Origin of the sequence: Cellulomonas sp., from assembly GCF_017744555.1 — a bacterium.
Taxonomy (GTDB): domain Bacteria; phylum Actinomycetota; class Actinomycetes; order Actinomycetales; family Cellulomonadaceae; genus Cellulomonas.
In genome coordinates, this window is record NZ_JAGIBD010000013.1 from 1 (window position 1) to 112,799 (window position 112,799).

Consider the following 112,799-nt stretch of genomic DNA (forward strand, 5'->3'; position numbering starts at 1 on the left):
GCCTCGGCGGTGGAGGAGCAGACGGCGACCACGAACGAGATGTCGCGCGGTGTCACGGAGGTCGCCACGGGCTCGGGCGAGATCGCCATGAACATCACGGGCGTCGCCACCGCGGCCGCATCGAGCACCCAGGCCATCGCGTCCGTCTCGGACCAGGTGGCCGAGCTCGCGGGCCTCTCTCGTGACCTGCGCGAACAGGTGGCGACCTTCACCTTCTGACGGTCCATGCGCACGCGAGCACGAGCGTGCCTCGGCGAGGGCCGCACGGCGTGAAGAGGTCGTCCAGCGGCGTGGAGACCGGCTAGACGCCCGGTGCGGGATCGGCCACGGGCGCGCTCACCTCACGGAGCACGCGGCGTGCGGGGGACAGGAGGGCTGCGTCCCGCACGTCGGCCGCGGTCGCCTTCACGTAGATCCCGGTGGTCTTGAGGTCCCGGTGGCCCAGGAGGTTCTGCACGGCGGGCGCGGGGACACCCGAGCGGATCAGTCCCTTGGCGTAGCTGTGCCGCAGGGCGTGCACGGCCTCGCCGTCGAACCTGCTGATGCCGGCGCGGGTGATCCAGCCGTCCACGAGGTGCCGCAGGGAGCCGCGGGTCAGGGGAGTGCCCTGGGTCGTGAGCAGCAGGGGAGCGGAGGGCGGCTGCGTGCCGAGGCGGGCATCGCGCTCGGTGACGTAGTGCCGGACGACGGAGACGGCCTCCGGTGGGATCGGCACGGCGCGCTGCTGGTCACCCTTGCCGATGACGTCGAGCAGGGCCTCCTGCCCGGCGTCGCGCATCGACAGGTTCGTGAGCGCGCACAGCTCCGCCGCCCGCAGACCGGTCGTCGCGAGGATCGCGAAGCACGCGCGCTCGAGTGCGGGCCACCGTCGGGAGTTCGGGCGTCCCGGACGGTCCTGCCACACGGTGGCAGCGAGCCGGGCGAGCTCGTCGTCGTCCCACCCTGCCGGCAGACGGGTCGGACGCAGCGGCGCCTCGATCCGCAGCGTCGGGTCGCTCGTCAGGTGGCCTTCCACCAGCAGCCAGTGCATGAGCAGCCGCAGCGTGCCGACCCGGCGCTGCACGGTGGCGGGTGCCTCGGTCAACCGGATCACCCGGTACGCGGACTTGATCGTCGACTCGGTGAGGTCCGCGACGGAGACGATCGTGAACGGGTCCGGGTCGCCGGACGTCGGTCGCGGGGGAAGGCGTCCGTCGAGGCGGGCGATCTGCCTGGCCCACGTGGCGATGTCCGCGCGGTACGCCGCTCGAGACGTCTCGCTGAGGCCGCGGCGGGTCAGTGTCGCCCGGTCGAGCAGGAACGGGTCGACGACGTCGATGAGCAGCACGCGGGCACCGTAGCGGCGGGGTCCGACAGGATGGGGAGCGTCATGAGAAACCTTCGCATAGTGCTCCCTATGCGCGGATTTCGGGCACTCCGCGGTTCGGAAAGGCCTCGACGGTGCGTCGGGGCGCACGTGCTCGTGACGCGTGCATCGGACGGCGCACGACGGCCGGCTTGGGCTGACACCGGGACGACGACCTCGGGACGCCGGTGCCGACGCCGGACGACGACTCGACGCCCGGCCGTCCACGCGATGCTCGCCGCGACGCGCCGGCGCTGACCCCGAGGCGTTCTCGAGTCGCGCAGAGCGAGCCTGTCTCGACGGTCCGTGCAGCCGGAGCCTCGCCGGCGCCTGTGCATCTGGGCCTGCCGGGAGGGATCCGACCCCTTCTGCGCCGTCCCGCTCGCTCACCGTCAGAACGCCGATAATGGGCATTATGTCAATCCGGCGGTGAGGCCCATACCGTGCGGCGCCGCGCACCCCTCCCCGGAACGCCGCCGACGGCGCGGCTCGTCGGTCACGCGTCGAGCAGGATGACCGCCCGAACGAGCGGACCGACGACCACCAGGTACATGAGCCCGAAGAACGCGCCGCACACGAGCGTGAATCCCGCGGCGTCGCGGCTATTCCGCCCGGCCCGCAGGTGCCGCACGATCTTCGCCACCAGGCTCCACGGGTGCAGCACGTCCCAGCTGTTCACCCGCACGTTCCGGCCGATGTACACGCCGAACGACGCAAGCACGAGCACGAGCACGGTGAGCACCCGGATCTCGGCCCCCTCCAGCGCGTCCACCGCGTTGAACCGCACCCCCGCGTACGCGAGCTGCACCAGGAAGACGTTCGTCAGCATGTTGAGGACGCCTGACATCGCCAGCGAGAGCACGAGCAGGAGGTCGAACCACTCGGGCACCTCGTCCCCGGGTCGCCGGTGGCTCAGGTTGAGCTCCGTGACCAGGTACCCGGCGTTCGGCAGCAGGAGCAGCCACACCAGCACGACGACGACCTCGACGGCGATCGCGACGCCACGCGGCACGCCGGCCGCCAGAGTGATCGCGACGACCAGCACGCCTGCGCCCAGGACGAGCACGGGTGCCACCGACAGGCCGACGTTGAGCAGCATCGGCCGGTAGAGCCGCGTGTGGAACGCCGCCGCACGCAGCAGCACGAGGAGGACCGCCAGGGCGTTCATGCCGACGACGCCCACGAGGGTGGCCTCCAGCAGCACGCGGCCCCCTTCCCTCGTGGGCGCGAGCCCGCGCCTGCCTGTCGCGACGCTATCGATGTCGCCCGCCCCGTGCAGCCCTGCCGCGTCGTGCGCGGCTGGTCAGGGGCGGTGCGCCTGGACGTAGACGAGCGCGGATCCCGCGATGCGGTCGTGGTCGACCTCGGCTGCCCCGACGAGCCCGGCGCCCGTGAGCAGCTGCACCAGTCCCCCGTCCCCGTTGCCCTCGGCAAGCGCATGCCGGGAGTTGTGGCCGTACGTCCTGCGCCGCCCGTGTCGACTCGCTCCGTGGCCGCCCGACCCGTGCCCGCCCGAGCCGTGCTCGTCGCCCGGAGCGCTGAAGTCCGCGATCGTCACAGTCCCGCCCGGGCGCAGCACCCGCCGGATCTCCCCCGCGGTCGCCGCCCGCGCGTCGGGGTCGACGTGGTGCAGCGCGAGCGCCGAGACCACGTGGTCGACGCTCTCGTCAGGCATCGGGATCGCCTGGCCGTAGCCACGCACGAGCGTCATCGGGAGCCGGCGGCGGCGCGCCTTCCGGGCGGCCTGCTCGAGCGACGCCCGGTCGGGGTCGACCCCCGTGACGACGGTGCCGGGCACGGACCGCGCGACCAGCAGCGCGAGGTTCCCGGTCCCGCAGCCGAGGTCCAGCACCCGGTCGCCGGACGTGATCCCCGCCAGCTCGACGACCCGCGCATGCCGTCGGCGGACACCGCCGAGGCGGGTCAGCGGGTCGTACAGCGGGAGCAGCCACGTCTTGCCGGCCGCGGGCAGGTACGGTTCCGGCGAGGCACCGGGGGCGAGGCCGTCGATGAGGCGGACGTCGTGCTGCGAGCTCATGGGGATCACCTGTTCCGTCGTGCGAACCTGGGGCCGTGCCACCGGGACGAGAGCCGCGGCGGACGGGCTACGACGAGCGTGCTGCGGCCGCGGCCGTGGGACCAGGACGGAAGTACGGCATGGTGCGACGTTCTTCGGCGAGCGGGCCGCTGCTCCCCCGCACGCGGGTGCGGCGACGCCGGGCGGACGGGACGCCGGTGATCGCGTACCTGCCGGCGCCCGGCACGGTCCCGATCGGCGCCGAGCTGGTCGTCGGCGGCGACCTGCGGCCGGACCACGTGCCCGGGGACGGCCCGCACGCGCACGACTTCCACGTCCTCGTGCACGTCGAGCGTGGCGCCGGGACGCTGCGGGTGGATACGCGGGAGTGGGCCCTCGGCGAGGGCGACGTGTGCCTCGTCGCACCCGGCGAGGTCGTGCGCGGCGCGTCGGCGCTCCCTGCCGACGCCCGTGTGTGGCTCGCGTTCTTCACCGCCGAGGCGCTCGGTCCGCAGGCAGTGGCGCCGCTGGCCTGGCGCCAGCACCCGCTGCTCACCGCGTTCGGTCGCCTGGGCGAAGGTGCTCCGCGCGTGTGGCGGGTGCCGGAGCGTGAGCGGGGCTCGTGGGCGACGCTCCTCGGGCTGCTGGCCGCCGAGACCGGTGCACACTCCCCCGAACCCGTGCGACCGGGCGGGCCCGAGGCTGCCGCCGCAGCGCTGACCCTGCTCCTCGTGTCGCTCTCGCGCATGGCGTCCGACGTGGCCGCCCCTCCCCCGGCCGGCGTAGTCACCGACGCCGACGCGCCGGCGGGCGGATGGGCTCGCGACCCGATCGTCGCCGCCGTGCTCGACGTCGTCGAGTCGCGCTTCCGCGAGCCGGTCTCGACGCGCGACGTCGCCGGTGCCCTGGGCTACACGACAGGCCACCTGACGACGGTCGTGCGCGAGCGATCCGGCCGGACCGTGCTCGAGTGGCTCACCGAGCGTCGGATGATCGAGGCGCGCCGCCTGCTGGTCGAGACCGACCTGCCCGTCGCGGTCGTCGCCGAGCGCACGGGTTATCGCGACTCCACGTACCTGGTGCGCCGGTTCCGCGAGCAGCACGGCGTGACGCCGTTGCAGTGGCGCCGGCAGGCGCGCGCCTGATCAGCGCAGCGTCAGGACGTACCGCTCCTCGGTCTTCGACGGTTCCCGCTGCGTCTCATGACGCTCCCCGGTCCGGGTGAAGCCCGCCCGGACGTACAGGTCGACGGCCGGGTGGTTCTCGTCGACGACCCAGAGGGAAAGGGTCTTGGCGCCGTCGTCGAGTGCCGCCTGACGCACGGTGTCGAGCAGCGTCCAGCCGATACCGCGCCGACGGACCTCGGGCGCGACCCACAGCGACACGACGTGCCGGTCGTCCTCGGGTGATCCCGGTTCGAGGATCATGCCGACGATGCCCCGACCGGTCCCCGACTCGTCGAGCGCGATCCAGCTGGGGCTCGAGCGTGTGCGCATCCGCCAGTGCGACTCGCGGAACCGCTCCTCGCGCGCCAGCGACGACCCGAACACCTCGGGGTCCTCACGCAGCGCCCGAAGCCGCACCTCCTGCATCAGCGGCCAGTCGTCCTCGACCACACGGTGGATCAGCACAGGCACAGGATGCCTCACGGCGCGGGCTCGCGTGACTCAGGGCTCCTCGCGCGCCGAGGCCCCGTGCCCTTCCGGGTCCGGGACCGCGCGCGCGACGTCGGCGATCTCCTCCTCGGGTCGCGGCGGCACGGTCTCGTCGTACTCGAGCTCGGGCACCTCGTGCCCCGGGGGCTGCGTCACCTGGCTCTCCTCTCGGACGTCGTCCACGCTACGGGGAACCCGGCGGCCCCGTCAGCCTTCACAGGTCGATCCCGTCGCCGGGATCGAGCACGACCGGCTCACCCGCCCCGCCGAGCCGGCCGAGCAGCGAGACGGCGAGGAAGCGGCCGGCGTCGCTCAGCAGCGCGTCGTGCACCGCGACGACCCTCTGCGGGCCGATGAGGCGGGCGTAGTCGATGACGTCGCCCAGCTTGAGCCACGGCGCGCCGAGCGGCGTGAGCAGGACGTCGACCTGGGCCCCCTCCGGGTCGACGTACGCGTCGCCCGGATGCAGGACGCCCTCGACCAGGTAGCCCACGTTCGCCACCCGGGGGACGTCGGCGTGGATCAGCGCGTGCCACTCGCCCAGCGCCTGCACGTCGAACCCTCCCGCGCTGAACGCGTCGCCGCCGCGCACCACGTGCAGACGGTCGGCGGACGCGCCGCCGCCGGACAGGGCGTCGACCACGGCCTGCGGAGCCCAGACGTCGACGCCCTCCTTCGTCGCCGCGGACACGCGCTCCACGTCGACGTGGTCGACGTGCTCGTGCGTGACGAGGACGGCGGTGGTGCCGGCAAGCGCGTCGTCCAGCGCGGAGAACGACCCCGGGTCGATGACGAGGGTCGCGGAGTCACGGTCGAGGCGCACGCACGAGTGCCCCCATCGGGTCAGCCGGGTCATGAGGGCAGTCTTTCCCACATCTGACCGGTCCGCCGGGCGATCTGGGCGTCGATGCCCGGTTCGGCAGGTCCGTGGCGCCGCCCGTTTCGTGTCGGGAGGCCGCGGCCCGTTACGGTGGCGCCGTGCTGGTGCTCGGGGTGTGCAGTCTCAAGGGTGGCGTGGGCAAGACGTCCGTGACGCTGGGTCTCGCGTCGGCGGCGCTGGAGCGTGGGCTCCGGACGCTCGTCGTCGACCTCGACCCGCAGGGCGACGCCACCATGGCGCTCGGCGTGCGGCCCGCGCCCGGTGCCGACGTCGCGTCCGTGCTCGACGAGCCCGGCGAGGCCACCGTCCGCGGTGCGACCGCGCCGAGCACCTGGGCTGACGAGGGTCTCGACGTGCTCGCCGGCTCCGAGCGCTCCGCCACGCACGACCGGCTGGACGACGCCGACGTCGATCGGCTGCGCTACGCGCTGTCGTGGGTCCGTGGCTACGACCTCGTGATCATCGACTGCCCGCCGTCGCTGGGCGGGCTGACGCGCACGGGCCTGACGTCCGCCGACCGCGCGGTCGTCGTCACCGAGCCGGGGCTCTTCGCCGTCATGGCCGTGGGCCGGGCGATGCGGACCATCGACGAGCTCCGGCGCGGACCGGCGCCGCAGCTGCAGCCGCTCGGCATCGTGGTCAACCGCGTGCGCGCACGGTCCGTCGAGCAGGCGTTCCGTCAGGAGGAGCTCGCGACGCTGTACGGGCCCCTGGTGCTCTCCCCCGCCGTGCCCGAGCGCGCCGCGCTCCAGCAGGCCCAGGGCGCGGCCCAGCCCGTGCACGTCTGGCCCGGGGCTGCGGCGGCCGAGCTCTCGAAGGTGTTCGACGCGCTCCTCGACCGGGCCCTGCGCGCACCGCGCCACTGACGGCGCATCGCCGGGGCCGGGTCAGCGCCCGCCCACGGACGGATCAGGCGGTCAGCCTGCGTTGCGCGCCTGGCGGCGCAGCGCCAGCTCGTCGTTCGCGACCGGCAGCGGTGCGGACTCGTCGTCCTCGGCGCGCTCCGTCGGCAGCTCCGCGAGCGTGCCCTCGACCTCGCGCCACACGCGCCCGACGGCGATGCCGAAGACGCCCTGGCCGCCCTGGACGAGGTCGATGACCTCGTCGGCGGACGTGCACTCGTAGACGCTCGCGCCGTCCGACATGAGCGTGATCTGCGCGAGGTCCTCGACACCGCGCTCCCGCAGGTGACCGACGGCCGTGCGGATCTGCTGCAGCGACACGCCCGTGTCGAGCAGCCGCTTGACGACCTTGAGCACGAGGATGTCGCGGAAGCTGTACAGCCGCTGCGTGCCCGAGCCGGTGGCGGGGCGGACCGACGGCTCGACGAGCCCGGTGCGCGCCCAGTAGTCGAGCTGGCGGTACGTGATGCCGGCCGCGCGGCACGCGGTCGGGCCGCGGTAGCCCGTCGAGGTGTCCAGGTCGGGGAGGTCGTCGTCGAACAGCAGGCCCTGCACGCGCTGCGGCACCCCGACCACGGGTTCGGCGTTCTCGTTGCTGACCACGTGGTCCTCCACTCGACACGCATCTCGCGATGCGCACCCCGACTTGACTGCCTGCCACGCTAGGCCCGGGCAGGTGCCGATGCAACGAACCCCTGGTCCGGGCGTGTCGCCGTCGGCGAGTCTCACCTTCGACCAGAGGGTGAATGTTGCGCCGTCAGTCCGCGCGGGTGTCCTCCCCAGGCTCGTCGCCGCTCCCGAAGTCGTCGGGCGTGACGACGTCGAGGAACCGGCGGAACCGCTCGAGGTCCTGCTCCGACGTCGTGGTCCGCACCTCGATCCCCGCGACCGCCACGACCTCGGCCGAGCACAGCACCGGGCACCCGAACCGCAGCGCCAGGGCGATCGCGTCCGACGCGCGCGAGTCCACCCGCGGGCCGGTCTCGAGCACGAGCTCGGCGTGGAAGACGCCGTCCTCCAGACGGGTGATCTCGACGCGCGTGAGCCCCGACCCCGTCGCCAGGAGCACGTCGCGCAGCAAGTCGTGCGTCATCGGGCGCGGCGGCACGATCCCCGCCTGCGCCGACGCGATCGCGCTCGCCTCCGACGGGCCGATCAGGATCGGGACCAGCAGCTCGGAGTCGGGGTCGAGGAGCAGCACGACGATCTCGTCGTCGGCCAGGTGCTGGCGCACCCCGACGACCTCGACCGGAACGAGCTCGGCGTCCTCTCCCACGCGCCCCACGCTACGACGACTGGGACGATCCGGCTGGCCGGGCACGGACCGGACGCGGCGGTCCGCTCAGGGCGCGAGCTCGGCGACGGCCGCCCGCACGAGCGCGGTGTGCATCTGTGTGCACAGCTCGCCCACCTCGGCCGCCACGGTGCCGGCGCGGGCCCGCGACGACGCGCTGCGCCGACCGCGCCACGGCGCGACGACCTGCTCGACGATGTCGGCCTGGCGGTCCGCCGCTGTGCGGAACTGGCGCAGGTGGCGTGCGTCGATCCCGTGCTCGGCGAGCGCGGCCGCGGCGACGACGACGTCGCGGGCCCACGGGTCGAACGACGACCGCCCGTGCGTGCGCAGGACGCCGGCCGTCACGAGCTCCTCGACGAACGCCGGCTCGACGCCCGCCTCACGAGCGAGCGCCTCGACCGTCCACCGCACGCCGGGGGTCTCCCGGACGCCGTCGCGCGTCGCGAGCCGGGCCGGCGTGGTCGGCTCGTCCTCCTCGCCCGCGTCCAGGGCCGCCAGGCGCTCCTTGATGACCTTGAGCGGCATGTACTTGTCGCGCTGCTGCCGCAGGACGAACCGCAGCCGCTCGATGTCCGCGGGTGAGTACTGGCGGTACCCGGCGGGGGTCCGCACCGGCTCGACGAGGCCCTGCTCCTCGAGGAAGCGCAGCTTCGACGTCGTCACGGCGGGGAACTCGAGCCGGAGGGCGGCGAGCACGTCGGAGATGCGCATGGACGCGCGACGGGACAGCCCCCGCGGCCACGGCTCGCTCCGTTGCGCGACGCTGCTCTCGCTCACCGCCTCGACCACGACGGCGCGCTGCTGCGCCCCGGCACCGCTCATCCGCCGACCACCCCCGCCGTCCCGACCGACACTCGTGACATCCCGTTCACGAGCGCGGCGACTCACGCTGCGGGCTCGGGTGGAACGTCATGCGGTACTTGCCGATCTGCACCTCGTCGCCCGCACGCAGGACCACCTGGTCGATGCGGGAACGGTTGACGTAGGTGCCGTTCAGCGACCCGATGTCCCGCACGACGAACTGCTGCCCGTCCCGCACGAACTCGGCGTGCTTGCGCGACACCGTGACGTCGTCGAGGAAGATGTCCGCCTGCGTGGACCGCCCGGCGACGGTCCGCTCCGCGTCCAGCAGGAACCGCGCACCGGCGCTCGGGCCGCGCTGCATGACGAGGAGCGCGCTCGTGGGCGGCAGCGCGTGCACCGCGGCCACCTCGTCCGGCGTCAGCCCGACCGGCGCCGCCGCCTCGATCTCGACCGGCTCGAGGGAGCCGAACGCCATGGTCGTGTCCGGGCCGTACGCGGGCCGCGCGACCTGGGGGTCCTGTCCCCCCGGGGCCTGCTGATCGTCGCTCATCTACGCCTCCCGGAGCCCTGCTCGTGCCGTCGACCACCGCTGCCGTGAGGTGGTCAGGCACACCCTATGCGGCTGCGCCGTGTGCGCGCAGCACGATGTGCGCCCGTGGGCGGACCGCGCCGCGCACGATCCGGATCAATCGGTCTGCGGCGGGACGGGCGTCGCGTAGACCGGGTCCGGCACCGCGCGCACGGCCGTGACCTGGACGAGGTCCTGCGCGTCCACCGTCCCGTGACCCCCGTTGTTGCGGACCTGCGCGAGTGCGCCACCCGGGATCTTCAGGGCCGGGCCGATGATGTCGGGGTCGCCGATCGCGATCCACTGGTAGGGCGCGTGCAGCGTGACCCCGTCCACCTCGACGGCGCCGGCCGTGCCCGTGAACGCGCTGCTGGCCGTGATGCGCTGCCCGTTGAGCTCGATGGCCTCGGCCCCCGCGTTGCGCAGCTCCTCGAGCAGGTTGAGCATCGTGGCCGGCTTGATCGCGCCGTCGGGCTCGGTCAGCGTCACCGTGACGCCGGGCCCCTCGGCGGGCAGCCGGCCCGTGAGGATGCCCTGGGTGGCGGCGTTGCGCTCCGCGGCGTCGATCGCCGCCTGCCGCGTGTCCGAGCCCGACACGAGACCGTCGCGCTCGCGCTGCAGGTCCGCCGCCTCCCGGGCGAGCGCGTCGCCGCGGGTCGTCGTCTCGTCGAGGATCCGGACCAGGTCTGCCTGCCGCATGCCCTCGAGGCTCGCACCGCCCGTCTGGCGGACCTGCACCACGAGCGCGAAGCCCAGGACCGCGCACAGCACGGCCGCGAGCAGCTGGGCGCGCGTGAGCCGGGGGCGCAGGGCGCGGCCCAGGACCACCCAGCCGTTCGTCTCGCCCTCGGCGGGCGCGGTCGGCGCGGGCGCGGTCGGCGCGGGCACGGCTTCGGGCGCGCTGGTCGGGGCGCCGTCCGGCTCGGGCGTCACCTCGCCGGCAGGGCCCGGCGCGTCGAGTGCCTCCCGTGGCGTGCCGGTGGAAGGTTCCGGGTCGACGTCCGTGAAGAACACCGGTCCGGGTGCTGCCGCACCGTCGTCGTGCTGGTCGAGAGGCACGTCGTCCACGAGCGGGTCGGGCAGTGCATGCGACGTCAGGACGGCCTCGTCGTCGAGCGAGCCGCGGGCCGGCTCGGGACCGAGGTCGACCGGTGGGAGGACGTCGGTCGGCGCGTCACGGCCGAACGGCGGGGCGGCGGGAGCCGGCTCCGGCTCGTCGGCGTCGTGCAGCTCATCGGGCAGGTGCGGCCCATCGAGCACGTGCGGCTCGTCGGGCACGTGCGTCGCGTCGGGCGCGAGCGTCTCGTCGAGCACGTGCGCCTCGTCCGGGGCCAGGACCCCGTCGTCGGCCGGGTCGACCGAGCGTGGCGCAGGCACCACCGTGATCGCCCGGGTCTCGGCGGTGAGCTCGTGCTGCGCGGCGAGATCGGTCTCGGCGTCGTCCGAGTGCTGCTCGTGGTCGCCCGCCGGGGCCGACGCGGGCACCCCCGGGTCCTCGAGAAGGTCGTCGACGTCGTCTCTCGGCGCGACCTCGTCGGGCTCGTCGGGCGGACCCGGCGCGTGCCCGTCGCGCTGCGACCCGTCCACTGTCATGCCTTGAACAGGTGCCGGCGGATCGACGCGGCGTTGGAGAAGATCCGGATGCCGAGCACCACCACGACGGCGGTCGACAGCTGAGTGCCCACCCCGAGCTGGTCGCCGAGGAACACGATGAGCGCAGCGACGACCACGTTCGACAGGAACGACGTGAGGAAGACGCGGTCGTCGAAGATCCCGTCGAGCATCGCACGCAGGCCGCCGAACAGGGCGTCGAGCGCCGCGACAACCGCGATCGGGAGGTAGGGCTGCAGCTCGACGGGCACCGTGGGCTGCAGCAGCAGCCCGGCGACCACGCCGACGACCAACCCGATGACTGCGATCACGTGCCATCCCTCCCCGAGCGACCTGCCGACCCTGCCATACCGCCGCCCGTCGGCGCACTCCCCGTCGGCCGACCGTCCTCGCGCGTCGCGCCGGGCGTGGGCGAGACCTTCGGCGCCTGCTCGGGCGGGACCGTGGCGTAGTAGAACGTCGTCTGCCCGGTGCCCGCGAGCGAGAGCGAGTGCTCGGACGACATCTTGACCCCGATGTCGTAGGAGTTGCGCAGCGTCGCGAGGTACTGCCCCGCGCTCGCCTGCGCCAGCCGGGTCTGCATGGCCGGGGCGTCCCCGATGGCGTCGACCGTGTACGGGCTGGCCAGCGCGACGAGGTCGACGAGGACCGCGTCGCCGGCGCTGCGGATCGCCGTCATCGACGTGACGCGCTCGCCGTTCACGGACACGGCCTCGGCCCCGGCGGCCCACAGGCCGTTCACCAGCACCTGGAGGTCGCTGTCCCGGACCCGGGACGGGGAGTCGAGGACGTCGGGGTCGTCGGTGGGACCGTCGGTGAGGACGACGCGCAGGCCCGGACCCGTCACGGGCACGGCGCCGGACGCCACCGCGTCGCTCGCGAGCTGTGCCCCGAGACCGGGCTCCTCCTCGCGCAGGAGCTCGTCCTGCATCCGCGCGATCTCGGCGCTCAGCGTCTCGACCTGCTCCTGGAGCTCGGCAGCCTCGTCGCCCCGCTGCACGATCTGCTGCTCCAGCAGGTGCCGGGCGGCGACCACGGAGCCGGCGGGCCGTCGGAGCGACAGCGTGGCGGTCGTCACGAGCAGTCCGAGCACCACGGCGAGGACGAGCAGGCCGGCGCCCGACTGCACGGTGCGCCGCGACGGGTCCTGCGCCCGCCGGGCCGCCGCCTGCGCGTAGCCGGGGTCGAGCGGTCGGCGGTACACCTCGTTGAGGAGCGTCATCGACGCGTCGAGCGGGCGTGCCGACTCGGCGGAGTGCCGGGTGCTCATCGGTGCTCCGGCACCGGGCCGCGCAGCAGCCGGCGGGCCTGCATCAGGTACAGCACGCCGGCGAACCAGTAGAGGCCGACGCCCCACAGCGCGCACGCCCAGCCGACCACCCAGGCGACGGTGCCGACGGGCGCGGCCCACTGCGCGAGCAGCAGCAGCGGGAACGCGTACAGGAGCGCGAACGTCCCCGCCTTGCCGGCGAGGTGGACGGGCGGCGGAGCCCATCCGGCGCGGGCCAGCACCAGGAGCATGACCCCGAGGACCACGTCGCGGGCGACGATCGCCACGAGCAGCCACCAGGGCACGACGTCGCGCCACGCGAGCGCGAACAGGGTCACGAGGATGAACAGCCGGTCGGCCGCGGGGTCGAGCAGCTGGCCCAGCCGGGAGACCTGACCGAGCCGGCGCGCGAGCACCCCGTCGAGCCAGTCGCTCGCGCCCGACACGGCGAGCACGAGGACCGCGGTCGCGTCCCGGCCGGTCGCGATGAGCCACGCGAACACGGGGACGAGGAGCAGTCGCACGAGGCTGATCAGGTTCGGGACCGTCAGCACCCGCGAGGTGACGACGTCGTTCTGCGTCACTGCCTCCCCCGTCGGGTGTGCGGTCGCTGGCCGCGTCGATCCTATGCGGCCCGCGGCGTGGCCCCGACCGTGACGCCACGAGACACCGCCGGCGACCGAGCACGTCACCCGCTCGGGCGGCACCGCTGCGCGGTGGGCGCCCGCGTGCGACGCTGCCGGGATGGAGCTCAACGACCCCGAGGTCATCCGCCGTCTGCTCACCACGCCCGGACGGTGGGCCGTGGTGGGCCTGTCCACGAACACGGCTCGGCCGGCGTACGGCGTCGCGCGCTACGTGCAGCAGATCGGGCACGAGATCGTGCCCGTGCACCCGCACGCCGAGACCGTGCACGGCGCTCCGGGATACGCGTCGCTCGCCGAGGTGCCCGGTCGGGTCGACGTCGTCGACGTCTTCGTGAACAGCGCGCTGGCCGGGGCGGTCGTCGACGACGCGATCGCCGTCGGCGCGCGCGCCGTGTGGCTGCAGCTCGGGGTGGTTGACGAGGACGCCGCCCGGCGCGCCGCCGACGCCGGGCTCGACGTCGTGATGGACCGGTGCCCCGCGATCGAGGGGCGCGCCCTCGGGCTGTCCTGACCGGGGACGCCGTCGTGTGCCCGACGTCACCGCCGTCCGGCCACGTCAGGAGGCGTCCGGCACCGTAGGATGTCCCTCGAACCTGGAGTTCGTCGCGTCCCCCGGTCTGGGTGCCTCCGCCGATCAGCGGTCAGCATCCTCGCGAGAAATGTCGAGCCACCGTCCCCGACGGTCGGCCATGGGTGTTCGGGGCTGCGACCTGCCGGCTGCCACCACGGCGTCCGGGTCAGGGCTCCTCCCCCGCGACGACGATCGGTCTGCTGCTGCCATGAGCACCTCTGTGCCCTCCGACCTGCCCACCTCCGACTCCCCGACGCCGGCCGGTCCGACGTTCGCCGACCTCGGCCTTCCCCCCGCACTGGGCCGCGCGGTCGCCGACCTCGGCTTCGTCACGCCGTCCGGCATCCAGGCGCAGGCGATCCCCGCGCTGCTGCAGGGACGTGACATCGTCGGCGTCGCCCAGACGGGCACCGGCAAGACGGCCGCGTTCGGCCTGCCGCTGCTCGCATCGGTCGACCCCGAGCTCGCTGCCGTCCAGGCCGTCGTGCTGACGCCGACGCGCGAGCTCGCGATGCAGGTCGCCGACGCGATCCAGTCGTTCGCGACGCACCTGCCCGGGCTCGGCGTGCTCGCGGTCTACGGCGGTGCACCGTTCCTGCCGCAGCAGCGCGCACTCTCGCGCGGCGTGCAGGTCGTCGTCGGCACCCCCGGTCGCGTGCTGGACCACCTCGACCGTCGCACGCTGAAGATGGACGCGGTCCGCTACCTCGTGCTCGACGAGGCCGACGAGATGCTGCGGATGGGCTTCGCGGAGGACGTCGAGCGCGTGCTCGAGGCCACGCCGCGCCCGCGCCAGGTCGCGCTGTTCTCCGCGACCATGCCGCCCGCGATCCGTCGCGTCGCCGACCAGCACCTCGAGCGCCCGGTCGAGATCACGGTCGCCCGGCAGTCCTCGACGGTGACCACGGTCCGCCAGACCTACGCCGTCGTGCCGCACCGGCACAAGATCGGCGCCCTGTCGCGCGTGCTCGCGGTGAGCGACGCCGACGCCGCGATCGTCTTCGTCCGCACCCGCGGTGCCGCGGAGGAGGTCGGGTCCGCGCTCGTCGAGAAGGGCATCTCCGCCGCGTACATCTCGGGCGACGTCGCTCAGGCCGAGCGCGAGAAGATCGTCGAGCGCCTGCGCTCCGGCGCGCTGGACGTGCTCGTCGCGACCGACGTGGCCGCGCGCGGGCTCGACGTCGACCGCATCGGCCTCGTCGTGAACTACGACGTGCCGCGCGAGCCGGAGACGTACGTGCACCGCATCGGTCGCACGGGCCGCGCCGGCCGTCAGGGCGAGGCGCTCGCGTTCGTCACGCCGTCCGAGCAGTCCCGGCTGCGTCTCATCGAGCGCACCACCCGGTCGCCGCTCGAGCAGATCACGATCCCGTCGCCCGCCGACGTGTCGGCGCACCGGGTCGAGCGCCTGCTGGCCCGCACCGCCGAGCGGGCCCAGCTCGGCCGGCTGGACATGTACACGACCGCGATCGAGGCGCACCTGGCCGCCCACCCCGACGTCACGCCCGTCCAGCTGCTCGCGGTGCTCACCGCGCTCGCGGTCGGCGACGAGGGTCCCGTCGCGCGCACCGGCGACGACCTGGACGACGCCCTGCAGCGCGCGCACCTCGCGCCCGCCCGCGGTCACGACGACCACCGCGACGGCCCGCCGCGCGAGCGTCGTCGTGCCGAGACCCACATCGCCGGAGGCCCGCCGCGCTGGCGGGTCGCCGTCGGTCACCGTGACGGCCTGCAGCCGGGCGCCCTCGTGGGCGCGCTCACCGGCGAGGGCGGTCTGTCCGGCAAGGACCTTGGCAAGATCGACATCTTCGGCAGCTTCGCGCTGGTCGACATCCCGGGCGGACTGTCGCCCGAGGCGGTCGACCGCCTCGCCAGGACGCGGGTCGCCGGCCGTCCGCTGCGGATCCGCGTCGACACCGGCCCGCGCCCGGGTCACGGCGCGTCGCGCCCGTCGCACGGCCCGCACCGCGGCCGCGGCTGACGACCCACCGCTCGCACCACAGAGCCCCGGACCGCACGACGGTCCGGGGCTCTGCTGCGTCTGCCGTCAGCGCAGCACGGGTCCGCGCGCCTCCGCGCGGTGCGGAGCGGGTCCGCCGCGCAGGACGACGATGTCCGCCTCGCGCAGCACCTCGCCCACGTCCCGGAACCCGCGGATGCTGCCGAGCACACCGACCCGGACGCGTGTGCCCATCTCGTGCTGGAGCTGGTCGAGCAGCTGCGAGAGCCGGTCCGGCAGCCCGCCGGGGCCGACGTCGTCGAGCAGCACCGCGAACTCGTCCTCGCCGATGCGCGCCGGCGTGTCGCCCTCGCGCAGGGGCCGCCGCAGCCGGCGGACCAGCTCGCGGTGCAGGTCGACCCGGGCGTCGCCGTCGGGGCGGCCCTGCGTCGGCACGGCCTGGTCGTCGATCACACGGACGACGGCGAGCGCGCAGTCGTACGTCGGCGACCGGCGCGTGCGCAGGACCGCCGTGCCGAGCCGGTCGAGGAAGAGCAGGCGGTTGACGAGGCCCGTCTCGGGGTCGTGCAGCGCGTCCCGCTGCAGCGCGAGCTCGGCCTCCTTGCGCTCGGTCACGTCGACGAGGGCGCCCACCAGACGCGCGGGACAGCCGGCGTCGTCGAGGACGGTGACCGCGCGGCACAGCATCCAGCGGTAGTCGCCGGACGACGTGCGGACACGGTGCTCGAGCTCGAGCGGCGTCCCGGTGCCGGCGAGCTGCGACGCGATGGCGGCGGAGACCTCGTCGCGGTCCGCGGGGTGGACGCGCTCGAGCCACTCGCCGGGCGAGTCGCCGATCACGTCGTCGTCGTAGCCGAGCGTCTGCTTCCAGCGCGGCGAGTAGTAGACCGTGCCGGCGGAGACGTCCCAGTCCCACGTGCCGTCGTGCGCGGCCATCGACGCGAGGGCGTACCGCTCCTCGCTCGCCCGCACGGTGTCGGCGAGCGACCGCTCGCGGGCCGCGGCCTGCTCGAGCGCGCGCCGCTGCTCGCGCAGGGAGGCGAGCAGCCGTTCCTGGTCGAGCGCGACGGCGAGCAGGGCGGCCCAGTGGTTGAACCGGTCGCGCGCGCTCGTCGCTCGGGTCTCGACCGTGCCGTCGATGGCCAGCAGCCCCCAGTCGCTCCCGCCGAACGTCACCGGCACGACGAACGTGAGCTCGTTCGAGCCGACGGTGCCGGCGCGGGTCAGGGCGGCGGGCGGGAACTGGCTCGCGGTCGTTCGCATGCCCACCAGGCGAGACAGCGTGCCGGACGTGTCGTGGACGCCGACGATCTCCATCTCGCGGTCACCCGGGCCCCGGTCGGCGCCGAGCCAGAGCGCCAGGCACGCGTGCCCGCGGACGCCCCGGGGCAGCCAGCCGAGCGCGCGCGGGCTCGCGCCGTCACCGCGCAGCAGGTCCATGTCGACCTCGTACTGGTCGACGATGGTCCGCTCGAGCTGTCCGCTGCGGGCGAGCATCGCGCGCGTGCAGCCCTTGGTCAGTGCGAGGAGCACCTCGGTGACGGTGCGCCGCAGCGCTGTCTCGTGCTCCGGCTCGGAGAGCGCTTCCACCTGGTGCTGCTCGATCGCACGGACGCACGTGACGAGCTGCTCGAGGGCCTCGGGGTGCGGCTGCATGGCCGACGTGAGGTCGGCGAGGCGTGCGAGCGTGGGCGGGTTGGGCACCGCGCCCCGGTCCGCCGCGGCCTCGAGCGGCTCGACGACCGCGTGCCACCACGTGTCCCGGGGTGCGCTGCCCGACCGACGCCCGGCACCCGCACCGAGCGGCCCGACGAACGCGGACTCCGCGACCGCGCGCAGGGCCTGGTGGCAGGCGGCGAGCGTCGAACCGGGGGCGCCGACGCGGGTGGACGCGGCGACGTCGGTGCAGCCGCAGGACTCGCGCAGCACGAGCGACGACGGGGCGCGGTACTCGCCACCGGGCACGTCCTCGCCGCGCATCTTCGACAGCAGCAGCGAGACGGCCGTCTCTCCCACGCGGTCGAAGTGCGCGTCCACGGTCGAGAGCCGCGGTGTCACACGGGCGCCCGAGTCGGCGTGGTCGAACCCGATGACGGCCTGGTCGCGCGGCAGCACGAGACCCGCGGCGCGCAGGGCGCGCTGGAAGCCGATGGCGTTCCGGTCGGTCGCGGCGACGACGGCGGTGGTCGGCATGCCGGCGGCGAACATCCGGGCCGCCGCGTCGGCGCCGCCCTGCTCGTGGTTGTCGGACGCCTCGTACGACCAGTGCTCACCGACCTCGATGCCGTGCTCCGCGAGGACCGCCCGGTACGCCGCGAACCGCTCCCGCTGGTCGCGCTGGGTCAGGCAGCCGACGAAGCCGATCCGGGTGTGGCCGTGCCCGAGGAGGTGCTCGACGGCCGCGCGGATGCCCCCGTCGTTGTCGGGGACGACCACCGGGTCATCGGCCGAGGTGGGTTCTTCACTCACGAGCACGAGCGGGACGCCCCACTGCTGGACGGCCGCGAGACGGTCGGCGCGCAGCGCCCGGCCGACGACGACGAGCCCGTCGACCGCTCCGAGCGCCACCGGGGCGTCGAGGATCGACTCGTCGGGGTACCGCTCACGGTCGAGCCCGGCCGGGTACGTCTGGACCGCGACGACGCGGTGACCTGCGGCTCGAGCTGCCCGGGCGACGCCCGCGATGAGCGCACCGAAGTAGAAGCCGCCCACGACGGGCGACAGCACGCCGATCGTTCGTCGTGCCGTCGGTGACACCGGCCCACGCCGCACCGTTCCCATCACAGACACCCCTCGCCCACATCGTCGGAGTCGAGATGATGCATTTGACCCGCATCGGGCGACACACTAGGTGATCGTGGTCACACCTGCATATGACTCAGCGCGTCATGGTTCATCCGGACCGTCGGTCCCGACCCCCGCAGGGGGCGTCGGTGTGCCGGTCGCTCCCCCGACCAGACGCCCCACCATCACCGACGTCGCCCGCGCCGCCGGCGTCTCGATCGCCGTCGTCTCGTACGCCCTCAACGGCAGACCGGGCGTCTCGGCCGCGACACGGGAGCGCGTGCTGCGCGTCGCCGACGAGTTCGGCTGGCGTCCGAGCGCGGCGGCGCGCTCGATGCGGACCGGTCCACGGGCGGTCGGCCTCGTGGTGGACCGTGGCGCGGCCGGCCCGGCGGCGCCCGCGTCGGGCGTGCTGGAGTTCGTCACGTCGCTCCAGGAGGTGCTCGCGACGCGGAACCTCGCGCTCGTGCTCCAGATCGTCGACGGGCCGGACGCCGCGGTCGCGCTCTACGGCGAGTGGTGGGCCGAGCGTCGGTTCGACGTCATGGTCGTGACGGACGTGCTCCTCGAGGACCCGCGCATCGATGCGCTCCGGCGGCTGCGGGCACCTGCGGTCGTGGTCGGCGGCGACGGCGAGCACGACCTGGGGTCGGTGGCGCTCGACGAGGCGGAGGCGTTCACCCGGGTGGCGCGGTACCTGCTCGAGCTCGGTCACCGGCGGGTCGCGGCGGTGACCGGCCCCGCGGCTCTCGCCCGGACCCGGACGCGTGCGGCGGCGCTGGAGCAGGTGCTCGACCCCGCGGGCGGCACGCTCGTGCACGAGGCGACGGCGGGGACGGCGGAGGAGGCGGCGGTCGCGACGAGGCGGCTGCTGACGAGCGGGCGCGCGCCGACGGCGATCGTGTTCGACACCGACCAGATGGCCATCGCGGCGCTCGACGTGGCGCGGCGTACCGGCCTCGCGGTGCCGTGGGACCTGTCGCTGGTCGCGGGGTCGGACTCGGCCTTGTGCCGGCTCGCGACGCCGTCGATCACCACGCTCCCCTCGGGTCAGCGGGAGCTCGGCACCGCGACGGGTGAGACAGTCCTGGCCGTGCTCGACGGCGACGTGCGGGCGCGGCGCGAGCTGCAGCTCGGCGGCCTCGCGGTGCGGGGCAGCACGGGTCCGCGGTCGCGCTGACGGCCCGCGCGGCTCGCCCGGACGGCACCGTCGCGACACGGAATGTCACGATTCGGTAAAGCGGGGTGCTTAAACGATTTGCCCCGTGCCGTCCGGATGGGCCGCGTGATCAGGTGGCCGCCAGTCGCCGTGGACTCCCCCCGGGCGACTCGCGCCTGAGCAGGACGGTCTGCCGGGTGTGCCGAACGACATCCGGAGGACTACGTGTCCACACACGGCAAGAGAGCAGTCGGGCGGCGTCTGCGCGCCGCCGCGACGGCTGCGACGGCGACCGCCATGGTGGCGGTCCCGCTGACCTTCTCGGCGACCGGTGCCAGCGCCGCCGAGGCGCACGTCGACAACCCGTACGCCGGCGCCACGCAGTACGTGAACCCCACGTGGGCGGCGTCCGTTGAGAGCGCTGCCACGCGGCAGACCGACGCGTCGCTCGCGGCCAAGATGCACACGGTGGCGAAGCAGCCGACCGGCGTGTGGATGGACCGCATCAGCGCCATCACGGGCAACGCCGACGGCAAGGGCCTGAAGTTCCACCTCGACAACGCGCTGACGCAGAAGTCGGGCTCGACGCCGATCGTCGTCAACATCGTCATCTACGACCTGCCCGGTCGTGACTGCTACGCGCTGGCCTCGAACGGTGAGCTGCCCGCCACCGACGCCGGGCTCGCGCGCTACAAGACCGAGTACATCGACGCGATCGCGGCGCTGCTCTCGGACAGCAAGTACTCCGGTCTGCGCTTCGCGCTCACCATCGAGCCCGACTCGCTGCCCAACCTCGTCACGAACAGCTCCGAGGCGCTCTGCCAGCAGGCCGCGCCCTACTACCGGGCCGGCGTGAAGTACGCGCTCGACAAGTTCCACGCCATCCCGAACGCGTACAACTACATCGACATCGGTCACTCCGGCTGGCTCGGCTGGGACAGCAACGCCGGTCCGTCCGCGCAGCTGTTCGCGGAGGTCGCCAAGACCACCACCGCGGGTGTCGCGTCGGTCGACGGGTTCATCTCCGACACCGCCAACTCGACGCCGCTCAACGAGCCGTTCCTGCCCGACTCGAGCAAGCAGGTCGGCAGCGGGCAGATCCGGTCGGCCGACTTCTACGAGTGGAACCCCGACCTCGACGAGGCCGACTTCACGGCCGACATGTACTCGCGGCTCGTCGCGGCGGGCTTCCCGTCGTCGATCGGCATGCTCATCGACACGTCGCGCAACGGCTGGGGCGGCCCGAACCGTCCGACCGCCGCCTCGACGAGCACGGACCTCAACACGTACGTCAACGCGTCCAAGGTCGACAAGCGCGTGCACCGCGGCGCGTGGTGCAACCCGCTCGGTGCCGGCATCGGTGAGCTGCCGCAGGCCTCGCCGTCCGGCTACACGGCCTCGCACCTCGACGCGTTCGTCTGGATCAAGCCTCCGGGCGAGTCCGACGGTGCGTCCACCGAGATCGCGAACGACCAGGGCAAGAGCTTCGACCGCATGTGCGACCCGACCTACGTGTCGCCCAAGCTCAAGAACCAGCTCACCGGCGCCACGCCGAACGCCCCGCTCGCGGGTCAGTGGTTCGAGGAGCAGTTCGTCACCCTGGTGAAGAACGCCTACCCGGTCATCGGTGGCAGCAACAACCAGACCGACACCACCGCGCCGACGGCTCCCACGGGCCTCACGGCCGGCACGCCGACGTCGAGCTCCGTCTCGCTGTCGTGGACCGCGTCGACCGACAACGTCGGCGTCACCGGCTACGACATCTACCGCGGCACGACGCTCGTCGGCTCGTCCACCACGACGAGCTACTCGGTCACCGGCCTGTCGGCCGCCACGACCTACTCGTTCACGGTCAAGGCGAAGGACGCCGCCGGCAACGTGTCGTCCGCCTCGTCGGCCGTCTCGGTGACCACCGCGAACGGCGGCACCACGGACACCACCGCGCCGTCCGTCCCGACCGGTCTGACCGCCGGCACGACGACGCAGACCTCGGTCCCGCTGTCGTGGAACGCGTCGACGGACAACACGGGTGGCTCCGGCGTCGCCGGCTACGAGGTGCTCCAGGGCTCCACCGTCGTCGGCACCACCACGTCGACGAGCTACGCGGTGACCGGCCTGACCGCCGGCACGGCGTACTCGTTCTCCGTCCGGGCCAAGGACGTCGCCGGCAACGTGTCCGCCGCGTCGTCGGCCGTCTCGGCGACGACCCAGTCGGGCACGGTCACCGACACGACCGCGCCGTCGGTCCCGGCCGCGCTCGCCGCGGGCACCACGACGACGAACAGCATCGCGCTGTCGTGGGGCGCGTCGACGGACAACACGGGTGGCTCCGGCCTCGCCGGCTACCAGGTGTTCCAGGGCTCGACGCTCGTCGCCACGGTGACGACGACGAGCTACACCGTGACCGGCCTGTCCGCGAACACGGCGTACACGTTCACCGTCAAGGCCAAGGACAACGCGGGCAACGTCTCCGCCGCCTCCACCGCCGTCACGGCGACGACGCAGAACACCACGACCACCGGTGCCTGCAAGGTCACCTACACGGCCAACAGCTGGAACAACGGCTTCACGGCCTCGGTCAAGGTCACCAACACCGGCACGTCCGCGCTGTCGAGCTGGAGCCTCGGGTTCTCGTTCGCGAACGGCCAGAAGGTGACGCAGGGCTGGAGCGCCGACTGGTCGCAGTCCGGCACGACGGTCACGGCCAAGAACGCCGCGTGGAACGGCTCGCTGGCCGCCGGCCAGTCGGTCGACATCGGCTTCAACGGCTCGCACACGGGGACGAACAACAACCCCACCGCGTTCACGCTGAACGGTGCTCCCTGCACCATCGGCTGATCCGCACCGCATGACGCAGCGGGGGTCCTCCGGTTCGCCGGAGGGCCCCCGCTCGTCTCTGCTCGGGACCGGACGTCGGCCCGAGCCGAGCGGTCCGGAGCGTCCAGGCCGTGGTTCAGGCCGTCGGCACCGCGCCGAGAGCTGCCGCGACCGCGGCGACGAGCTCGTCGACGTCGGACTCCTGTGTGTCGAACGAGCACATGAGCCGCACCTCGCCGGTCTCGAGGCGCCAGTCGTAGAAGCGCCAGCGCTCCCGCAGCCGTGCGGCGACGTCGGCGGGCAGGGCGACGAACACGCCGTTCGCGTGCGTCGGCTGGGTGATGTCGGCACCGGGGATCTCGGCGAGACCGGCCGCGAGCCGTGCGGCCATCGCGTTCGCGTGCCGAGCCGACCGCAGCCACAGGTCGCCCTCGAACATCGCGACGAGCTGCGCCGAGACGAAGCGCATCTTCGACGCGAGCTGCATGTCCATCTTGCGCAGGTACGGCAGACCGGTGGCCGCGTCGGGGTCGAGGACGACGACGGCCTCGCCGAACAGCAGGCCGTTCTTGGTGCCGCCCAGCGACACGACGTCGACGCCCGCGTCCGTGGTGAACGCCCGCAGCGGCACGTCGAGCGCGGCGGCCGCGTTCGCGATGCGGGCGCCGTCGAGGTGCAGCCGCAGTCCGAGCCCGTGCGCGTGGTCGGCGAGCGCGCGGACCTCGTCGGGCGTGTAGAGGGTGCCGAGCTCGGTGGCCTGCGTGATCGAGACGACGCCGGGCTGCGCGCGGTGCTCGTCGCCGAAGCCCCACGCCTGCCGCTCGACGAGCTCGGGCGTGAGCTTGCCGTCAGGTGTGGGGACGGTGAGGAGCTTGAGGCCGGCGACCCGTTCCGGTGCGCCGTTCTCGTCGGTGTGGATGTGGGCGGTGTCCGCGCAGATGACGGCACCCCACCGGGGCAGCATTGCCTGCAGGGACAGCACGTTGGCCCCGGTGCCGTTGAACACGGGGTACGCGGTGGCCTGCGGGCCGAAGTGCGCGGCGACGACCTCCTGGAGGCGTGCGGTGTAGACGTCCTCGCCGTAGGCGATCTGGTGGCCGCCGTTGGCCTCGGCGATCGCGGCGAGGACCTCGGGGTGGGCGCCCGCGTAGTTGTCGGAGGCGAAGTCGCGGTGGTCGGCGTCGTGCAGTCGGGTCACGGGGACAGTCTCCCCCGCCTGCGGGCGTTCGCGCGCAGCGGCGGCGACACGGTTGATGCGCGATGATCCGACCGACGACGACGAGGAACGGTGACGGTGGAGCACGACGCGGACCCGACGGACGACAGGCACGAGACGTTCACGGAGCGGATGGACCGCAACTGGGACGAGCTCCTGCAGGAGCTGCGCGTGACGCAGACCGGCGCGCAGATCCTCACGGGCTTCCTGCTGACGCTGCCGTTCCAGCAGCGGTTCGCCGACCTCGACGACTACCAGGTCCGGCTGTACCTGGTGCTCGTGGTCCTCGCGGCGGTCGCGACCGCGCTCATCGTGGCGCCCGTGAGCCTGCACCGGGCGCTGTTCCGCCGCCGCATGAAGGCGCAGCTCGTGGGCGCGGCGAACTGGTTCGCGCGGGCCGGCCTGCTGATCCTCGCGCTCGTGCTCGCGGGCGGACCCATGCTGCTGTTCGACATCGTCGTCTCGCGGACCGCGGGGTGGGTCGTCGGTGGCGCGGTGCTCGTCATGCTCGTGGCGTGCTGGTGGGTTCTCCCCCGCGTCATCGCCGTCCGGGCGAAGGCCTGAGTCCGGCCGCGCGGCACGTCGCGCACGTGCCGATCAGCTCGATCGTGTGGTCGACGTCGTCGAAGCCGTGCGCGGCGGCGACCGAGGCAGCCCAGGCCTCCGCCTGACCGGCGTCGATCTCGACGGTCCGTCCGCACGAACGGCACACCAGGTGGTGGTGGTGGCTGCGCTGGGCGCACCGTCGGTACACGGACTCGCCGTCCGCGGTGCGCAGGGAGTCGACCTCGCCCGTCTCGGCCAGGCTCTGCACCGCCCGGTACACGGTCGCGAGGCCGACGCTCGACCCCCGGGCCCGGAGCATCTCGTGCAGCTGCTGCGCGCTGCGGAACTCGGAGACGTCGTCGAGGAGGTCGAGGATCTCGGCACGCTGCCGCGTCTGCCGCACCACCATCGCCGCGCCCACCTTCCTGAGAGTCGTTCGCATCATAGTCGACCTCAGGAACGACGACGGGCCGGGCGCGACCCCCGAGGAGGTCGTGCCCGGCCCGACGCAGCTGCGGCTGTGCTCAGCCCTGGACGGCGCGCTTGAGGGCGCTGCCGGCCGTCAGCTTGACGCGGTAGCCGGCCGGGATCTCGAGCTTCTCGCCGGTCTGCGGGTTGATGCCCGTGCGGGCCGAACGCTCGGCACGCGCGACGGCCAGGAAGCCGGGGATGGTCACGCTCTCGCCGGTGGACAGCTGCTCGACCAGCACCTCCTGGAAGGCCTTGAGGGCCTTGTCCGCCTCGGTGTTGGAGAGGCCGGCCTTGGCGGCGACGGCCTGGACGAGCTCGGTGCGGTTCACGCTCACGGAATCATGCTCCTTGTTGACTGTGGGACATGCGGCCCGGTCCCCGGGCGGGGCGCCCCGGGCCGCGCGGGCTGGCCGCGTGCACGGGGACGACGCGCAAGACACTAACCCGTCGGTGAGCGCTCGACGTGCACGACGACACGCGGGATCACGCGCGAGTGCGGGCCAGGAGCTCGTCGGCGGGCCACGCCGTGAGCACGCGCGACGCGTCGATCCCGTGCTGGACGGCCCGCGCGCACCCGGCGTCGAGCCAGTCGAGCTGACCGGGCGCGTGCGAGTCGGTGTCGATCGTGAAGTCGCAGCCGACGTCGACGGCGACCTGCAGGAGGTCGTGCGGCGGGTCGAGCCGGTCGGGGCGGCAGTTGATCTCGACGGCCGTCCTGTGCTCGGCGCACGCCTCGAACACGGCCCGTGCGTCGAACTCGCTCTGCGGCCGCTGGCGCCCGAGCAGCCGACGGCCGGTGCAGTGCCCGAGCACGTCGGTGCGCGGGTTGCTCACCGCTGCGATCATGCGGCGGGTCATGGCCGCACGGTCCATCCGCAGCTGGGAGTGGACGGACGCGACGACGACGTCGAGCTCGTCGAGCAGGTCGGGGTCCTGGTCCAGGTCGCCGTCGTCGAGGATGTCGACCTCGATGCCCGTCAGCACCCGGAACGGTGCGACGGCGCGGTTGAGGGCGCGCACCTGGTCCAGCTGGGCGCGGAGCCGGGCGGCCGAGAGGCCGTTCGCGACGGTCAGTCGCGGCGAGTGGTCCGTGACCGCGAGGTACTCGTGGCCGAGCTCGAGGGCCGCGAGCACCATCTCCTGCATCGGCGACGACCCGTCGGACGCCTCGGTGTGCGAGTGGAGGTCGCCGCGCAGGGCCCGGCGGAGCGCGGCGGCGGCCGGGTCGGCTTCGGTCGCCGCCGTCTGCGCGAGCTCGGACTCCAGCTGCTCCAGGTACGGCGACGTCCCGCCGCGCAGCGTGACCGCCACGACCTCGGCCGTCCGGGCTCCCACTCCGGGCAGGTCCGTCAGCGCGCCGGCCCTCTCGAGGACGTCGAGCCGCGCGGGATCCTGCTTCTCGATCGTGCGTGCCGCGTTCCGGAACGCAGCGCTGCGGTACGGGCTGGCCTGCGCGCGCTCGAGGAGGAACGCCACCCGGCGCAGCGCGGCGACCGCGTCGTCGCGCCGGTCGGACGCCGTCACGAGGCCTTGCGGCGGGTCTTGCGCGGCTTGGTCTCACCCGTGTCGTCGGCCGGCTTCTCGTCGGCGTCCTTCGCCGTCGACCGGCGCGCCTTCTTCTTCGGCGGTGCCTTCTCGTCGTCGTCGTCCTTCGCCGCCGCCTTCTCGGGTGCCTTCTCCTCCGCCGGCCGTGAGCCCCGGGCCTTCTCGACGCTGCGCTGCAGCGCGGCGAGCAGGTCGACGACCTCGCCGCCGCCTGTGCCCTCCGTCTCCTCGCCCGCCGGGACGGGCACGGGCCGGGTGCTGCCGGACGACACCTTGGCCTCGATCATCTGCTCGAGCGCCGCGGCGTAGCGGTCCTCGTACTGGCTCGGGTCGAAGTCCGCGGCGAGGGACTCGACGAGGGACGACGCCATCGCGAGCTCCTGGGGCCGCACGGTGACGTCGGCGTCGAGGATCGGGAAGTCGGCCTCGCGCACCTCGTCCGGCCACAGCAGCGTCTGCAGGCAGATGACGTTGTCGCGGACCCGCAGCACCGCCATGGTCTCGCGCTGCCGCAGCGCGACCTTCACCACCGCCATGCGGTCCGCCTGCTCCAGCGCACCCCGCAGCAGCGCGTACGGCTTGGCCGCGGTCTTGTCGGGCTCCAGGTAGTACGTCTTGGCGAGCAGGATCGGGTCGACCTGCTCGGCGGGCACGAACTCCAGGACCTCGATCTCCCGCTCCGTCGCGAGCGGCAGCTGCCGGAAGTCGTCGTCGGTCAGCACGACGAGCTCGCCGTCCTCTGTCTCGTAGCCCTTCGCGATCTCCGAGTACTCGACCGTCTCGCCGTCGATGCTGCACACCTTGCGGTAGCGGATGCGCCCGCCGTCCTCCTTGTGCACCTGGTGCAGCGTCACCTCGTGCTCACCGGTCGCCGCGTACAGCCGCACGGGCACGTTGACCAGGCCGAACGCGACCGCACCCTTCCAGATCGCTCGCATGGGTCGTCGCCTCCGGGGATGAGGGGCCGGCGCGGCCGGGGCAGGCCACCGGCCCGTGACGTGCACGGGTCCTGTCGGCAGGATGGACCCGTGGAGCCCATGCTCGCCACCCCTGCGCCGCAGGTCGGCGCCCTGCCGAGGGGCCCCGCGTGGGCGTTCGAGGTCAAGTGGGACGGCGTGCGGGCGCTCGCGGACACCACCGGCGAGCGCGTGCGGTTGTGGAGCCGGAACGCGCGCGAGGTCACGCCGGCCTACCCGGAGCTCGCCGCGCTCGCGGACGTCCCGCCTGCGGTCCTCGACGGCGAGATCGTGCTGCTCGCCGACGGCGTGCCCTCGTTCGCGGCGCTCGCCGAGCGGATGCACGTGCGCGACGCCCGCCGGGCCGCAGCGCTCGCGCGCCGTCAGCCGGTGACGTACCTCGTGTTCGACGTGCTGCGGCTCGGCGGCGTGGACCTCACGGTTCGCACGTACGACGAGCGTCGCGACGTGCTCGCCGGGCTCGCGCTGCCCGACCGTGTGCAGCTCTCCCCCGTCTACCCCGACGGCGACGACCTGTGGCAGGTGACCCGCGCGCACGGGCTCGAGGGGGTCGTCGCGAAGCGTCGCAGCTCGACATACCAACCCGGACGGCGGTCCGCCGACTGGGTGAAGTCCGCGCACGTGCGCACCCGGACGGCCGTGGTCGGCGGCTGGCGCGAGGAGAGCACAGGGACGGGCCGCATGGGTGCCCTCATGCTCGGCGCGTACGACGGTCGCGGTGCGCTGCGGTTCCTCGGCCGCGCGGGCAGCGGGCTGACCGGCCCGCTCGCGCAGGACCTCGGGCGCCGCGTGGCGGCCAGGGCCACCAGCCCGTTCGACGACGAGGTGCCCGCCCTCGACGCGCGCGGCGCCCGCTGGTGCGATCCCCTGGTCGTCGTGGACACCCGCTACCTCAACCGCACCCCCGACGGCCGTCTGCGACAGCCCGTGATCCGCGGCATCCGCACCGACGCCGTCGCGGACCCCTGGGAGCAGCCGTGAGCCCCGAGCGTCAGATGGTCGACGTCGAGGGCCGCCAGGTCCGGGTGAGCCACCTCGAGAAGGTCATGTACCCGTCGACCGGGACCACCAAGGCCGAGGTGATGAGCTATCTCCTGCGCGTCGCCCCGGCGCTGCTCGCGCAGCTCAAGGACCGGCCGGTCACCCGCATCCGCTGGCCCGACGGCGTGGCGGGCGAGAAGTTCTTCGAGAAGAACGTGCCACGCGGCGCACCGGACTGGGTGCGCCGGCAGACCGTGCGGGCGGCCCCAGGGGCCGATGACGAGGGCGCCGAGCTCGTGCTGCCGTTCGTCGACGACCTCGCGGGGCTCGTCTGGTGCGCGAACCAGGGATCGCTCGAGCTGCACACCCCGCAGTGGTCCGTCGGCCCGCGCGGGGGCGTGCGGCGCCCCGACCGGCTCGTCATCGACCTCGACCCCGGTGCGCCCGCCGGGCTCGACGAGTGCGCGGAGGTCGCCCACCTCGTGGCCGACCGGCTCAAGGACGACGGCCTGCCGGAGTCGGTGCCGGTCACGTCGGGCAGCAAGGGCATGCAGCTGTACGCGAAGCTCCCGGGCACACGCTCCGTGATGGAGGTGCGGCAGTACGCCCGCGACCTCGCGTACGCCGTCGCGGCCGCGCACCCGCGGCTCGTCGTCGCCGTCATGAAGAAGGACGTGCGCGGCGGGAAGGTGCTCATCGACTGGTCGCAGAACCACCCCGCGAAGACGACGATCACGCCGTACTCGCTGCGCGGCCGCGACCTGCCGCGGGTCGCAGCGCCCCGGTGGTGGGACGAGGTCGGCCCGGGGTTGCAGCAGCTCGGGCCCGACGAGGTCGCGGACCGGCTGGAGGCCGACGGCGATCCCTTCGCGTGAGCCTCCCGGTCCGCCGGCGCACATCCGGGTGGGTGGCCCGCGCGTGCGTCTGACGTCGGACGCTCGGATGGCGAGGGCTCGCGACCTGGGGCAGCGTTGACGCCGCCGGGGATCGGACCCCCGGGAGCCGAGGAGAAGGAGCGCCCTGATGGCACAGAAGCTGCCCAAGTACACCGTCCCGTCCCTGACGAAGCAGCAGGGGGCCGAGGTGGCCGCCATCCTCCAGCAGCGTCTCGACGCGCTCAACGACCTGGCCCTCACGCTCAAGCACATCCACTGGAACGTCGTCGGTCCGCACTTCATCGCGGTGCACGAGATGCTCGACCCTCAGGTGGACGCGGTGCGGCTCATGGTCGACGCGATCGCCGAGCGCATCGCGACGCTCGGCGTGGCCCCCGTCGGCACCCCGGGCGCGCTCGTGAAGAACCGCACGTGGGACGACTACGCGATCGGCCGCGACGGCGCCATCGCCCACCTCGGTGCTCTCGACGAGGTGTACGTGGGCGTGATCAGCGACCACCGGCAGGCGGCGAAGGACGTCGAGGAGACCGACGACGTCACCAACGACCTGCTGATCGGGCACCTGCACGAGCTCGAGCTGTTCCACTGGTTCGTGCGGGCGCACCTCGAGTCCTCCGGCGGCGCCCTGAGCACGGCGACCGCGGAGGGCGAGGTCGCCTCGGCCCGGAAGGCGGGCCAGAAGGAGAGCGCGTGACCGCTGCGCGACCGGTGAAGGCCGTCCGGGCCGGTGCGTCGACCGTGCTGCGCGCTGCGCGGGTCGGCGCCCGGCCCGCGGGCTCCGCGCGGCCGCCCGTGCACCGTGCGGCCCGTTTCGAGGACGCGTTCGACCGCCGGGTCGCGGCGGTGCTCCGGCGGCGGGGCTGGACGGTCCGCATCGAGCCGTACGCCGGGTACGGCGGCCCCGGGTGGGTGCGGGTCATGGCCCGGACCCTGCTGGCTGCGCCCGTGGTGCGGGATGCCGACCTGCCGGGCGCCGGTGCCGCCGCGCAGGCCGGGACACGCCAGGCGAAGAGCCTGCGCGGGTGGCGCAGCTTCGCGACCGCGCAGGTCGCCGGGGCGCAGCTCGAGGTGACGGTCGGCGACCGGACGCACCACGTCGTGACCGACCGGGGCGGGTACGTCGACGCGCTGCTGGAAGCCGACCTCGCACCGGGGTGGCACGACGTCGTGCTGCGGACGCAGGACGGCGACCGGGCGGTCGCGCCGGTGCACGTCGTCGACCCCGGCGTCCGGTACGGGATCGTGAGCGACATCGACGACACGGTGCTCGTGACCCGCCTGCCGCGCCCGTTCGTGGCCGCGTGGAACGTGCTGGTGCGCCACGAGAACGCGCGCGAGCCCGTGCCCGGGATGGCCGAGCTGTACCACCGGTTGCTCGCCGCCGACCCGCGCGCGCCTGTCGTGTACCTGTCCACCGGTGCGTGGAATGCGGCGCCGACGCTCGGGCGGTTCCTGCGACGGCACGGGTACCCGGCGGGCCCAATGCTGCTCACCGACTGGGGTCCGACAAACACCGGGTGGTTCCGCAGCGGACCCGAGCACAAGCGGGCGCAGCTGCGACGGCTCGTGCACGAGCTCCCGGACGTGCGGTGGATCCTGGTCGGCGACGACGGGCAGCGCGACCCCGAGATCTACGCGGAGGCCGCGCGGCTGTTCCCCGAGCACCTGAGGGCGGTCGTCGTCCGGCAGCTCACGTTCGGCGAGCACGTCCTCGCGCGCGGGCTGCCGGTCCAGGGACCGGCGGGTGCGCGCGCCGAGCGGGCCGCCGAGCGCGAGGGCGTGCCCGTGGTGCTGGGGCCCGACGGGTCGTCCATCCTGCGGCAGATGGCGGCGCGAGGCCTGCTGGAGCCGTGACGCCGGCCGGGCCCTCAGAGGCGCTGCGGGTCGTCCCAGTCCTCGAGGCTCGCGATCGCCTCGTCGTCCGCCTCGAGCTCGACCGCGTACAGCGAGCGCGGCGCGCGCCGAGGGTCACCACCCGAGCGGGCGTCGGCAGCGGCCAGCTGGGCCTCCGGCAGGACCGGGTCGGCGAGGTGCTCGGCGGCGGGGTCGGACGTCAGGTCGCGGTCGCGGCTCATACGGTCGGTTCTACCCCGCCGAGCGGCCGTCCGCATGTGCCGTCCGCGGGGTGTTCATAAACCTTTCGCCCACTGCCCCGGGTTCGAAGCGCTTCGATACGGTCCCCGCGACCGACGCCGGGCCGGCTGCGTACTCGCACCGCGCGACGGTCGCCCCCGCCCCCGCGGACGTCGTCGGGGCGTCCTGTCCCGCCACGAAGGAGTGCAGCGGATGCGTGTCCCCGTCCATCCACCCCGGGAGGCCGAGGCGTCGACGCGCCGCGCCGCCCGCGCCACCCGGGCTTCCCGCGCCACCGGCGTCGCCGGGCTCGCCGCGGTCGTCGCCGCCGGCCTCGTCCCTGCGGTGCTCGCCGGCGCGTCGCCCGCCACGGCCGCCGCCCCCGCGTACAGCTGGGGCAACGTCGAGATCGTCGGCGGCGGGTTCGTCCCCGGCATCGTCTACAACCAGTCGGAGAAGGGGCTGGTCTACGCCCGCACCGACATCGGCGGCGCCTACCGGCTCGACCAGACGACGAAGCGCTGGGTGCCCCTGCTCGACAGCGTCGGCTGGGACGACTGGGGTCACAACGGCGCGCTCAGCCTCGCGACCGACCCGATCGACCCCGACAACGTGTACGTCGCCGCCGGGATGTACACGAACAGCTGGGACCCGAACAACGGCGCGATCCTGCGGTCGTCGGACCGTGGCGCGACGTGGAAGAAGACCGCACTGCCGTTCAAGGTCGGCGGCAACATGCCCGGCCGCGGCATGGGCGAGCGCCTGCAGATCGACCCCAACGACAACCGTGTCCTGTACTTCGGCACCGAGGGCGGCAACGGCCTGTGGCGGAGCACCGACTCGGGCGTCACGTGGGCCAAGGTCAGCTCGTTCCCGAACGCCGGGAACTACGTCGCCGACCCCAGCGACCCGAACGGCTACCTCACGAGCAACCAGGGCGTCGTGTGGGTCACGTTCGACCCGACGAGCGGGACGAAGGGGTCGCCGACCAAGACGATCTACGTCGGCGTCGCCGACAAGGCGAACAGCGTCTACCGGTCCACCGACGCGGGCGCCACGTGGTCGCGCGTCGCGGGCCAGCCGACCGGCTTCATCCCGCACAAGGGCGTGTTCGACGCCAAAGGCAAGCAGCTGTACATCGCGACGAGCGACACCGGCGGCCCGTACGACGGCGGCCACGGCGACCTCTGGCGGCTCGACCAGGCGACCGGCACGTGGACGAACATCTCGCCGCTGCCGTCGACCAGCAGCGACCAGTACTACGGCTACAGCGGCCTGACCATCGACCGCCAGCACCCCGACACGATCATGGCCGTCACGCAGATCTCCTGGTGGCCGGACATCATCGTCTACCGGTCCACCGACCGCGGAGCCACGTGGTCGCGCATCTGGGACTTCAACGGGTACCCGAGCCGCACCGACCGGTACACGCAGGACATCTCCGGTGCGCCGTGGCTCGACTTCGGCAAGCAGGCCGTCGCACCCGAGACGAGCCCCAAGCTCGGCTGGATGACGGAGTCGTTCGAGATCGACCCGTTCGACTCGAACAGCTTCCTGTACGGCACGGGCGCGACCATCTACGGCGGGTCCAACCTCACGGCCTGGGACACCGGCGGCAAGGTGGCCATCGGCGTCAAGGCGCAGGGCCTCGAGGAGACGGCCGTGCTCGACCTCGCCGCTCCCCCGGGCTCGACCGAGCTGCTGTCGGCGCTCGGCGACATCGCCGGGTTCGTGCACACCGACATCACGAAGGTGCCGTCGAAGTCGATCGGCAACGTGCCTGTGCACTCCTCCGAGCTCGGCATCGACTTCGCCGAGAAGGCGCCCGCGACGATGGTCCGGGTCGGGAACGCCGACGCCGGCGTGTCCCGGATCGGCGTCTCCACCTCGGGCGGCAGCTCGTGGTGGGCCGGTCAGGAGCCGCCGGGCGTGACGGGAGCCGGCACGGTCGCGATGGCCGCCGACGGCAGCCGGATCGTGTGGAGCCCGACCGGCGCCGGCGTCTACGTCTCGACGACGTTCGGGTCCAGCTGGACGAAGGCGACCGGAGTCCCCGTCGGGGCGCGCGTGGAGTCGGACCGCGTCAACCCGCTGAAGTTCTACGCGTGGTCGGGCGGCACGTTCTACTCCTCGACCGACGGCGGCGCGACGTTCACCGCCTCCGCGGCGACCGGCCTGCCCACGGGGGCCGCCCGGTTCGGGGCGGTGTTCGGCCGCGAGGGCGACATCTGGCTCGCCGGCGGCGAGCCGAACGCGGCGTACGGGCTGTGGCACTCGACGAACGGTGGTGCGTCGTTCACGAAGATCACCGGCGTCGCCGAGGCGGACACGATCGGCTTCGGCAAGGCCGCACCGGGCACGTCGTACCCCGCGCTGTACTCGTCGGCCAAGGTCGGCGGCGTGCGCGGCATCTACCGGTCGATCGACGCGGGCGCCTCGTGGGTCCGGATCAACGACGACCGGCACCAGTGGGGCCGCACGAACGAGACCATCGCCGGTGACCCCGACGTGTACGGCCGCGTGTACGTCGGCACCAACGGACGGGGGGTGATCGTCGGCAACCTCACCGGGACGGACCCGACGACGACGCCCACACCGACCGTGACGCCCACGCCCACGCCGACGCCCACGCCGACGGTGACTCCGACGCCGACGGTCACGCCGACGCCGACGGTCACTCCGACGCCCAGCCCGACGACCACGGTCAACCCGACGGGCTGCAAGGTCAGCTACACGACGTCGGACTGGCCGACCGGCTTCACGGCGTCCGTCAGGATCACCAACGCCGGGACGGCCGCGGTCAACGGCTGGAAGCTGACGTTCGACCTCACCGCGGGCCAGCAGGTGACGAACGGCTGGTCGGGCGTGTTCAGCCAGTCGGGGCGGACCGTCACGGTGACGAACGCAGCGTGGAACGGGACGATCGCCGGCGGCGGCAGCGTCGAGCTCGGGTTCAACGGCTCGCACACGGGTCAGAACCCGAAGGCGACGTCCTTCACTCTCAACGGCCAGGTGTGCGGCTCGTAGCGCGCTCACCGGCGACTGCGGGGCGGGGTGCCACGGGCGCCCGCCCCGCAGTCATGGGACGTAACCAAGATCACATCTCCCTCGTCGTGGAGATTCTCGACGTCAACATACGATCGAGATCGTGACGGCAGCACGCAGAGACCAGGTCGACGTCGTCCTCGTCGGGGGCGGGATCATGAGCGCCACGCTCGCGGCGCTCCTCACGACGCTCGAGCCGACGTGGACCATCGAGATCCACGAGCGCCGCGGCGCCCCCGCCCAGGAGAGCTCGAACCCCTGGAACAACGCGGGCACGGGCCACGCCGCCCTGTGCGAGCTGAACTACACGCCCGAGCGCGCCGACGGCACGATCGACATCACCAAGGCCGTCACGATCAACGAGCAGTTCGAGCTGTCCCGCGAGCTCTGGCACCACCTCGCGACGCACGACCGGCTCCCCGGCGGCACCGGCTTCCTGTCGACGACCCCGCACATGACGTTCGTCCGCGGCGAGTCCAACGTCGACTACCTGCGCCGCCGCTGGGAGACCCTGCGCCGGCACCCGCTGTTCTCGGACCTGGAGTTCAGCGCCGACCCCGCGCAGATAGCCGACTGGGCTCCCCTGCTCGTCGACGACCGCGACCCGTCCGAGGCGGTCGCCGCGACGCGCGCCCCCTCCGGCACGGACGTCGACTTCGGCGCGCTGACCCGCTCGATGCTCGAGGACGCGGTGTCGCGCGGCGCCCGTCTCGTCACCGAGAGCGAGGTCACGCGCCTGCGACGCCGGGGCGACGGCTCGTGGCGCCTCAAGGTCAAGGACCGCCGCTGGAACGGCCACCGCCGAGCGCGCACGGTCGACGCGAAGTTCGTCTTCATCGGTGCCGGAGGCGGCGCCCTCCAGCTCCTGCAGCGCTCGGGCATCCCTGAGGCCAAGGGCTTCGGCGGCTTCCCCATCAGCGGGCAGTTCCTGCGCACCACGAACCCCGAGATCGTGAAGCAGCACCAGGCGAAGGTGTACGGCAAGGCCGACATCGGCGCGCCGCCCATGTCCGTGCCGCACCTCGACACGCGCGTGGTCGACGGCCAGACCGCCCTGATGTTCGGCCCGTACGCCGGCTGGAGCATGAAGTTCCTCAAGCACGGCTCCTGGCTCGACCTCGTGCGCTCGATCCGGCCCGGCAACGTGGTGCCGATGCTCGCCGTGGGCCTGAAGAACCTCGACCTGCTGAAGTACCTGATCGGCGAGGTCACCGCGTCGGACACCGACCGGCTGCGCACGCTGCGTGCGTTCATGCCGACGGCGCACCCCCGCGACTGGGAGCTCATCACCGCTGGTCAGCGCGTGCAGGTCATCAAGAAGCACCCGACCAAGGGCGGCGTGCTCGAGTTCGGCACCGAGCTCGTCACGGGCGCCGACGGCACGATCGCGGGCCTGCTCGGCGCGTCGCCGGGCGCCTCGACGGCCGTCGCGACCATGCTCGACCTGCTCGAGCGCTGCTTCCCGGAGCGTCAGGACGCGTGGCGTCCGCAGCTGCACGCGATGATGCCCAGCCTCGGCGGAGAGTGGGACGATTCCTTCGACCAGCTCGTCGACGACGAGGCCGTGCGCAGCGAGAGGTGACCATGACGCCGACGGGCGAGGAGATCACGGCGTCCGTCCCGGTCAGCGCGCCCATGCGGGCCGCCAAGGTCCGTGCCGCGACCGAGCACACCACCGTCGGCCAGGTCACCACGACGCCCGACGGGCGCGTCACCATCACGTGCGCGTGCGGCATGACCCTGACGAACGGGCCCACCTGGTCGCTCGACGAGCACATCCGGCTGCACCGGGCCGAGGCGCGGTTCCTCGCGCTGGCGGCCGTGGCGCCCGCGGGCATCCCCCGGCTCGTCGCGTGGCCGCTGGCGCAGGACGTGAGCTCCCCCGCCTGACGGCCGGACGGGTCCGACCGGGTCCGTAGCGGAGAGCCGGGTCGTGCCGCCCCGTCGGTCCGTGGCGCTGCGGTGTCAGTGCGCGGCTGCGGCGTGCCGGTCGTCGTCCTCGTCGTGCGAGTGCGCGATCCCGAGCTCGTGCATCCGCTCGTGCTCCTCGCGGGCGGCCATCCGCGCGGCGATCCTGGCCTGCACCTCGGGGCGGCGCAGCGGCGGCAGCGACGCGGGCGGTTGCCGGCGCTCCGGGAGCTCGGCGAGCAGCCGTGCGGTGATCGCGGCGACCTCCGCGACGGCGGCCTCGAACGGGTCGCGCGTCGCGGCGCTGAGCGTCTGGACGCCCGTCACCTTGCGCACGTACTGGCGCGACGCGGCCTCGATCTCCTCGGACGTCGCGGGCGGCTCGAGCCCGCGCAGGTTCGTGATGTTCCGGCACATGGCCTCGACGCTACGCCGCCGCGCCGACAGCCGTCTCGAGGGCGAGCAGGGTCAGCTTGGCGTCGTCACCGCCCGCGTAGCGGCCGGGCGACCCGTCGGACCGCACGACGCGGTGGCACGGCAGCACGAGCGGCAGCGGGTTGAGCGCGCACGCCGTGCCGACCGCCCGGACCGCCCGCGGGCTGCCCGACGACGCGGCGACCTCGGCGTAGCTGGCGGTCGCTCCGTACGGGATCTCCGGCAGGTGCGACACGACCGTGCGGCGGAAGCCGCGCAGCAGCCGCAGGTCGAGCGGCACGTCGAACGTGCGTCGCCGGCCCGCGAAGTACTCGTCGAGCTCGCGCACCACGTCGTCGAACGGTGCCGCCGCCTGCAGGACCCGCGGGCTGACCGCGTCGGCCAGGGACTGCAGCACGGCGTCGTGGTCCTGCACCGCGAACGCGACGCGGACCAGGCCCGCGGGCGTACGGGCGAGGAGCAGCGGGCCGACCGGGCTGTCGACCGTGCGGTAGGCCACGTCGAGCGTGCCGTCCGCGAGCGCCGCGGCGGCCAGGCGGGTGCGGAGGCGGGTGAGGTCGTCGTCGGTGGTGGTCACGGTGCGGCTCCTTCCGGGGTCAGGGGGCCGGCGTAGGTGCGGCGGAGGCTGGCGACGCCGTCGGCGGCGGCGCGGCGGGCGGCGGCGGGGGTGCCGCCGAGGACGGTGGCGACCTCGTCGTAGGGCAGGCCGGCGAGGTGGTGGTAGGCGACGGCGTGGCGTTGCTTGGTGGGCAGGGCGGCGAGGGCGGCCCAGAGGTCGAGGTCGCGGCCGGCGGGGGGTGCTGTGTGCTCGGGGAGGTCGGCGACGGGGACGGCGTGGCGGGCGGCGCGGCGGACGACGTCGACGGCCTTGCGGTGGGCGATGGTGACGAGCCAGGCCTGGACGTTGGCGTCGGCGGGGAGGTCGGGGTAGGCGCGCAGTGCGGCGAGGAAGGTCTCGGACCAGGCGTCGTCGGCGTCGACGGGGCCGACGACGGCGCGGCAGACGCGCAGGACGGTGGCGCCGTGGGTGGCCACGACGCGGTCGAACGGTTCCTTCACGCTCACAGTGTGCAGACGCGCGAGGGGGTCCGGGTGTGAGGTCGGTGGCGTGGTCGTCTCCCGCGGGGGTGCTGCGGGAGGCAGAGTGTGGGCATGACGAACCTCGACACGCGTCCCGACGAGGAGGTCTGCGGTGCGGTGGTGCCGCGTGGCCCGGTCGTGGAGCGGTACGACGCCCGTGAGGTGCCGCTGGGTGGGATCCGGGCGATGCAGGTGCGGCGGACGTTGCCGCAGCGGGGTCTGCCGTTCGTGGGGGCGTGGTGCTTCCTGGACGAGTTCGGGCCGCAGCACGTGGACATGCGGGTGCTCCCCCACCCGCACACGGGGTTGCAGACGGTGACGTGGCCGGTGGCGGGCGAGATCCGGCACCGGGACAGCGTGGGGTCGGACGTGGTGGTGCGGCCGGGGCAGCTGAACCTCATGACGGCGGGCCGGGGGGTGTCGCACTCGGAGTTCTCGCTCGGCGACGGGTCGTTCATGCACGGTGCGCAGCTGTGGGTGGCCCTTCCGGACGGGGTCGCGGACGGGCCGGCGTCGTTCCAGCAGGTCTCGGACCTGCCGGTGTGGGAGGCGCCGCGGGTGCGGGCGACGGTGATGGTGGGCGACGTGGACGGTGCGGTGTCGGCGGCGCGGGTGCACACGCCGTTGTTCGGTGCCGACGTCGTGGTCGAGCCGGGCGGTGCGGTGGAGGTGCCCGTGCGGCCGGGGTTCGAGCACGCGGTGCTCGTGCTGTCCGGTTCGGTGGAGGTCATGGGGACACCGCACGGGCCCGGCGGGTTGCTGTACCTGGGCGACGGGCGGGAGTCGGTGATGCTGCGGACGGACGGGGGCGCGCGGCTGCTGCTGCTGGGGGGCGAGCCGTTCGCGCACGACCTGGTGATGTGGTGGAACTTCGCGGGGCGGTCGCACGCGGAGATCGCGCAGGCGCGGGCGGCTTGGGAATCCCCGGACCGGGCGGACCGTTTCGGAGTCGTGGCCGGTCATGGTGGTGAGCGCATCCCTGCTCCCGAGCTGCCGAACGTGCGTCTGCAGCCGCGTCGTCGGGGGGCCGTGTGATCGCCGGCCAGGCGGCCGTGCAGCGTCCGGCGCTGCTCACGGTGGACGACGACCCGGCGGTGTCGCGGTCGGTCGCGCGGGACCTGCGGCGGCGCTACGGCGAGGACTACCGGGTGGTGCGTGCGGAGTCCGGCGAGGCGGGCATGGAGGTGCTGCGCGAGCTCAAGCTGCGCGGTGAGCAGGCCGCGGTGCTCGTCGCGGACCACCGCATGCCTGGGATGAGCGGGATCGAGTTCCTCGAGCACGCCATGGACCTGTACCCGCAGGCGCGCCGCGTGCTGCTCACGGCGTACGCGGACACGGACGTCGCGATCGACGCGGTCAACGTCGTCGACCTCGACCACTACCTGCTCAAGCCGTGGGACCCGCCCGAGGAGAAGCTGTACCCGGTGCTGGACGCGCAGCTCGAGGCGTGGGTGGCGTCGGCGCCGCGACCGGTCGCCGAGACGAAGGTCGTGGGGCACCGGTGGTCGGCGCGGTCGTCGGAGCTGCGGGAGTTCCTGGCGCGCAACCAGGTGCCGTACCGGTGGTTCACGGCGGACGGGCCGGAGGGGCGGCGGCTGCTGGAGGCGGCGGGGCTCGACGAGCGCGCGGTGCCGGTGGTGGTCACGACGGACGGCGAGGTGCTGGCGGCACCGTCGGACGCGGAGGTCGCGGCCCGGGTCGGGCTGTCGGTGGAGCCCGCCGCCGCATTCTACGACCTGGTCGTGGTGGGCGGTGGTCCGGCGGGGTTGAGCGCGGCGCTGTACGGCGCGTCGGAGGGGCTGCGCACGGCGCTGGTCGAGCGGACCGCGACGGGTGGTCAGGCCGGGCAGAGCTCGCGGATCGAGAACTACCTGGGCTTCCCGGACGGGGTGTCGGGGTCGCAGCTGACCGAGCGGGCGCGGCGTCAGGCGTTGAAGTTCGGTGCCGAGATCGTGATGACGCGCGACGCGGTGGGGCTGGAGGTCGCCGGGTCGGCGCGGTCGGTGCGGTTCGCGGACGGCAGCACCGTCGGCGCGCACACGGTCATCCTCGCGTCGGGTGTGTCGTACCGGGAGCTGGACGGGCCCGGGTTCGCGGCGCTGACCGGCAGCGGCGTCTACTACGGCTCGGCGCTCACCGAGGCGCCCGCGTGCCGGGACCACGACGTGTACGTGGTGGGTGGCGCGAACTCCGCGGGGCAGGCCGCGATGTTCCTGTCGCGCACGGCCCGGTCCGTGACGCTCGTGGTGCGCGGCGAGTCGCTCGCGGCGTCGATGTCGCACTACCTGATCGAGCAGGTCACCACGAACCCGCGCATCCGGGTGCTCACGCGCACGGAGGTCGTCGAGGCCGTCGGCGACGGGCACCTCGAGCAGATCGTGCTGCAGGACCGCGACACGGGCGACAAGCGAACGGTCGACACCGGGTGGCTGTTCGTGTTCATCGGCGCGGCACCGCACACGGCGTGGCTCGACGGCACGCTCGCGCGCGACGAGCACGGGTTCGTGCGCGCCGGGCACGACCTGCTCGTCGACGGGCACGTCCCCGCGTCCTGGCCGCTCGACCGGCCGCCCTACCACCTCGAGACGAGCGTCCCGGGGGTGTTCGCGGCCGGCGACGTGCGCGCCGAGTCCGCCAAGCGCGTCGCGTCCGCCGTGGGCGAGGGCGCGATGGCCGTCATGCTCGTGCACCGTTACCTGGAGCAGCTGTGACCACCTTCCTGCCGTGCGACATCGACGAGCTGCGCACCCTGTTCCTGTTCGAGAAGCTCTCCGACGACCAGCTCACGTGGTTGTGCGAGCACGGCCACATCGAGCTCGTCACCCCCGGGATGCTGTACCGCGAGGGCGACGAGGCGACGTCGTTCTACGTGCTCATGGACGGCGGCGTCGCGCTGTACCGGCGCGTCGGCGAGGACGACGTCGAGGTCAGCCGCACCACACAGCGCGGCGTGTACGCGGGCGCGTGGGCGTCCTACCTCGGCGAGCGCGCGCAGACGTACACCCAGTCGCTGCGGGTGCTGGAGCCGTCGCGGTTCTACGTGCTCGCCGCCGGCGACTTCGCGGCCCTCATGAACGACTGGTTCCCGATGGCGGTCCACCTGCTCGAAGGGCTGTTCTTCGGGCAGAGCAAGGCGCAGCAGGCGATCGGGCAGCGCGAACGGCTGCTCGCCCTCGGTTCGCTGTCGGCGGGGCTCACGCACGAGCTCAACAACCCTGCCGCGGCCGCGAGCCGCGCGACCGCGACCCTGCGGCAGCGCGTCGCCGGGATGCGGCACAAGCTCGCGCTCGTCGCCGCCGGACCGTACGACCGGGCCACCCTCGCCACGCTCATCGCGCTGCAGGAGAAGGCCGTCGACACCCTCGCCGCCGGACGCGGCGACGCGGCCCTGAGCCCGTTGGAGATCTCCGACCGCGAGGACGAGCTCACCGACTGGATGGACGACCACGACCTCACCAACGGGTGGGAGATCGCCCCGGTCTTCGTCGCCGCCGGGCTCGGCACCGAGTGGCTCGAGAACGTCGCCCAGCTCGTCGGGCCCGACGTGCTCGAGGGAGCCGTCCGCTGGCTCGCCTACACGCTCGAGACCGAGCAGCTCATGAACGAGGTCGAGGACGCCACCAGCCGGATCTCCGCGCTCGTCGGGGCCGCCAAGCAGTACTCGCAGATCGGCCGCGCACCCGATCAGATCGCCGACATCCACGAGCTGCTCGACTCGACGCTCACGATGCTCGAGCAGCGCCTCGGCCCCGACATCACGGTCGTCCGGCACTACGACCCCGCCCTGCCGAAGATCCCCGTGTACGCCGCCGAGCTCAACCAGGTCTGGACCAACCTCGTCGACAACGCCGCCCAGGCCATGGACGGCCACGGCACCCTCACCGTGACGACCCGCACCGTCGACGAGTGGGTCGAGGTCGAGATCGCCGACACCGGCTCGGGGATCCCGCCGGAGGTGATCGGGAGGGTCTTCGAACCGTTCTTCACGACCAAGCCCGTCGGCTCCGGCACCGGTCTCGGCCTCGACATCTCGTGGCGCATCGTCGTCGGCAAGCACCACGGCGACCTGTCCGTGACGTCGGTGCCGGGCGACACCCGGTTCCGCGTCCGTCTCCCCCGCACCCTGTCGGAAGGTCCCACCGCATGAGCGCCACGATCGACCCCGCCGTCCCGCCGAGCGGCACCGGCTGCGCCGAGTGCGAGCGCGCCGGCGGCTGGTGGGTGCACCTGAGGCGCTGCGCGGCGTGCGGGCACGTGGGGTGCTGCGACACCTCCCCCGCTCAGCACGCGACCGCGCACTGGCGCGAGACCGGGCATCCCCTCATCCGGACGTTCGAGCCCGGCGAGGACTGGTGGTGGGACTACGCCGCCGACGAGTACGCCGACGGACCAGCGCTCGCGGACCCCCAGCACCGTCCGGTCGAGCAGGGCTCCCCGGCTCCGCGTGAGCGCGTGCCGGACGACTGGCGGTCCCTGATCCACCGCTGACCCGGCGGCCCTCGCCGGGTCGGGACCGGTTGCCTCGCGGAACTCACCCGCCGCTCAGGACCTAGGCCCCACGTGTCGGCTATCCGACACGTGTTGGCTTGGGTCACCCGAACGGCGTAAGGCGAGGAGGCCGACATGCACACGGACGGACCGGTGGTGGTCGCGGTCGACGGCTCGGAGCACAGCCGTCAGACGATCGAGTGGGGCGTGGACGTGGCCCGGGCCCACGGTGCCGCGCTCGTGCTGGCGCACGCGTACCGCGACCCTCGTGAGGCCACCCGCTGGGGCTGGTACCCCGTGGTGCTCGACGCCGAGCTCCTCGAGGTCGAGGCGGTCACGGCCGTGCGCGAGCTGCGCGACAAGGTGCGGGCCAACCACCCCGACGTGGTGGTCGAGGCGCGGGTGCTGCACGGTCCGGCCGTCCCGACCTTGCGGGACCTCACCGACGAGGCGCGCGTCCTCGTGGTCGGCGCCCGCGGTGAGCACGGACGCTCGGGCATCGGACCGGTCGGCGACCACCTGGTGACGCACGCCCGGTGCCCGGTGCTCGTGGCGCGGACCCCGACGCCCGGCGACGGCGCGCTGCCCGTCGCCGTGGGCGTCGACGGCTCAGCCGCCTCCGTCGACGCGGCCCACCTCGCCGCTCGCGAGGCGCGCCACCGGGGCGCCGTGCTGCGGATCGTGCACGCACGCTCCCCGCAGGGGCCGTTCCGCGCGGGCGGTCGGCCGGCGACCGACCTGCGCGACCGGGAGGACCCGGCCCAGGCCGCCGCGTGGCGGCTAGCGGAGGAGGTCGTCGCGTCCCACCCCGGCGTGAAGGTCGAGCTCGTGCTCTGCGAGGACGACCCGGTGCCGACCCTGCTCGCCGAGTCGCGCACCGCGCAGGTCGTGGTCGTCGGGTCGCGGGGCCTGGGGGTGTTCCGCGGCATGCTCCTCGGGTCGGTGAGCCGGGAGGTCGCCGCCGACGCGTCGTGCAGCGTGCTGGTGCTGCGGGACGGGACGGAGCGCGGCGCCGCCTGACACGTATCCGGACGCTCGTCCGGGGCTCCTTGCTGGTAGCGCGTCGCCCGACGCGCTACCAGCGTGCGTCTGCTCAGCGAGGAGCCCGCGATGCCTTACGACCACGACGGCAAGCTTCCTGTCATCTACGTCCGCGGGTACGCCGGCGGCGGGTCCGGGATCAACACGGCCGTCAACGACCCGTTCTACGGCTTCAACGAGGGCGCGGTGCAGGTGCGCGTCGACGGCGAGAACCGCCCGCGGTTCCACCAGTTCGAGAGCCCGCTGCTGCGCCTCATGACGGACCACGGCTACGCGCTGCTCGTCAAGGGCAACCAGGAGCTCTACCTCGAGGCGCAGGCGGACGGGAGCGTGCCGGCCGCGAGCATCTGGGTGCACCGGTTCTACGACGAGTACGCGTCCCGCATGACGAAGGACCCGAACGCGTTCAGCATCGAGGACGCCGCCGACGACCTGCTCACGCTCGTGCGGCTGGTGCTCGCCAAGACGGGCGCGCCGCGGGTGTTCCTCGTCGCGCACTCGATGGGCGGCCTGGTGGTCCGCTCCATGCTGCAGCGCTCGGCACCCGACGACCAGTACCTGGGGCACGCACCGGACGCCGCGACCGGGCTCGTGGACCGCGTCTTCACGTACGCGACGCCGCACGGCGGGATCGAGTTCGCGCACGGCTTCGGCCTGCTCGAGAAGCTGCGCGACCTGACCGGGATCAACGGCGCCGACATCTTCGGACCGGAGCGGATGCAGGAGTACCTCACGCCGAGGACACCCGAGGCGATCTCCGCGGCGGCGATGGCGGAGGCTGCCGCCGTGGCCGCGCTCGCGGCGCAGGGCATCGAGGACGACACCCCCGAGGGCTCCGGATTCGACGCCACGCGGATGCCGCGCACCAGCTTCCCGGTCGACCGGATGTTCTGCCTCGTCGGGACGAACGCCGACGACTACGCCGTCGGTCTGGGCATCCCCAAGCGGCTCGTCGGCGAGCGCAGCGACGGGCTCGTCCAGATCGACAACGCCGCCGTGAAGGGTGCTCCGCGCGCCTTCGTCCACCGGAGCCACTCGGGGCCGTTCGGCATCGTCAACTCCGAGGAGGGCTATCAGAACCTGCAGCGGTTCCTGTTCGGCGACCTCGAGGTCGTCGCGAACCTCACCGACGTGCGCCTGCCCGGGACGCGGCACGACGACATCACCTGGCAGCTCGAGGTCACGATGTCGATCCGCACGCTGCCCGTGGTCCTGCACGAGCAGTCGACGGCCCACCTGTGCCCGGTGCAGATCGAGTGGCGCAACGGCGAGGACACGCTCGCCCGGCCCGTGCCCCTCGTGCGCACGTTCCTGTCGTCCGCCGCCGCACGGCCGACCGACGCGGACGGCAACAAGGTGCCGACGCTGCGGCACGTCCTCGGGCTGCGGCTGGTGTCGCTACGCGACCGCAACGGGCTGCTGTCGTTCTTCGACCACGTCGAGAACGCGCCCGAGTGGGCCGACGCACTCGTGGTCGACATCGGCGAGGTCGACGGGAAGCGGTCGACGTGGGCGAGGTGGAACTCCGACATCGGCACGCCGATCCGTGACTACGAGCCGACGCCCGGCCTGGACCCGGTCGTGAAGGACCTCGCACCGGACGACCCGCGCTACTGGAAGGGCCGCGTACCGCTGCCGGCGATCACGCACCAGCTGCTCGGTCCGGACGCCGCCGTGACGCTCGAGGTGTTCCCGCGCAGCGTGCTGCCGAGCGCACAGGCACCGGGTCCGGTGGCCGTCGGCTGACCTCAGGTCGTCGCGCTCGCCACCGGGGCGTCCGCGCCGCTGACGCGGATCTGCACCTCGGCGATGTCCGCCTTCGCGATGCTGGACGACGCACCGAGCCCGCGCGCCTGGGTGCTGTGCGCGACCCACGTGGCGACGACGGTGCTCGTCCCGTCCTCGTCGACCAGCACGAGCTCGTAGACGGGTCCGTCGCCGCCGACGTCGTCGCCGTACCCGCGGCCCGAGGCGCCGGCCGGGTACGTGCACGACCAGTCGATGCGCGTGCCCCAGCCCTTCGCCTCGAGCGTGAGGTCGGCCGTCACGTCGGCCGTCCCGACGGGCTCGAGGTCCAGGCGGGTCACCCCGGCGGCGACCGCCGGCTCGGGCCGCGACACGGCGCGGTCGACGAGCGCACCCGCGGTGCCTCCGGCCACGACGAGCGCGGCGGCCGCCCCGACGAGCACCACCCGGCGCCGACGCCGGCGGGCGTGCACCGCGTGCGCGACCGAGCGCAGCTCGACGACGGCCGCGTCGTCCTCGGCCGGTGCGACGTCGGGCACCTCGTCCGCGGGCACCGTGCGCAGCAGCGCGGGGATCCCCGCGAGCTCGCCGACCGCCGTCCGGCACGCGTCGCACGTCCCCAGGTGCTCCTCGAACGCGCGCCGGTCGGAGGCGCTCAGGGCACCCAGCACGTACGCGGCGTCCCAGTCGCGGTACGGGTCGTCGGTGCGCCCGCCCGGCACCGGCTCGCGGCCGCTCATGACGTCACTCCCCTCTCCTGCAGCGCGAGCCGCATGGCCCGCAGCGCGTAGTGCAGCCGCGACTTCACGGTGCCCTCGGGGATCCCGTGCTCGCGAGCCAGCTCGGCGACGGACCGTCCCCGGTAGTACGCCCCGACGACGACGCCGCGGTGCTCCGCCGACAGCCCCGCGAGCGCGTCCGCGACGAGCCACGAGTCCAGCACCGCCTGCGTCCGGTCGGGCTCGGCGACCTCGGGCGCGAGCTGGGTGCTGCGCTCGCGGACGTGCCGGGCGCTGCGGCGGTCGTCGACCACGAGGTTGCGCGCCACCGTGAACAGCCACGCACGCGTGGCGCCCTGCTCGCGCTCGAGCACCTCGGGGTGCCGCCAGGCGCGCACCATCGCCTCCTGCACGACGTCCTCGGCCAGCGCGTGGTCGCCGGTCAGGCGCACCACGTAGTGGTGCAGGGGGCGCGCGTAGGCGTCGTGCAGCGCGCGCATCAGCGCGTCGGGTTCGTCGCCCACGTGTGTGCCCGCCTCCTTCGTCGTCCACTCCGCTCAACGGGTCGCGCGCCCGTTCGGTTCAATCCGCCCGGCGAGTGAACCCGCACGGCGCGCGGGCCGTGGTCCTCATGACCGCACACGGCACGGGCAGGCCCGCACGGCGCCGCCCGGCTTCCCCAGGAGGACCTCTCATGCGACGCACACACATGGTCTCGGTCGCCGCCGTCGTCTCCGCGCTCGGCGCGCTGGCGCTCGTCGGCTGCTCCAACGGCTCCGGCTCCGGCGACGGGTACGGGTCCGGGTCGGGCTCGTCGGACAAGGCCGTCACCCAGAGCCCCTCGATGCAGGAGACGACGAGCCCGCAGGCGGGCGGGGCGTCGGGCGCGGACCTCGGCACGGCCCCGACGTCGCTCGGCACCGTCGTCGTCGACGGCAAGGGCATGACTGCCTACTACTTCCTCAACGACACCAAGGGGTCGGGCACGAGCGCGTGCACGGGCGGCTGCGCGACGGCGTGGCCGGCCATCACCACGGAGTCCGACACCCCGAGCGTCGACGGCGTGACGGCCGAGGTCGGGACGATCCCCACGGCCGACGGGCGCAAGCAGATCACCCTCGACGGCCGCCCGATCTACACCTACGCGCAGGACACGGCGCCCGGTGACGTGAACGGCCAGGGCGTCAACGACGTCTGGTACGTGATTGCGCCCGACGGCTCGGAGATCGACAACTCCTGACGGGTCACTGCCCCGTCTCGACGTTGAGCACGTTCCCGTCCGGGTCGGCGAACCAGGCCGCCTTGGTGCCCTCGTACTCGAGGACGCCGTCGTTCCAGGTGCCGACCGGGACGTCGAACGTCTGCAGCTCGATGCCCTTGTCGCGCAGGGCGGCGATCTCCGCGTCGAACGCGTCCGCGGCGACCTGGAAGGAGATGCCGGTGGCCTGGTTGGTCCCGGCGTACGACGACGGGTAGACGAGGAACGCACCGGAGGCGGCGCGATACATGACGCCCTCCGTGCCCTCCCCCGTGCTCGTGAACCCGAGCGTCCCCTCGTAGAAGCCTCGCGCCCGGTCGAGGTCGGCGACCGCGAGGACGGGGATGGCGGGGTGGTCGGAGAGCATCGTGGCCTCCAGCGCGGGCCAGACGACCCTCGGCTGGCCGGCGCATCGACGCTAGGACCGACCTGGACACGTGGTCAACGGCGGTGCACGGGCGTGCGCAGGTTCACCCGGCCGGGCACGTGTGCGCGGACTAACGTGGACAACCCGGACATCGGGCCCGAGGGTCGAGAGACCGTGCGAGGTGCGCGATGAGGCGTTCGTCGTTCTGGACCGTCGTGATCATGGGCTTGGCCCTGCTGCTCGTCCCGGCCGCGCCCGCGTCGGCCGCTCCGTACTGCGGCCTCGTGTGGGGGTCGCTCGACAAGACTGCGCCCGGACTGTCCGGCGCCCCGGTGACGAACGTCCGGACCGGCCAGCACACGTGCTACGACCGGCTGGTGATCGACCTCGCCGGGCCGGCGGGCGGGTACACCGTCCGGTACGTGCCGGAGGTCCTCATGGACGCCTCGGGCGCCGTGGTGCCGACCCGCGGTGGCGCGTCGATCCAGGTGACGGTCAACGACCCCGCCTACGACCTCGCGGGAAACCCGACGTACGTGCCGGCCAACCCGTCGGAGCTGACGAACGTCGCCGGCTACCGCACGTTCCGCCAGGTGGTGTGGGCCGGGACGTTCGAGGGCTACACGAGCGTCGGCATCGGCGTGCGGGCACGGCTGCCGTTCCGGGTGTTCGAGCTCGCCGGACCGGGTGCGGGCTCACGGCTCGTCGTGGACGTCGCGCACCTCTGGTGACGGCAGCAGGTCGCCGACCAGCGCGGCCGCCATGGCGCGTGCCTTGACCAGCGTCTCCGCGTACTCGGCGGCCGGGTCGGACATCGCTGTGATCGCACCGCCAACACCCATCGTCGTGCCGCTCGGGCTCGACACGATCGTCCGGATCACGATGCTCAGGTCGGCCGCGCCGTCGAGCGAGAACCAGCCGAGCGCCCCGGAGTAGACGCCGCGCGGCCCGCCCTCGAGGTCCTCGAGGATCTCGAGGGTGCGTCGCTTCGGGGCTCCCGTCATGGACCCGCCGGGGAACGCCGCCCGCACGCAGTCCACCGCGCCGCGGTCGGGGCGCAGCCGCCCGCGCACGCTGCTGACCAGCTGGTGCACCAGCGGGTACGTCTCGACGGTGAAGAGCTCGTCGACGTGCACCGACCCCGTCTCGCAGACCCGGCTCAGGTCGTTGCGCATGAGGTCGACGATCATGAGGTTCTCGGCGCGGTCCTTCTCGCTGGCGAGCAGGTCGGCGCGCAGCGCGTCGTCCTCGGCGGGCGTGCGGCCCCGGGGCCGGGTGCCCTTGATGGGCCGCGTCTCGACCTCGCCCGCGCGCGAGATCGCGAGGAACCGCTCGGGCGACGCGCTCAGCACCGTCGTGCCGTCGCCGCACTCCAGGTACGCGCCGTACGGGACGGGGCTGATGCGACGCAGCCGCTGGTACGTGGCCCAGGGGTCGGCGAGCGGACCGGTGCGCAACGTGTTGGTCAGGCAGATCTCGTACGACTCGCCGCGCCGGATGTGCTCCAGGCAGCGCTCGACGAGGGCCAGGTACTCGCGTCGGGGGTGCCGGAACTCGAGGACCTGCTCGATCGAGTCGAGCGGCAACGCCGGCGCGGGCACGGCCGCCCCGACGCGGGAGCCGGCGTGCGGGAGTGCGGTGAGCCAGGCCGTCGTCTGCGCGAGCCACACGCGCGACGCCGCCGTCAGCGTCTCGTCGTCGCCGACGAGCGCCACCGCGTGGACCTGTCCCGTCCGTGCGTCGAACACGAGCGCGCGCTCCGCCAGCACGAAGAACGCGTCGTCGTGCTCCGACCGGACGCGCACGGGCATGCCGCACGAGTCGCCGCGCAGCTCGTACCCGAGGTAGCCGACGTACCCGAGCGCGAACGGCGACGGCAGGTCCGCGTCGGGCTCGACGGCGAACCGGGCCACCGCGTCGGACAGGAACTCGAACACGTCACCTGGGACGTGCGAGGTGCGGCCGTCGGTGCCCGTGACGGTCACCGCACCGTCGCCGAGCCGGTAGCGCACGGTGTGGGACACGACACCGTCCCGCGCGCCGACCACCGAGTACCGGCCGCCGTCCGACGCTCCGCTGTCCAGCCAGAACGCACCGTCCCGCCCCGCGTACCGCTGAGCGAACACGTCCGCCGGGTCCGCGGCGCTGGTCACGGTCGACCACTCCACGCGGTACCGGGGCCCCGGCGTCGGTGTCGTCCGGGTCAGCCTGTCCACGGGCCAGAGTGTCACACGCCCAGGACCTGCGGCGTCGCCGCCGGTCGCGGCGGGCCCACGGATCGCCCGCCGCACGGCTCGATTCCGGGCGGTCGCCGCCGATGGGACGGGTGCGGGACACCCGCGCCGACCGACCGTTGCAGAGGCCACCATGACGAGCACCTCGATGAAGACCGAGCTCGAGTCCCGCAAGGACACGTTCTGGATGCGGGGCTACCTGGTCCTCGCGGTCGCCGTCGTCCCCCTCATGTGCACGTTCGTGCTGCCCACGCTCGTCGCCAAGGCGATGTCGCTGTCCGTGGCCATGGCCGGCGCGCTCGTCGGATACGTGTTCGTGCAGTGCGCGCGGCAGCTCGAGCGGATCCTCGCGCCGCTGCCTCCGGCCGCGCACGTGGTCGGCGGCGACGAGGACCACGACGAGCGCACCTACCGCTGAGGCACTCTCGTCGCGCGCCCCCGGCGACCCCGGAGCACGATGGACGGACATCCCTGACCGGCTGACGCCGAGGAGGACCGTCATGGCGCGCACGATCGGCTACCTCGTGGGGAGCCTCGCGTCCGGATCGATCAACCGCAGGCTCGCGACCGCGCTCATCGGGCTCGCACCCTCCGAGCTCGAGTTCCACGAGATCCCCATCCGCGACCTGCCGCTCTACAGCCCGGACTACGACGCCGACTATCCGCCCGTCGCGCGGGCGCTCAAGGACGCGATCGAGGCGTCGGACGGCATCCTGTTCGTGTCCCCCGAGTACAACCGGTCCATCCCCGGAGCCCTCAAGAACGCGATCGACTGGGGGTCGCGCCCGTGGGGCACCAACTCGTTCGCCCGCAAGCCCACCGGCATCGTCGGGGCGTCGATCGGGGCGATCGGGACCGCCGTCATGCAGTCGTCGATGCGCAGCGTCCTGAGCTTCCTCAACGCGCCGCAGCTCAACTCGCCCGAGGTGTACGTCCAGTTCCGGCCGGAGCACTTCGCGAACGACGGGACGGTCACCGACGAGACCACCGCGCAGTTCCTGCGGCACTACATGTCGGAGTACGCCGCGTTCGTCGAACGCGTCCTGTCCGTGACCGCGCCGGGGCACATCGGCGACGAGGGCTGACGGGTCACTCCGCCGTCGGGCGGCCCAGCAGACGCAGGCCCGCGCGGTCGCCCAGGACCCGCCCGTCGTCGGTGACCGCGAGGACCGCGGACGCACCGTGCCCGCTGGCCCACGCGACGCCGTCGGCGCCGAGCGCCAGGACGGACGTCGCGAGCACGTCGGCCGTGACGAGGTCGCCGGCCAGCACCGTCGCGGACGCGAGTCCGGACGCGGTCGCGCCCGTGCGTCCGTCCCACACGTGCGCGCCGCGCTCGTACGTGCCCGACGTCGCGACCGCGCCGTCGCGCTGCTCCACGACCGCGAGGAACCGGTGCGCGTCCCACGGGTCGCGCACACCGACACGCCAGCCCCGACCGGGCACGGGCTCGCCGCGCGTCACGACGTCTCCCCCGGCGTTCAGGCAGAACGCGCCGACCTCTGCCGCGATGAGCACGTCCGCCGCCCGCTGTGCCGCCCACCCCTTGACCACGCCGTCCGTGTCGAGCGTGCCGTCGGGCCGCCGGACCGAGAACGCGCCGCCCGACGCCTTCCCCGCGCGGTCCGCGAGCGCGAGCACCTCCGTCAGGTCGGGGCTGAGGTCCTCGTGCCGCAGCTCGCCGGCGTCGAAGCGGCGCACCTCGCTGTCGGGGACGAACCGGCTGAACCGGCGGTCGGCGTCCCGGAGGCGCGAGAACGCCGTCCGGACCGCGAGCTCGGCGCACCGACGGTCGGGGGGTGCGGGCACGTCGACGGACATCGGGATGCCCATGACGACCTCGACGTGGCGCACGGGTCAGCCGCGCTGGTCGATCGCGGACTGGACCGACTCGCGATAGCCCTCCGAGGTGTACGTGGCGCCCGAGACGGTGTCGACCTGGGCGGACTGCGCGTCGAGGACCTCCTGGGCGAGGACAGGGACGGAGCGGGCCGAGATCTGCTGGCTCTCGCGTTCGCGGTCGGGGGCCTGGAGGGTCTGGACGTCGGTGATGGTGCTGCCCTGGAACGTGACGGACACCTGGACGTTGCCGTACCGGGTCGACGCGACGGAGCCGACGACGGTGACGCTGTCGCTCGTCGTGGTGCCGCCGCCGGTGGTGTCGGTCGCGGAGCTCCCGGACGAGCCGCTGGACGAGCTGCCGGACGAGCCGCTGCCGGACGAGGTGCCGGACGACGAGCTCGACGACTGCCCGTCGGAGGTGCCGATCCCGCTCGCGGTCGCGGGGGCGGCGTCGGGTGTCACGACGAACCGGGCGATGCCGGCGGCGCCGATGGCGGCGACCGTGCCGGTGTAGATCAGGGTCCCGCGCCAGCGCATCGTGGACATCAGGTGAGCTCCTCTCGGTGGATGGCGCCTGCGGGGACGCCGAGGCTGCGGGCGGCCCCGACGACGGCGGCGATCATGCCGTCGGGCCCGCAGACGAACACGTCGCGCTCGGCGACGTCGGGCACGAGGTGCCGCAGCGTGGACGGGTGCAGCGGGTCGTGGCCGAGGTCGGCGCGGCGGCCGGGCAGCGGCACGTAGCGCAGCGCGGCGGAGGGCGTGAACTCGGCGGCGAGCGCGAGCGACTCCGCGTCGTGCGCGCGGTGCAGCACGACGAGGTCGTGGCCGGCGCGCAGCAGGTCCTCGGCGAGCGCCCGGATCGGTCCGACGCCGGCGCCCCCGGCGACGAGCAGCACCTTGGGGGCGGTGGCGCGCTGCGCGGTGAACCGGCCGTACGGGCCCTCGACGAGCACCCGGGTGCCGGGCCGCAGGTGCGGGACGGCCGACGAGTGGTCGCCGAGCGCGCCGACGGTGAAGCGCAGGTGGCCGGCGGTCGGGACCATCGACAGCGAGTACGGGTGGGCGGTGCCCCAGTGGCCGCGGGTGAGGAAGCGCACGAGGAAGAACTGGCCACCCTGGGCCGCGAGCGCGGCGACGTCGCGCCCTTCGAGCCAGATGCTCGTGAGGCCGCGGCCCTCGGGGACGACGGCGGCGACGCGCAGCTGGTGCTGGCGGTGCGCGAGCAGCGGGAGGGCGACGCGCCAGGTGAGGATCGCGCCGGCGGTGGCGGCGTACAGCAGCACCCAGACGGTGCGGGCGAGCAGCGCGGTGACGAAGTGGGTGCCGCCGACGACCTGGTGGGCGAACGCGAGGTAGATGGCGACGTAGGTGGTCAGGTGCAGTGCGAACCAGGCCTCGTAGGAGAGGTGGGCGCGGGCGCCGCGGGCGCTGGACAGGCCGACGAGGACGAACAGGGCGGTGCCGATCACCGCGGACCACAGGTAGGGCTGGCGGGCGAGCGCGTTCGGCACCTCGGCCCACGGGGTGAGCGAGTCGAGGAGCGCGCCGCCCACGATCATGAGCAGCACGTGGGTGAGGACGAGGAGCACGACGGTGGTGCCGAGCGTCCGGTGCCAGGAGACGAGGCGGTCCTGCCCGACGGCGGTCTCGAACCAGGGCACACGGGCGACGAGCAGGAGCTGCACGCACACGAGGAACGACGCGAGCAGCCCCGCGAGCTCGCCGAGGGCGCTCAGGGCCCCTCCTGGGGTGCTGCCGGTGGCGGCGGGGGTGCCGAACCACCAGAACGCGAGGACGGCGAGGGTGCCGGCGAGCACGGCGCAGGTCGCCGCCGGGAACCGGCGGCGGGGGGCGGGCCGCGTGACGACCGGGACGTGGAGCCCGGCGTCCTGCGTGAGCGTCGTCATGGGTGACAGCCTCGACGGCGCGGCTGGGAACGTTCTGGGAGCGACCCATGGGGTGCCTGTCCACCCGGTGCGCCGGAGGGCATCCGTCTGCGCCGTCGGCCGCCGCTCAACCGGTGCGGGCGAGCTGCCGTTCCAGGTCGTCGGGGCTCGTGGTGGGGAGGTCGCACACGAACCCGCGGCAGACGTACGCGGCCGGGCGGCCGTCGACGAGCGGGCGGTCGTGGAGCAGCGCGGGTGCGTCGCGATCGGGGATGGGCGTGCCACGGGCGACCACCAGTCCGGGGGCGGTGGCGCGGAGCGCGGTGCGGTGCAGGTCGTCGGTGCGCGGGTCGTCCGCCGGCCCGACGACGGCGACCTCGCGCGGTCCGTCGAGCAGCGCCTCGACCACGGCGAGCGCGGCGCCGGCGGCCCGCGGGTACGTCGTGGCGACCGTCAGCGGGCCGCGCAGGGCGCGCTCGGCGGCCTCCCGGTGTCGCAGCGAGCCGGTGAGGGCGCTGAAGGTGAGCAGGGCGCCCGCGGCGGCGGACTGCCCGTTCGGTGCGGGTCCGTCGGTGCGCGCCCGGGGGCGGCCGACGCGAGCGACGACGGCGTCGGTCTCGTCGTCCGCGGTGTCCTCGAAGCCGCCGTCGGCCGCCGCGAACCGTGTCAGCACCGTGTCGAGGAGGTCGCCGGCGGTGGTGGTCCACCGGTGGTCGCCGGTGACCGCGGCGAGCGCGAGGTAGCCGTCCGCGGTGTGGGCGTAGTCCTCGAGCAGGCCGGGTGCGGTGCCGGCGGTGCCGTCGCGCGACGCGCGCACGAGCCGTGCGGACCCGTCGTCGGCGCGGCGCGTGTGCACGGTGAGCAGGAGGTCCGCGGTGCCGACGGCGGCGGCCGTGAGGTCGGGGCGGTCGAGCAGCGCACCCGCCTCGGCGAGGGCGGCGATCGCCAGGCCGTTCCAGCCGGTCACGACCTTGTCGTCGCGTGCGGGTGGGGTGCGTCGTGCCCTGGCGGTGCGGAGGCGGGCGAGCGCGGCATCGAGCCGGGCGTGGTCGGCCGGGTCGGAGCGGCGCTGCAGGACCGAGCGGCCGTGCTCGAACGTGCCGGCGACGGTCACCGCGAGGGCGGAGGCGGCCCAGTCCCCCTCGTCCGCCCCCAGCTCGGCGCGCAGCTCGTCGGGTGTCCACACGTAGTACGTGCCCTCGTGACCGTCCGAGTCGGCGTCCAGCGACGACGCGAACCCGCCCTGCGACGTGCGCAGGTCGCGGACGAGCCAGTCGGCGGTCTCGCCCGCGGCGCGCCGGGCAAGGTCGGAGCCCGTGAGCCGCCACGCGTGCAGCAGCACCCGCAGCAGGCCGGCGTTGTCGTCGAGCATCTTCTCGAAGTGCGGCACGGTCCACGTCGCGTCGACCGAGTACCGCGCGAACCCTCCGCCCAGCTGGTCGTACATGCCGCCGCGCACCATCGCCTCGATCGTCCGGTCCGCCATGGTGAGCGCGCTCGCGTCGCCGCTGCGCGCGTGACGGCGCAGCAGCCACTCCAGCGCGGTCGTCGGCGGGAACTTCGGGGCGCCGCCGAAGCCGCCGCGCGCCTCGTCGAACGTCGTCGCGAGCCGGGTGAGCGCGAGCCCGGTGACGTCCTCGTACCCGGGGCCGGCCGCGGGCCCGACCTCGGGGGTCTGCGCGAGGGCCTGGACCAGTGCCGCGGCGCTCGCCACGACCTCGTCCCTGCGTCCGGTCCACGCCGCGGAGATCGCCGCGAGCACCTCCGTGAACGCGGGCATCTGCTGCACGCGGCGTGGCGGGTAGTAGGTGCCGCAGAAGAACGGCTCCCCCAGCGGTGTCGTGAACACGGTCATGGGCCAGCCGCCCGACCCGGTGGTCGCCTGCGTCGCCGCCATGTACACGGCGTCGACGTCGGGCCGTTCCTCGCGGTCGACCTTGACGCACACGAAGTGCTCGTTCATGAGCGCGGCGACGGCCTCGTCCTCGAACGACTCGTGCGCCATCACGTGGCACCAGTGGCAGGCTGCGTACCCGACCGACACGAGCACGGGGACGTCGCGGCGGGCGGCCTCCTCGAACGCGGCGTCGCCCCACTCGTGCCAGTCGACGGGGTTGTCGGCGTGCTGCTGCAGGTAGGGGCTCGTGGCGGCGGCGAGTCGGTTCGGCACGTGGTCCAGCGTCGGCCCAGGACGCGCGTGCGGCCACCGGTGCCGGGCGCTGCTGCGAGACTGGCGTGGTGACGCACATCGTGACCAACCACCCCGACGAGTGGGACGCCCGCTACTCCTCCGCCGAGCAGGTCTGGAGCGGCGACCCGAACGGTGCGCTGGTCGCCGAGGTCGCATCCCTGCCGCCCGGGCGTGCGCTGGACGTCGGGTGCGGTGAGGGCGCCGACGCCGTGTGGCTCGCGTCGCGGGGGTGGGCCGTGACGGCGATCGACGTGTCCGCCGTCGCCCTCGACCGGGCCGAGCAGCACGCGCGCGACGCCGGCGTCGACGTGACGTGGGTCCGGACGGGCCTCGTCGAGGCGAACCTGCCCGCGCGCGGGTTCGACCTGGTCTCCGCGCAGTACCCGGCGCTGCTACGCACCGCCGGCGGCGACGCCGAGCGTGCCCTGCTGCGCCCGGTCGCCGTCGGCGGCGAGCTGCTCGTCGTGCACCACGAGGTGACGACCGACGAGGCGCACGCCCACGGGTTCGACCCGCTCATGTTCATCATGCCCGCTGACGTCGCGACGCTGCTCGACGACGACTGGGAGGTGCTCGTCGACGAGCGCCGCGACCGCACGATCGCCGGCGGCGCCGGTGCCCACCACGCGCACGACCTGGTGCTCCGCGCCCGTCGCCTGCGCTGACCTCGCGCGGCTGACCGGGCCCGGGAGCGCAATATCGCTGGTGGACCGGCGAGCGCCGGATGAGCATGGCTCGCATGCCCGCTGCGGTGGAGATCGCCTGCGACGAGTCGGGGTTCTCCGGGACGAACCTGCTGGACCCGACCTCGCCTGTGCTCACCCACGCCAGCGTCGACCTGACCCGGGCGGAGGCCGGTGAGCTGGTCGCCGTGCTGGGGTCCCGCCTCGGCGGCTGGGCCGAACACCGGTCCGGTCGGCTCCTGCGTCCCGAGCACGGCGCGTTGCTCGCGTGGTTCCTCGACGCGCTCACCGGGCGCGCGGAGGTCGTCGTCGTCGACAAGCCCTCGTTCGTCGCCGCGCGTGTCCTGGAGCTGTTCACCGAGGAGCCGTCGTACGCCGCGGGCACGCGCCTGGGCAGCGACCACGACGGGGCCGTCCGTGCGCTGCGCACACGGAGCGCCCTCCTCGCTGCATTCGTCGCGCTCGTCCGGACGACGAGGCGCCGACCCGTCGACCAGGGCGCCATCGGCAGGTTCCTGGCGGCGGTGCCGACCGACGAGCCGGCCCTGGACGACGTGCGCCGGGACCGGGTCGAGACCGTCGTGGCCCGCCTCGTCGACGGCGACCCCGCCTACCCGCCACCCCTGGAGCCGCTCGTGCCCGCGCTCGCGGAGACCGTCCTGCGGTGGAGCGCCGGGACGCGGACGGTCGCCGTGGTGCACGACGAGCAGAGCGCTCTGACGCCCGGCCGGGTGGCGCGGCTCGGGGCGTTCCTCGGCGACGCCGTCGCCCCTGCACCGCCGCCGTTGCGCTCGTTCGTGCAGGTCGACTCCCGCGCCGATCCGCGCGTGCAGGTCGCCGACCTGCTGGCCGGCGTGGCGCGTCACCGCGCTCAGCACGTCTCGAGCACGTACCCGTCGTCGTCGGGCGTGCCCAGCTCGCGGTCGCGCAGCACCGTCGAGACGGGCTGAGCCGGGTCGGCGCACGCGGCCGCCCAGCCGTCGGGCTCGTACTCGACGTCGATCACCGCCGCGCCGTACACGTCGGTGTACGCGCCGCACTCGTCGTACTGCGCGCACTCCTCCGCCACCGCGAAGTCGTAGCCCGCCTCGTCGCGCCCCCGCGCGCCCAGCTCGGCGGCGTTCTTCTGACCGACCGCGAGACCGGCCGCGTGCCCGACGGCGACGAGCCGGGCCGCGAGGTCCAGCGCGTCGTTGGCCGTCAGGCGGCCCCCGGACCGCGTCCAGGAGTCGAGGTTGTCGAGCTCCACCGCATCGAACCCGCGCGCGGCGCACGCCCTGACCTGAGCACCGACGACCTCGGTGATCGCCGCGCGCTTGTGCGCGGTCGACGTGTCGAGCAGCAGCTCGTCAGGCCAGCCGGGGTCGGCCACAGGCGCGCCCGCGTCGTCGCTCAGCAGGAGGTCCGGGTGCTCGGTCAGCCAGGTGTCGCGCTCGCCGGGCTGGGTCTGGAACCCGTTGACGTAGCAGCCCGACCACATGCCCGGTTCCGGCACGTCGGTCACGTCCCGCACGACGCCCCCGATCCCGGGGGCCGGTCGGTAGCCACCGCCGAGCTGGTAGTCGACGACGACCCCGCCCGGGGGCAGGGCCCGTCGATCCGGTGCGCTCGGCGCCGCCAGCGGAGGCTCCGGCGGCCCGGCCGAGGTCGCGACCGGCGAGGGTGTGCCGGACGGCGCGTCGGCGGTGCCCGCTCCGGCGGGCCCCGTGCAGGCCGCGGTCGTCGCGAGGACGACGATCAGCGCGGCCAGGCGCGCGCCGGCCCGGCCGGCCCGGCCCGTCGAGCCGGTCACGAGATCACCGGCGGCGGCTCTGTCGGCAGGTGGACGGTGACGCGCAGCCCGCCCTCCGCCCGCGGCGTCAGCGTGAGGCTCCCGCCGTGCGCACGGGCGATGCTCGTGACGATGGCCAGGCCGAGACCGACGCCCGCGTGGTCGTCGCGAGCGCGTCCCGAGCCCCGCTGGAACGGCTCGGTGAGCGTGGAGACGCGTCCGGGCGCGAGCTGCTCGCCCGTGTTCTCCACGGTGAGGACGGCGTCGGCCGGGCGGAGCGTGGTCGTGACGCGCACGCTGCCGCCCTCGGGCAGGTTGTGCACGATCGCGTTGTGCACGAGGTTCGTCGTGAGCTGCAGCAGCAGCGCGGGAGACCCCGCGGCGGGTGTCACGTCGCCGGTGGTCTCGAGGGTGATGCCCCGCTTCTCGGCGAGCGGCAGGAGCGTCTCGGTGGCCTCCTCCGCGAGCAGGGACAGGTCGACGTGCTCCCAGACGAACGACCGCTGGTCGGCCCTGCTGAGCAGCAGCAGCGCCTCGGTGAGGTCGATCGCCCGGGTGTTGACGGCGCGCAGACGCGCGAGCAGCTCAGCCGAGTCGTGCTGCGGGTCGTGCTGGGCGACGTCGAGGAGCGCCTGCGAGATCGCCAGCGGCGTCCGCAGCTCGTGGGAGGCGTTCGCGGCGAACCGCTGCTGCTCGGCGACGTGCGCCTCGAGCCGCGCGAGCATCGCGTCGAACGCGTCGGCGAGCTCGCGGAACTCGTCCCGACGGCCGGACAGGCCGATGCGGTGGCCGAGCGACCCGGTCGCGGCGATGCGGGTCGCACGCGTGATCCGGTCGAGCGGTGCGAGCATCCGGCCCGCGAGGAGCCAGCCGCCGACCAGCCCGAACACGAGCAGGAAGCCCATCGCGAGGGCAGCCTTCGGGGCGAACGCACGCCACAGGTCGTTCCGGCCGGGGACGAAGAGCCCCGGCATGCCCCCACCCGGCGCCTGGACGATCGTGCCGACCCGCTCGGGCACGTACCGCAGCAGGAACACCCAGACGACCGCGATGAGCAGGAGCCCCGCGACCATGAGGAACCCGGCGTAGCTGAGGGTCAGCTTGAGCCGGACGCTCGGCCCGGGCGGCCTATCCACGCGCGTCGGTCCCGGCGCCGGTGCCCGCGTCGATCCGGTAGCCGACGCCGGGTACCGTCGCGATCAGCCACGGCTCGCCGAGCCGCTTGCGCAGGGCCGAGACGGTGATCCGCACAGCGTTCGTGAACGGGTCGGCGTTCTCGTCCCACGCCCGTTCCAGGAGCTCCTCGGCGCTCACGACGCCGCCGTCCGCCGCGACCAGCACGTCGAGCACCGCGAACTGCTTGCGGGTGAGCGCGACGTAGCGGCCGTCGCGGTACACCTCCCGGCGGAACGGGTCGACCCGCAGGCCGGCGAGCTCGCGCACGGGCGGCCGGTGGTGGGCGCGGCGGCGGTCGAGCGCCCGCAGGCGCAGCACGAGCTCGCGGAGCTCGAAGGGCTTGGTGAGGTAGTCGTCGGCTCCCAGCTCGAAGCCCGACGCCTTGTCGTCGAGCCGGTCGGCGGCCGTGAGCATGAGGATCGGCATGCCGCTGCCCGACGCGACGATGCGTGCCGCGACCTCGTCGCCCGACGGCCCGGGGATGTCGCGGTCGAGGACGGCGATGTCGTACGCGTTGACGCTCAACAGCTCGAGCGCGGTGTGGCCGTCGCCCGCGACGTCCGCGGCGATCGCCTCGAGGCGCAGCCCGTCGCGGACGGCCTCGGCCAGCAGGGGCTCGTCCTCGACGATCAGCACTCGCACGTCCCCGATGCTACGAGCGGCCCGCATATCGCGGGCGTATCGAGAAGTGCATACGCGGTGGCAACACGGGCGAGCGTGGGATGGGGCCATGCACCGTGCTCGACCGACCGTCCTCGTGCTCCTGACGACCGCCGCCGTCGGGGCCGTCGCCGCCGTCACCGGCCTCGTCGGCAACCCGCCGTCCCTCGCGTCGCCCCCGGTCGTGGCGCCGACGCCGGTCGCGACCGAGCAGGCCGCCGACGTCGCCCCGGGGTTGACCGACGCTCCGCCGCCCGTCGAAGGCGCAGGCGACGATGCCGCGACCGAGGCCGGCGGCGGCGCCGCGACCGAGGCGGACGGCGGCGTCGTCGACGGCACCACGGTGTTCGACGACGTCCCGGCCGTGACCAACCTCGACCCGGACCTGCTCCACGCGCTACGCGTCGCCGCGGACGACGCGGCCGGGGACGGGGTCACGATCTACGTCAACAGCGGCTGGCGCTCGGCCGCCTACCAGGACCGGCTGCTGCGCGACGCGGTCGTGCAGTACGGCTCGGCGGCCGAGGCCTCCCGCTGGGTCGCCACGGCACAGACGTCCGCCCACGTGACGGGCGACGCGATCGACGTCGGACGCACGAGCGCGACGTCGTGGCTGGCCGAGCACGGCGCCCGCTTCGGGCTGTGCCAGGTGTACGCCAACGAGCCGTGGCACTACGAGCTCCGACCCGACGCGGTCGACCACGGCTGCCCGGCGACGTACGCCGACCCGACGCACGACCCGCGGATGGCACGGTGAGCCGCGCGACCGACCCGGCCGCACCTCTGGCGGCGACAGCACAGGAGCAGCACCGCATGGCGACCGCGACCCCCACCCCGACGTCGAGGCCGGCGACCGACCACGGCCGCGACACGAGGCGCACCGTCCTGGCCGCGCTGTTCGTCGCGTACCTCGGACTGCTCGTCTGGCTCGTCCTGTGGAAGCTCGAGGTGCCGTGGGTCGGCGGGAGCTGGCGGCGCACCGTCAAGCTCGTCCCGTTCGTCGCGACCGCGCGGGCCGGTGCGAGCCAGCCCCCCGAGGTGGTCGCGAACGTGCTGCTCTTCGTGCCGTTCGGCGTCTACCTCGGCCTGCTGGCTCCCGTGTGGCGGTGGTGGCGGACGGCGGCTGTGGTCGCCGCGACGAGCCTCGGCCTCGAGGTCACCCAGTACGTGCTGGCTGTCGGGAGCACCGACCTCACGGACGTGGTCGCCAACACCGCGGGAGGGGTGGTGGGTCTCGCGGTCGTCGCACTGGTCCGCGGGCGGCTCGGCGCGCGGACCACGACAGTCCTGGTGCAGGCGTGCGCGGTCGGCACCGTGCTGGCCCTGCTGGCGGCGGCCGCCGTCGCCGCCTCTCCCCTGCGGTACCAGCCGCCGGGTGGTGGGATGCGCGACGTCCACGTGCCGCGGTCCGGGGAGCTGCCGACGCCGGGGCCGCGCGGCTGACGCATGCGCCGGCTCGTCGTGCGTCGGCTCGTCGTGCCCCGGCTCGTCGTGCGCCGCGCCCGACGCCAGCTCTCCCGTCCTCACGTGCGCGACAGCCGGCGCGGGACCGAGTTGCCGACCGGGACCAGAGGTCTAACGTCGAACGAATCATCAGATAGAAGGGAGACCAGGACGTCTCGCGCACGCACCCTCCGGAAGGCGGCCGTCGCGACGGCGGCAGCCCTGACAGCCGTGCTCGCCGCATCGCCCCCGGCGAGCGCAGCCACCGACACCACTCCCCCGAGCACCCCGCTCTACGGGTACGCCCAGGGGTTCCAGTGCCTCATGCTCATCGTCGGCGTCCCCAAGGTGACCGACAACGTCACGCCGCAGGACCAGATCGTCTACCGGGTCCTCGACAACGGCGTGGACATCGGTGCGCTCAGCGACCGCGGCTACGACGGCATGTGGGCGGTCCTGCACCTGCTGCAGCCCGGGCCGAACACGGTCGAGGTCCAGGCCGTCGACCTCGCCGGCAACCGCTCGACCAGCCGTGCCGCCCCCGTGACCGGCTACTACACGCCCGGCTGCACGCCCGGCCACCTCTGAGCGCTCACCACTCCCCGACCGTGAAGAAGCGGCGGTCGGGACCTGGAGCGGCAGTGCTCGGCGTGCGGGATCGACTATCGTCCGATCGCCGCCGTCGTGGGCGGCGCCGGACGCCCGCCCCGTGCGGGCCTGTCGAGAGTGGGTCCCGTGAAGGTCGAGCTCGAGATCGCGGTCCAGGACCCCGAGGGCGTCGCCGCCGCCGTCGCCGGCGGTGCCGACCGCCTCGAGCTCGCCGCGGCGCTCGCGCTGGGCGGCCTCACCCCCTCGCCCGCGCTCACGGCGGCCGCCGTCGCCTCCGGGATCCCGGTGCACGTGCTCGTCCGCCCGCGGGACGGCGGCTTCGACTACACGCCCGCCGAGCAGGCCGTGCTCCTCGACGACGTCCGGCGCGCGCTCGACGCGGGCGCCCGCGGGGTCGTCGTCGGCGCCGTCCGCGACGGCGAGGTCGACCCGGCCCTCGTCGAGTCGGTGCGCGGCCTCGTGGCGGACGGCGAGGTCACGTTCCACCGGGCGTTCGACACGGTCACCGACCGGGAAGCGGCACTCGAGCTGCTCGTCGGCCTCGGGGTGGACCGCATCCTCACGTCGGGCGGCGCCTCGCAGGCGGCCGATGCGCAGGACGAGCTCGCCCGGCTCGTCGCGCTGTCGTCCGGCCGGATCCAGGTCATGGCCGGCGCGGGGGTCACGGCCGAGAACGTCGGACCCCTGCTGGCCACGGGCGTGCACGCGGTGCACGCGTCGGCCAAGCGCGCCGTCCAGGAGGTGCAGGCCGTCCGTCTCGGCAGCGCCGCGGACGCCGGGGCGTCGATCCGCGAGATCACCGACGTCGAGCGGGTCCGTGCGCTGCGTGCCGCCGTGGATGCGTTCGAGACCGGGGGCGCGCGTCGTCGCGCCTAGATCCGCCCACCCGCCGTCGACTCGCCCGCGACGCGCTGGCTCAGGTAGATCGGGACGACCGAGATCAGCACGAGCACCGCGGCGACCACGTTGACGGTCGGCGCCTGGTTGGGTCGTTGGAGGTTCTGGAAGATCCAGATCGGCAGCGTCGTGACGCCCGGCGGCGCGGTGAACAACGTCACGACGATCTCGTCGAACGAGAGCCCGAAGGCGAGCAGCGCGCCCGCGAGCATCGCACCGCGCAGCAGCGGGAACGTGACGAGCCGGAACGTGGTGAACCCGTCGGCGCCGAGGTCCATCGACGCCTCCTCGGGCGCGAGCCCGGTGCGCCGCAGCCGCGCGACGGCGTTGTTGTGCACGATGACGACGCAGAACGTCGCGTGCGCGATCGCGACGGTCCAGAGGGACAGCTCGAGGCCGAGGAACGTGCGGAACCCCGTGCGGAACGCGAGCGCGGTGACGATGCCGGGCAACGCGATGGGCAGCACGACGAGCAGCGACATCGCCTGCAGGCCGAAGAACCGGTACCGGGCGAGCGCGAACGCGAGCAGCGTGCCGAGCACGAGCGCGACGGCAGTCGCGACGACGGCGACCTCGACGGACGTGAGCACGGCGTGCCGCACGCTCGGGTTGCCGGCAGTCTCGACCCACCACTTCGTCGTCAGGTCCTTCGGCGGCCACGCGAACACGGTGCTCGCGTTGAACGAGTTGATGACGATGACGACGAGCGGCACGTAGACGAACGCGAGGCCGAGCGCCATCATCGCGCCGAACGTCCAGCGGGCCCGCCGCGAGCCCCTCACAGCGTGTCCAGGGCGCCGGTGCGCCGCACGAGCGAGAGGTACACGACCATGATCGCCACGGGGATGAGCGCGATCGCTGCCGCGAACGGCAGGTTGCTCGTGTACGTCTGGTAGACGATGTTGCCGATCATCTGCGTCCGCCCGCCGACGATCTGCACGGTGATGTAGTCGCCGAGGCTGAGCGAGAACGTGAACACCGAGCCGGCGACGATCGACGGCCAGATCAGCGGCACGACGACGCTCCGGACGGTCCGGGCCGGGCGGGCGCCGAGGTCACCGGACGCGTCGAGCAGCGAGTCCGGCATGCGCTCGAGGCCCGCGTACACGGGCAGCACCATGTACGGCAGCCACAGGTACGTGAGTGTGAGCACGGTCGCCGTGACGCCGAACCCCGGGCCGGACAGCCCGAACGGTCGCAGCGCCCACGCGATGAGACCCGTCTCGGGCTGCACCATCGCCTGCCACGCGTAGACCTTCACGAGGTACGACGCCCACAGCGGCGTCACGACGAGCGCGACGAGCAGCGTGCGTGCGCGTGCGGGTGCGACCTTCGCCATGAAGAACGCCATCGGGAACCCGAGCAGCACGCACAGCACCGTCACCGTGACGGCGATCGCGACGGTGCGCACCGCCGCGCCGACGTAGGCCGGGGTGGTGAGCACCTCGCGGACGTTGTCGAGGGTCAGCTCGCGGACGACCGCGCCGGTGAACTCGTCGACCGTGAAGAACGCCGTGACCAGCAGCGACAGCAGCGCCGACAGGTAGACGAGCACGAGCCACGTCGCGGGCAGCGTCAGCAGCCCGGCGAGCCGCACGCGGGGACGACGGAACAGCGCGGCCGAGAGCCGGCGTCGTGCGGACGCCGGCTGCTCGACGCGCTCGAGGACGCCCGTCACCCGTTCTTGACCTCGCTCCACGCCTTGCCCCACTCGGCGTACGGCACGCACTTCACGTCGGTGCGGCCGTCCAGGCATGCGGACTGCGGGGTCGTCCAGAACCAGATCTTGTCGAAGTAGGCCTGGTCGTCGGCGTGGAACGTGTCGCAGTGCGTCGGCTCGGTGGTCAGCGCGCACGCCTGCGTGTTGGCCGGGGCCTCGCCGAACCACTCCGCGACCTGCGCCTGGACCTCGGGGCTGGTGACCCAGTTGATCCACTCGTACGCGCAGCTCGGGTGCGGCGACTTCGCGTCGACCATCCACGTGTCGGCCCAGCCCGTGGCGCCCTCGTCGGGCAGCACGGACTCGACGGGTGCGGCGTCGGCCTGCGCGAGGTTGACGATGATCTGCCACGTCGAGCCGACCACCGTGCTGCCGTTCTCGAGCGCCTTCTGCGCGTCGGTGTAGCTCGCCCAGTAGCTGCCCACGTGCGGCTGCTGCGACTTCAGCAGCTCGACGGCCGCGTCGAACTGGTCCTGGTCGAGCGCGTACGGGTTCTCGATGCCGAGGTCCGGCTGAGTCGCCATGAGGTAGACGGCGGCAGCGGCGATGCCGTCGGTCGGCGAGTCGTAGTCGGTGATCTTCCCGGAGTACGGCGAGTCGGCGCCGAACACGACGTCCCACGACGTCGGCGCGGGCGTCACGACGTCGGACCGGTACGCCATGAGCTGCGCGCCCCAGCCGTGCGGCATCCCGTACGCGACGCCGTCGACCGAGTTCCAGGCCTGCATCTTCTGGAAGTCCGGGACGTCCGCGTAGCTCGTGAACAGGTCGGTGTTCACGGGCGCCACCTTGCCCGCGTAGATCATGCGCAACGACGAGTCGCCCGAGGCGGACACGACGTCGAAGTCACCGGTGCCCATCTTCTCGAACATCGAGTCGGACGTGTCCGCGACCTGCACGTTCGCCTGGCATCCGGTCTTCTGCTCGAACGGCGTGACCCAGTCGACCGCCGGGTCGGTGCTGCCGTCCTCGGCGTACCCGGCCCACGCGAGGATGTTGACCTCGCCCTCCCCCTCGCCGATCGTGTCGAGCGCCTGCATCGTCGGCGGCGCGGCGCTCCCCCCGCCCTCGCCGCCCCCGTCGGACGTCCCGCACGCGGACAGGGCGAGCACCGCGATCGCCCCGACGGCCACGAGCCTGCTGCGGTGGTGCGCCATCGTCGACTCCTTCGTCATCGGCTTCGAGCTGGGTCGTCACGGCACCGGGTCGGGTACCGCCACAGCCGGGTCGGTCGCCTGGTCGGCCACCCGGAACTCGTGCTCGGGCCGCCACACGAGCCGCACGCGCGCACCGCGCAGGCCCTGGACGTCCATCGAGGAGGTCTGGAGGTTCTGCTGGAGGGCGACGAGGGTGCTGCCGACGTCGAGGTCGACGACGAACCGCGTCGCCGACCCGACGTAGACCACCTCGCGCACCGTCCCGCGGGCGCCGTGCGCGCCGTCCGCGCCGTCGTCGTCGCGCTCGATGCGGATCTTCTCGGGCCGCACGGACCACGTCCCGTCCCGGCCGACGACCTGACGCGCAGCCTCCCCGGCGAGCAGGTTCGACGTGCCGACGAACCCGGCCACGAACGGCGTCGCGGGTCGCTCGTACACGTCGGCGGGCGTCCCGACCTGCTCGATCCGCCCGCCGGCGAAGACGGCGATGCGGTCGGACATCGTCAGCGCCTCCTCCTGGTCGTGCGTGACGAACACGAACGTGATGCCGACCTGCCGCTGGATGGCCTTGAGCTCGACCTGCATCTGCTCGCGGAGCTTGAGGTCGAGGGCGCCGAGCGGCTCGTCGAGCAGCAGGACGCGCGGGCGGTTGACGAGCGCTCGTGCGAGCGCGACGCGCTGCCGCTGCCCGCCCGAGAGCTGCGACGGCGTGCGCGGCCCGAACCCGGCGAGCCGCACGCCGGCCAGGGCCTCCTCGGCGCGCCGGGTGCGCTCGCGCCGGCCGACCCGCTTCACACGCAGCCCGTACGCGACGTTGTCGAGCACGGTCATGTGCGGGAACAGCGCGTAGTCCTGGAACACCGTGTTGACGTCCCGCTCGAACGGAGCGCGCCGCGTGACGTCCACACCGCCGAGCTCCACCGTGCCCGCGGTCGGCAGCTCGAAGCCTGCGACCATCCGCAGCACCGTCGTCTTGCCCGACCCCGACGGGCCCAGCAGCGTGAGGAACTCGCCGTCCCGCACGTCCAGGTCGACGCCGTCGACCGCGACGACGTCCCCGAACTCCTTGCGCAGCCCGCGCAGGCGCACCGCGAACGTCTCGCCGTCCTGATCGTGCGCGCCGACCATGTCTGCAGCCCTTCCGTGGCTGGCACGGGCTTCGACCGCGGATATCCGCAGCCGATGGTCGGAATCTAGTCCTGATCCGTCGAAATGGGACGACTCGGCATCACGAATCGGTTGCGGTACGGAACATGTGGGACCTCAGTCGGGAACGTCGGCGCCGCGCTGGGTCCGGTCGATCTGGAGCGGCACCAGGCTCTCCGGGGGCGGCAGGACGCCCGGCCCGCCGCCCGCGAGCCAGTCGGCGAGGTCGTGCGTCAGTGCGTCCCCGGCGAGCCGCTCGAACCACACCGGCCGACCGGCGAGGCGCCGGCCCTCCGGGCTCGGACGGGCGACGACGACGTCGCCGCGCTCGCACTCGTCGAGGCACTCGGACAGCTGCAGGTCGGCAACCCCACGACCCGCGAGGTCCTGCAGCCGTGTGAGCTGGCCGCCCGCGAGCGGGTCGCGCTCCCCCAACGTCTCGCCGACGCAAAGGCTGCACGCCGTCACGCCGGGGCGGGCGCGTCGAGGCGACGAGCACGTGGGGTCGGTGGGCACCGGCAGACCGTACCCCGCGGGTCGCCGACCCTCCGCATCGCTCGCTGCGGGTCACGGTTCGCTCAAGATTCGATGAAGACCCGCGGCGCCCGGCCCCCGCCGGTGCTCACGGGCGGCACGGGCAGCGACACTGGCCGCATGGAGAACGTGGTCCGACCGGCGCGGCGGGCGCTCGTGGTGGACGACGAGCAGCCCCTCGCGCGGCTCGTCGCGGGCTACCTCGAACGTGAGGGCTTCGAGGTCGACGTCGAGCTCGACGGGGTCAGCGCGGTGCGCACCGCCCGGGAGCGCGACCCGGAGGTCGTCGTCCTGGACCTGGGGCTGCCGGGGCTCGACGGCATCGAGGTGTGCCGGCAGGTGCGGACGTTCTCCGACGCGTACGTCGTCATGCTCACGGCGCGCGCCGACGAGGTGGACACCCTCATCGGGCTGTCGGTCGGCGCGGACGACTACATGACGAAGCCGTTCCGGCCGCGCGAGCTGGTCGCCCGGGTGTCCGCGCTGATGCGCCGCCCGCGCCGTACCCGGGACGACGCGGCCGTGCCGGCGCAGGCCGAGGCGCTGGTCTTCGGGCCGCTCCGGGTCGATCCCGTCGGCCGCGAGGTGTGGCTCGGCGACCAGGAGGTGAGCCTGACGCGCACCGAGTTCGACCTGCTCGCGACGCTCGCCGGGGCCCCGCACCGCGTGTTCTCCCGCCGAGCGCTCATCAACGCCGTCTGGGGCGACGACTGGGTCGGCGACGACCACCTCGTCGACGTCCACCTGCTGCACGTGCGCCGCAAGCTCGGCGACAGCCCCGCCGAGCAACGGTTCGTGCGGACCGTGCGCGGGGTCGGCTACCGGATGGGCACAGGCGGGTGACCGACGTCCGCCCGCGCAGCCGCACGGGCATCGCTGCCCGGCTCCTCGTCGCGATGACGCTCGTGCTCGCCGTGGCGGCGCTGGCCGGGTGGCTCGTCGCCTCCGCGCTCGGGCCGACCCTGTTCCACCGGCACATGCTCGACGCCGAGCGTGGACCGGGCGGCATGATGCAGCACGCCGAGCAGGCCTTCGCGTCGGCGAGCGCGGTCACGATCGCGGTCGCGCTGGCCGCCGCGGTGCTCACGGCGCTCGTGGCGAGCACCCTGCTGGCCCGCCGGATCGGGGCGTCGCTGGGCACGCTGTCGGCGGCGGCGGGGCAGGTGGCGTCGGGACGGTTCGACGTCCGGCTCGACGACCCGGGCATGGGGACCGAGTTCGACGACCTCGCCGACGCGTTCAACGCCATGGCCGGCCGGCTCGACCACGACCAGGAGCTGCGCCGGCGGCTCATGGCCGACGTCGCCCACGAGCTGCGGACGCCCGTCGCCACGATCGTCGCGTACGTCGACGCCCTCGAGGACGGCGTGCAGGACCTGACGCCCGAGGCGGTCGAGGTGCTGCGCGCGCAGACCTCACGCCTGACCCGGCTCGCCACCGACCTCTCCGCCGTCACCCAGGTCGAGAGCGGCACCCTGGTGCTCGACCGCCGGCGCGTCGCGCCGAGGCTGCTGGTCGACACCGCCGTGTCAGCCGTCCGTGCCCGCGCGGACGACGCGGGGATCGCGCTCGTCCGGCGCGTCGCCACGCAGCTGCCGGTGCTGGAGGTCGACGTGGACCGCATCGGCCAGGTCCTCGCCAACCTGCTGGACAACGCGATCCGGCACACGCCCGCCGGCGGCACCGTCACGGTGAGCGCCGAGCGGTCCGCCGCAGGTGTCCGGCTGAGCGTCGACGACACGGGCGAAGGTATCGACGAGGAGCATCTGCCGTACGTCTTCGAGCGGTTCTACCGCGCCGACACCGCGCGGGACCGGGCGCACGGCGGGTCCGGGATCGGACTGGCCATCGCCAAGGCCCTCGTCCAGGCGCACGGCGGGAGCGTCTCGGCGCGCAGCGCCGGGCCGGGCCGAGGGTCGACGTTCGCCGTCGACCTGCCCGCTCCCGCGGAGCCGGGCTTCATCGGATCTTGACGGTCTGTGAGCGAGACCTTCGGCATGCGGCTCGCACAGTGGTGGTGACGCGGGCTGCCGTCCGTGGCGGCCCGCCGCCCGACCGCAGGAGTGAGATCCGTGACCAGCGCCCGTCCCCGAGCAGCCGCCCTCGTCGTCACCGCCGTCGCGGTGGGCTGGACCGTCGCGGCATGCGCCGGTACCGCCCCCGACGCCCCGGCGGGCTCCTCCGCTGCCGTCTCGGCCGCGCGAGCGAGCGAGGCCGACGTCACGTTCGCGCAGATGATGATCGTCCACCACCAGGGCGCCGTCGACATGGCAGCGCTCGCCCCGGGGCGTGCCGGGAGCCAGGACGTCGCGGACCTCGCCGCCCGCATCGAGGCGGCGCAGCAGCCCGAGATCGACACCATGACGGGCTGGCTGCAGGAGTGGGGCGAACCGCCGCTCGACGACGACGGGGCGATGCCGGGCATGGACCACGGGGACATGGCGATGGACGGTGTGGGCGGCATGGCCTCCATGGCCGACATGAGCGGGCTCGAGGACGCGTCCGGCGCCGACTTCGACCGGCTGTTCCTCGAGCTGATGATCGTGCACCACCGGGGTGCGGTCACGATGGCGCGGACCGAGGTCGAGCACGGACGGGACCCCGACGCGGTCGCGCTCGCCCGGAAGGTGATCACCGACCAGACGGGCGAGATCGACGAGATGGAGCGCATGCTCGCGGCCTCCGACGGCAGGTGAGCCGGCGGGACGTTCGTCCCGGCGCACCCGGCTCACGACCCGGCGGGACCGCGGGTTCATCGATCCTTCATGGAACGCGAGCCGTGCCTGCACCGGTGGCCGCCACGCTGGCGGTCGCGCCGGGACGTCCGGCGACGGTCACCGAAGGAGAGTCTCGATGGTTGCCACCGCCCCCAGCCCGACGGCCGGGCCCGTCACCGCGCGTCCAGGTCTGCGACGGGAGGTGCGGATCGCGGTCGTCGTGGCCGTGAGCGTCGCGATCGCGGTCGTCGCCCTGCTGCTGCCCGCCTGGCCGGCCGGTCCGGACATGGGATCGACGCACTACATGGGCCTGCTCGCCGCGAACCAGCCGTGGAACCTGCTGCTGTTCATGGCCGTGCCCGTGGTCCTCGCCGAGACGATCGCCGTCACCGAGCTGGTCGTGCTGTTCAGCCCCCAGCGGGCCGGACGCACCGTGCGCGCGCTCAACCGGTACGCCGGGCTGGTCGCCGGCTTCTACTTCCTCGGTGTCGTCGTGTACCTGCTGAAGCAGGCCGTCGTGCCGCTGACGCTCGACGGCGGCTGGCGTGGCCCGGCGGACGTGATCGCGGTCGGGTTCTACCTGCTCGGCGTCGTGCCGCTGTACGGGATGTCGCTGCTCGAGACCCGGGTCCTCGGCGCCGGCTGGGACGCGCAGCACCGGCTGAAGGTCCACGCGACGTTCGTCGGGATGTTCCTCGTCGTCGCGCACGTCGCGATGATCGCCGGGATGCTCGACCCGACCGTCCTGGGGTGGCAGCCGACGCACGTCATGGACGACGGCACGCAGATGGCCGGCATGACCCACTGACCTGGTGCCCGACCGCCGAGCGGGCTGCACCGGCGCGTGCCGATGCAGCCCGCTCGAGCCGGGGCGGTCCTACGACGCCACGACCGTGTGCCGGTAGACGTCGTTCGCGGCGGGGTCGGCCTCGGTGTGGTTGTCGAACACGTGGTTCCACGACGACGACCAGCCGGCGATCGAGACTCGCACCAGGTCGGTGGCGGTGCTCGACACCCGGGTCGGCTTGAACCAGATCGGGCCGCTGCTCCAGGTGACCGGGTTGTCGCCCTGGTGCGCGTTGAGGCTCGGGAAGAAGCCCACGCTCGTCGTCAGCGAGCTCGCGTACTGCGCCGCGGCACCGTTGCCCTTGACCAGGGTGCCGTTGAGCCCCTCGACCAGGAACGTCACGTCGGTCATGGTGAGCATGCCGCGGTTGGCGGCCTGGAAGCGGAAGGAGACGTCCTCCTCGTCGTTGATCGCGACGCCGTCCCAGTCGACGTCCGTGATCTCGACCGTCACGTACGTGCTGGGGTAGTTCTTGATGTCCTCGTAGACCTCGTCCAGAGCGGTCATCGTCGTGCCTTTCGTCGGGTCAGGTCGCCGGTCGACCTGTCACCGAGAGACGAGGACCCGGGGTCGCCGCTGATCGGTGGGGAAACCCCAGCCGACCCCCCGACCTCAGTCCGTGGGCCGCCGCGGCCGCCCGACGAGCAGCGCGACACCGGCCGCGAACAGCAGCAGCTCGCCCACAGGGATCCCGCCGACGTCGGGCAGCACACCGTCCGGCCCGCCGACGCCCAGGCCCGCGAGTCCAGCGAGGCTCAGCACGACGCCCGCGGCGGTCGTGAGCGCCGCTTGCTCGGCTGGGCGGGCGGAGCGGGGCCGCTCCCACCGGCCGGCCACGGCGACGATCGGCACGAGCAGCGCGGCGAGCAGCACGAGCCACGGCACGCGCCAGGCCCACCAGAGTCCCGAGCCGACGTCGTGCTGCGGGAGCAGCCCATGGGCGACGAGCGTCGTGCCGACGATCACCACGGGGACCATGTGCCACAGGAACACGGTCAGGACGACGGCGTTGACGGCGACGACCGCCAGCCAGACCCGAGGCCGGCGCAGCCACCGGTCGGCGGCGGGACGCAGCAGCAGCACGACACCCGTCTGCGCGGCCGCGAGGGCCAGCAGCGCGAGCGTCGGCGGGGCGGTGTTGCTGAGCGCCGGCGGCGGCGCGGCGCCCACCATCGTGACCGCGTACGGGCCCCACCCGGTGAGGGCGACGAGCATCGCCAGCCCGCCGCCGGCGAGCGCCCAGGCGTGCCGGCGCACCCGCGTCAGCGCCCCGCGCCGCCACGCGACGCCGACCTGGTGGATCGCGACCCACGCCGCGACATAGCTGGCCGCCGCTGCCCCCGGGCGGCCGGTGACCACGCGTGCGACGTCCCCGAGCGCGACGACGGCGACGAGCACCAGCACGCCCCACAGCCCCCACCGCCGGTCGGCCGCGAGCAGCGCGGGCGCGACGCTCACCACCACGAGGTACACGACGAGGAACCACAGCGACATCGCGGCGGCCCACACCGCCGTGCGCGCGACGACGGGGTCCGCCCCGAGTGCGACTGCGACGGCGTAGGACGCGACGACGTACGCGAGGAACGCCGCCGTCGGGCGCAGCAGCCGCAGGGCCCGCCCGCGCACCCATCCGGCGGCGCTCTCGCCCCAGCTCCCGCGCGACTCCCAGGACGCGGCGTTCGCGAACCCACCGACCAGGAACACGACGGGCATGACCTGCACGAGCCACGTCAGCGGGTGCGCCCAGGTGAGCACCGCGAGCGCGTTCACCCAGCCCAGGCGCCCGGCGTCGACCGTGACGGCCGCGACGAGCCAGTGCCCGAGCACGACCACGACGATCGCGACGGCCCGGAGCAGGTCGACGTAGCGGTCGCGGTGCGCAGGTGTGGCCGCCGCGGCGTCGACGACGCGCGTCCGCAGCCCGACCGCGCGGGACGACCCGCCGTCGAGGGTGTGCTCGTCGCCGCGCCCGTCAGGCACCCGGCCCTCCCGACCCGGCCGCCGAGCCTCGGGCGGCCGTTCCTTCCCGAGGCTAGCGCCGGCGCCCGTTCCCGACGCGGCGACGGGCAGACACCAGCTGGCGTGGTCAGCCGAGCCTGAGCCGTGGCACGCGTCGCGCTCCCACCGAGCGGGCTCGCTGCACGATGATGACCGACATGAAGTGGTTCTGCGTGGACGGGAGCGACGGCGACCTCACGCAGGAGCAGTCCGAGCTCGTGCTGGACGGCTACCGACGGCACGTCGACGCGCTGCGACGCGAGGCGCCGGCCCTGGTGGAGCTGCTCGACCTGCCGCTTCGCTACGGCCAGGTGCACGAGTGGCACGCGTCCGACGACACGGTCGCGATGCGTCTCGTCGTCGGTGACCTGGAGTCGGGCTACGAGTTCGCAGCGGTGACGTACCGCGGCGCGTCGATCGTCGGAGGGGCCGAGGAGCCGCGTCGCCTCCGTCTCGACGACGAGCAGACCGAGATCCTGTACGACGAGGTCGACCGCGACGGCGCCAGGTTCGTGCATCGGCTCCGTCTCTGGCCGACCGGAGAAATCACCGTGACCTTCGACGACGTCGAGGTCGTCAGATCGCCGGCGACCCGGGCCGACCGGGACCGGCTCGCACCCGTGGACGTGCGGCTCGCCGAGCTGTGCACCGCCCTGGCCGACCTCACCGGGTACGACGCGCCGCCCGACTGGCGCGACGAGCACGAACGGTGGTGGCTCTACCAGGCAGCAGCCACGCGTCCTCTGGCTGCACCGTCGCTCCAGGCCGCCGTCGGCCTGGAACCCGTGGAAGGGATCGCCACGGGCGTCGTCCTTGCCGCGTTCGACTCCTACCCGTCCGCGCGGCGCGACTGGATCGCGGCGCTCCCCGTCGAACGGCGCCCGTTCGTCTCGGCGCGTGCCCGCGAGCTCGACATCCTCGACGTCGTCATGGCCGGCGACCCCCTCGCTGACGCGAACGTCGCGGACTGGTCGCGGTGGCTGCAGCGCAGCGTCGTCGACCGCTCGACGAACCGTGCCGTGCTGGAGCGGCTGGCGAGCGAGGGCATGTCGAAGAAGATCCGCAACATCGCGGCCGACGCCCTCCGCACACGCGCGAGGCTCGGGCGAGGTCGGGACGACTGACCCGGGTCACGGCCGCCCGCTCGGGCCGCCGCCGCCCGTTCCACCGCCGGCGGACCCGGTCCTGGCCGCGGCGCCTGCCTCGATGCGCTGCTGGATCCGATGCAGCTCTGCCATCGCCTCCTCGTACCGGCGGAACGCGTCCGCTCGTGCGGTCGCCCGCGCGTCGCGGCCGGTGCGCGCCGGGTTGAGGGTCGCGCGGTCGGCGTCGAAGAACGCCCGGTACGCGGTGCGCGAGCGGTCACGGGCGGCGATCAGCTGGCGCACGTCGCGGAGCACGGCGGCGGCGACGTCCTGGCCGTGGGTGCGGGCGTCGATCTCCTCGATGAGCAGCTCGTAGTCCTGGTGCGTCTTGTCGTGCGCCTTCATGGCCTCCTGGTAGCGGTCGCGGGCGTCGACGAGCCGCTGGTCGTTCGCGGGCAGCTCCATGGCCTCGATGAACCGCAGGCGCCGCATGGCGACGCCCAGCTCGCGGACCGCGTCGTCGGCGGCGTCGTAGACGCGCTGGCGGGCGGCGCGGTTCGCGCCGAAGACGGACTCGTAGAACGCCGCCGCGGCGTCGTGCTGCAGCTCGCCGGGGCGGAACGACTCGGCCTTCCGGGCCCCGGTCTGCGCCTCCCAGGCGGCCTTGACGGTCTGTGCGTCGAAGCGGCTGAGCACGGGATCGGCCTCCGCACGCGCGCGCACCTCGGCGTACGTCGCGCCGGGCATCGCACGCTCGATCCGCAGCCGGGCCATGCGGAACCACTGGAGCGCGTGCCGGGCCTCGTGCGTGATCGTGTCGCACACGGCCGCGAACTGCTCGGGGGTCGGGTCGCGGTGCGAGACGAGGGCACGGTTGATGTGCAGCTCCCACGACGACGCGGGCTGCTTGCCGAACTGGTCGGGCCGGGGGCTCTCGAGGTGGTTCGGGATGAGCGGCGGGGCGCCCGACGCGACGAGCTGCCGGTTCGCGATCGCGAGCACGGCGTCGAACCGGGCTTCCGGGCTCATGGTCCGGAACGGTTCGTACAGCGGGACGAGCTCGGCGGCGAGGGCCCGTGCCTCCGGGCTCAGGTGGTCGAGGACGAGCGAGCCGTCCCGGCCGCCGGTCGTCGCCCGCGGTGACCTCGTGGAGGCGGGGTCGGCCACGAGGTGCACGTCGGTCTGCTTCTCCCACCCGGGCGACTTCGCGTCGAGGTACTCGGTCGCGTGCACCACCTGCTGCGCCGCCTCGTCGCCCGCGAACCGCACCTCGATCTGCCGCCCGGCACCGGTGTCGACGATGACGACCTTCCCGTCGAACACCGCACCCGCGTTGCGCGCGAGCCCCTCCCGGTGGGCCTCGAACCGGGCGATGAGCGCCTGCCGCTCGACGAGCGGGAGGTTCGCCCCGAGGCCGGTCCCGCCGGTCAGCTCGGCGTGCAGCCGCTGCCAGCCGCCGCCCTCGGTGAGCAGCGAGCGCACCGCCACGTCGCTGAGCCGGCCGGCCGGGACCTTCGCGGCCCCGGTGCCCGGCACGTCGACCGGTGCCGCCCGACCGCCCTTCGTCGTCGGCTCGGGCACCGTGACCGCGGGCCCGTGCGCGCCGCCGCGCCACGCCTCGTACTCCTTCGCCACGCGGCTGTTGACCTTCGCGAGGCCCAGGTCCATCGCGACGTTCTGCACCGCGTTCTCGACGATGAGGTCGGCCAGCTCGTTCGCGTTCTTCGGCAGCGCCTTGCCCTCGACGACGGCCTTGAGCGCGGTCTCGGTGGCGGTCATGTACACGGACGACGTTCCGGCGGCGAGCGCGCTCGACGTGAGCTCGGCGAGCTTGGTGCCCGCGAGGTCGGGGATCCGGTCGATGCGCGCCTTGATCGCAACCTGGAAGCGGGCCTGCAGCGCCCCGCCGAGGTACGTCATCACGGCGCTGACCCCGGCGGCCTCGACGAGCGTCGACAGCCCGAGGCTCGTGCGCTGGCCGTAGTGCATCTCGGCGGCCCGGCCGAGGCCCTCCTGCGTGAACGTGTAGCCGCCGGCGACCAGGGCCGACCCCGTCAGGCCGAGGCCCCCGGATGCGATGCCCGCGGCGATGGTCCCGGTCGTCTTGAGCCGGTTGAGCCACTTCACGGCGGTGCCGGCCCCGGTCATCACACGGTTCTCGTAGGCCGAGAAGCGCCTCGCGGCGTCGGCGGTCAGCTGCTCCGCCATGGCGATGAGCGGGACTGCGAGCTCGTACTTGCGCTCGCGCAGCAGCGGCCACGCCCGCTCGATGAGATCGCGTGGCTGGTCCCAGATGCGCACGGACGGGTACGCCTGGCTGCCTTCGCCGAGCGCCTCGGAGATGTGCCGGACCGCCCCGAAGCCGATGCGCTTGGCGTTGATCGCGCTGCGCTCGACGTGCATCGGCTGCAGCTCGTGCCACACGTCGGTCGTCTCCTTGAGCGCCTCGCGCAGCTTCACGAGCTCCTCACGGTTCGAGACGCGGCGCGCGTACTCCTCGGGATAGTCGTTGCGCAGGTCGTCGGCCGTCACGAACCCCTTGGTCTTGTGCACGATGCCGGGCATGGGGTGCTGTCCGAGCGCCTCGCCCGGTGTCGGTCGGAGGCTGAGCTCGAGCGGCTGCTTCGTGATCTGCTCGACGGCCCACTGCCGGAACTCGGTCTCGGCCTTGACGTCCCACTCGGGCGGCTGACGCACGTCGTCGGCCAGCAGGAGCCGCACGTCGACGCTCATGCGCTCGTCGGGCCTCGGTGGCACGGCTCGCAGCAGCCGCTGGCGCTCCTTGAGGTAGTCGGGGTGCTGCTCGCGGACGGAGCCGTAGTAGGCGAAGTCGTCCCACAGCTGCCGCAGCCGCGCGTCCACGTGCCACGCGATCGTGAAGTGGTCGATGACCTTCTGCCAGTGCGCGAGCTGGTCGGCGGTGAGCGCGCCGAGCAGCGCCGGGAACTTCGCCTGGAGCGCTGGGCGGACGTCCGGGCCGCCCTTCGGGATCGGTTCGCGCGCGTGCTTCCCGGCGAGCGTGTCGGGGTCGAGCTCGCGCTGGACGTACGTCGTGACGGCGCGGTTGCCGGCGTCGCGCTGGAGCTCGAGGACGTCGTCGGCGTGGTGGAGCGCGAGCGGTTTCGCCGACGCGCGCGAGCGGCGCGCCGGGCGCTTCGCGGGCGGCTTCCCGCCCGCTCGCCGCGCACCGTTGCGGCCCTGCTCGCCCCGCTCGTGGATCGGCACTCCCCCTCCTCGGTGCGCCCGACCCTTCATCACCGCTCGCCGCGACCGGCGCGTCCACGCCCGACGGGCGGCGGACTGCGCAGACCCGGGTGCCCGAGCGGGCATCCGGGCGTGCACGCACGGGCCGTCGCCGTGAAGCACTCCGGGCAGCCGCGGGTCCGGTGGCGTCCGGGTGTCCTCACTGCCCATGCGGTCGACGCACTGGAACGCCTCGCGGGCACGGTTCACCCTCTCGCGCGTCGTGCGGACAGCGGCGCAGGTCACGGGGGTGTTCGCGGAGGCAGGCCCCGGCGGGCGGAGCGGCCGGGTGGTTGCCCCGATCGGATGACGCCGCCGACCGGCTCAGCAATCGGCGCGGACCCCGTCGATGGGTGCGTGCAGGCGGCCACCCGGCCGCGCCCCTGCCACCCTTGGAGCCGGCCATGCACGTCCGTCGCACCGTCACCGCCCTGTCCGCCGCCCTCGCGCTCACCGCCGCCGGGCTCGTCGGCGCATCCGCAGCGAACGCCGTGCCCCCGGCGCAGACCGCGGTCACCGCGCACGTCGCGACCAAGCAGGTCGTGACGAAGAAGCGGTCGACCGGCCGCGCCGCACGCGGTGCGCGCAGCGCGCGTGGCGGGTCGTTCGCCTCCCAGGTCCAGAGCACCGCCGCGTCCGTCGCCGGCCAGTACGGCGTGGCCGTCGCGTGGGTCGGCACCACGTCCTGCGGCGAGCGCGGCGGGGTCTCCCGCAAGGTCGTGACCCTGCGCGGCTGCTCGACTCCGGGCACCAACACCATCGAGCTGTCGCTGGGTGGCGGCAACCCGGCCAACACGCGTGTGTCGCGCGCCCGCGTCCTCGCGATGACGACGGCGGTCACCCAGCACGAGGTCGCGCACCGGCTCATCGAGCGCACCACCGGCACGCTGTTCCCGGTGGACCGGAACGAGAACGTCGCCGACGCCTACGCCGTCACCTACCTCGGCATGGACCCGGCGCTCGTGTCGTACGGCTACGTGGACGCCGACGTCGCGACCGCGGTGGCCATCCACGGCTGACGTGGTGGGCCGGGCACGCCCGGCCCACCACCCCGTTGCCCTACCGATGACGGTGAGAGCTCAGGCGAACGAGAACACGGGTGGGAACACGAGCACGACGATCGCCGCCCATGCCGCGTAGACGGGCAGGTACCGGGTCTGCCAGCGCTCGACGGCGTCGAACGTGCCGCGCCGACGGAGGAACTGCCAGAGCAGCCAGCCGGTGCCGAGCAGGTGGACGAGGAGCACCAGGTTGAGGCCGAGCGCGGCGGTCTTGTTGGCCGTCCAGCCGGCGTCGGCGATGCGCGCGACCATCGCGGTGAGCGCGACGACGTCGACCGCGAACGCGGCGGCGACGAGCGCGAGCTGCAGCCAGTCGAACGGCCGGCCCGGCGACAGCGGGTCACGGGCGCTGATCGAGTACAGCAGCAGCGCGAGGACCAGCAGGAGGATCGCGTCCATCAGGATGAGGAGGTTGCGGTCGACGGCCGTGAGCGGGCCGCCCGCCAGGAGCGCGACGAAGGCCGCGACCAGGAGCACCAGGGTCAAGGGCGTGAACACCCGCGTGAGCACGGGAGCCATGTTCTCGACGACGCTCTTCTTCGCCTCGACGAGCCACGCCGCCACGAGGAACGCGCCGGGCACCGCGAACGGCATCAGCCAGCCCTGCACGAACGGCTCGATCTCGATGTCGACGACGCCGAAGACGCCGAACAGCAGGCCGATCAGCAGCCCACCGCCGAGCGCGATGAGGGCGAAGTAGATGACCAGCTCCCCGGTGAAGCGCACGAAGTCCATGCGTCGGGCGTGCTCGCGCCACGCTCCGCCGGTGTACGCGACGCCGAGCAGCAGCCACAGGAGCACCGGCAGGTGCGTCGCGGTGAGCACGTACGTCATGCCAGGGCTGCCGTCGGTGACGACGAACGGGTACAGGTTCACCGCGACCGCCACGGCCGCCGTCATGCCGACCAGCACCGTGGCGACCCGACCGGGGAGCCGGCGCGACCAGGCGAAGTACGCGGCGAGGAACGGCAGGACGGCGAAGGCCACGTTGAGCCCGAAGGCCTCGTCGTCACCGAGAGCGAGCAACGACTTCACCGCGATCCCGGCACCGACGGCGAGGCCGATCAGCACGCCGAGGTCACGCCACCGTCGGTCTGCCTCCGCGGGCGCCTCCGGGACGAGCACGAGCTGCTTCCACAGCCGATCGGAGTGCTCACGCGCGAACTCGCGCGACACGTCGTCGAGGTTGCCCATGCGCTTGACCGCGACGAGGAACGCCTCGTCGTCGTCCAGCCCCCCGGCCCGCAGGTCGGCGACCCGGCCGCGCAGGTTGTCCTCGAGCTCCGCGGCGTCGTCGGGCGTGATCGCCCGGCGCCGGAGCACCCAGGCGCGCCACTGGTCGATCTGGTTCTCGAGCCCGGAGCGCTCGTCGACCGAGAACTGCTCGCTCATGCCCACGCCCCCGCCGCCTCGGGTCCGCGCAGCGTGTTCCACACCTGACGCAGTGTGTCCCCGACGACGTCCCACTGCGCCTGCCGCTCCACCAGGACCTCGCGTCCCGACGCGGTCAGCGCGTAGTGCTTGCGCTTGCGTCCGGCGTCGGACACGCCCCACTCGGCACGGACCCACCCGTTGCGCTCGAGGCGGTGCAGCAGCGGGTAGAGCATGCCGTCGGTCCACTGCATGCGGCCACCGGACAGCTCTCCGACCCGCTTGAGGATGGCGTACCCGTGCAGGTCCCCGTCGGCGAGGATGCCCAGGACCAGCGGGGTCGCGGAGGCTGCGACCAGATCCTTCTCGATGTGCACCACTGCTCTCCCATACCTTGAAGCGCTAGGGGTTGAACCCTAGCACCACAAGGTATGGATCTCACGGCACGTAGCAGATGTCGTCGATCCACAGCTCCTGGCCGCCGATCGCGAACTGACCGAGGCCGGACGGCTGGTCGGGCATGGTCCCGGTGAGCTCGAGAACGCCCATGTCGTTGCCGAACCCACCGGTGGGGACGCTCACGGTGACGCCGCCCAGCGTGGTGCCGTTGAGCTTCGCCAGGTCGGGCACGTTCGCGATGACGCCGTTCACCGACACGTTGACGTTGCCGCCGTACTCGCCGAACTTGAGGCGCGCCGCGTGCATGACCTGGCCGAACCCGATGCTCACCGACAGGTGGATGTTGTTGACGTGGATCTCGGTGCCGGTTCCGCCGGCCCGTCCCCCGACCTCGGTGGTCGCCTGCCCCGACGACGTCGTGATGCCGCTCGACCAGGCGAACGGGTGCGCCGCGATGTCCATGAGCGGGGGTTGGAAGCTGTTCACCGGTGGTGCGCCGTTGACGACCGTCAGTCCTGGCGCGAGCGAGTCCAGCGACTCGCAGACGAGCGGCGGCGGCGGCAGCGGGACCGGGCGCGGCCAGTGGCGCGGACCGCACGGGAACAGGGAGGCACCGACCGAGCAGACGGCCAGCGCCGCGGTCACGAGAGGGTGCTTCATGGGTCCTTCTCCTTCGCTCACGCCTCGGGTCCGCCGGCTCGGTCGTCCGGTCTCGACAGGACGGAGGCGCCGACGTACCGGCGAGATACGCAGCGCAGGGACGCAGCAGCCCCGCCGGAGCGAGGGCCGCTGCGTCCCTGTCGTGCAGCCGGTCAGCGGGTCACGGTGAAGGACGCCGTCATGGTGGCGGCGGACGAGTCGCCGCCGTACACCTCGATCGTCCCCGGCTCCACGACGAACCTGCCGCGGTTGTCGTGGAAGCCGAAGTCGTCCTTGTCCAGCGTGAACGTCACCGTCGTCGACGCCCCGGCGTCCAACGTCACGCGCTCGAACCCGCGCAGCCGGCGGACCGGCTGGGACAGGCTCGCGACGGGGTCGTGGAGGTACAGCTGCACGACGTCGTCACCGGCGCGGTCGCCCGTGTTCGTCACCACCATCGAGACCGTGACGCTGCCGTTGCGGCCGACGGTCGACCGGCTCAGGCTCAGCCCCGACACGTCGAACGACGTGTAGCTGAGGCCGTACCCGAACGCGTAGAGCGGGTCGCAGGTGGGCAGGTCGCGGTAGCGCGCGTTCCACTTGATCGTCGGGTCGCACGGCCGCCCCGAGGGCTCGTGGTTGTAGTAGTACGGCACCGTGCCGACCCCGCGCGGGAACGAGACCGGCAGCTTGCCACCCGGGTTCACCTTGCCGTAGAGCACGTCGGCCACGGCGTTGCCGCCCTGGGTGCCCGGGAACCAGGCCTCGAGGATGGCGGCCGGCTTGTCCACCACGGCTGTCAGGTCGAGCGGGTGGCCGTTGAACAGCACCACGACCACCGGCTTGCCCGTGGCCACGACGGCGTTCAGCAGGTCCTCCTGGTGGCCCGGGAGGTCGAGCTGGCTGCGGCTGTTCGACTCGCCGCTCATGAACGCGTTCTCGCCGAGGGCCAGCACGACCTGGTCGGCGCCGTTCGCGGCCGCGACGGCGTCGGCGATGGTTGTCCCGTCGACGCCCGGGCCTGCGCACACCTCGTCGTCCGGGGTGATGGGCGGGACGGCGTCGTTCGGCGGGTCGAAGTTGTGCGCGAGGTTGCACGCCGCGGTGTACGTGACCGGCGCCGAGCTGGCCGCCGTGAGGCCGTCGAGCAGGCTGACGAACGCCGGGGCGAGCTCGTCGGTGCCGCGTCCCGACCACGGGCCGAGCATCTCGTCGACGGTCTGGCCGAGCGGCCCGATCAGCGCCGTCGACCTGCTCGGGTCGAGCGGCAGTGCTCCGCCGTCGTTCTTCAGCAGCACCATCGACCGGCCCGCGGCCCACCGGCTCTTCGCGAGGTCGGCCGGCTGCCCGTAGCTCGCGGGGTCGCTCGCCGTGGCGACGTCGACGTACGGGTGGTCGAACAGGCCCGCGCGGAACTTGACCCGCAGGATCCGCCGCACGGCGTCATCGAGACGGGACATGGTGATCCGGCCGTCGGCGAGCAGCTGCTGGCCGTAGTCGCGCAGGTTGGTGCTGACCATCTCCGAGTCCGTCCCGGCCATCAGGGCGGCCGCGCCGGCGTCGGGGCCGTCCGCGGCGACGCCGTGTCCGCACGGACCGGTGTCCGGCTGCACGGGCGGGCAGGCCCGCAGCTCGGCGACCGCGGTGTAGTCGCTCTCGATGAAGCCGTCGAAGCCCCACTCCTTCTTGAGGATCTCGGTCTCCGTGTACTCGTTGGCGCACCCCGGGACGCCGTTGATCGCGTTGAACGAGCACATGACCGTGTCGGCACCGGCGTCGACGGCCGCCTTGAACGGCGGCAGGTACAGGTCGCGCAGCCGGGACTCGGACAGGTCGGTCGTGTTGTAGTCACGCCCGCCCTCGGGCTGGCCGTACGCGACGTAGTGCTTGACGCTCGAGACGACCTTGTCGGGAGCGCTGTAGTCGGTGCCCTGCGCGCCGTGGACACGCGCGGCCCCCATCACCGAGCCCAGGTACGGGTCCTCGCCCGCGCCCTCGACGATGCGACCCCACCGGGGCTCGTGCGAGACGTCCACCATCGGGCTGTAGATCTGCTTGAGCCCCTCGACGGCCGACTCCTTCGCGCCGACCGTGGCGTCGGCCTGCGCGACCGCGGGGTCGAACGAGCTGGCGGCACCGAGGGGCACGGGGAAGATCGTGCGGTAGCCGTGGATGGTGTCGTACGCGAACAGGATCGGGATGTGCAGCCGCGACTGCTCGACCGCGACGTGCTGGAAGTGGTTGATCGCCACCGGGTCGACCAGGCTGAACACGGAACCCACGCCCGCCTGGGCGTCGGCGTCGGTGATCTGGCCGTCCGACAGGAGCTGCACCTGCTGGAGCTTCTCCTGCGTCGTCATTCGGGCGAGCAGACGGTCGACCTTCCGCTCGATCGACCTGCTGTCGTGGTGCCGCCCGGGTCCTGACGCCGGGTCGTCGCCGGGCCTGCCGGCCGCGAGAGCGTCTCCCCCTCCCATCAGTGCGAGTGCGAGAGCCGCGCCGATCGCGGCCGTCCTTCGTCCGATCCTTGCCATGGGAACACCTCCGGGAACGCCGCACACTCCGCGGTTCCGGACTCCCCGCGGCGATGTCGACACCGGTGTCGAGCTGAAGCCGAGGGGACGTCCGGTCGGCCGACCTGGCGCTGGACGAGACGCGAGCGCGAGACGAGGAACGCCGAGCGAGCCCGTGCGCACGACGACGTCAGGGCGGCGCGCAGGCGGGCGCGAGCGCGGTCACCAGCGCGTCGCAGGACGCCATCCTGCGATGGCTGACCCGGCCGGCCGCCGTGCGGCCCCCAGGTCAACCGACAGCATCCACCCGCGCGGCGGGGGCCGCATCAGCGAGGTTCTCAGGCCACGTAGGCGAGCAGCACCGGCTCGTCGACACCGGACCACGTGCCCGTGAGGGTCCACCGGTGGTCGGCGGCCGACGGGTCGCCATCAAGGCGGCGACGGACGACCAGACGGACGTCACCGCAGGTCAGAGTGGTGGCCGAGTCGTCCGACGCGACGTCGTGACCGACGAACGACGGCACCTCGTGCCCGCGGCGGCCGCTGCCCGTGACACGCATGCTGGGTTCGCGCGGGGCGTCCGCGCCCTCGACGAGCTCGGCCGCCTGGCCGACACCTGCCAGCAGCACGGACGCGAGGACCCGCGCGTACACGGGGTCGCCGGTCGCGTCGTAGATCCAGCGTCGACCCAGCACCGAGTGCTCCATGGTGCAGACGAGGAACGCGTCGGCCCCGGCCGACGGCGCGCCGCGGTACGTCAGCGGGACCTGCAGCAGCCGCCCGTCGGGACTCGCCAGCACGTGCGTCTCGATGCCGACCTCGCCGTCCGGGTCGTCGAACCGGTACGCGCCGACCAGCTCCACCTCCGGCTGCCCCCACGGCTGAGCAGGTACCCACTCGCGGAGGAGCTCGGCCTTCGTCGGGCTGATGGTCGCGCGGTGGATGAGGGCCATCGGCCGACCCTAGCGCGTGCCCGCGCCGCCCCGGCCGAGCCACCTGGCGACGCGCACGGCCTCGGTGGTGGCGGCGCGTCAGGTCGGGGACTTCGGACCCTGGGGCCCTGCGCCGCGCGGGAGGACCGTGGAAGGTGTCACACGGTGCCGTGCGACGTGGCACTCCTGGGAGGTGCGTCATGACCCGACCGATCGTCGTCGGCTACGACGGCTCAACCCATGCCGATGAGGCGCTCGCATGGGCGGCGAAGGAGGCCGCGCGGGTGCGCGCCCCGCTGCAGATCGTCCATGTCGAGCACGCGCTCGTCGACGGCTACGTGATCGCCGACCGGCCCCTCGACCAGGTCGCGCAGGTGGGCGAGCGCGTGCTCGCCCGAGGGGTGGAACGAGTCCAGGGCATGGAACCGGACATCGAGGTCACGACGCACCTCGAGCTGCGCGACAGTGCGCCGGCGGTCCTGGTCGAGGCGAGCCGCGGAGCACAGCTGCTGGTGGTCGGCTCGCGCGGGCGCGGGGGGTTCGCCGGGTTGCTGCTCGGCTCCGTCAGCATCGCGGTCTCGGCGCACGCGTACTGCCCGGTCGTCGTCGTCCGGCGGCACCGCCCGTGGGCGGCGACGCCGCCGGTCCGGCCGGTCGTGGTGGGTGTGGACACCTCGTCCACGAGTGCCCGCGCCGTGGACTTCGCGTTCGACCAGGCTTCGGGTCGGAGCGCCCCGCTCGTCGCGGTGCACGGCTGGGAGATGCCGTCGATGATCGGGCAGGTGCCGCCGTGGCGGCCCGCCGAGGTCGAGGAGCTGCGCGTCGCCGAGAAGGCCCTGACGTCCGAGAGCCTGGCAGGCCACGCCGAGCGGTACCCCGACGTCGAGGTGCGGCCGCTGGTCCGCGCGGGCTCTCCCGCCCAGGTCCTGCTGGCGGCCGCGGTCGACGCCGAGATGCTCGTCCTGGGATCCCGGGGTGTGGGCGGCTTCCGGGGACTCCTCCTGGGTTCGGTGAGCCAGGCCGTGCTCCACCACGCGACGTGCCCCGTGGCGGTCGTCCGGCCGTCCCAGCCGTCATGACCGCGGTCCGCACGTCAGGCCCGGGCTCGACGGCCGTCGCGGCCCCCGGTGAGGCGGCGGACGGCCGGCGTCTGGTCGCCTGGCTCCGTCGACGCCACGAAGCCCTGGTCCTGGGTCTCTCGCTCGTGCTGCTGGCCGGGGGCGGCGTCGCCTGGTGGGCCGGGGCGACGGCGCTCGCCGACGCGGCGTGGGTCGTGGCGACGCTCCTGGGGCTGCTCGTCGCGCTCGCCACGACGATCGACGCGGCGCGCCACTCGCGGCCGACGGTGGACGTCATCGCGGTGCTCGCGCTCGGGGGCGCGCTGTGGGTCGGTGAGCCGCTGGCGGGCGCGATCATCACGCTCATGCTCGCCACCGGCCAGGTCCTCGACGAGCGTGCCGAGGCCCGGGCTCGGCGTGAGCTGAGCCTCCTGGTCGCTCGCGCCCCACGGACCGCGCGACGCCTCACCGCCGGCGAGCTCGTCGAGATCCCCGTCGACGACGTCGCTCTCGGTGACCGCCTGCTCGTGCGCACCGGCGAGGTCGTGCCCGTCGACGGACGCCTGACCTGCGCCGGGACGTTCGACGAGTCCGCGCTGACGGGCGAGGCGCGGCCCGTCGACCGGCCGGCGGGCGATGACGTGCGCTCCGGTGTCGTCAGCGCGGCCGGCCCGGTCGAGGTCATCACGACCACCACCGCCGCCACGTCGACGTACGCCGGCCTCGTCCGGCTCGTCGAGCAGGCGCAGGCGGGCTCGGCTCCGTTCGTCCGCAGCGCCGACCGGTGGGCCGTCCTCCTCGTGCCGCTCACCCTGGCGATCGCGGCGCTCGCCTGGGTGGTGTCGGGCGACCCCGTGCGCGCGGTGGCGGTGCTCGTCGTGGCCACGCCGTGCCCACTGCTCCTGGCGGCGCCGATCGCGCTCGTCTCCGGGTTGTCGCGAGCCGCCCGGCTCGGCGTGGTCGTCAAGGGCGGCGGCGCGCTCGAGCGGCTCGCCGACGGCCGGGTCGTCGTCTTCGACAAGACGGGCACGCTGACGCGCGGGCGTCCGACGCTCACCGACGTCGTCCCGGCGGCCGGTGGCGACCCGGACGAGGCTCTGCGCCTGGCGGCGTCGCTCGACCAGGCGTCGGCGCACGTCCTCGCCGCGCCGATCGTCACCGCGGCGCTCGCGCGCGGTCTGGTGCTGACGATGCCGACCGACGTCGTCGAGACGCACGGGCAGGGCGTCGCGGGGGCCGTCGACGGTCGACGCGTCCGCGTGGGTCGGCTCGCCTGGGTCGCCGGCGGCGAGCCCGACCGGTGGTCGCGCCAGGTGCGCCGCCGGGCCGACCTCGACGGGTCGCTCTCGGTGCTCGTCGAGGTCGACGGCGCGACCGTGGCCGCGCTCCTCCTGCACGACCCGGTCCGGCCGGACGCGCCCCGCATGGTGCGGGCGCTGCGCGGAGCGGGGATCCGGCGCGTCGTGCTGGCGACCGGCGACCGCGCTGACGTCGCGGACATGGTGGGGCGGATCGTCGGGGTCGACGCCGTGCTCGCCGACTGCTCCCCCGCCGACAAGCTCAGGGCGCTGCGCGCGGAGGCGGCCCACGGCCCGACCGTCATGGTGGGTGACGGCATCAACGACGCCCCCGCGCTCGCCGAGGCGAACGTCGGCGTGGCGCTCGCCGCCCGCGGCGCCACGGCGTCGTCCGAGGCCGCCGACGTGGTGCTCACCGTCGACCGCGTCGACGCGCTCGGGGACGCGATCCTCGTCGCGCGGCGATCCCGCCGGATCGCACGGCAAGCCGTCGGCGTCGGCATGGGCCTGTCGCTGATCGCGATGGTCGCCGCGGCGGCGGGCCTGCTGGCACCCGCCGTCGGGGCGGCGCTCCAGGAGGTCATCGACGTGCTGGCGATCGGCATCGCCCTGCGTGCCGTGCTGCCCGGACCCCTGCACTCGGTGGTGCTGTCCGAGACCGACCGGGCCGCGCTCGCGGAGCTCCGCGACGAGCACCACGCGCTCGGCCCGCTCGTCGAGCGGGTCGGTCAGGTCGCCGACGCGTTGACCACCGAGGCGCCGGACCTCGCGGACGCACGCGACCTGCTGACGGCGTTGGAGACGGACCTGCTGCCGCACGAGCGCGCCGACGAGACGCTGCTGCTGCCGCTCGTCGCCCGCGCGCTGCGCAGCACCGACGCGGTCGCGGCGCTGTCACGTACCCACGCCGAGATCGAGCACCAGGTCGCACGCGCACGGCGCCTGGTCGAGGGCATCGACGACGACACCCGGGATGGCGCCGCCGTGGCTCCGGAGGACGTCGTCGAGCTGCGGCGGACGCTGTACGGCCTGTACGCGATCCTGCGGCTGCACAACGCGCAGGAGGACGAAGGCGCCATGAGCCTCGCCGCTCCCTGACCCGAGCTGCGGTCACCTCACCCGGGCGACCGGCCCCGGTCGGCGCGACGGATCAGTCTCGACCGGCGCCCCAGGTCGTGTCGCGGCGGATGACCACCTCGGCCCCGCCGTCGACGAACACCACCTGCCCGCACAGGTGGGTGTTCTCCTCGCTGACCAGCCAGGCGAGCAGCCGTGCGGGCACCGCGGGCGTCATGAACCCGTTCAGGGGCATCGGCACTTCGGCCTCCATCTGGGCCTGCTGGAACTCGGTCCCGAGCAGGCGCGCCATCATCGGCGACTCGACCACCCCGGGCGCGACGGCGTTCAGCGGGATCCCGCTGCCCGCCCAGGCGTCGGCGTCGGCGTGCCGCCGCATCCACTGGCAGAGCGCCACCTTGCTGCTCGCGTACGCCACGCCACCCTCTCGCGCCTCGACCAGCTTCTCCGCACGCGCCAGAGCGCCGGGCTCGTCGAGCGCCAGGCACAGGTCGACCAGCTCCTGGTCCGACGGCATGAGGATCGCCAGGCACGCCGTCAGCACCGCGCGCGGTGCGGGAGAGCCGAGCAGCAGCGGTCGCAGGCCCTCGAGCGTCGCGAGCGCCCCGAAGAAGTTCACCGCCACGTCGGCCGGCGTGTCCTGAGCGACGCCCGCGTTCGCGACGACGCCGTCGATGCGACCGTGCGACAGTGCGTCCACCGCACGGACGAGCTCGAGCCGGCCGTGGACCGTGGACAGGTCGGCGACCACGTCCGCGTCGTGGAGGTCGACCCCGATCACCTGCTGCCCACGGGATCGCAGGAGGTCGGTCGTCGCGCGGCCGATGCCCGACGCGGATCCCGTGACGACGGTCGTGCGCATCGCTGCCTTGCCGCCTCTCTGCGATCGCCGTGCTCGACGTGGTGGTCCCCCACCTCGTCGAGGTGCCGGTCACGACGCGCCTCTCGCTCCCGGTCCCTTCCTCACGATGCAGGCCGGCACGCCCGGGGCACAGGGTCGGAGGTCCCGACGTCACGGCGCCGCCGTCAGTCGTCACCACCGCCGTTGCCGGTCGACGTGACCTGGTCCTGCCATGCCGCCCGTGCACCGGAGTCGCCCGCGCGGTAGACCGCGAGCGTCGCACCCGCCGCGACCGCCACCGTGACGACCGCGACCAAGGCTCGGGCCCACGGGGCGGCGACCCAGGACGGCGTGCTCGGCCCGGCTGCCGAGACGCTCGGTGCAGCGTCGTCGCGTGCTGCGGTCGAGGCGCGGCGGCGGTCGGCCAGCGCACCGACGAGCCACACGCCGCACGCGACCGCGAGCAGGCCGAGCGCCCATCCGAGGACCCCGTCGCCGTAGCGCGCGTGCTGCTCCACCAGCGGGCTCTCCGGCACGTGCTCCTCGAGCCACTCGCCTGCCTGCGTCGCCAGGGGAACGAAGGCCACGGCCACGAGCGCGAGCAGCGGGGTGACGATCCCGAGCCTGCGACGAGCCGCGGGCCACACGGCCGCGAGGACCGTCACCAGGGCCGCGAGCGGGACCAGAACCACCACCGCGTGCACGACGAGCACGTGCGCGGGCAGGCCGTTGATCATGAGCACCTCCAGGTCGGCTCCCGCTCGGCGGCGGGCACGCGACGACCCTGCTCAGCAGATCTGGGACAGATCTGGGAACGGCGGGTCCAGGATGAGGGCGTGGAGCCGATCGTGGACGCACCCGTGCGCGCGTCGCTGCTGCTCGTCGAGGACGACCGTGAGCTCGGGCCGCTGCTGGTCGAGGTGCTGGGCGACGTCTACGACGTGACGCTCGCGCGCGACGGCCAGGCGGGCCTGCACCGCGCGCTGACGAGCGAGCCCGACGTGCTCGTCGTCGACCGCGGTCTGCCGGGGATCGAAGGGCTGGACCTCGTCGCGCGGCTGCGGCGCTCGGGTGTGCGCGCCCCGGTCCTGGTGCTGACCGCGCGGGGCACCGTGCAGGATCGCGTCGACGGGCTCGACGCCGGTGCCGAGGACTACCTCGTCAAGCCGTTCGACGTGGCGGAGCTGCTCGCCCGGCTCCGTGCGCTGCTGCGCCGGCACACCGACACCTCCGACGTGCTCGACGTCGCGGGTGCGTCGTTCGACGTGCGCAACCGCCACGTCACCCGGGACCACGGCGTCGTCGACCTCACCGCCCGGGAGGCCGACCTGCTGGAGGTGCTGGCCCGGCACCCGCGCCGCGTGTTCACGCGCGAGGAGCTCATCCAGCTGGTGTTCGGCGGCGACGTGGAGCCCAACACCGTCGACAGCTACGTGCACTACCTGCGCGACAAGCTCGGTCGCACCACGATCCAGACGGTGCACGGTCTCGGCTACCGGCTCGGGCCGGCATGACGGGCGCGGACCGCGAGGTCGTGCGGCGGGCCGAGCGCCGCATCGCCGTGACGGTGGGGTGCGTGGTCCTGCTCGTCGTCGGCGTCGTCGCCGTCCTGGCCTGGCTCGCGGGCCGGGCCGAGGGACGCGAGCACGCCCGCGCCGAGGCGGGCGCCGAGCAGACGTCCGACCGGTCCGTCGCCACCGGGCTCGCCGGGGTGCTCGTGGTGGGAGCGCTGAGCGCGGGAGCGGTGGGGCTCGTGGCCGCACGGCGCGCCGTCCGGCCCGTGCAGGACGCGCTGGCGGCCCAGCGCAGGTTCGTCGCCGACGCGTCGCACGAGCTGCGCACGCCCCTCGCGGTGGTGCACACCCGCGCCGAGCTGCTGCTCGCACGCACCCCGGCGGACGATCCGCGCCGCGCCGTCACCGCGCAGCTCGTCGAGGACACGCGCGTGCTGGGCGAGGTCGTCACCGACCTGCTGGTCTCCGCGCAGATGGAAGGCACGTCCGGCGAGCTCGTCCTCCGCGAGCCCGTCGAGGTCGCCGCGCTGCTGCGCGCCGTCGCCGCGTCCTTCGCGGCGGTCGACGACGACCGCCGCCTCGTCGTGGTCGGCGAGCCCCAGGTGGTGCAGGCCGCGCCTGCCGCCCTGCGGCGCGCGGTCGCCTGCCTCGTGGACAACGCGCTCGCGCACAGCCCCGCAGGAGGTCGGGTCGAGCTCGCCGTGGCGCGCGACGACGCACGCGGGCGCGTCCTGATCTCCGTGTCCGACGAAGGCGGGGGGTTCCCGCGGGCGCCGGAGGAACGCCGGCGACTCACCGAACGGTTCGAGCGCGGTCCCCGGTCGGCACCCGGTCACGCCGGGGGCGGCCGGCCCCGCTTCGGCCTGGGGCTCGCGCTGGTCCGGGAGGTCGCCGAGCGCCACGGGGGACGTCTCGTGCTCGGCGACCGCGACGGGGGCGGTGCGGTCGCCACCGTGGAGCTGCCGAGCAGCTGACCGCGAGCCCTCCCCCCAGGCGGCGGAGACGTGCCGGGCGCGACGAGTCGGGACCTTGGGCTCTGGTCCGTCGAGCGACGCCGGCCGGAGGCTGGAGGTGCAGGGACGGCCCGTCCGCCCGGCAGCGCTGTCCTTGCCCACAGGGAAGGAGCAGTGCCATGACCAGCACCTGGCGAGCCAGCATCTACCTGTTCGACACCGACGACCTGCGCGACAACGGGACGATCACCAAGGCGCACGCGGTGCTGACCACGTCGAGCGGGACGACGCTCAACGGGTACGGACGCGCCCGGCGAGCGCCGCACGACAGGGACGTCCCCGAGATCGGGGAGGAGCTCGCGGCGGCCCGTGCGCTCCGGGACCTCGCGGACCGGCTGATGCGTGCGACCTCCGACGACATCTCGGAGCTCGAGCACGCCGACGTGCAGATCCTGCGGTGAGCGCGATGACGCGGCAGATCGTCGTCCTCGGAGCCGGGACGGCCGGCACCATGCTGGTCAACCGGCTCCGTCGGCGGCTCGACGACACCTGGGCCATCACCGTGGTCGACCGCGACGACGCCCACCCGTACCAGCCCGGGTTCCTGTTCGTGCCCTTCGGCGGGCCGACCGAGGAGCTCGTGCGGTCGCGTCACGCGTTCGTGCAGGACGGTGTCGAGCTGGTGCTCGAGACCGTGGAGCGGATCGACACCGATGCGCGCGAGGTGCTCCTCCGCGACGGGCGGCTCCTCCCCTACGACTACCTGGTGATCGCCTCCGGGGCGTCGGTGCGGCCCGATCGGACCCCCGGCATGCTCGGGCCGCAGTGGCGGACCAGCATCTTCGACTTCTACACCCTCCGCGGCGCGACGGCGCTCGCCGAGGCACTCACCTCGTTCCGCGGTGGGCGGCTCGTGGTCCATGTGACGGACGTGCCGATCAAGTGCCCGGTCGCCCCGCTGGAGTTCACGTTCCTGGCCGACGAGTGGCTGCGCGAGCACGGGCTTCGTTCCGACACGGAGCTGGTGTTCGTGACCCCGTTGGACGGCGCGTTCACCAAGCCCGTCGCGTCCGAACGGCTCGGCTCGATGCTCACGGACCGCGGCGTCGTCGTGGAGACCGACTTCCTCGTCGAGCGCATCGACGACAAGACCCTGGTGTCGTACGACGGCCGTGAGATCCCGTTCGACCTGCTGGTGACGGTGCCGCTGCACATGGGCGCGGAGTTCGTGTCTCGGTCCGGGCTCGGGGACGAGCTCGGCTTCGTCCCCGTCGACCGGCACGCGTTCCAGTCGACCGTCGACCGGCGGATCTTCGCAGTCGGCGACGCCTGCGACATCCCCACCTCGAAGGCGGGTTCCGTCGCGCACTTCGCGGTCGACGTGCTGGTCGACAACCTCGTCGAGCTGGTGGCCGGGCGGCCGATGAGCCACTCCTTCGACGGGCACGCGAGCTGCTTCGTGGAGTCCGGCGACCACAAGGCGCTGCTGCTCGACTTCAACTACGAGACCGAGCCGCTTCCCGGCACGTTCCCAGCGCCGTTCGTCGGTCCGATGAGCCTGCTCAAGGAGACCCGGGCGAACCACCTCGGCAAGCTCGCGTTCCGCTGGATCTACTGGAACGTCCTGCTGCCTGGGCGCCCCCTGCCGCTCGCTCCGGCCATGCCGATGGCCGGCAAGAAGGTCCCCGTCGCCACGACCTAGGAAGAGGTGCAGCCATGCCCGTCACGACCCTCGGAGGCCACGCGGTCCACGTCGACCACGAGGGCTTCCTCACGGACCCGTCCGAGTGGGACGACGACCTCGCCACGATCCTGGCGGACCAGATCGGCCTCGTGCTCACACCCGAGCACCGCGCGGTCCTGAGGTTCCTGCGTGACGACTTCGCACAGCGCGGCGAGACGGCCACCCTGCGTCGGGCGTCCGCCGGCAGCGGCGTGCCCGTCAAGGAGCTGTTCCGTCTCTTCCCGCAGAAGCCGGCCAAGAAGATGGCCTACGTCGCCGGTCTGCCGAAGCCCGTGGGCTGCGTCTGATCCGGCACGACACGAGAGGCACCACCATGACCACCACGGACACCGGTCCGGCAGTCGTCCCGCAGTTCGACACGAGCGACGAAGCCGGTCGGACGCTCGCGATCATCTGCTCCAAAGGCAACCTCGACATGGCCTACCCCGGCCTGATCCTCGCCAACGCCGCACTCGGCGAGGGCGTCGAGACGCATCTGTTCTTCACGTTCTGGGGCCTCGACATCATCACCAAGGCGACGATGGGCGACCTCAAGTTCACGATGCTCGGCAACACCGCCACCCACATGCCGCAGGGCCTCGGCGGCCTGCCCGGGATGACCGCGATGGCCACGTCGCGGCTGAAGAAGGCGATCGCCGACCTGGACGTCCCGGACGTGCCCGAGTTCCTCGAGCAGATCGTCGCCTCCGGCGGCCACCTGTGGGCGTGCCGCCTGTCGGCCGACATGAACCACCTCACGCTCGACGACCTGGACGACGACGTCGAGGGCATCATCAGTGCCAGCGACTTCATCGAGAAGACCAGCGGAGCGCAGCTGCTCTTCATCTGACGGCGTCGTCGCTGGCTGACGTCGTCCACGACAGAAGAGGACCATGTCGTCATGGCCCAGATCCGGGTGTTCGTCCTGGACGACCACGAGGTGGTCCGCCAAGGCCTGCTCCGCCTGATCGACGCCGACCCGACGATGACCGTCGTCGGCGAGGCCGCGACCGCACAGGAAGCGCTGGTGCGTATCCCGCGGGCGGACGCCGATGTCGCCCTGCTCGACGTTCGGCTTCCGGACGGTTCCGGGGTCGAGGTGTGCCGCGAGCTCGCGTCGCTCGCGCCTCGCGTCCGATGCCTCATGCTCACGTCGTACGAGGACGACGAGGCCCTCCTGGCCTCGATCACGGCCGGCGCCGCCGGCTACGTGCTCAAGGAGATCCGCGGCCCGAAGCTGCTCGACGCGATCCGCGTCGTCGGGGCGGGCCGGTCGCTGCTCGATCCGGCGACCACCGCGCGGGTGCTCGAACGGCTGCGGGAGTCGCGGCAGCACGACGCCCGGCTGGACCTGCTGACCGCGCAGGAGAGCGCCGTGCTCGACCTGATCGGCGAGGGCCTGACCAACCGGGAGATCGCCGACCGCATGTTCCTCGCGGAGAAGACCGTCAAGAACTACATCTCGAACCTGCTGGCCAAGATCGAGCTGCGTGGCAGGACTCAGGCGGCACTGTTCATCGCCGAGCAGCATCGCCTGCACCCCGAGACGTCTCACGGCGTCCCGGGCACAGTGCCGCCCGACCGCGCACCGACCTCCCGCCGCCCCAGTGAGCCCTGAGCTCGGTGGGCACCTGCGGGCCGGCAGCGGTGCCCCCCAACAGTCCTATGCTGCGTCGATGGGTGTCGGCGGGGTCGACGCGGGGCAGGACGAGCGGCTGGACGCGCTCATGGCCGCCGTCGTGTCGATGTCCACCGAGCTGGACGTCGGCACCGTCCTGCAGCGGCTCGTGGCGGCCGGCTGCAGGCTCACCGGTGCCCGCTACGGCGCCCTCGGGGTACTCGGGCCGCACGGCGACCTGCAACAGTTCGTGCACCTGGGCATGGATGCGGGGACCGTCGAGCGCATCGGGCACCTGCCCTCGGGGCGCGGAGTGCTGGGGCACCTCATGTCGAGCCCGCACGTGCTGCGGCTCCACGACCTGACGGCGCATCCCTCTTCCGTCGGGTTCCCGCCCCACCACCCGCCGATGCACACGTTCCTCGGCGTTCCCGTCCGGGCTCGCGGCGGCGTCTTCGGCAACCTCTACCTGACCGACAAGGCGGGGGACGCGGACTTCACCGCCCGCGACGAGCAGATCGCCGTCGCGCTGGCCGCGGCCGCAGGAGTCGCGGTGGACCATGCGCGCGTGTTCCACCGCACTCGCCAGCACGAGCTGTGGCTCGAGACCGCCGCGGCGTGCACAGCCACCTTGACCAGCGGCGTGCCACGCGACGAGGCGGTCGCAGCGGTCCTCGCTCGCGTGCGTCGGAGCGCCGGTGCACCGGTCGCCCACCTGTACCGGGACGACAACATGCCGGAGGCGCTGTCGGGTGACCTGACGGGCCGGGGTCCCGTCCTGCGCGAGGTTCCGGCAGGCTCCTTGCCGGGGTGGGGGCCGGCGGCGTGGGTCCTCGCCCTGCCGCTGCGCAGCGGTGATCGCTGGCTCGGCGCCTTGGCGCTCTTCTGGCCAGCCCACCGCGAGACGACGCCCCACGTCGACCTGCCGAGCGTGGCCGGCTTCGGCGAGCAGGTCGCGCTCGCGCTCGACGTCGCAGATGCCCAGTCCGACCGCGCACGGCTCGCCGTGCTCGAGGAACGTGAGCGGATCGCCCGGGACCTGCACGACATGGTCATTCAGCGGCTGTTCGCGATCGGGCTCGACGTGCAGGGCGCCGCCCAGGACGCGGTCCGCCCGGATGTCGCCGACCGACTCGAGCACGCGGTCGGCGAGCTCGACGAGACGATCAAGGACATCCGCTCGACCATCTTCAGGCTGGGCTCCCGCGGCGGATCGCCGGGGACGGGGCTGCGCCACCGCATCGACGCCGAGGTCGTCGGCGCCCGGCGCGTTCTGGGCTTCTTGCCACGGCTGCGCACGGACGGCATCACCGCCACGGTTCCCGACGCGGTCGGCGAGGACGCAGTCGCCGTCGTCCGGGAAGCGCTCGCGAACGTCGCCCGGCACGCACGGGCGCACGAGGTCGTGGTGCGCATCGACGTCGGCCGCGACCTGCTCGTCGAGGTACAGGACGACGGCGTGGGCATGCCCGACGCCGCGACCCCGAGCGGGCTGACGAACCTCGAGGACCGGGCGGTGCGGCGCGGCGGAACGCTGCAGCTGGTCGCACCGCCAGGCGGGGGCACGCTCCTGCGCTGGTCGGTCCCGCTGACGTGAGAGGACCGTCGGCCCCGCCGCGTCGTCGCGGGCCGCGGGCTGGCGACACCTGCATCCCACCGGTGCCACCAACTCCGCACGGGGGTCACCTGTCGTCGTGCACGACGAGCACCGGGCGCGTCGCTTCACGAATCACCCCGGCGCTGACCGAGCCGAGCAGCATGCCGCGGAAGCCGCCGAGTCCACGCGAGCCGACGACCAGCAGCTCAGCATCGCCCGACAGCGCCGTGAGCGCGTCGACCGGGTCGTCGTCCACGAGCGTCAGGTCGACCATGAGACCGTCGTGCTCGGCGCGGAGCGTCTCCGCCACCACGTGGGCCGCCTTGTGGGTCGGGTCGTCCTGGTCATCCGTCGACAGCGGCGGCGCGCTGCCCCGGCCGAACGGGTCCGGGATCGTCGGGCGCGCGTGCACCAGCATGAGTGGCCGACCGCGCATCGTCGCCTCCCGGGCAGCTGCGCTCGCGGCGGCCAGCGACGCCGCGGACCCGTCGACGCCGACGACGACAGGAGCATCGGGGTCTGCCGGGCGTTGCGGATCGGATCGCACGACGGCCACCGGGCAGTGAGCGTGCGCAGCGACGTGCACGCCAGTCGACCCGGTCCGCGCGCGGCCGGTCCGCGCGCGCGCCCCGACTACCACGAGCTGCGCACCCTGGCTCACCTCGCGCAGGGCGGGCACGACCTGTCCATGCAGGACCTGGATGCCGACGGACGTGCCGGGATGCTGCTCGTGCACCCACGACTTCTGGTCGCCGAGGTAGTGCAGCACAGTTGCTTCCGGGTCGTCCCCGACCACGTTCGGGTACCAGCTCCACGCCGTGACCAACCAGTCGTCGACGCCACGGACCAGGAGCAGGTGCGCCTGTCGCCGCACCGCCTCCGCCGCCCCCCACTCGAGGGTGCGCGCGCTGCTGTCCGAGCCGTCGAGGGCGACAACCACGGGACCTTCGGTACGCATGAGATGCCTCCTCGTTCTTGCGCGTCGGTGTACCGGACGAACGCCGGCGACTCCGGCTGATCTCCACGCTCCTCTCTGCGGCTACGCGGGTCTCGGGACCTGGGTCCCTGTTCTCGCCGCGACTGGGCCGCCGGCTTCGGGACCTCCGGCCCTGCCGCGCCACACGTGCGCGCAGGAGGGTGGAGGTGTCGCCGCGGGCAGCGGCCCGTCACCGGAGGTGGCGCATGAACGGCCCAGTCGTCGTCGGGTACGACGGATCTCCCCAGGCTCTCAGTGCGCTGGCGTGGGCGACCCAGGAGGCGCGCCGCGAGCAGCTTCCGCTCCGGGTGGTGCACGTCTCGGAGTTCGGCAGCACCGTCCTCGACGAAGGTGTGCACCACGCGCGCAGCATCGCCCCCGACGTCGAGATCGACGCGTCCCTCGACGTGTGCGGGGACGCCCCGGGAACGCTGGTCGACGAGGGAACGTGCGCGAGCCTCCTGGTCGTGGGTTCGCGCGGCCGCGGCTTGCTCAGCGGGCTCCTGCTGGGTTCGGTCAGTGCGGCCGTCGCCGCGCACGCGGACTGTCCCGTGGCCGTGGTGCGACGCCGCGCCGACTCCGCGCGGGCCGCACGCTTGCCGGTCGTGGTGGGGGTGGACGACAGCCCGGCCGGCGCAGGCGCTCTCGACCTCGCGCTCGCGCAGGCGTCGCACCGCGAGGCACCGCTCGTCGTGGTGCGCGCGTGGGACATGCCGACCGTGCTGGGGTCGGTCCTGCCCGGCGCGCCGCAGGAGGTCGAGGTCCAGCGCGCGGCAGAGGCGTCGCTCGCCGAGACCATGGCCGGTCGCGCCGATCGGTTCCCGGACGTCACGGCGCGCCCCGTCGTCCGACGCGGTGCCCCCGCTGCCGTGCTGCTCGAGGCCGCTCACAACGCGCAGCTGCTGGTCGTGGGATCGCGCGGGCGAGGGTGCTTCCTCGGGCTGCTGCTAGGGTCCGTGAGCCAGGCGGTGCTTCACGAGTCGCGCTGCCCCGTCATGGTCGCGCACGCCCGGGTAGGGGCGCGCGGACGATGAACGCCGGTGCGACGGTGCCCTCGCGCACGTCCGGGCCGGATCCCGGCCAGTCGACCACACCGGGTACGCCGACCATGTGCGGCACGGTGGACGACGGCGGCCCTCGGCAGCGGGACGAGGCGGCCCGCCGCGGACGGTCGGCCGGGCTGTCGGGCGACGAGGCACGCGAGCGACTCAGGGCCGACGGGCCGAACCGTCTGCCGCCACCCCCCGGACCGCATCCGGTACGTGAGCTCCTGCGCCAGATGGTGCACTTCTTCGCGGTCATGCTGTGGTGCGCCGCGGGCCTGGCGTGGCTCGGAGGGATGCCCGTCCTGGCGGCCGCCATCGCCACCGTGGTGCTCCTGAACGGCGTCTTCTCGTTCGTCCAGGAGCACGCGGCCGACCAGGCGGCCGCCCGGCTGCGCGACATGCTGCCGCTGCGCGCGACCGTGCGCCGCGACGGCGCGACCATGCAGGTCGACGCGTCCGAGCTCGTCGTCGGTGACCTCGTGGTGCTGACCGCCGGAGACAGGGTGTGCGCGGACGTGGAGGTGATCGACACCAGCGAGGTGGCCGTCGACGAGTCGCTGCTGACCGGCGAGAGCCGCCCGGCCAGGCACGGCCGCGGCGAGCGCGTGCTCGCCGGGACCTACGTCGTCCAGGGTCGCACCGAGGCCGAGGTCGTCGCGGTCGCAGGCGGGACGCGGATCGCGGAGATCGCCGCCGTGATGGAACGCGCGGCACGACCCAGGAGTCCGTTGACCCGAGCCCTGCACCGAGTGATCCGGGTCGTCGCCACTGTCGCGCTCTGTCTCGGGGCCGGCGCCTTCCTCGTGTCGCTCGTCCTCGGGCGGCCGCCGGGCGAGAGCTATCTGTTCGCGATCGGGGTCACCGTCGCGCTCGTGCCCGAGGGGTTGCTGCCCACCGTCACCCTCTCGCTGTCCCGAGCCGCGCAGCGGATGGCGCACCGGCACGCCCTGGTCCGCAGGCTCGACGCCGTCGGGACCCTGGGGTGCACGACGTACATCTGCACCGACAAGACCGGCACGCTCACCCAGAACCAGATGAGCGTCGTCCAGGCGTGGACCCCCGCAGGTCCGGTCGGGCTGCACGGTACGGGCTACGCACCGACGGCCGAGGTCCACGGTGAGCCGGCCGCCGTCGCTGCGGCCCGACGAGCCGCCTCTAGCGCGGCCCGCTGCGTGCCCGACGCCGGTACGACCTTCCAGGGCGGTCGCTGGACAGCCGTCGGCGACCCGATGGATGCCGCGTTGCAGGTCCTCGCAGGACGGCTCGGCGTACCCGAGCGGCCCCGAGCCGACGAGCACACCCCGTTCGACCCGCGGCTGCGCCGATCGTCCGCCTGGGACGCGGACGGCTTGCACGTCCTGGGCGCACCCGATGCGGTCCTCCCCCTGTGCGCACCGTGCCCCGGGGCCGAGTCGGCACTCGACCAGCTCGCGGGTGCAGGGCTGCGTGTGGTCGCGGTTGCCTGCCGTCCGCCGTACGCGGGGACGGAGCCAGGTGGCCACCCCGTGCCGTCCGCTGCCGCCGGAAGCCTGACGCTGCTCGCCCTGCTGGCGCTGTCCGACCCTCCGCGCGACGACGTCGCCGAGGCGGTGGCGCTGGTGCGCCAGGCAGGCATCCGGCTCGCCATGGTGACAGGCGACCACCCCGCGACCGCCGTCGCCGTCGCCCGCGAGGTCGGGCTGGTCGGCGACTCCCCCACCGTGGTGTCCGGCACTGCGCTTCCGGCGGACGACGCAGTGCTCGGCGCCCTGCTCGACCGCGACGAGGTGGTGGTCGCTCGCGTCGCCCCCGAGGACAAGCTGCGCATCGCCCGTGTCCTGCAGGAACGCGGCCATGTGGTGGCCATGACCGGCGACGGCGTCAACGACGGGCCCGCGCTGCGCGCGGCGGACATCGGGATCGCCATGGGGGCGTCGGGCAGCGACGTCGCGCGCGAGGCGGCGGACATCGTGCTGCTCGACGACCACTTCGGCAGCATCGTGGCGGCGGTCGAGCTGGGCCGGTCGACTTTCGGCAACATCCGCCGGTTCCTGACCTACCACCTCACCGACAACGTCGCCGAGCTCGCACCGTTCGTCGTCTGGGCGTTGTCCGGCGGCCGGATCCCGCTCGCGATCACCGTGCTGCAGGTCCTCGCCCTGGACATCGGCACCGACCTCCTCCCCGCCCTGGCGCTCGGCGCTGAACCCCCGAACCGCCGGTCGATGCAGGGACGACGGCTCGAGACGCTCGTCGACCGGACCGTGCTGCGCAGGGCGTTCGGCGTGCTCGGACCCACGGAGGCCGCGGTGTCGGTCGGCGCGTTCCTCGTCGTGCTGACCGCCGGCGGATGGGCGCTCGGCGGCGCGGTCTCGTCGTCCCTGCTCTCGGAGGCCTCAGGTGTGGCGTTCAGCGCGATCGTGCTGGCACAGCTGGCCAACGCCTACGCGTGCCGGAGCGAGAGCCGCTGGGTCGGCGTCACCGGCGTCCGCGGCAACCCGCTGCTCGCGTGGGCGGTCGTCGTCGAGCTCGTCCTGCTCGGGGCGTTCCTCGTCGTCCCGCCGCTCCCGGCGCTGCTCGGAGGGACCTTCCCCGGCTTCGGCGGCTGGCTGCTCGCAGCGACAGCCGTGCCCGCGGTCCTTGCGGCCGACACCACGGACAAGGCCTTCCGCGCCCGCCGGCGAACCGCGGTGCCACCACGGGTGGCCGTCGTGGCAGGCGTCTCGGCGGGGATCCCGCCGGTCCCAAGGCACGTGTGATGGACCGTCGACCGGCCCGACGCACTCGTGCGCGCCGCACCGTCATGGGATGCGCGGGAAGATCCGCCCCTTGGTGAGGTACAGGATCGGTCCCACGAAGTCCACGGCGATGGCCGCCGCCCACAGCGGCTTACGTCCCCGCACGAGCGCCGCCGGCCGGGTGGCGAGGTCCGCCCACGCCAACGCGGCCAGTCCGACCTGAACCGCGCCCAGCCCGACTGCGGCCGCCCGTTCAGGCCCGTTGAGGTCGCGCCAGTGCATATGCAGCTGCACGTTCATCGCTCCGCTCCTTCGTGTGTCTTCCGGCGCTCCATTCCCATCGTCGGTCGGCAGCGCACCGACCGGCAGAGCATTTCGACCCTGATCCAGCCCGCCCTCCGAGCCGCGGGACGCGGCACGAGACTTTCGACGCTCGGCCGTCCCTTGCTCGCGGTGTACGCGAAGCGTCAGCGAGCGGGGCGATGCCCACCGACGGACGAGCACCGCAGCCTTGAGAAGGCGACGGTGTCCCCGTCGAGGTCCGCATCACGGGACCGTTGTCGCCGCTGCGCGCTCCGGTCAGTCCAGCAGCACCTTCTCGCCGCGGCGTGGGACGGTGACCGCGCAGTCCAGCTCCTGCCGGACGCGGTCCGCCAGCGCCAGCGCAGCGTGTTCCTCACCGTGCACGACGTACACGGACGCAGGCGGCCGAGGCATCGCCCGCAGCCAGTCGAGCAGCTCGTCGGCGTCCGCGTGGACCGAGAACCCCTCGTCCTGGATCACCTCCGCGCGCACCGGCACGTAGCGTCCTTGGATCTTGACCTCGCGCGCGCCGTCGACCAGGGCTCGGCCACGCGTGCCTGGCGCCTGGAAGCCGGTCAGGACGACGCAGCTCAGGCGGTCCGGCAGCCAGTGACGCAGGTGGTGGACCACCCGTCCGCCGGAGGCCATGCCGGACGCCGAGACGACGATGCACGGCGCCCCCGGCTCGTTGAGCGCCATCGACTCCTCGGGAGTCCGGGCCAGGCGCAACGTCGGCAGGTCGACGAGGTCGGGGCCGATGCCCGGTCGCAGCTCACCGCGCGTCGCTGCCGCTCGGTAGACGTCCAGCGCCGCCAGTGCCATCGGGCTGTCCGCCACGACGGGGACGGCAGGGATCGCACCGGTGCGCATGAGCTCGGCGAGCTCCATGAGGACGAGCACCGTCCGGTCGATCGCGAACGCGGCGAGGAGGACGGAGCCGCCGCGAGCAAGGGTCCGGCGGACGCTGGCGGCCAGCTCGGCGTGGTGGGAGCCACTCGGTGAGTGCACGCGGTCGCCGTACGTCGACTCGATCACGACGGTGCGTGCGTCGAGGGGGGCAGCTCGCGGCGCCAGAACCGGGTGCGCTGGTCGGCCGAGATCGCCGGAGAACAGCACGCGCGACGCCCCCGCCTGCACCTGGACGGCTGCGGAGCCCAGGACGTGACCGGCGGGAGACAGCACGGCCCGTATCCCGTCGGCGATCTCCACGTCGTCGCCGTAGCCGACCGGTCGGAACCGCGCGACGGCCCGCTCGGCGTCGGCAAGGGTGTACAGCGGCAGGGGCGGGTCGTGCCGGGAGTAGCCGCCGGCTCGAGCGAACTGCGCTTCCCGTTCGTTGAGGTGCCCGCTGTCCCGCAGCACGATCGCCGCCAGTGCGGCCGTCGACTCGGTGAGCCAGACCGGCCCCGCGAACCCGTCACGCACGAGGACCGGCAGGTACCCGCAGTGGTCCAGGTGCGCATGCGTGATGACGACCGCGTCGATGCTCTCAGGCGCGACCGCGAACGGTTCCCAGTTGAGGCGTCGCCACCGGCGCTCGCCCTGATAGAGACCACAATCCACGAGGATCCGGCCACCGGCCCGCTCCACCAGGTGGGCGCTCCCTGTGACCGTCCCGGCCGCTCCCAGGAAGCTGAGGACACTCTGCTGCTCGTCCATGACCCTCCGTCCGGGTCGGCGCACCGTACGTCGATGCCTCCAGCGTGCTCGGTCGCGTATGTGGAGCCGTAGGGCCGGAGGTCCCCTCGAGCATCACGTTCGCATTGGCCCCGCCGACCCGTCGTCGTGCACCACCAGCACGGGGCAGCTGCTCTCCCTGATCACGGCGGAGCTGACCGACCCGAGCAGCATGCCCTGGAACGTGCCCAGCCCGCGCGAGCCGACGACCAGCAGTGCGGCGCGATGGGCGAGCCGCACCAGCGCGTCCGCCGGGTCGTCGTCGGTCAGCACGAGACGGACGTCGAGGAGCAGGTTCTCGGCACGCAACGCGTCCGCGATCGTGGCCACTGCCCGATGGCTGGGGTCGTCCCCGCCGGCGGTCGAGACAGGTGGTCGGGGCCCGTATCCGTAGGGGTCCGCGATCGTCGGGCGGACGTGGACGATCGTCATCGGCAGCGATCGCATGGCGGCCTCCCGAGCGGCGACCCGGGCCGCGGCGATCGAGGCGGGCGAGCCGTCCACGCCCACGACCACGACCTCGTCGGGGCTCGCCGGCGGGGTGGTGTCCGGATCCGGCTCGCCCGTCCTCCAGGGCCGGATCACCGCGACAGGGCAGCAGGCGTGCGCGGCGACGTGGACACCGGTCGACCCCGTCCGTGCTCGACCTGTGCGCGGCCGCGCACCGACGACGAGCAGCTGGGCCTCCACGCTCTGCTCGTGCAGGCACGGCACGGTCTGCCCGTGGATGATGCGCGACTCGACGGCGAGCCTCGGCAGCCGCTTCCGCAGCGTTGCCTCCTGGTCCGCGATGTACGGTGCCGCGTCGGGATCCACGTCCTTGCCCCACTCCGGCGGGTACCAGCTCCACGGCGTGACCTGCCACGCGTCATCGATCGTGCGGACGAGTCTGACGCGTGCCGATCGACGCGCCGCCTCGGCCGCGCCCCACTCGAGCGTATGGGCGCTGCCGGGTGATCCGCTCAGTGCGATCACCACGGGTCCGTCGGCACGCATGAGTGCCTCCTCGCTCTCCGCACGACCGGCCGCCGATCAGCCGCCCGTCAGCCGTGGTCGCGTGCCACGAGGACGGGAACCGTCGCCTCGCGGATCACCGCGCTGCTGACAGAGCCGAGCAGCATGCCGATGAAGGTGCCCAGACCCCGGGATCCCACGACGAGCAAGGCGTTACCTGCACCGAGCTCGACCAGCGCGTCTGCTGCGTCGTCGTCGACCAGCGCGAGCTCGATCGTGAGGTCGCGGTGCTCGTCCTGAAGCGACTCGACGACGACGAGCGCACCCTTGTCAGCAGGGTCGTCCGGGTCGTCTGTCGCGAGCGGCAGCGCTCCGCCGAGGTGGGGCCCGGTCGGACGCGCGTGCACCACGCGGAGGCGGCCGTCGCGCATCGCAGCTTCGCCCGCGGCGAGGCGAGCGGCGGCGAGCGACCCCAGCGACCCGTCGACACCGACGACCACAGCCGGCTCCGGTGACGCGGTGAGGTTCGGGTCCGAACGGACGGCCGCCACGGGACAACTGGCGTGTGCGGCGACGTGGAGAGCCAACGAGCCCGTGCGAGAGGGACGCGACCGCGTTGGTGCACCCACGACGAGCAGCTGCGCCCCGCCGCTCAGCGCCCTCAGCGCAGGCACGGTCCGGCCGTGCATCACGTGCGTGCGCACGGTCAGGTGCGGGTGGTGGTCGACGACGCGAGCCGCCCGGTCGGCAAGGTCGTCGGCGAGTTCGGCCTCGACGCTCGTGCTGTCGACGAGCGTCGGGTACCAGGCCCACGGCGCGAGCCGCCAGGTCTCATCGATCGCGCGGACGATCAGCAGGTCCGCGGACCGTCGGACCGCTTCGTCGGCGGCCCACTGGAGTGTCTCCGAGCTGTGTGGCGCGCCGTCCAATGCAACGACCACAGGTCCGTCGGTACGCATGACTCGCCTCCTCGGGCTGCCGGAACGGCCCTCTGCCGGAAACGCACCGCTTGACTCCAGCGTCGTCCTGCGGGGCGCTGCCCGTCCCGGGACCTCAGTCCCTGGTTGCCGATGCTGCTCGTGGGCCGTCGACGTCTTGCGTCGCACGAGCATCGCCGCCCAGCGCCGGCCACGAGGCATCGGCACGGTGAGGCTCGCGCGGCGACGTGCTGGTCGGTCCTGGGTGAGGATCGAGCAATCTCGACGGGCGCACGCCGGGCTGCCACGATTTGAACCTACGACCTCTCGCGGATCCGCGAGGCGCCCGCGACATCGCGGCCGCACTGCTGCGGCTGGCGTGGCTTGTCGCGTCGTGCGAGGCGACCATCGCTCGTCGAAAGCGTGGGGCAAGACGTGGGCTCAACCTGCGACGATCAAGACTCAGGCCTGGTGAGACACCGTCTCACCAGGCCTGATGCGTCGGGCTGACAGGATTTGAACCTGCGACCCCTTGACCCCCAGTCAAGTGCGCTACCAAGCTGCGCCACAGCCCGATGGCCCCCGCAGGAGCCTCGGAAACTCTACCCCACCAGCGACCCGGTCCCGTCATCGATACCGACCGGCGAGCCGCACACGCTCAGCGCTTCCGCTTCTCCCGCACGCGCACGGAGATCGAGATGGGCGTCCCCTCGAACCCGAACGTCTCGCGGAGCCGGCGCTCGATGTACCGGCGGTAGCCGGGGTCGAGGAACCCGGTGGTGAAGATGACGAACCGGGGCGGCCGGGTGGACGCCTGGGTGGCGAACAGGATGCGCGGCTGCTTCCCGCCGCGCAGGGGGTGCGGGTGGGCGGCGACGAGCTCACCGAGGAACGCGTTGAGGCGTCCGGTGGAGATGCGGGTGTCCCACGACTCGAGCGACCGCTCGAGGGCGGGCACGAGCCGGTCGGTGTGCCACCCGGTGCGGGCGGAGATGTTGACGCGCGGCGCCCACTGCACCTGGACGAGGTCCTGCTCGATCTCGCGCTCCAGGAACGGGCGGCGGTCCTCGTCCATGAGGTCCCACTTGTTGTACGCGATGACGAGGGCGCGACCCGCGTCGACGACCTGTGAGATGACGCGGGTGTCCTGCTCGGTCATCTTCGTCGAGGCGTCGATGAGGACGACGGCGACCTCGGCCTTCTCGATCGCGGCCTGGGTCCGCAGCGACGCGTAGAAGTCGGCGCCGGACGTCTGGTGGACGCGGCGGCGGATGCCGGCGGTGTCGACGAACACCCACGGCTTGCCCTTGAGCGCGACGAGCTCGTCCACCGGGTCACGCGTCGTGCCGGCGACGGAGTCGACGACGACGCGGTCGGCGCCGAGCACCTTGTTGAGCAGCGACGACTTGCCGACGTTGGGCCGGCCGACGAGCGCGACGCGGCGGGGCCCGTCGGGGATGGCGTGGCCGTGCGCGGAGACGAGCGGCAGGGCGTCCATCGCGGCGTCGAGCAGGTCGCCGGTGCCGCGGCCGTGCAGGGCGGAGACGGGGAACGGCTCGCCGAGTCCGAGCGACCAGAGGGCGGCGGCGTCGGCCTCGCCGGCGGGCCCGTCGACCTTGTTGGCGCACAGCACGACAGGCTTGCCCGAGCGGCGCAGCAGGCGGACGACCTGCGTGTCGGTCTCGGTGACGCCGACGGTGGCGTCGACGACGAAGATCACGGCGTCGGCGAGCGAGACGGCGACCTCGGCCTGCTGGGCGACGCGCGCGTCGATCCCCGCGACGTCGACCTCCCAGCCGCCGGTGTCGACGAGCGTGAAGCGGCGCCCGGACCAGTCGGCGGGGTAGCTCACGCGGTCGCGGGTGACACCCGGCTTGTCCTCGACGACCGCCTCGCGGCGGCCGATGATGCGGTTGACGAGCGTCGACTTGCCGACGTTCGGGCGCCCGACAACGGCGAGCACGGGAAGGACGACCACGGGCTCCTCGCCGAGCTCACCGACGTCCTCGGCGTGCAGGAGCGCGAGGTCCTCGTCCTCGAGCTCGTACTCCGTGAGCCCGGCGCGCAGCGCCCGCTCGCGGTCGGCGTCACCGGTCTCGTCGGGCAGCACCAGGGCGGGATCGGTCTCGGTCATGCCCCCATTGTCCCCTGCGCGGCGACCGGGCCGCGACGACGAGGCCGAGAGCCGGGTCACGGCCGCCAGACGGCGACCTCGACGTCGTGCGTCCGCTCGCTGAACATCCCGTCAGGAGCGACGTCGAGCAGCACCGCCCGCACGTCGGCCGCGAAGGCCCCCAGGCGGTCGCCGAACAAGTGCGGCGCGGAGCTGGACATCGACAGGAGCGACGCGAGGACGTCGTCGGCGCTGCGTGGCACCGCGTCGCCGCCCGACACGACGAGGCGTTCCGGACCGGCGTAACCGGCGGCGCGCATGACGTCGTCCTCGCCGCTGCGCGTACCGCCGGGCAGCGTGCCCTGACCTGCGCGTCGTACGGGCCCGAGGTAGGTCGCGACCAGCGCGTCGAGCCGGGTCCATGGAGGCCGCGGGTGCGGCAGCGGGTCGTCGCCGTCGACGCCGCGGTGCGTCATCGACGCCACGTGCACCCAGGCGCCGTGCTCGTCGAGCATCCCCCGCACGGCGTCCGCGACCTCCTCCTGCCGCATCCAGTGGAACGACTGCGCGAACGTCACGGTCCGGAACAGCCCGAGGTCGGCGGGCAGGTCCTCCGCGCGCAGCGCACGCCACACGACTCGCGGCGCACCCGACGAACGCGCCGCCTCGGCGAGCATGTCCGGGTCGGCGTCGATCCCGACCGACGAGGCGTGCAGCGGCGCGAGCAGCGCCGTCAAGGACCCCGGTCCGCACCCGACGTCGAGGAGCCGGCCGGTGCCGTCGAGCCCGAGCGCATCCTGCAGCACGGACGCGAGCCGCGCCGGGTAGGGCATCCGGCCACGTGGATAGTGCTGCGCGCTGCCTGCGAACAGGGTCGGGTCCCACTCCCACGTCATCTCGCTCCCCCTCAGCGGGTCCGTTCGCGGTTCGGGTCGTCGGCCGGCAGCACCAGCCCCGTGCGAGCGGAAGCCCGGTCGACGAGGTCCGCCAGCGCGACCCGGATCGACTCGTTCGCGTCGACGAGCGCGGCCCGGCCCGACGTTCCCGCGGCACGCTCCAGGACGAGAGGCTCCCCGAACTCGATCGCCAGCCGCCGGCGCAGCCCAGGCACGTGCCCGACGGACTCGCCGGTGCGCCGCGTGCCGAGCACCGCGACAGGCACGACGGGCGCGTGCCCGTTGAGCGCGAGCCACGCGACGCCTGCCCGGGCGCTCGTCGCGTCACCGCGTCCCCGGTTCCCCTCGGGGAAGACCCCGACGCACCCGCCGCGCTTGAGCACGCCGAGGGCGGAGACGAGCGCCGCCCGTCCGCCCTCCCGGTCGACGGGGATCTGCCCGGCGGCCTGCAGCACCCAGCCGACCGGCCCGGTGAACATCTCCTCCTTGACGAGGATGTGCGCCGGCCGGGGCGCGACGCCGAGCAGCACGGGACCGTCGACGACACCGGTGTGGTTGGCCGCGAGCAGCACGGGCCCGTCAACCGGCACCCGGTCCGCCCCGACGACATCGGCGTCCCACACGACCCGTGCGAGGAACCGCCCGACCCACCGCGACCACGCCGGCCCGGCCGGACCGGGGACGCGCGGCGAGTGGGCGCTCATGCGCGGGCGACCTCCGACGCGACGACGTCGAGCACGACCTGCACGGTCTGGTCGAAGTCGAGGTGGGACGAGTCCACCGTGACGACGCCGTCCGCGGCCACGTGGAACTGCACGACGGTCGAGTCGTCGGCGTCGCGGCGCAGCACCTGGTCGCGCGTGGCCTCGACGGCGGCCGCGTCGTCGGAGCCGTGCACGTCCCGTGCCCGACGAGCGAGGCGGGCCTCCTCGCTCGCGGTGAGCAACACCCGCACGTCGGCGTCGGGAGCCACGACGGTCGTGATGTCCCGGCCCTCCGCGACGACCCCGCGGCCGCCCGACCAGGACGACGGGTCGCGCTCCGCGTCGATCGCCGCACGCTGCAGCCGGCCGAGCTCGGCCCGGACCTCGAGGTTCGTCGCGACGGCGCTCACAGCCGCGGAGATCGCGGTCTCCCGGATGGCCGCACCGATGTCGGTCCCCCCGACGCTGACCGTGGGGTTCGACGGGTCGACGCCGAGGACGAGCGGCATCGCCCGGACGGCGTCCGCGACGGCGGCGGTGTCGTCCAGCGCGATCCCCTGCTCGAGGCACCACCAGGTCGCCGCCCGGTAGGTCGCCCCCGTGTCGAGGAACGCGAGCCCGAGGGCCTTCGCGACGGCGCGCGAGACGCTCGACTTGCCGGACCCCGAGGGTCCGTCGATCGCCACGACCAGGGCGGGAACTGCCGTGCTCAACTCACCAGTCTCCATCCGCGGGCCGTCAGCTCCGCCTCGAGGTGCTCGACGCTGCCGGGCAGCACCGAGATGCCCGCCATGCCGACCGGCCGACCTGCGGCGTGCTCCAGCTGCAGGTCCTCCAGGTTGACGCCCGCCTCCCCCACGTCGGTCAGCAGCCGCGCGAGCTCGCCGGGGGCGTCCGGGACGAGCACCGTGACCACACGGTAGACGCGCTGCACGCCGCCGTGCTTGCCGGGGATCCGGGCGACGCCGGCGTTGCCGTCGGCAACCGCCTGGGCGATCGTCGCGAGCGCGCCGAGCTCGACCGTCTCCGGCCCCGTCGCCGCATCGGCACTGGTCAGCGCGCCGATCACGGCGTCGAGGTCGGTCCGCAGGTCGGCCAGCACCTGCCGCACCGCGCCGGCGTTCGCGGCGAGGATCGACGTCCACAGCGCAGGGTCCGACGCCGCGAGGCGCGTCACGTCGCGCAGGCCCTGACCCGCGAGGCCCAGGGCTGTCTCGTCGACGCCCCGCAGCCGCGCGGCGACGAGGCTCGCGGCGACCTGCGGCACGTGCGAGACGACGGCGACGGCGGCGTCGTGCGCGTCGGCGTCCATCGACACCGGGACGGCACCCAGGTCGACGGCGAGCGCGCGCACCGCGAGGATCGCGTCGGGCCGTGACGACCCGGAGTCGGTGATGACCCAGGGCCGCCCGAGGAACAGGTCCGGCACCGCCGCGGACGGACCGGAGCGCTCGCGCCCCGCCATCGGGTGGGAGCCCACGTACCGCGAGAGGTCGGCACCCGCGGCCCGCAGCTCGGCCAGCACGTGGCCCTTGACGCTGGCGACGTCGGTCACGACAGCGTCCGGGTGGGCCTCGAGCTCGGCGAGCACGACGTCCGCCGTGACGTCCGGCGGCGCCGCGACCACGACGAGTGCCGGGTCCGAGTCCTCGGGCGAGGCGGGACGGCCGGCACCGACGTCACGGGCCAGGGCGAGCGCGGTGCGTGACGGGTCGTGCAGCACGACGTCGCCCCCGCGGGTGGTGAGTCCGAGGCCGACGGACGCGCCGAGCAGCCCGGTCCCGACGACCCGCACGGTCCCCTGCGTCGCGAGCGTCACATCCCCGCCTGGGTCATGAGCGAGCCGACCTCCGTCTTCGACAGCCCGCGCGTGCGGCCCGGCTTGAGGTCACCCAGCCGGATCGGGCCGATCGCAGTGCGGACCAGGCGCGAGACGGGGTACCCGACCTCGTCGAACAGCCGCCGCACGATGCGGTTGCGGCCCTCGTGCAAGGTGACCTCGACGAGGCTCGCCTGCGGCGTGAGCTGCACGACGTTGAACCGGTCCAGCACGACGGGCCCGTCCTCCAGCTCGATGCCCTTCAGCAGCCGGCCGGCGAGCGAGGGCGGCACCTTGCCCTCGAGGTGGGCCAGGTAGGTCTTCGCGACGCCGTGCGACGGGTGCGACAGCCGGTTCGCGAGGTCACCGTCGTTGGTCAGGAGGATGAGTCCCTCGGTGTCGGCGTCGAGCCGCCCGACGTGGAACAGCCGCTCCTCACGGTTCGCGACGTACTGACCGATCGACGGACGGCCTTCGGGGTCGTGCATCGTCGAGACGACGCCCTTGGGCTTGTTGAGCGCGATCGTGATGAGCGACGAGTCGAGCTGCACCCGCATGCCGTCCACGTGGATGACCGCGTGCAGCGGGTCGACGCGGACGCCGAGCTCGAGCACCGGGCTGCCGTCGACCGTCACGCGACCCGACGCGATGAGCTCCTCGCACGCCCGGCGCGAGCCCATCCCCGCCGCGGCGAGCACCTTCTGCAGGCGGACGCCCTCGGGGTCGTGCACGTCGATCGTCGGCTGCGGCGCGGGCCGCTGCGGCGGACGCGACCGGCCGGGCGGGCGTCCTGCCGTGCCGGCGCCCTTGGACCCGCCGCTCGCACCACCCCGACGGGCCGCAGCGCCACGGGCACCCGTCGACCCGCCACGCGACGCGCCCGCCCCGGCGGACCCGGCACCGCCCCGCGGCGCGCTCGCGCCGGTCGACCCGGCACCGCCCCGTGAGGCACCACCGGCGGACCCGGCAGCGCCGCGCGACGCGCCGGTGCCGCTGCGCCCCGCGCCGCCCGACGGACGACCGCCGGCCTGGCCGCCTGACCGCGCACCGGCCGAGCCGCGACCGGAACCGCTCCGCCCGGCACCGCTCTGGCCCGACCCGCTCTGGCCCGACCCGCGCTGTCCCGAGCCTCCGGCGCCACGTCCACGTCCGCTGCCCTGGCTGCCGCCCTGGCCCGCGCCCCCGCGCCTGTCCTGCGCGCTCATCTGCTGTCTCCGATCGCCTGGTCGACGCCCTCGAGCCCCTCGATGTCCGGGAGGTAGGGCGCGAGCGGGGGCAGCTCGTCCAACGAGGACAGGCCCATCCGCTCCAAGAAGTATCCCGTGGTCGCGTACAGGACGGCGCCACTGCTCGGGTCCGTGCCGATCTCCGCGACGAGCCCGCGTGCCGTCAGGGTCCGTACGACGCCGTCGACGTTCACGCCGCGCACCGCCGACACCTGCCCCCGGGTCACCGGCTGCCGGTAGGCGATCACGGCGAGCGTCTCGAGCGCCGCCTGCGTGAGCCTCGCCGTCTGACCGTCGACGACGAACCGCCCGACCACGTCCGCGTACGGCGACGCCGAGTAGATCCGCCAGCCCTCCCCCGCGCGACGCAGCTCGAACCCGCGCGGCCGGCCCCCGAGCTCACCCCGGTACTCCGCGGCGAGCTCGTCGAGCAGCGCCTCGACGCGGGCCGTGGGCAGCGCGAGGACGGTCGCGAGGCGCAGCGCCGGGATCGGCTCGTCGGCGACCATGAGCACGGCCTCGAGCGCGGCGAGCGCACCGCCGGGCAGGTCGTCGACGTCGAACGCGAGCTCGTCCGCCTGTGGCGGGACGGCGTCGGCCTCGACGTCCGGGTCGGTCGCCTCGTCGTGCTCGGTCATGCGTCGTTCCCCTCGTGCGGCGTGCTGTCGTCCCCCGTGAGGGCGTCGGCGCCGGCCTCGCGCGCGTCGGGCTCGTTCGGGCCCGTCGCGGTCGTGTCCAGCTGGTCGAAGTCGTCGGACACCTCGATCTCACCCTCCGCCGACCCCGTCCAGCGCACCGTGAGCTCCCCGAGCGGCGTGACCTGGTCGAACCCGACCGCGCCCTCCCGGAACAGCTCGAGCAGCGCGAGGAACCGCGCGACGACGACGATCGTGGAGCCGGCGTCCGCGGTGAGCGTCCGGAACGACGTCGCTCCCCCGTGCCGCAGCCGGTCGACGAGCACCGCGGCCTGCTCGCGGACGCTCACGGGCGGTGCGTGCAGGTGGCTGATGTCGACGCCGGGCGGAGCGGGCTTGGGCTGCGTGGCGCGAGCAGCCAGCGCCGCAAGCTGGTCGGGCCCGATCTGCCAGACGAGCTCGGGCAGCAGGGCCGCGAGGTGCGGCTCGAGCTCGACGACTCGTGGGTACCGCCGACCCTCGGTCGCGAACCGCTCGGCGAGGTCGGACGCGACCCGCTTGTACGCCCGGTACTGCAGCAGCCGCGCGAACAGCAGGTCACGCGCCTCGAGCAGTTCGAGATCCTCCGCGTCCTCGACCTCGGCGGACGGCAGCAGCCGCGCGGCTTTGAGGTCGAGCAGGGTCGCGGCGACGACGAGGAACTCGCTGGCCTGCCCGAGGTCCCACTCGTGCTCCTTGGCCCGGATGTGCGCGATGAACTCGTCGGTGACGCGCGCGAGCGCGACCTCCGTGATGTCGAGCTTGTGCTTCGCGATCAGGCCGAGGAGCAGGTCGAACGGGCCGCTGAAGTTGTCGAGGTGGACCTCGAAGCCGTGCGTCCCCGCCGGAGCGGGCTCGTCGACGGTGACCGGGTGCTCGGGCGTGGCCGCGCGCTCGTCAGGCGGCGTCGCCACGGGCGACGAGCTCACGGGCCAGCTGGCGGTAGGCCGCCGCACCGCTGTGCGTCGGTGCGTACGTGGTGATCGGCTCGGCGGCGACCGTCGCGTCCGGGAACTTCACCGTGCGGCCGATCACGGTCTGCAGCAATGTGTCGCCGAACGCCTCGTGCACACGCGCCACGACCTCGCGGGCGTGCAGCGTGCGCGAGTCGTACATGGTCGCGAGGATGCCGTCGACCTCGAGGCGGGGGTTGAGCCGGTCGCGGACCTTCTCGATGGTCTCGACGAGCAGCGCGACACCGCGCAGCGCGAAGAACTCGCACTCGAGCGGGATGAGCACGCCGTGCGCGGCCGTCAGCGCGT

Annotated in this window: 112 protein-coding genes, 1 tRNA gene and 1 pseudogene (1 of these 114 running past the window's edge); 49 read left to right on the plus strand and 65 right to left on the minus strand. The window is 73.6% G+C overall.

Annotation, left to right across the window (positions count from 1 at the left end; translation table 11 throughout):
* Window positions 1-219, plus strand: a pseudogene (locus J7523_RS10305) (methyl-accepting chemotaxis protein); the annotation flags it as partial.
* Between the two features lie 82 nt (window positions 220-301).
* Here J7523_RS10305 and J7523_RS10310 read toward each other — a convergent pair.
* From J7523_RS10310 to J7523_RS10320, 3 genes are all read right to left on the minus strand, one after another.
* Window positions 302-1,327: a tyrosine-type recombinase/integrase gene (locus tag J7523_RS10310; RefSeq protein ID WP_291885837.1), complete on the minus strand. Its 1,026-nt coding sequence runs from the start codon at window positions 1,325-1,327 to the stop codon at window positions 302-304.
* Window positions 1,328-1,841: 514 nt separating this feature from the next.
* Window positions 1,842-2,549, minus strand: a complete 708-nt coding sequence (locus tag J7523_RS10315; RefSeq protein ID WP_291885840.1) for a DUF1361 domain-containing protein — start codon at window positions 2,547-2,549, stop codon at window positions 1,842-1,844.
* A gap of 99 nt (window positions 2,550-2,648) precedes the next feature.
* The gene (locus J7523_RS10320; protein WP_291885843.1) at window positions 2,649-3,383 is read right to left on the minus strand and encodes a class I SAM-dependent methyltransferase; all 735 of its coding nucleotides are present in this window, start codon (window positions 3,381-3,383) and stop codon (window positions 2,649-2,651) included.
* Window positions 3,384-3,502: 119 nt separating this feature from the next.
* Here J7523_RS10320 and J7523_RS10325 point away from each other — a divergent pair, with 119 nt between their 5' ends.
* Window positions 3,503-4,507 carry an AraC family transcriptional regulator gene (locus tag J7523_RS10325; RefSeq protein WP_291885846.1) on the plus strand — a complete coding sequence of 335 codons (1,005 nt, stop codon included), beginning with the start codon at window positions 3,503-3,505 and terminating at the stop codon, window positions 4,505-4,507.
* Here J7523_RS10325 and J7523_RS10330 read toward each other — a convergent pair whose 3' ends face one another.
* The 3 genes from J7523_RS10330 to J7523_RS10340 are packed head-to-tail and all read right to left on the minus strand — an operon-like array spanning window position 4,508 to window position 5,873.
* On the minus strand, window positions 4,508-4,993 hold the full coding sequence (locus tag J7523_RS10330; RefSeq protein WP_291885847.1) for a GNAT family N-acetyltransferase: 486 nt from the start codon (window positions 4,991-4,993) through the stop codon (window positions 4,508-4,510). It abuts the gene before it with no gap.
* A gap of 36 nt (window positions 4,994-5,029) precedes the next feature.
* On the minus strand, window positions 5,030-5,173 hold the full coding sequence (locus tag J7523_RS10335; protein WP_291885849.1) for a hypothetical protein: 144 nt from the start codon (window positions 5,171-5,173) through the stop codon (window positions 5,030-5,032).
* Window positions 5,174-5,231: 58 nt separating this feature from the next.
* Window positions 5,232-5,873 carry an MBL fold metallo-hydrolase gene (locus tag J7523_RS10340; protein ID WP_291885851.1) on the minus strand — a complete coding sequence of 214 codons (642 nt, stop codon included), beginning with the start codon at window positions 5,871-5,873 and terminating at the stop codon, window positions 5,232-5,234.
* A 122-nt stretch (window positions 5,874-5,995) separates the two neighbouring features.
* On the opposite strand from J7523_RS10340, the gene J7523_RS10345 reads away from it, so the two are divergent.
* On the plus strand, window positions 5,996-6,763 hold the full coding sequence (locus J7523_RS10345) for a ParA family protein (RefSeq protein ID WP_291885854.1): 768 nt from the start codon (window positions 5,996-5,998) through the stop codon (window positions 6,761-6,763).
* Window positions 6,764-6,814: 51 nt separating this feature from the next.
* On the opposite strand, the gene J7523_RS10350 is transcribed toward J7523_RS10345, so the two are convergent.
* From J7523_RS10350 to J7523_RS10385, 8 genes are all read right to left on the minus strand, one after another.
* Complete coding sequence (locus J7523_RS10350) at window positions 6,815-7,402, minus strand: MerR family transcriptional regulator (RefSeq protein ID WP_291885857.1); 588 nt, start codon at window positions 7,400-7,402, stop codon at window positions 6,815-6,817.
* Between the two features lie 154 nt (window positions 7,403-7,556).
* Window positions 7,557-8,075 (minus strand): bifunctional nuclease family protein, encoded by a 519-nt coding sequence (locus tag J7523_RS10355; protein ID WP_291885860.1) that lies wholly within the window; start codon window positions 8,073-8,075, stop codon window positions 7,557-7,559.
* A 66-nt stretch (window positions 8,076-8,141) separates the two neighbouring features.
* On the minus strand, window positions 8,142-8,918 hold the full coding sequence (locus J7523_RS10360; RefSeq protein WP_291885863.1) for a MerR family transcriptional regulator: 777 nt from the start codon (window positions 8,916-8,918) through the stop codon (window positions 8,142-8,144).
* Between the two features lie 46 nt (window positions 8,919-8,964).
* On the minus strand, window positions 8,965-9,450 hold the full coding sequence (locus tag J7523_RS10365) for an FHA domain-containing protein (RefSeq protein ID WP_291885866.1): 486 nt from the start codon (window positions 9,448-9,450) through the stop codon (window positions 8,965-8,967).
* Between the two features lie 135 nt (window positions 9,451-9,585).
* Window positions 9,586-11,061: a DUF881 domain-containing protein gene (locus J7523_RS10370; protein WP_291885868.1), complete on the minus strand. Its 1,476-nt coding sequence runs from the start codon at window positions 11,059-11,061 to the stop codon at window positions 9,586-9,588.
* Window positions 11,058-11,390 carry a small basic family protein gene (locus J7523_RS10375; protein WP_291885871.1) on the minus strand — a complete coding sequence of 111 codons (333 nt, stop codon included), beginning with the start codon at window positions 11,388-11,390 and terminating at the stop codon, window positions 11,058-11,060. Before J7523_RS10375 ends, J7523_RS10370 begins: the two co-directional genes overlap by 4 nt.
* Window positions 11,387-12,349 (minus strand): DUF881 domain-containing protein, encoded by a 963-nt coding sequence (locus J7523_RS10380; protein WP_291885873.1) that lies wholly within the window; start codon window positions 12,347-12,349, stop codon window positions 11,387-11,389. Before J7523_RS10380 ends, J7523_RS10375 begins: the two co-directional genes overlap by 4 nt.
* Window positions 12,346-12,933 carry a CDP-alcohol phosphatidyltransferase family protein gene (locus J7523_RS10385; protein ID WP_291885875.1) on the minus strand — a complete coding sequence of 196 codons (588 nt, stop codon included), beginning with the start codon at window positions 12,931-12,933 and terminating at the stop codon, window positions 12,346-12,348. Before J7523_RS10385 ends, J7523_RS10380 begins: the two co-directional genes overlap by 4 nt.
* Before the next feature lie 160 nt (window positions 12,934-13,093).
* Between J7523_RS10385 and J7523_RS10390 the strand changes: the two genes are divergently transcribed.
* Together J7523_RS10390 and J7523_RS10395 are read left to right on the plus strand one after the other, a co-directional pair.
* The gene (locus tag J7523_RS10390) at window positions 13,094-13,507 is read left to right on the plus strand and encodes a CoA-binding protein (protein WP_291885877.1); all 414 of its coding nucleotides are present in this window, start codon (window positions 13,094-13,096) and stop codon (window positions 13,505-13,507) included.
* 268 nt (window positions 13,508-13,775) lie between these two features.
* The gene (locus tag J7523_RS10395) at window positions 13,776-15,548 is read left to right on the plus strand and encodes a DEAD/DEAH box helicase (protein ID WP_291885879.1); all 1,773 of its coding nucleotides are present in this window, start codon (window positions 13,776-13,778) and stop codon (window positions 15,546-15,548) included.
* Window positions 15,549-15,614: 66 nt separating this feature from the next.
* Here J7523_RS10395 and J7523_RS10400 read toward each other — a convergent pair whose 3' ends face one another.
* The gene (locus J7523_RS10400) at window positions 15,615-18,254 is read right to left on the minus strand and encodes a substrate-binding domain-containing protein (RefSeq protein ID WP_291885881.1); all 2,640 of its coding nucleotides are present in this window, start codon (window positions 18,252-18,254) and stop codon (window positions 15,615-15,617) included.
* Between the two features lie 208 nt (window positions 18,255-18,462).
* Here J7523_RS10400 and J7523_RS10405 point away from each other — a divergent pair, with 208 nt between their 5' ends.
* Together J7523_RS10405 and J7523_RS10410 are read left to right on the plus strand one after the other, a co-directional pair.
* The gene (locus tag J7523_RS10405; RefSeq protein WP_291885883.1) at window positions 18,463-19,491 is read left to right on the plus strand and encodes a LacI family DNA-binding transcriptional regulator; all 1,029 of its coding nucleotides are present in this window, start codon (window positions 18,463-18,465) and stop codon (window positions 19,489-19,491) included.
* Window positions 19,492-19,695: 204 nt separating this feature from the next.
* Window positions 19,696-22,308 (plus strand): glycoside hydrolase family 6 protein, encoded by a 2,613-nt coding sequence (locus tag J7523_RS10410; RefSeq protein ID WP_291885885.1) that lies wholly within the window; start codon window positions 19,696-19,698, stop codon window positions 22,306-22,308.
* Window positions 22,309-22,423: 115 nt separating this feature from the next.
* Here J7523_RS10410 and J7523_RS10415 read toward each other — a convergent pair whose 3' ends face one another.
* A complete protein-coding gene (locus J7523_RS10415; RefSeq protein WP_291885887.1) occupies window positions 22,424-23,485 on the minus strand; it encodes a low specificity L-threonine aldolase in 1,062 nt (353 codons plus the stop codon).
* 96 nt (window positions 23,486-23,581) lie between these two features.
* On the opposite strand from J7523_RS10415, the gene J7523_RS10420 reads away from it, so the two are divergent.
* Window positions 23,582-24,067: a DUF6328 family protein gene (locus J7523_RS10420; protein ID WP_291886202.1), complete on the plus strand. Its 486-nt coding sequence runs from the start codon at window positions 23,582-23,584 to the stop codon at window positions 24,065-24,067.
* Here the strand turns inward: J7523_RS10420 and J7523_RS10425 are convergent.
* From J7523_RS10425 to J7523_RS10440, 4 genes are all read right to left on the minus strand, one after another.
* Window positions 24,042-24,458, minus strand: coding sequence for a Fur family transcriptional regulator (locus J7523_RS10425; RefSeq protein WP_291885890.1), 417 nt, complete (start codon window positions 24,456-24,458; stop codon window positions 24,042-24,044). The two genes, J7523_RS10420 and J7523_RS10425, sit on opposite strands and share 26 nt — an antisense overlap.
* A gap of 115 nt (window positions 24,459-24,573) precedes the next feature.
* A complete protein-coding gene (locus J7523_RS10430; RefSeq protein ID WP_291885892.1) occupies window positions 24,574-24,855 on the minus strand; it encodes an HU family DNA-binding protein in 282 nt (93 codons plus the stop codon).
* Window positions 24,856-25,003: 148 nt separating this feature from the next.
* Entirely contained in the window at window positions 25,004-26,044 is a 1,041-nt protein-coding gene (locus J7523_RS10435; protein ID WP_291885893.1) for a PHP domain-containing protein, read from the minus strand.
* Window positions 26,041-27,003, minus strand: a complete 963-nt coding sequence (locus J7523_RS10440) for a Ku protein (protein WP_291885897.1) — start codon at window positions 27,001-27,003, stop codon at window positions 26,041-26,043. The genes J7523_RS10435 and J7523_RS10440 overlap by 4 nt, the downstream gene beginning before the upstream one ends.
* 99 nt (window positions 27,004-27,102) lie before the next feature.
* Between J7523_RS10440 and ligD (J7523_RS10445) the strand changes: the two genes are divergently transcribed.
* The 4 genes from ligD (J7523_RS10445) to J7523_RS10460 all read left to right on the plus strand — a co-directional run bounded on the left by ligD (J7523_RS10445) (window position 27,103) and on the right by J7523_RS10460 (window position 30,773).
* Window positions 27,103-28,023 (plus strand): non-homologous end-joining DNA ligase, encoded by a 921-nt coding sequence (gene ligD / locus J7523_RS10445; RefSeq protein ID WP_363266852.1) that lies wholly within the window; start codon window positions 27,103-27,105, stop codon window positions 28,021-28,023.
* The gene (ligD, locus tag J7523_RS10450; protein ID WP_291885902.1) at window positions 28,020-28,898 is read left to right on the plus strand and encodes a non-homologous end-joining DNA ligase; all 879 of its coding nucleotides are present in this window, start codon (window positions 28,020-28,022) and stop codon (window positions 28,896-28,898) included. The genes ligD (J7523_RS10445) and ligD (J7523_RS10450) overlap by 4 nt, the downstream gene beginning before the upstream one ends.
* A gap of 148 nt (window positions 28,899-29,046) precedes the next feature.
* Window positions 29,047-29,613: a DNA starvation/stationary phase protection protein gene (locus tag J7523_RS10455; RefSeq protein WP_291885907.1), complete on the plus strand. Its 567-nt coding sequence runs from the start codon at window positions 29,047-29,049 to the stop codon at window positions 29,611-29,613.
* Window positions 29,610-30,773, plus strand: a complete 1,164-nt coding sequence (locus tag J7523_RS10460) for a phosphatase domain-containing protein (protein WP_291885909.1) — start codon at window positions 29,610-29,612, stop codon at window positions 30,771-30,773. The genes J7523_RS10455 and J7523_RS10460 overlap by 4 nt, the downstream gene beginning before the upstream one ends.
* A 14-nt stretch (window positions 30,774-30,787) precedes the next feature.
* On the opposite strand, the gene J7523_RS10465 is transcribed toward J7523_RS10460, so the two are convergent.
* A complete protein-coding gene (locus tag J7523_RS10465) occupies window positions 30,788-30,994 on the minus strand; it encodes a hypothetical protein (protein ID WP_291885911.1) in 207 nt (68 codons plus the stop codon).
* A 211-nt stretch (window positions 30,995-31,205) separates the two neighbouring features.
* On the opposite strand from J7523_RS10465, the gene J7523_RS10470 reads away from it, so the two are divergent.
* From J7523_RS10470 to J7523_RS10480, 3 genes are all read left to right on the plus strand, one after another.
* Window positions 31,206-34,019, plus strand: coding sequence for a cellulose binding domain-containing protein (locus tag J7523_RS10470; RefSeq protein WP_291885914.1), 2,814 nt, complete (start codon window positions 31,206-31,208; stop codon window positions 34,017-34,019).
* 121 nt (window positions 34,020-34,140) lie between these two features.
* Window positions 34,141-35,619 (plus strand): malate dehydrogenase (quinone), encoded by a 1,479-nt coding sequence (gene mqo, locus J7523_RS10475; RefSeq protein WP_291885918.1) that lies wholly within the window; start codon window positions 34,141-34,143, stop codon window positions 35,617-35,619.
* Window positions 35,620-35,621: 2 nt separating this feature from the next.
* Window positions 35,622-35,927: a hypothetical protein gene (locus tag J7523_RS10480; protein ID WP_291886204.1), complete on the plus strand. Its 306-nt coding sequence runs from the start codon at window positions 35,622-35,624 to the stop codon at window positions 35,925-35,927.
* Between the two features lie 75 nt (window positions 35,928-36,002).
* Here the strand turns inward: J7523_RS10480 and J7523_RS10485 are convergent, their stop codons facing one another.
* The 3 genes from J7523_RS10485 to J7523_RS10495 are packed head-to-tail and all read right to left on the minus strand — an operon-like array spanning window position 36,003 to window position 37,439.
* A complete protein-coding gene (locus J7523_RS10485) occupies window positions 36,003-36,362 on the minus strand; it encodes a DUF2277 domain-containing protein (RefSeq protein WP_291885919.1) in 360 nt (119 codons plus the stop codon).
* Between the two features lie 10 nt (window positions 36,363-36,372).
* Entirely contained in the window at window positions 36,373-36,957 is a 585-nt protein-coding gene (locus J7523_RS10490) for a methylated-DNA--[protein]-cysteine S-methyltransferase (RefSeq protein WP_363266815.1), read from the minus strand.
* Window positions 36,954-37,439 carry an RNA polymerase sigma factor gene (locus J7523_RS10495; protein ID WP_291885922.1) on the minus strand — a complete coding sequence of 162 codons (486 nt, stop codon included), beginning with the start codon at window positions 37,437-37,439 and terminating at the stop codon, window positions 36,954-36,956. The genes J7523_RS10490 and J7523_RS10495 overlap by 4 nt, the downstream gene beginning before the upstream one ends.
* Before the next feature lie 93 nt (window positions 37,440-37,532).
* On the opposite strand from J7523_RS10495, the gene J7523_RS10500 reads away from it, so the two are divergent.
* From J7523_RS10500 to J7523_RS10525, 6 genes are all read left to right on the plus strand, one after another.
* Window positions 37,533-38,495, plus strand: coding sequence for a pirin family protein (locus J7523_RS10500; protein WP_291885925.1), 963 nt, complete (start codon window positions 37,533-37,535; stop codon window positions 38,493-38,495).
* Window positions 38,492-40,171 (plus strand): FAD-dependent oxidoreductase, encoded by a 1,680-nt coding sequence (locus tag J7523_RS10505; RefSeq protein WP_291885927.1) that lies wholly within the window; start codon window positions 38,492-38,494, stop codon window positions 40,169-40,171. The genes J7523_RS10500 and J7523_RS10505 overlap by 4 nt, the downstream gene beginning before the upstream one ends.
* Window positions 40,168-41,607 (plus strand): ATP-binding protein, encoded by a 1,440-nt coding sequence (locus J7523_RS10510; protein WP_291885930.1) that lies wholly within the window; start codon window positions 40,168-40,170, stop codon window positions 41,605-41,607. Before J7523_RS10505 ends, J7523_RS10510 begins: the two co-directional genes overlap by 4 nt.
* Entirely contained in the window at window positions 41,604-41,948 is a 345-nt protein-coding gene (locus tag J7523_RS10515) for a UBP-type zinc finger domain-containing protein (RefSeq protein WP_291885932.1), read from the plus strand. The genes J7523_RS10510 and J7523_RS10515 overlap by 4 nt, the downstream gene beginning before the upstream one ends.
* A 135-nt stretch (window positions 41,949-42,083) precedes the next feature.
* Window positions 42,084-42,968, plus strand: a complete 885-nt coding sequence (locus tag J7523_RS10520; RefSeq protein WP_291885935.1) for a universal stress protein — start codon at window positions 42,084-42,086, stop codon at window positions 42,966-42,968.
* Between the two features lie 90 nt (window positions 42,969-43,058).
* Window positions 43,059-44,735 (plus strand): hypothetical protein, encoded by a 1,677-nt coding sequence (locus tag J7523_RS10525; RefSeq protein WP_291885938.1) that lies wholly within the window; start codon window positions 43,059-43,061, stop codon window positions 44,733-44,735.
* A 2-nt stretch (window positions 44,736-44,737) separates the two neighbouring features.
* On the opposite strand, the gene J7523_RS10530 is transcribed toward J7523_RS10525, so the two are convergent.
* The gene (locus tag J7523_RS10530) at window positions 44,738-45,475 is read right to left on the minus strand and encodes a zf-HC2 domain-containing protein (RefSeq protein WP_291885940.1); all 738 of its coding nucleotides are present in this window, start codon (window positions 45,473-45,475) and stop codon (window positions 44,738-44,740) included.
* Complete coding sequence (locus tag J7523_RS10535) at window positions 45,472-45,978, minus strand: sigma-70 family RNA polymerase sigma factor (RefSeq protein ID WP_291885943.1); 507 nt, start codon at window positions 45,976-45,978, stop codon at window positions 45,472-45,474. The genes J7523_RS10530 and J7523_RS10535 overlap by 4 nt, the downstream gene beginning before the upstream one ends.
* A gap of 170 nt (window positions 45,979-46,148) precedes the next feature.
* On the opposite strand from J7523_RS10535, the gene J7523_RS10540 reads away from it, so the two are divergent.
* Entirely contained in the window at window positions 46,149-46,694 is a 546-nt protein-coding gene (locus J7523_RS10540; RefSeq protein WP_291885946.1) for a hypothetical protein, read from the plus strand.
* Between the two features lie 4 nt (window positions 46,695-46,698).
* Here the strand turns inward: J7523_RS10540 and J7523_RS10545 are convergent, their stop codons facing one another.
* Entirely contained in the window at window positions 46,699-47,079 is a 381-nt protein-coding gene (locus J7523_RS10545) for a VOC family protein (protein WP_291885949.1), read from the minus strand.
* A gap of 188 nt (window positions 47,080-47,267) precedes the next feature.
* On the opposite strand from J7523_RS10545, the gene J7523_RS10550 reads away from it, so the two are divergent.
* Window positions 47,268-47,810, plus strand: coding sequence for a hypothetical protein (locus J7523_RS10550; protein WP_291885952.1), 543 nt, complete (start codon window positions 47,268-47,270; stop codon window positions 47,808-47,810).
* Here J7523_RS10550 and pabB read toward each other — a convergent pair.
* On the minus strand, window positions 47,775-49,295 hold the full coding sequence (pabB, locus tag J7523_RS10555) for an aminodeoxychorismate synthase component I (protein WP_291885954.1): 1,521 nt from the start codon (window positions 49,293-49,295) through the stop codon (window positions 47,775-47,777). The two genes, J7523_RS10550 and pabB, sit on opposite strands and share 36 nt — an antisense overlap.
* Window positions 49,296-49,446: 151 nt before the next feature.
* On the opposite strand from pabB, the gene J7523_RS10560 reads away from it, so the two are divergent.
* Together J7523_RS10560 and J7523_RS10565 are read left to right on the plus strand one after the other, a co-directional pair.
* A complete protein-coding gene (locus J7523_RS10560) occupies window positions 49,447-49,731 on the plus strand; it encodes a hypothetical protein (protein ID WP_291885955.1) in 285 nt (94 codons plus the stop codon).
* Window positions 49,732-49,813: 82 nt separating this feature from the next.
* Entirely contained in the window at window positions 49,814-50,398 is a 585-nt protein-coding gene (locus tag J7523_RS10565) for an NADPH-dependent FMN reductase (RefSeq protein WP_291885958.1), read from the plus strand.
* 4 nt (window positions 50,399-50,402) lie between these two features.
* Here the strand turns inward: J7523_RS10565 and J7523_RS10570 are convergent, their stop codons facing one another.
* The 4 genes from J7523_RS10570 to J7523_RS10585 form a co-directional block, all read right to left on the minus strand.
* Window positions 50,403-51,167 carry an FAD:protein FMN transferase gene (locus J7523_RS10570; RefSeq protein WP_291885960.1) on the minus strand — a complete coding sequence of 255 codons (765 nt, stop codon included), beginning with the start codon at window positions 51,165-51,167 and terminating at the stop codon, window positions 50,403-50,405.
* 3 nt (window positions 51,168-51,170) lie between these two features.
* Entirely contained in the window at window positions 51,171-51,701 is a 531-nt protein-coding gene (locus J7523_RS10575; RefSeq protein WP_291885963.1) for an FMN-binding protein, read from the minus strand.
* Complete coding sequence (locus tag J7523_RS10580; protein WP_291885966.1) at window positions 51,701-53,065, minus strand: ferric reductase-like transmembrane domain-containing protein; 1,365 nt, start codon at window positions 53,063-53,065, stop codon at window positions 51,701-51,703. Before J7523_RS10580 ends, J7523_RS10575 begins: the two co-directional genes overlap by 1 nt.
* Before the next feature lie 106 nt (window positions 53,066-53,171).
* Window positions 53,172-55,214: a thioredoxin domain-containing protein gene (locus tag J7523_RS10585; RefSeq protein WP_291885969.1), complete on the minus strand. Its 2,043-nt coding sequence runs from the start codon at window positions 55,212-55,214 to the stop codon at window positions 53,172-53,174.
* 68 nt (window positions 55,215-55,282) lie between these two features.
* Here J7523_RS10585 and J7523_RS10590 point away from each other — a divergent pair, with 68 nt between their 5' ends.
* Both J7523_RS10590 and J7523_RS10595 read left to right on the plus strand, forming a co-directional pair.
* Window positions 55,283-55,900, plus strand: a complete 618-nt coding sequence (locus J7523_RS10590; protein ID WP_291885972.1) for a class I SAM-dependent methyltransferase — start codon at window positions 55,283-55,285, stop codon at window positions 55,898-55,900.
* A gap of 74 nt (window positions 55,901-55,974) precedes the next feature.
* Entirely contained in the window at window positions 55,975-56,868 is an 894-nt protein-coding gene (locus J7523_RS10595) for a hypothetical protein (RefSeq protein ID WP_291885975.1), read from the plus strand.
* On the opposite strand, the gene J7523_RS10600 is transcribed toward J7523_RS10595, so the two are convergent.
* From J7523_RS10600 to J7523_RS10610, 3 genes are read right to left on the minus strand one after another with little or no spacing between them, the layout of a single operon-like run.
* Complete coding sequence (locus J7523_RS10600) at window positions 56,790-57,710, minus strand: endo alpha-1,4 polygalactosaminidase (protein ID WP_291885978.1); 921 nt, start codon at window positions 57,708-57,710, stop codon at window positions 56,790-56,792. The genes J7523_RS10595 and J7523_RS10600 overlap by 79 nt on opposite strands.
* A complete protein-coding gene (locus J7523_RS10605) occupies window positions 57,707-58,825 on the minus strand; it encodes a HAMP domain-containing sensor histidine kinase (protein WP_291885981.1) in 1,119 nt (372 codons plus the stop codon). The genes J7523_RS10600 and J7523_RS10605 overlap by 4 nt, the downstream gene beginning before the upstream one ends.
* Window positions 58,818-59,507, minus strand: a complete 690-nt coding sequence (locus J7523_RS10610) for a response regulator transcription factor (RefSeq protein WP_291885984.1) — start codon at window positions 59,505-59,507, stop codon at window positions 58,818-58,820. Before J7523_RS10610 ends, J7523_RS10605 begins: the two co-directional genes overlap by 8 nt.
* 88 nt (window positions 59,508-59,595) lie before the next feature.
* Here J7523_RS10610 and J7523_RS10615 point away from each other — a divergent pair, with 88 nt between their 5' ends.
* From J7523_RS10615 to J7523_RS10630, 4 genes are all read left to right on the plus strand, one after another.
* Window positions 59,596-60,282, plus strand: a complete 687-nt coding sequence (locus tag J7523_RS10615) for a M15 family metallopeptidase (RefSeq protein ID WP_291885987.1) — start codon at window positions 59,596-59,598, stop codon at window positions 60,280-60,282.
* A 56-nt stretch (window positions 60,283-60,338) separates the two neighbouring features.
* Complete coding sequence (locus J7523_RS10620; protein WP_291885990.1) at window positions 60,339-60,968, plus strand: VanZ family protein; 630 nt, start codon at window positions 60,339-60,341, stop codon at window positions 60,966-60,968.
* 231 nt (window positions 60,969-61,199) lie between these two features.
* Window positions 61,200-61,556 (plus strand): hypothetical protein, encoded by a 357-nt coding sequence (locus J7523_RS10625; RefSeq protein ID WP_291885993.1) that lies wholly within the window; start codon window positions 61,200-61,202, stop codon window positions 61,554-61,556.
* Window positions 61,557-61,703: 147 nt separating this feature from the next.
* Window positions 61,704-62,453 (plus strand): copper homeostasis protein CutC, encoded by a 750-nt coding sequence (locus J7523_RS10630; RefSeq protein WP_291885996.1) that lies wholly within the window; start codon window positions 61,704-61,706, stop codon window positions 62,451-62,453.
* Here the strand turns inward: J7523_RS10630 and J7523_RS10635 are convergent.
* From J7523_RS10635 to J7523_RS10655, 5 genes are all read right to left on the minus strand, one after another.
* Complete coding sequence (locus J7523_RS10635; RefSeq protein WP_291885999.1) at window positions 62,450-63,256, minus strand: ABC transporter permease; 807 nt, start codon at window positions 63,254-63,256, stop codon at window positions 62,450-62,452. The two genes, J7523_RS10630 and J7523_RS10635, sit on opposite strands and share 4 nt — an antisense overlap.
* A complete protein-coding gene (locus tag J7523_RS10640; protein ID WP_291886002.1) occupies window positions 63,253-64,152 on the minus strand; it encodes an ABC transporter permease in 900 nt (299 codons plus the stop codon). Before J7523_RS10640 ends, J7523_RS10635 begins: the two co-directional genes overlap by 4 nt.
* Entirely contained in the window at window positions 64,149-65,351 is a 1,203-nt protein-coding gene (locus tag J7523_RS10645; RefSeq protein ID WP_291886004.1) for an extracellular solute-binding protein, read from the minus strand. Before J7523_RS10645 ends, J7523_RS10640 begins: the two co-directional genes overlap by 4 nt.
* A 36-nt stretch (window positions 65,352-65,387) precedes the next feature.
* Window positions 65,388-66,479 carry an ABC transporter ATP-binding protein gene (locus J7523_RS10650; RefSeq protein ID WP_291886007.1) on the minus strand — a complete coding sequence of 364 codons (1,092 nt, stop codon included), beginning with the start codon at window positions 66,477-66,479 and terminating at the stop codon, window positions 65,388-65,390.
* A gap of 135 nt (window positions 66,480-66,614) precedes the next feature.
* A complete protein-coding gene (locus tag J7523_RS10655) occupies window positions 66,615-67,013 on the minus strand; it encodes a hypothetical protein (RefSeq protein WP_291886011.1) in 399 nt (132 codons plus the stop codon).
* 138 nt (window positions 67,014-67,151) lie between these two features.
* Here J7523_RS10655 and J7523_RS10660 point away from each other — a divergent pair, with 138 nt between their 5' ends.
* The 4 genes from J7523_RS10660 (at window position 67,152) to J7523_RS10675 (ending at window position 70,556) form a co-directional block, all read left to right on the plus strand.
* Window positions 67,152-67,874 carry a response regulator transcription factor gene (locus J7523_RS10660; protein WP_291886014.1) on the plus strand — a complete coding sequence of 241 codons (723 nt, stop codon included), beginning with the start codon at window positions 67,152-67,154 and terminating at the stop codon, window positions 67,872-67,874.
* On the plus strand, window positions 67,871-69,004 hold the full coding sequence (locus tag J7523_RS10665) for an ATP-binding protein (RefSeq protein ID WP_291886017.1): 1,134 nt from the start codon (window positions 67,871-67,873) through the stop codon (window positions 69,002-69,004). Before J7523_RS10660 ends, J7523_RS10665 begins: the two co-directional genes overlap by 4 nt.
* 99 nt (window positions 69,005-69,103) lie before the next feature.
* On the plus strand, window positions 69,104-69,727 hold the full coding sequence (locus J7523_RS10670) for a DUF305 domain-containing protein (protein ID WP_291886020.1): 624 nt from the start codon (window positions 69,104-69,106) through the stop codon (window positions 69,725-69,727).
* A 157-nt stretch (window positions 69,728-69,884) separates the two neighbouring features.
* Window positions 69,885-70,556 (plus strand): DUF6803 family protein, encoded by a 672-nt coding sequence (locus tag J7523_RS10675; protein WP_291886023.1) that lies wholly within the window; start codon window positions 69,885-69,887, stop codon window positions 70,554-70,556.
* A 69-nt stretch (window positions 70,557-70,625) separates the two neighbouring features.
* Here J7523_RS10675 and J7523_RS10680 read toward each other — a convergent pair whose 3' ends face one another.
* The gene (locus J7523_RS10680; RefSeq protein ID WP_291886026.1) at window positions 70,626-71,102 is read right to left on the minus strand and encodes a hypothetical protein; all 477 of its coding nucleotides are present in this window, start codon (window positions 71,100-71,102) and stop codon (window positions 70,626-70,628) included.
* Between the two features lie 105 nt (window positions 71,103-71,207).
* Window positions 71,208-72,575, minus strand: a complete 1,368-nt coding sequence (locus tag J7523_RS10685) for an acyltransferase (protein WP_291886028.1) — start codon at window positions 72,573-72,575, stop codon at window positions 71,208-71,210.
* Between the two features lie 176 nt (window positions 72,576-72,751).
* Between J7523_RS10685 and J7523_RS10690 the strand changes: the two genes are divergently transcribed.
* A complete protein-coding gene (locus J7523_RS10690; protein ID WP_291886032.1) occupies window positions 72,752-73,717 on the plus strand; it encodes a hypothetical protein in 966 nt (321 codons plus the stop codon).
* A 6-nt stretch (window positions 73,718-73,723) separates the two neighbouring features.
* Here the strand turns inward: J7523_RS10690 and J7523_RS10695 are convergent, their stop codons facing one another.
* Window positions 73,724-76,903: a hypothetical protein gene (locus J7523_RS10695; RefSeq protein ID WP_291886035.1), complete on the minus strand. Its 3,180-nt coding sequence runs from the start codon at window positions 76,901-76,903 to the stop codon at window positions 73,724-73,726.
* Between the two features lie 422 nt (window positions 76,904-77,325).
* On the opposite strand from J7523_RS10695, the gene J7523_RS10700 reads away from it, so the two are divergent.
* Window positions 77,326-77,940, plus strand: coding sequence for a hypothetical protein (locus J7523_RS10700; protein ID WP_291886039.1), 615 nt, complete (start codon window positions 77,326-77,328; stop codon window positions 77,938-77,940).
* Window positions 77,941-78,000: 60 nt separating this feature from the next.
* On the opposite strand, the gene J7523_RS10705 is transcribed toward J7523_RS10700, so the two are convergent.
* The 5 genes from J7523_RS10705 to J7523_RS10725 all read right to left on the minus strand — a co-directional run bounded on the left by J7523_RS10705 (window position 78,001) and on the right by J7523_RS10725 (window position 83,857).
* On the minus strand, window positions 78,001-79,374 hold the full coding sequence (locus J7523_RS10705; RefSeq protein WP_291886041.1) for a permease prefix domain 1-containing protein: 1,374 nt from the start codon (window positions 79,372-79,374) through the stop codon (window positions 78,001-78,003).
* Window positions 79,371-79,730 (minus strand): helix-turn-helix transcriptional regulator, encoded by a 360-nt coding sequence (locus J7523_RS10710; protein ID WP_291886044.1) that lies wholly within the window; start codon window positions 79,728-79,730, stop codon window positions 79,371-79,373. Before J7523_RS10710 ends, J7523_RS10705 begins: the two co-directional genes overlap by 4 nt.
* Window positions 79,731-79,791: 61 nt before the next feature.
* Window positions 79,792-80,412: a hypothetical protein gene (locus J7523_RS10715; protein ID WP_291886047.1), complete on the minus strand. Its 621-nt coding sequence runs from the start codon at window positions 80,410-80,412 to the stop codon at window positions 79,792-79,794.
* A gap of 152 nt (window positions 80,413-80,564) precedes the next feature.
* Window positions 80,565-82,925, minus strand: a complete 2,361-nt coding sequence (gene bglX / locus J7523_RS10720) for a beta-glucosidase BglX (RefSeq protein ID WP_363266828.1) — start codon at window positions 82,923-82,925, stop codon at window positions 80,565-80,567.
* A 317-nt stretch (window positions 82,926-83,242) separates the two neighbouring features.
* Entirely contained in the window at window positions 83,243-83,857 is a 615-nt protein-coding gene (locus tag J7523_RS10725) for a hypothetical protein (RefSeq protein ID WP_291886049.1), read from the minus strand.
* A 179-nt stretch (window positions 83,858-84,036) separates the two neighbouring features.
* Between J7523_RS10725 and J7523_RS10730 the strand changes: the two genes are divergently transcribed.
* Both J7523_RS10730 and J7523_RS10735 read left to right on the plus strand, forming a co-directional pair.
* Entirely contained in the window at window positions 84,037-84,915 is an 879-nt protein-coding gene (locus J7523_RS10730) for a universal stress protein (RefSeq protein ID WP_291886052.1), read from the plus strand.
* On the plus strand, window positions 84,912-87,290 hold the full coding sequence (locus tag J7523_RS10735) for a heavy metal translocating P-type ATPase (protein ID WP_291886054.1): 2,379 nt from the start codon (window positions 84,912-84,914) through the stop codon (window positions 87,288-87,290). Before J7523_RS10730 ends, J7523_RS10735 begins: the two co-directional genes overlap by 4 nt.
* A 52-nt stretch (window positions 87,291-87,342) precedes the next feature.
* Here J7523_RS10735 and J7523_RS10740 read toward each other — a convergent pair whose 3' ends face one another.
* Entirely contained in the window at window positions 87,343-88,131 is a 789-nt protein-coding gene (locus J7523_RS10740; RefSeq protein WP_291886056.1) for an SDR family oxidoreductase, read from the minus strand.
* 164 nt (window positions 88,132-88,295) lie between these two features.
* A complete protein-coding gene (locus tag J7523_RS10745) occupies window positions 88,296-88,847 on the minus strand; it encodes a DUF2231 domain-containing protein (RefSeq protein ID WP_291886058.1) in 552 nt (183 codons plus the stop codon).
* Window positions 88,848-88,946: 99 nt separating this feature from the next.
* Here J7523_RS10745 and J7523_RS10750 point away from each other — a divergent pair, with 99 nt between their 5' ends.
* From J7523_RS10750 to J7523_RS10785, 8 genes are all read left to right on the plus strand, one after another.
* The gene (locus J7523_RS10750) at window positions 88,947-89,624 is read left to right on the plus strand and encodes a response regulator transcription factor (RefSeq protein WP_363266831.1); all 678 of its coding nucleotides are present in this window, start codon (window positions 88,947-88,949) and stop codon (window positions 89,622-89,624) included.
* On the plus strand, window positions 89,621-90,598 hold the full coding sequence (locus tag J7523_RS10755) for a HAMP domain-containing sensor histidine kinase (RefSeq protein ID WP_291886061.1): 978 nt from the start codon (window positions 89,621-89,623) through the stop codon (window positions 90,596-90,598). The genes J7523_RS10750 and J7523_RS10755 overlap by 4 nt, the downstream gene beginning before the upstream one ends.
* Before the next feature lie 158 nt (window positions 90,599-90,756).
* A complete protein-coding gene (locus J7523_RS10760; protein WP_291886064.1) occupies window positions 90,757-91,038 on the plus strand; it encodes a dsRBD fold-containing protein in 282 nt (93 codons plus the stop codon).
* Window positions 91,039-91,043: 5 nt separating this feature from the next.
* Window positions 91,044-92,279 carry an FAD/NAD(P)-binding oxidoreductase gene (locus tag J7523_RS10765; RefSeq protein ID WP_291886066.1) on the plus strand — a complete coding sequence of 412 codons (1,236 nt, stop codon included), beginning with the start codon at window positions 91,044-91,046 and terminating at the stop codon, window positions 92,277-92,279.
* Window positions 92,280-92,293: 14 nt separating this feature from the next.
* The gene (locus J7523_RS10770) at window positions 92,294-92,608 is read left to right on the plus strand and encodes a TusE/DsrC/DsvC family sulfur relay protein (RefSeq protein WP_291886068.1); all 315 of its coding nucleotides are present in this window, start codon (window positions 92,294-92,296) and stop codon (window positions 92,606-92,608) included.
* Between the two features lie 26 nt (window positions 92,609-92,634).
* A complete protein-coding gene (locus J7523_RS10775) occupies window positions 92,635-93,150 on the plus strand; it encodes a DsrE/DsrF/DrsH-like family protein (protein WP_291886072.1) in 516 nt (171 codons plus the stop codon).
* Between the two features lie 51 nt (window positions 93,151-93,201).
* The gene (locus tag J7523_RS10780) at window positions 93,202-93,918 is read left to right on the plus strand and encodes a response regulator transcription factor (protein ID WP_291886075.1); all 717 of its coding nucleotides are present in this window, start codon (window positions 93,202-93,204) and stop codon (window positions 93,916-93,918) included.
* A gap of 58 nt (window positions 93,919-93,976) precedes the next feature.
* Window positions 93,977-95,515 (plus strand): GAF domain-containing sensor histidine kinase, encoded by a 1,539-nt coding sequence (locus tag J7523_RS10785; RefSeq protein WP_291886078.1) that lies wholly within the window; start codon window positions 93,977-93,979, stop codon window positions 95,513-95,515.
* Window positions 95,516-95,600: 85 nt separating this feature from the next.
* Here J7523_RS10785 and J7523_RS10790 read toward each other — a convergent pair whose 3' ends face one another.
* A complete protein-coding gene (locus J7523_RS10790) occupies window positions 95,601-96,473 on the minus strand; it encodes a universal stress protein (RefSeq protein ID WP_291886082.1) in 873 nt (290 codons plus the stop codon).
* 224 nt (window positions 96,474-96,697) lie between these two features.
* Between J7523_RS10790 and J7523_RS10795 the strand changes: the two genes are divergently transcribed.
* Both J7523_RS10795 and J7523_RS10800 read left to right on the plus strand, forming a co-directional pair.
* Window positions 96,698-97,525, plus strand: coding sequence for a universal stress protein (locus J7523_RS10795; protein WP_291886084.1), 828 nt, complete (start codon window positions 96,698-96,700; stop codon window positions 97,523-97,525).
* 86 nt (window positions 97,526-97,611) lie between these two features.
* Complete coding sequence (locus tag J7523_RS10800) at window positions 97,612-100,275, plus strand: cation-transporting P-type ATPase (RefSeq protein WP_291886212.1); 2,664 nt, start codon at window positions 97,612-97,614, stop codon at window positions 100,273-100,275.
* Between the two features lie 42 nt (window positions 100,276-100,317).
* Here the strand turns inward: J7523_RS10800 and J7523_RS10805 are convergent, their stop codons facing one another.
* From J7523_RS10805 to J7523_RS10870, 14 genes are all read right to left on the minus strand, one after another.
* On the minus strand, window positions 100,318-100,554 hold the full coding sequence (locus J7523_RS10805) for a hypothetical protein (RefSeq protein WP_291886087.1): 237 nt from the start codon (window positions 100,552-100,554) through the stop codon (window positions 100,318-100,320).
* Window positions 100,555-100,833: 279 nt separating this feature from the next.
* Window positions 100,834-102,216: an MBL fold metallo-hydrolase gene (locus J7523_RS10810; protein ID WP_291886090.1), complete on the minus strand. Its 1,383-nt coding sequence runs from the start codon at window positions 102,214-102,216 to the stop codon at window positions 100,834-100,836.
* 93 nt (window positions 102,217-102,309) lie between these two features.
* A complete protein-coding gene (locus J7523_RS10815; RefSeq protein ID WP_291886093.1) occupies window positions 102,310-103,230 on the minus strand; it encodes a universal stress protein in 921 nt (306 codons plus the stop codon).
* 47 nt (window positions 103,231-103,277) lie between these two features.
* Window positions 103,278-104,147, minus strand: coding sequence for a universal stress protein (locus J7523_RS10820; RefSeq protein WP_291886095.1), 870 nt, complete (start codon window positions 104,145-104,147; stop codon window positions 103,278-103,280).
* 459 nt (window positions 104,148-104,606) lie between these two features.
* Window positions 104,607-104,680 (minus strand) — tRNA-Pro (locus tag J7523_RS10825).
* A gap of 83 nt (window positions 104,681-104,763) precedes the next feature.
* Complete coding sequence (gene der / locus J7523_RS10830) at window positions 104,764-106,239, minus strand: ribosome biogenesis GTPase Der (RefSeq protein WP_291886098.1); 1,476 nt, start codon at window positions 106,237-106,239, stop codon at window positions 104,764-104,766.
* Between the two features lie 56 nt (window positions 106,240-106,295).
* A complete protein-coding gene (locus J7523_RS10835) occupies window positions 106,296-107,114 on the minus strand; it encodes a class I SAM-dependent methyltransferase (RefSeq protein ID WP_291886100.1) in 819 nt (272 codons plus the stop codon).
* Between the two features lie 11 nt (window positions 107,115-107,125).
* On the minus strand, window positions 107,126-107,818 hold the full coding sequence (locus J7523_RS10840; protein ID WP_291886103.1) for a lysophospholipid acyltransferase family protein: 693 nt from the start codon (window positions 107,816-107,818) through the stop codon (window positions 107,126-107,128).
* Entirely contained in the window at window positions 107,815-108,546 is a 732-nt protein-coding gene (cmk, locus tag J7523_RS10845; RefSeq protein ID WP_291886106.1) for a (d)CMP kinase, read from the minus strand. Before cmk ends, J7523_RS10840 begins: the two co-directional genes overlap by 4 nt.
* Complete coding sequence (locus J7523_RS10850) at window positions 108,528-109,637, minus strand: prephenate dehydrogenase (RefSeq protein ID WP_291886108.1); 1,110 nt, start codon at window positions 109,635-109,637, stop codon at window positions 108,528-108,530. The genes cmk and J7523_RS10850 overlap by 19 nt, the downstream gene beginning before the upstream one ends.
* Window positions 109,634-110,368: a pseudouridine synthase gene (locus J7523_RS20610; RefSeq protein ID WP_363266838.1), complete on the minus strand. Its 735-nt coding sequence runs from the start codon at window positions 110,366-110,368 to the stop codon at window positions 109,634-109,636. The genes J7523_RS10850 and J7523_RS20610 overlap by 4 nt, the downstream gene beginning before the upstream one ends.
* A 470-nt stretch (window positions 110,369-110,838) precedes the next feature.
* Window positions 110,839-111,501: an SMC-Scp complex subunit ScpB gene (scpB, locus tag J7523_RS10860; RefSeq protein WP_291886115.1), complete on the minus strand. Its 663-nt coding sequence runs from the start codon at window positions 111,499-111,501 to the stop codon at window positions 110,839-110,841.
* A complete protein-coding gene (locus J7523_RS10865; RefSeq protein ID WP_291886118.1) occupies window positions 111,498-112,451 on the minus strand; it encodes a ScpA family protein in 954 nt (317 codons plus the stop codon). The genes scpB and J7523_RS10865 overlap by 4 nt, the downstream gene beginning before the upstream one ends.
* Window positions 112,435-112,799, minus strand: the 3' end of a protein-coding gene (locus tag J7523_RS10870) for an AAA family ATPase (RefSeq protein ID WP_291886121.1). It continues 502 nt past the right edge of the window; the window shows 365 of its 867 coding nt (coding positions 503-867); the start codon falls outside the window, past its right edge — the gene reads right to left on this strand; its stop codon occupies window positions 112,435-112,437. Before J7523_RS10870 ends, J7523_RS10865 begins: the two co-directional genes overlap by 17 nt.

What these genes read in the sequence shown, in the direction of transcription:
- J7523_RS10320 (WP_291885843.1), bottom strand. Translation starts at nt 3,383, where the DNA reads ATGAGCTCGCAGCACGACGTCCGCCTCATCGACGGCCTCGCCCCCGGT.
- J7523_RS10325 (WP_291885846.1), top strand. Translation starts at nt 3,503, where the DNA reads ATGGTGCGACGTTCTTCGGCGAGCGGGCCGCTGCTCCCCCGCACGCGG.
- J7523_RS10340 (WP_291885851.1), bottom strand. Translation starts at nt 5,873, where the DNA reads ATGACCCGGCTGACCCGATGGGGGCACTCGTGCGTGCGCCTCGACCGT.
- J7523_RS10360 (WP_291885863.1), bottom strand. Translation starts at nt 8,918, where the DNA reads ATGAGCGGTGCCGGGGCGCAGCAGCGCGCCGTCGTGGTCGAGGCGGTG.
- J7523_RS10365 (WP_291885866.1), bottom strand. Translation starts at nt 9,450, where the DNA reads ATGAGCGACGATCAGCAGGCCCCGGGGGGACAGGACCCCCAGGTCGCG.
- J7523_RS10370 (WP_291885868.1), bottom strand. Translation starts at nt 11,061, where the DNA reads ATGACAGTGGACGGGTCGCAGCGCGACGGGCACGCGCCGGGTCCGCCC.
- J7523_RS10380 (WP_291885873.1), bottom strand. Translation starts at nt 12,349, where the DNA reads ATGAGCACCCGGCACTCCGCCGAGTCGGCACGCCCGCTCGACGCGTCG.
- J7523_RS10390 (WP_291885877.1), top strand. Translation starts at nt 13,094, where the DNA reads ATGGAGCTCAACGACCCCGAGGTCATCCGCCGTCTGCTCACCACGCCC.
- J7523_RS10395 (WP_291885879.1), top strand. Translation starts at nt 13,776, where the DNA reads ATGAGCACCTCTGTGCCCTCCGACCTGCCCACCTCCGACTCCCCGACG.
- J7523_RS10425 (WP_291885890.1), bottom strand. Translation starts at nt 24,458, where the DNA reads ATGGTGGTGCGGCAGACGCGGCAGCGTGCCGAGATCCTCGACCTCCTC.
- J7523_RS10440 (WP_291885897.1), bottom strand. Translation starts at nt 27,003, where the DNA reads ATGCGAGCGATCTGGAAGGGTGCGGTCGCGTTCGGCCTGGTCAACGTG.
- ligD (WP_363266852.1), top strand. Translation starts at nt 27,103, where the DNA reads ATGCTCGCCACCCCTGCGCCGCAGGTCGGCGCCCTGCCGAGGGGCCCC.
- J7523_RS10455 (WP_291885907.1), top strand. Translation starts at nt 29,047, where the DNA reads ATGGCACAGAAGCTGCCCAAGTACACCGTCCCGTCCCTGACGAAGCAG.
- J7523_RS10465 (WP_291885911.1), bottom strand. Translation starts at nt 30,994, where the DNA reads ATGAGCCGCGACCGCGACCTGACGTCCGACCCCGCCGCCGAGCACCTC.
- J7523_RS10470 (WP_291885914.1), top strand. Translation starts at nt 31,206, where the DNA reads ATGCGTGTCCCCGTCCATCCACCCCGGGAGGCCGAGGCGTCGACGCGC.
- J7523_RS10480 (WP_291886204.1), top strand. Translation starts at nt 35,622, where the DNA reads ATGACGCCGACGGGCGAGGAGATCACGGCGTCCGTCCCGGTCAGCGCG.
- J7523_RS10485 (WP_291885919.1), bottom strand. Translation starts at nt 36,362, where the DNA reads ATGTGCCGGAACATCACGAACCTGCGCGGGCTCGAGCCGCCCGCGACG.
- J7523_RS10500 (WP_291885925.1), top strand. Translation starts at nt 37,533, where the DNA reads ATGACGAACCTCGACACGCGTCCCGACGAGGAGGTCTGCGGTGCGGTG.
- J7523_RS10515 (WP_291885932.1), top strand. Translation starts at nt 41,604, where the DNA reads ATGAGCGCCACGATCGACCCCGCCGTCCCGCCGAGCGGCACCGGCTGC.
- J7523_RS10520 (WP_291885935.1), top strand. Translation starts at nt 42,084, where the DNA reads ATGCACACGGACGGACCGGTGGTGGTCGCGGTCGACGGCTCGGAGCAC.
- J7523_RS10525 (WP_291885938.1), top strand. Translation starts at nt 43,059, where the DNA reads ATGCCTTACGACCACGACGGCAAGCTTCCTGTCATCTACGTCCGCGGG.
- J7523_RS10530 (WP_291885940.1), bottom strand. Translation starts at nt 45,475, where the DNA reads ATGAGCGGCCGCGAGCCGGTGCCGGGCGGGCGCACCGACGACCCGTAC.
- J7523_RS10540 (WP_291885946.1), top strand. Translation starts at nt 46,149, where the DNA reads ATGCGACGCACACACATGGTCTCGGTCGCCGCCGTCGTCTCCGCGCTC.
- J7523_RS10545 (WP_291885949.1), bottom strand. Translation starts at nt 47,079, where the DNA reads ATGCTCTCCGACCACCCCGCCATCCCCGTCCTCGCGGTCGCCGACCTC.
- J7523_RS10550 (WP_291885952.1), top strand. Translation starts at nt 47,268, where the DNA reads ATGAGGCGTTCGTCGTTCTGGACCGTCGTGATCATGGGCTTGGCCCTG.
- J7523_RS10560 (WP_291885955.1), top strand. Translation starts at nt 49,447, where the DNA reads ATGACGAGCACCTCGATGAAGACCGAGCTCGAGTCCCGCAAGGACACG.
- J7523_RS10565 (WP_291885958.1), top strand. Translation starts at nt 49,814, where the DNA reads ATGGCGCGCACGATCGGCTACCTCGTGGGGAGCCTCGCGTCCGGATCG.
- J7523_RS10575 (WP_291885963.1), bottom strand. Translation starts at nt 51,701, where the DNA reads ATGTCCACGATGCGCTGGCGCGGGACCCTGATCTACACCGGCACGGTC.
- J7523_RS10580 (WP_291885966.1), bottom strand. Translation starts at nt 53,065, where the DNA reads ATGACGACGCTCACGCAGGACGCCGGGCTCCACGTCCCGGTCGTCACG.
- J7523_RS10595 (WP_291885975.1), top strand. Translation starts at nt 55,975, where the DNA reads ATGCCCGCTGCGGTGGAGATCGCCTGCGACGAGTCGGGGTTCTCCGGG.
- J7523_RS10615 (WP_291885987.1), top strand. Translation starts at nt 59,596, where the DNA reads ATGCACCGTGCTCGACCGACCGTCCTCGTGCTCCTGACGACCGCCGCC.
- J7523_RS10620 (WP_291885990.1), top strand. Translation starts at nt 60,339, where the DNA reads ATGGCGACCGCGACCCCCACCCCGACGTCGAGGCCGGCGACCGACCAC.
- J7523_RS10645 (WP_291886004.1), bottom strand. Translation starts at nt 65,351, where the DNA reads ATGGCGCACCACCGCAGCAGGCTCGTGGCCGTCGGGGCGATCGCGGTG.
- J7523_RS10650 (WP_291886007.1), bottom strand. Translation starts at nt 66,479, where the DNA reads ATGGTCGGCGCGCACGATCAGGACGGCGAGACGTTCGCGGTGCGCCTG.
- J7523_RS10660 (WP_291886014.1), top strand. Translation starts at nt 67,152, where the DNA reads ATGGAGAACGTGGTCCGACCGGCGCGGCGGGCGCTCGTGGTGGACGAC.
- J7523_RS10675 (WP_291886023.1), top strand. Translation starts at nt 69,885, where the DNA reads ATGGTTGCCACCGCCCCCAGCCCGACGGCCGGGCCCGTCACCGCGCGT.
- J7523_RS10680 (WP_291886026.1), bottom strand. Translation starts at nt 71,102, where the DNA reads ATGACCGCTCTGGACGAGGTCTACGAGGACATCAAGAACTACCCCAGC.
- J7523_RS10690 (WP_291886032.1), top strand. Translation starts at nt 72,752, where the DNA reads ATGAAGTGGTTCTGCGTGGACGGGAGCGACGGCGACCTCACGCAGGAG.
- J7523_RS10700 (WP_291886039.1), top strand. Translation starts at nt 77,326, where the DNA reads ATGCACGTCCGTCGCACCGTCACCGCCCTGTCCGCCGCCCTCGCGCTC.
- J7523_RS10705 (WP_291886041.1), bottom strand. Translation starts at nt 79,374, where the DNA reads ATGAGCGAGCAGTTCTCGGTCGACGAGCGCTCCGGGCTCGAGAACCAG.
- J7523_RS10715 (WP_291886047.1), bottom strand. Translation starts at nt 80,412, where the DNA reads ATGAAGCACCCTCTCGTGACCGCGGCGCTGGCCGTCTGCTCGGTCGGT.
- bglX (WP_363266828.1), bottom strand. Translation starts at nt 82,925, where the DNA reads ATGGCAAGGATCGGACGAAGGACGGCCGCGATCGGCGCGGCTCTCGCA.
- J7523_RS10725 (WP_291886049.1), bottom strand. Translation starts at nt 83,857, where the DNA reads ATGGCCCTCATCCACCGCGCGACCATCAGCCCGACGAAGGCCGAGCTC.
- J7523_RS10730 (WP_291886052.1), top strand. Translation starts at nt 84,037, where the DNA reads ATGACCCGACCGATCGTCGTCGGCTACGACGGCTCAACCCATGCCGAT.
- J7523_RS10735 (WP_291886054.1), top strand. Translation starts at nt 84,912, where the DNA reads ATGACCGCGGTCCGCACGTCAGGCCCGGGCTCGACGGCCGTCGCGGCC.
- J7523_RS10740 (WP_291886056.1), bottom strand. Translation starts at nt 88,131, where the DNA reads ATGCGCACGACCGTCGTCACGGGATCCGCGTCGGGCATCGGCCGCGCG.
- J7523_RS10745 (WP_291886058.1), bottom strand. Translation starts at nt 88,847, where the DNA reads ATGATCAACGGCCTGCCCGCGCACGTGCTCGTCGTGCACGCGGTGGTG.
- J7523_RS10755 (WP_291886061.1), top strand. Translation starts at nt 89,621, where the DNA reads ATGACGGGCGCGGACCGCGAGGTCGTGCGGCGGGCCGAGCGCCGCATC.
- J7523_RS10760 (WP_291886064.1), top strand. Translation starts at nt 90,757, where the DNA reads ATGACCAGCACCTGGCGAGCCAGCATCTACCTGTTCGACACCGACGAC.
- J7523_RS10765 (WP_291886066.1), top strand. Translation starts at nt 91,044, where the DNA reads ATGACGCGGCAGATCGTCGTCCTCGGAGCCGGGACGGCCGGCACCATG.
- J7523_RS10770 (WP_291886068.1), top strand. Translation starts at nt 92,294, where the DNA reads ATGCCCGTCACGACCCTCGGAGGCCACGCGGTCCACGTCGACCACGAG.
- J7523_RS10775 (WP_291886072.1), top strand. Translation starts at nt 92,635, where the DNA reads ATGACCACCACGGACACCGGTCCGGCAGTCGTCCCGCAGTTCGACACG.
- J7523_RS10780 (WP_291886075.1), top strand. Translation starts at nt 93,202, where the DNA reads ATGGCCCAGATCCGGGTGTTCGTCCTGGACGACCACGAGGTGGTCCGC.
- J7523_RS10785 (WP_291886078.1), top strand. Translation starts at nt 93,977, where the DNA reads ATGGGTGTCGGCGGGGTCGACGCGGGGCAGGACGAGCGGCTGGACGCG.
- J7523_RS10790 (WP_291886082.1), bottom strand. Translation starts at nt 96,473, where the DNA reads ATGCGTACCGAAGGTCCCGTGGTTGTCGCCCTCGACGGCTCGGACAGC.
- J7523_RS10795 (WP_291886084.1), top strand. Translation starts at nt 96,698, where the DNA reads ATGAACGGCCCAGTCGTCGTCGGGTACGACGGATCTCCCCAGGCTCTC.
- J7523_RS10805 (WP_291886087.1), bottom strand. Translation starts at nt 100,554, where the DNA reads ATGAACGTGCAGCTGCATATGCACTGGCGCGACCTCAACGGGCCTGAA.
- J7523_RS10810 (WP_291886090.1), bottom strand. Translation starts at nt 102,216, where the DNA reads ATGGACGAGCAGCAGAGTGTCCTCAGCTTCCTGGGAGCGGCCGGGACG.
- J7523_RS10815 (WP_291886093.1), bottom strand. Translation starts at nt 103,230, where the DNA reads ATGCGTGCCGACGGACCCGTGGTGATCGCACTGAGCGGATCACCCGGC.
- J7523_RS10820 (WP_291886095.1), bottom strand. Translation starts at nt 104,147, where the DNA reads ATGCGTACCGACGGACCTGTGGTCGTTGCATTGGACGGCGCGCCACAC.
- der (WP_291886098.1), bottom strand. Translation starts at nt 106,239, where the DNA reads ATGACCGAGACCGATCCCGCCCTGGTGCTGCCCGACGAGACCGGTGAC.
- J7523_RS10835 (WP_291886100.1), bottom strand. Translation starts at nt 107,114, where the DNA reads ATGACGTGGGAGTGGGACCCGACCCTGTTCGCAGGCAGCGCGCAGCAC.
- J7523_RS10840 (WP_291886103.1), bottom strand. Translation starts at nt 107,818, where the DNA reads ATGAGCGCCCACTCGCCGCGCGTCCCCGGTCCGGCCGGGCCGGCGTGG.
- cmk (WP_291886106.1), bottom strand. Translation starts at nt 108,546, where the DNA reads ATGGAGACTGGTGAGTTGAGCACGGCAGTTCCCGCCCTGGTCGTGGCG.
- scpB (WP_291886115.1), bottom strand. Translation starts at nt 111,501, where the DNA reads ATGACCGAGCACGACGAGGCGACCGACCCGGACGTCGAGGCCGACGCC.